We start from the raw sequence: 91876 nt of genomic DNA on the forward strand, positions 1-91876 counted from the left end.
GGTTGCACAAATGCGAGAATTTTATGCAATAGTTGCTCTTGCTTTTCTGTCAATAATTCGCTGTACAGTATAAGCTCTTTTCCTAAATAGCCACTTTGCTCACCGTGATCAACAAATATAGAGATATCCTTCTGCCAAACTGTCATCAAATGAACAGCCTGTGTCAGCGTATCACCAAAAACAACACGCTCTTTTATACTTCGTGCTAAATATTGTAGAAAAGGTTGAAGTTGTTGTTCCTCTAAAATTTGTAGACTTGCCTGTAATGAAAATCCACTTTGTAATAGACTTCCTAAATAAGCAGCAAATTGTCTCGTCAAAGACATTCGTAAATAAATCTGAATTATCGGAATTTTTAAGATAATATTTAACTGGCGAGAAATCGGACGACGTTTGAGAAAAAAGTAAAAAATCAAAGTACAACAGATTACCACTATACTTGTAACAATTAATGCATCAGGGAGATGCAACAATACTTTTGACAAAGCAATACTTGTCTCCTCTGTCCCAGTAGTTCGACTTGTTACCATTTTCTCTATATTTGGAAAGAAAATGGTGCGAAATACGAAAAACAGTAGCAACAAAAACAAAATGAGAGCTACTGGATATAAAAGTAGCTTTGTTAATTTTTTCTTTGTCGTTTCACTTAAAGCTATTTGCTTTGCCACACCGTTTAACGTCTCAATCATATGCCCATTGTTTTCCGCAACTGTAATGGCTACTAAATGCTGTTTTGGAATTTGCAATATTTCAAAAATCCCTAAAACACCGACACCTTGCCTCAGTTTGTCATCGACTAGCTTTTGTATTTCTGTATGCCCTTCAACATGATGAGGTAATAGAATAGCAATAGCCTGTGAAAATAAATAACCTTCCTTCATTAACACGCTTAAGCGACCAAAAAAATGGGATTGCTCTTTTACTCGCCATTTTGTTGCTTTTTTGTACTCCAATCGAATCCTTTCAATAAACTTAGGTATTCGCATAGTTCTGACTCTCAATTAATTCTTTTTGACCTGCAAGCGTTAAATCATGTGGTAGCTCATAGCTAGTTTTTTGCATAATTGCTTTGATAGCCCTTTGAAGATGAACATCGCTTAATATTTCAAACAATGCACGGCGATCTTCCTGGATTATTGGTGATTGAAAAAGTGTTTGAGCAACAATGCCTACCACTGTTTGGCGAAGTTCTTCTATTGAAACACCTAAATCAATAAATCGATAAAGGCAGTTTACCGAATCCTTGGCATGGATAGTCGTGACCACTAAATGACCGGTTAATGAAGCTTCGATTGCAATTTTTGCAGTCTCTTTATCACGTATCTCCCCAATCATAATAACGTCAGGTGAATGGCGTAAAATAGCTTTTAAGCCTGTAGCATATGTAACGCCAGCTCGTTCATTTACTTGAATCTGCAAAAGATTAGCCTGGTTATTTTCTACAGGGTCCTCCAATGAAATGACATGTCGATTCAGCTCTCTCGAACAGTAATCGATAAGGGAATATAAGGATGTTGACTTACCAGAGCCTGTTGCACCTGTAAAACATAAAAGTCCTTGTTGATGTTTAACTAATTCCATTAACATGTCTGCTGCATATTTGGAATAGGATAAGGAAGTAAGTGGGAATGCATGATTTTGTAGAAGCAGTCGGATAATTAGACTTTCTTTAAAAAATACTGAGGGAAGTGTAGAGACACGAAAGGCATATCGATCTTGTTCCATAGCTTTCTGAAAGGAGCCGCTTTGGGGTTTGCGCCGCTCGCTAATATCTAATGCCGCTAAAAATTTATAAAAAGAAATCATTCGTTCCGCAAGATCATTTGGTAATTTCCCTGCTTGGAGTAACTTATCATATTTTCGAAAATAAATACGATACCCCACATTTTCTGGAACTAATAATAAATCTGATGCACCAAAATGATAGGCCTTTAGTAAAAGTTGCTCACATTTTTGTTCAACAATTGTTTCTAAGTCCTGCATATTCGCACCCCTCTTCTGGTTTATTCGAATATGACCGCTCTATTCGTTATCCCTAGTATAGATACGAATTTGTCACTAGAAAAGCCCTTTTCTTAAAATAAAAATTTGCTATAAAATTTCCTGTCAAACATGTTTTTTGCTATAAAAATGTGGATAACATGCAGATTCTCACTAGAAACGAACATAATCCTATGAAAAAGTAAATATTTATGTCTAAAGGAACTGTATCTTTTTCAATAATGCAATATAATAGAATTAACATGATTTTTTTCCTACACTTGGTAGAATAGATAAGATTCAAAAAAATACATAGAGGTGAAGTAAATGATCCATCCATTAAAAATTACTAGTACATTGGCCGATGAAACTAGATACTCCATTTACGAGTATATCCTGCAAGAGAAGAAAACTGTAACGGTCCAAAATATCGCTGATAAATTTGGTATTCATCCAAATGTTGCACGTCTACACTTAACAAAACTCTCAGAAATCAATATTATTACCGCTGATTTCGCAAAAACTGGGAAAGGTGGTAGACCTGGTCGTGTTTATAAGGCAGCAGATAAAGGTGTATCATTAACGTTCCCGAGACGTGAAGAAGATCGACTATTAAAATGGACAATCCAATTAATTGAAGAATTTGGACCATCTGCATTAGAAAAATGCCAGGACATTAGCTACCAAGACGGCTACCAGCAAATGAAGAATTATGTAAATGCTGAGTTACAATTAAATAATACCCTTTCTTTCGAACAAAAGCTCCAGCTATTAACTGACAATGCAGCATTAATCGGCTATATTCCGCAAGTTCAAGAAACAGAAGATGGTAAAAAAGTGACTTTCTCCATTTTTAATTGTCCATTCCAGGAGCAGCTTACTTCTCATTCCGAAATTGTTTGTTCTTTACATGAATCCTATTTAAAGGGACAAGTAGATGCGTTATATTCAAGCAATGACTTTGTACAAATTGATAGCATGATACATAATTGCGATTTATGTAAATATGAAATAAACGTGACAGAAAACGATAACTAATTTTTAAAAATCCAATTGTTTGTCACAAAGAAGAAGAAGTTCCAGTTTACAGATACCTTTCATATCATTTATAATGAGTAAGAGATTATTGTGTCGTGGGCAAAAGGAGGGGAAATCTTCATGGATAATATGTATAAAGTTATGGCATTCTGGACAGGTATTTTTGCAGTTATGTTCTACCTTGGTGGTATGAACGAAGTATCGCTATTATTCGTAGGTAATACAGGTTTATTCTTATTATTAGGCTTCTTAAACCTTTCAGAACGTATGTACATGTACATTTTCGGAGCATATTTAACTGTGTTCTTTGCTGGCTTCACGTACTATACAACATTCATTCACGTACCTGGTGCTGGTCATTAATACAACGTAAAACGCGTGTCTCATCGAAAGTGAGACATGCTTTTTTTATGTAAATTTATTCACCAGATTCATGATCATCTATCAAGACATAGTAAAATCCCCTTTGCAATTACATGGTTAGATTTTGGTTATTTAATCTATCCAACGAATCGCAAGGGGGATTTTGTATTTTATGAAGTTAATTCAGGCTTTAATTTATTAAACACGAAGCTCTGTAATATCACCCACAAAGATGAAATTGTCCAATAAAATGGGATGGCTGATGGCATGAAAATTGAAGAAATAACAATCATCATAGGCATCATAACTATCATTATTTTCATTTGTGGATTGCGATTATCAGATAGCTTAACTGACATATAAATTTGAATCATCATCGCTAAACCTGCGATAATTGTCATAAAAATATCGGCAGACCCTAGATTAAACCAAAAGAAATTCTCATGCTTGATGGCATTGTTTTTTGTAATGGTATAATACAGTCCGCTTAAAATCGGAAATTGTATAAGCGCTGTTAAACAACCTGTTTTCATACCCGAAAAGTTTTCCATCATTATTTGAGAGATTTGCAACTGATATTCTTTACGCTCTTCTTCTGTTTTAGCCTTGCTTAAATTTGATTGTAGCTCTATTAATTTTTCCTTATTACCTAACGACGTTTGTGTAATTGTTTGTTGGGATTTAAAGGATTTATAATTTGGATACATTAAAATTAAGCGTATTAGCACTGTTAAAATCACTAAGGCCACTACATAGCTCCCCGTAAAATTAAAGAAAATATCTAGCAAATTTGTCAGTGGTTGTGTTATAAATTCAAACATTAATTAATTTCTCCCCTTTTATAAGTATTTTTCTTATAAAAGGGACTTTAATTCTTCGTCATTATCTGATTTACTGTAAATTACTTTTCTCAACCATTTATTAAGAAACATATGAGAAGGATAAATTTTACTTTCGAAATTGACATTGACAGTTAAGTCAATAGATACGTCAAGATTCGTATCAATGACAGCAATTTTATCGAAAATAGTATAAATGTATACTTTAATAAATGGACTATGTTGTACTAAATAACTAAAATCAGTAATAAGCGATAATAGCAATAATAATTCCATTTACATCACACCTATTATTATTTGGTTGATCACCATCACGTGAGGTTGATTCCGTTCCGACTGTGCACTTTGTTGTTGCTGTCGCTTCGCTTTCGCACAGATAAAACATTTTGTTGCTGCCGCTTCGCTTTCACACAAATAAAACATTTGCCGCTGACGCAGAGGAAAGCTTCCTGGTGGCGTCCAGTCTCCACTCCAATCAACTTATATAAATGATATACGTTTTAACAGATACCATCCACTACCTTCCATGATTATCCTATTTTATCATAAAAGAATGTAATATTTCCAATGAATGATATTTAACTATTACCTTTATCAGCTAATTTAAAAACCATTTAAAAAAGGATTTGTTTCCATTTCTGCACCGACCGTTGTATAGTTCCCATGACCGGGGTAGATAATAGTATCCTCAGGTAGTGTCAATAACTTATCGTGAATGGATGTAAGTAATACTTTTGTCGAGCCTCCAAGTAAATCTGTACGACCTACACTTTGTTCAAATAGTGTATCTCCAACAATAGCGAAGCCATCATTTGCAAATATATATGAAATACTACCTGGTGAATGTCCTGGCGTAAAAATCGCTTTAAAATTAAAATCGCTTATTTCTAATAGCTGTTCTTTTTTAATAATATTTTCTTCAGCTGGGGCACCGACAATATAATCTGGTAATGCTGCGTATTTACTAGAGCCATTTTTTGTTGGATCTCCTAACCAGCTTACTTCTTTTTCATGAATCCATACCGGAACATCAAAAGCCTCACGGACAGCATCCACGGCACCGATATGGTCGAAATGTGCATGTGTTAAAAAGATGGCTAGTGGTTTTAGATTGTTACTGCGGATAGTCTTGATGATGCGATCTGCTTCTTCTCCTGGATCAAATATTAAGCATTCCTTATTTTTATTCGATACGATATAACAATTCGTTTGGACAGGTCCAAGTGAATAACTTCGTACGTTCATCATTGTTATCACCTCAATTTCAATTATACAACCTTTGCCACAATTTGACGATAAATGTTCATAGTTTAAACTATTTTAGTTCTCGACAAAAACAGGTAGAACGTTTACAATTAAGGAGGAATATTGTTTACGACATTCATTTTCTGATGTCGAAAGGAGTGTCTATTTTTAATGAACTTATTAATGGTTATTTTTGGTCTAGTTGCGATTTTAGCTGTAGTTGGTACATTCCAAGCAATTAAGGAAAAGAACCTTTTAAGTGTTGTTTTCAACGTATTAAGTGCTGCAGTATTCGGTTGGTTTGTTATTATGACTGTTATTAATAGCGGATACCCAACAAAATTACACTAAAATTTAGACAGAAAAAAGAGCAGCCTCCATTGAGGCTGCTCTTTTTCTATGTTTTTTTATATTACTTCGTTAGAAGTGGCCTTTGCAGGAAGTTTCTCTCATTGATTCGTCTATTTTATAGACAGCTTTTCGAACGTTTTTTGATTTCTCTTGTAAAAATTATTTCGGTGATTTTTGATGTAACATAGACGCCATGCATGGACTTAAATTAAAAGTTTTTTGATTTGAAATCATCGGGGACGCCACCTGCACATTAAATTCTTTTATTTAAAGGAAAACGAATACATTGCGTTGTTTAGAGAAACATCGCTCGACTCCTGCGAGAAAGCGAGACAGACGAGTCCCCGCACGAAGTGAAGCGTAAAGAGGAGGCGCGGCACTCGCCCGCGGAAAGCGAGCGCAATGCTTCGGAAAACAACAGTGGAGTACAGTGCCAAATGAAAAAAGCAAGGTATTCAACGATTTAATCGTTGAATACCTCGCGAAATGAGAAGATATAGAGACTTTTTCAGTGCCCTGCTATCGTGAGATCTCTTTTTTGTTACTTGACTGCCCCATGCTTCAAGTTACCTGTCTTTTGGTCATAGAAGCGGAGTAAATCGCCATTAATAATGGCATCAGAACTTTCTAGTTCTTTCGTAGCTCGATCAGCGTATGGCTGACATGGCTCACCTTCAATTTCTTCCCCAGTGGCTTTGTCATAACAAGCTTCACCAGCATAGACATATTTATCTGTTACAAAACGACCGTCACGGAAAACAACGAAATCTTCATGCTCTGGTGAAAATAGGTCTGCACCAAGTTGCATATCTTTTGAAGTTTCAACGCCAAGAAGGTGTAAAATTGTTGGACGTAAATCCATTTGTCCAGCAACCTCTGTCATTTCTTTACCATCACCTGCTCCAGGGATATGGATGAATAAAGGTACTTCTTGTAACAATGCATTATCAAATGGTGTAATTTTTTCTTTTTCTAAATATTGAGCCATCGCTTTGTTGTGGTTTTCTGAAATACCGTAATGGTCACCATACATTACAATAATAGAGTTATCATATACACCCTGATCTTTTAAGCTTTGGAAGAAGTCTTTAAGTGCTTCATCCATATAACGAACTGTTTGGAAATATCGATTTAATGTCCCTGAATTTGAAGTATATTCAGGAATCATTACATCTTCTGGATCCAATGTGAATGGATAGTGGTTCGTTAAAGTAATTAATCGAGAATAGAACGGCTGAGGCATATCTTTCATTAATGCTGCAGATTGCTCTACGAATGGGATATCTTTCATACCCCAGTTAACAGCTTGCCCTTCACCAATTTTATATGAGTCTATGTCATAGAATTTATTAATGTGTAATGATTGATACATCATGTCACGATTCCAGAATGATTTATTATTTGGGTGCATGACATTCGTAAAGTAGCCATTATCTCCAAGGCGCTCAGCCATTGAGTTATACGTATTTCCACCGTGTGTGAAGAATACCGCTCCACGACCTAAGCCGAACAATGAGTTTTCTAAAATAAACTCTGAGTCTGAAGTTTTCCCTAATCCAGTTTGGTGATAGAAGTTACTGAAATAAAACGTATCTTTATCTTTTGTTAAAGAGTTTAAGAATGGTGTAACTTCATGACCATCCATTTGATTATTAATAACAAAGTTTTGTAAAGACTCCATCGAAACAACAATCAAATTACGACCCTTGTATTTACCAAACATTTGTGGGTTAACTGCTGCTTGATTTGAACGAATATAGTTGTTCACTTCTACTAATTCACTGCCATCCGCTAATGCACGTTGAGCAGAAGATTTAGATTGAATATAAATATCATACAAATGGTAGTTATAAGTACCAATGTTTTTCACAAGTAATTCACGGTCAAAGCTACGTGTTAACAATTGAGGACGCTCTGTTTCTGATAATCCTAAGTTTAAGAATGACACAGCAATCGCCAATACGAAGTATGCGCGACGGAATTCTACGTTGATTTTTACAGTTTCTTTGATTTTAGGTAAATATTTATTAGCTAATATTAGAATAAGTACATCGACGAAATATAATAAATCCCAAGGGCTTACAATCGCTGCTACTGATGTTCCTAAATCACCAAAGTTACTTGTTTGGAATAATACTGGTATCGTAATAAAGTCGTTGTAGAAACGATAGAACGCCACATTCCCATATAAGACTATAGATAAAATAACACTAATCGTAATTATATAACGACTTTTAACTTTTGGCGATTTAAAGAATAACGATATACCATAAGCAAATAGCAAGAAGCTTAATGGATTAATAAACAAAATAAATTGTTGCATCGCATTTTCAAGTTTCATTTCAAAGCTTGTGTGATAAACAATGACCGTTTTAATCCAAGTTGCTACAATTGCTAGTATCATAAATGAATGTTTAGGCCACTTTATTGATTTCATTCCTAACATCCTCCCTACTTTCTTACAAAAAAATAATAATTTTTAACATTTGTTACTGAAACAAAATATATCTTAATCTTTTTTTAACAGATAATCAATAGATATATTTTTGAAAAACCGTTCTCCTTGTTCGTTTATGCGCTGGACAATAATATATACGTTTTTCTTTGTAAAAAGTTTCGTAAATTATAAAAACAGTGGAAAACCACTGTTTTATGAATATTACATACTTGTTACATTATTTTTACAATACCCCAAATGAATTATATTTAAAACATTACTGATGATTTTCTTTCATACGAAGTTTTGTTGTTTCTTGACGAATTAGTAATAATGCCATTTGGTAATCTTTAATATCTAGTACATTCGCTTTATACAACTCACGAATTTCATCCTCCATTAACATTAAATCACCAATAGGATCTCGTGTGTAAATAAAAGTGCCGTATGTTTTTAATAATTCATAAATATCTAACATTTTGTCCATTTTAATTCGCTCCTCGTTGTGTTACACAATCAATACGCTTTGTCGGTGTCACAATGATATCTACAGGGCAATCGTGCGCTTCTGTAGGTATGTGTTCATATAGCTGCTCTTCAAATAACAGAGAAATGAGCATACCCTTCTTATAGTTTAATATATAGCGATCGTAATAACCACCGCCATAGCCTATTCGATAGCCGAACTTATCAAAAACAACTCCCGGAACAAGTATGACATCCATTTCATTTGCGTCAACAAACTCACACTTCTCTGGAATTGGCTCACGCAAATGCATATAAACAGTTTCAAGCTGGGCAAATGATTCAATGGCATAAAATGACATCTCTCTTGTTTTTGGATTACATTTAGGTACAGCAACTTTTTTATCAAGTTTCCATAGTTCTTCTATTAATTGAATAGTGTCGATTTCTGGCTTATTGGAAATGGTAATGCCAATTGTACTTGCTTCTATTATATATGATTCCTGTAGCACTTTTTTAACTACAGTAGTTGATAGATCGCGGTAAGCTACTTCGCTTATTTTTGCAAGTGCTTCCTTTACCTCATTCCGTAAAGTTACTTTATCCATGCTAAGCTACCTCCTATTAAAATGTAGAAAGCCAAAACCACAAGTGGTTTTGGCTTAATGAGCGATTACTTAGTTTCACGGTGAAGAGTGTATTTCTTCTCGCGAGAGCAATATTTTTTAAGTTCAAGACGCTCTGGATTGTTACGCTTGTTCTTTTTAGAAATGTAGTTACGTTCGCCGCAATCTGTGCAAGCTAAAGTAATGTTTACGCGCATTATTAACCCTCCCACTCTATATCAAGAATTAAAATTTTTGAGCATGATTTATACGACTAACCCATTATAACACAAACTGAAAAAAAATCTACCTTCATTTCATATTAAGTTTGCATATGGTAAAATATCTTATAATTACATACTTAATGAGGTGAAACTATTGGATTTATCCATCATACTTATGATTGTAGGAATACTCCTAATAATTGTTTCGTTCTTTTTCAAAAATAGCGCGAAAAAAGTCGAACAAGATGTTGAGGAGCTATCCATCTCTATTTTTCAAGAAACTAATAATTTAAAACGTCGTTTAAAAATTGTTGAGGAAGAGCTGTTATTAGAGCCAGAGTTTCAGGTTAAATCACCGTCAGCGCAAAATAACACGGTAGCAAATCCGAAAGTACAGCAGGTCATGCAAGCTGTTCAACAGGCTGCTCAGGCATCGAAAACAGGACAAGCTACTCCCAAAACGAAACCTATCCATCAAATTATTGTAAGTCAGGTGCTTGAACTAAATAAGCAGGGTCTTTCTGTATCTGATATTAGTATTCGTTCAAATTTAACTGAAGAGCAAGTCCGCCAAGTGATTGCAAACGGAGGTCGGTAATTCATGAATAAGTCCGCTATCCGTGCATTTGGCATTGCACTTTTTCTTGTCGGAGCATTGTTAGCTTTAGCTGCTCGTTTTGATCTCAATATCGGTCTTCCAACTAAAGCTTCCACAAATACAGAACATGTAGAGGAGCTGCAAAAAAAGCTTGAACAGGCAAATAAAGAAATTGCATTATTAAAAGAACAAGCAAAGCAAGCTCCAAAGGAAAATACTCCGAAGACAGATACACCGAAAACAACGACTAAAGACAATCATAAATCGGCAGATGCACCGGCAAAAGATACAACTATGTCACTCCAAATTTACAGTGGTATTACCCCCTATATCGTGGCACAAAAGCTTGAAGATGGTGGCATTATCGAAAATAGTGTTGAAATGGAACTTTTACTAGCTAACCCTAAATACGCGCGAAGCTTACAAATCGGCTCCTATGAAGTCAATTCTTCGATGTCTTTAGAGGAGATTGCCAAATTGATTACAGGAAAAAAACAATAGATTAAAGATGGCTGTCACCAAAAATCACAACTACTGATTTTCGATGACAGCCTCTTTAGTTTCGTTTATGATATTTGTTCGATGAAAGCCCGCATCATTATACTGCCTTCTTTTGTCCCAATGGATTCCGGATGGAATTGTAGCCCAAAGAGTGGGTACTCCTTATGTTGAATGGCCATAATTTCACCATCATCACTGGATTTTGCCAAAATATTAAAATCCTCATGTAACGTGTTTTGCTCAATGACGAGAGAATGATAACGCATTACTTCGATTTTACCGTCTAACTGAGCAAAAAAGCCTGTTTTTTCATATTGAATCGTCGATAATTTTCCATGCATTATATTTTTAGCTTGAACAATGTTTCCTCCAAATGCTTGCCCTATCGATTGATGTCCAAGACAAATGCCCAAAATCGGAAATTTCGTATAAAGTTCTTTGACTACATCCACTGTTATCCCTGCATCCATTGGCGTACCTGGGCCCGGCGATAAAATAATGGCTTCAGGTTGCATGTTTTGAATGTCTTCAATTGTCATTTCATCATTACGAACTACTTTTACATCTTTCCCAAGTATTCGTATTTGCTGGAATAAATTATATGTGAATGAATCATAGTTATCGATCAGTAAAATCATTTTTTCACCTCCAATAGCGCGCGAGCTTTATTTAGCGTTTCCTCGTATTCAGACAAGGGCACAGAGTCATAAACAATACCGGCTCCTGCTTGCACATGAGCACGATGCCCCTTAATGATCATCGTCCGAATAGCTAGAGCCAAGTCCATATCGCCTGTTGCAGAAATATAGCCTACTGCGCCCGCATAGACACCACGCTTCACTGGCTCGAGCTCATTGATTAGTTGCATCGCGCGAATTTTCGGTGCACCTGATACTGTACCTGCAGGAAGGCAAGCTCTAAGAACATCCATAACATGTACATCATCACGTAATTCACCGATAACCTCAGATACGATATGCATCACATGTTTATAGCGCTCAATATTCATATATTTTATAAGCTTCACTGAACCCACTTTGGCAATACGCCCCAGATCATTTCGACCTAAATCCACCAGCATTCGATGTTCAGCGATTTCTTTTTCATCATTTAATAGTGCTTCCGAAATTATGTTATCCTGCTCCTCGTTTTTTCCTCTAGGCTTCGTTCCAGCGATTGGATTTGTCGTTACTTTTCGATCCTTCACTTTGACGAGACTTTCTGGAGATGTTCCTAAAATGGTATACGTTCCAAATTCCATATAGAACATATATGGTGATGGATTAGAAGTACGTAATTGACGATATAAAGCGAAAGGATTACCTGTATATGGTGAAGTGAAGCGTTGCGATAAAACTATTTGGAAAATGTCACCTTTACGAATATGCTGTTTTGCACGTTCAACCAGTGCTACAAAATTTTCTTTGGCAATCATCGGCTTGAAATCTAGTTGACCAAATGTCGTGTCGTCAAATGTTGCTCCAGCATATAGCTGCTCCTTCATCTTACAAATAGCCATTTCCATTGCTTCAAGAGAACGCCCTTCATCAAATAAATCGATCACTGCTAATGTGATCTCTTGCTTTAAATGATCGAAAACGATAAATGTATCATAGAAATAGATATGGACATCCGGCATTTCTAAATCGTCTGGCAAGTATTCACCTATTTTTTCTGTATAAAATGCTGTTTCATAACCAAAGAACCCAATTGCTCCTCCAAAAAAGGCGAAAGGATACTGTTCCTTATGCAATGGCATAACTTGCTGTAATTTTACTAACACATTGTCGTTGGATTTTTCTGTTTCTCCGCCTTTTGTAAAAGAATAACCATTCCTATCTCCTGTCAGTTCTGCGATTGGGTTGATCGCTATAAACGAGTAACGTCCACTTTCTTCATGCTTGGCAGACGACTCAAAAAGCATTTTATGCTCCCCTACAAGTGATTGATAAACGGAAATTGGCGTCATCATATCACCCTGTAATGTCTTCATGGCAAACTTTCTAAGCTCAACTGTCATACTCTTTCTCTCCTTTTCTATGCTCTGCTCTTCTACACCAAAATCTACCCATTATGCTTGGCCGGATTTGACTCTACAAACTTCATTGGTCCGGATTATTCATTCCCGCCAAAACATATAAAAAAGGCCTTTCCATCACAAAAGGACGGAAAAGCCGTGGTGCCACCTTCATTGGTCTTCATCAATTATGCACCAGCATAATTACATTCAGCCGAGTTTGGATATCCGCTGAAAGAGTTAAAAGACCCACTCTATACCCTGTAACGTAGGCAGACGCTAATCCATACTTTATTCAGGATTAGAGCTCCGAAGTCCATTCACTATGTATTTGTACTAGTTTCCACCAACCACTAGTTCTCTATTAACAAATAATAATAGCTACTACTCTTCATCAAAGCTGATATCATGTATTCATTGTAAAATAAAAAAACTAACAATTCAATTTATTTTTTGTTACGAAGCCATTCATCTTCAGCTGGATTTGCTAGTATAATATTTAGTTCTTGAAAGATTTGGCGTATAGCAAATAAAATATCTTGTCGCACATTTAGCATCTCCGCCGTATCATTTGTTGTCACAAAGAAACGCACAAGGACGCGATAAGAGGTTGGATAAAACTCATCTATAAATACATGAATCATTTCTTTTTCTGTTTGAGCATGCAAATAAATTTCCTTTTGAATGGTACTTAAAGCACTTCGTAGTTTTTCCTCTTCATTTTCAGCAGCTACAAATAAAAATTGCTCACATTTTCGTTTTTCTCTTTTCGATAAATTATAGATTGGTCGATTTACCAAATAGGAGTTAGGGACATAGACAAGCCCTTTATCACCGGTTTGAATTAAAGTACTTCGAAGATTAATATCTTCGATGGTTCCTTCAATTTTTTGGTCCTCCGTTGCTATCCAATCGCCAATTTGAAATGGGTTATCTAATGCGACTGACATCCCACCAAAAACATGTGCGAGTGTATCTCGAATACCAAAAGCAATCGCGACACCAGTTAAGCCAATCCCAGTTAGAAAGCCATTCAAATTAAAATCCCAGAAAGAAGCAATCGTAAACATCGCCAATATCATAATGAGCACTTTCCCTATACGAAGAAAGAAAGGTAACAGGACATTTGGTTCCTCATCGTTATTCAATGGTAGTGGCTGCTTTGTATAATAATTTAAAACATCGTATACGCCTTTGAAAGCAAAAAAGACCATAATCGACAATACAAAGTTTTTAGTTGCTACATGTGTAAATAAAAAGATTTCTAATAATATTGATAAGCTAAGTACAAAAACTGCAGACATAAATGCATAGCGAATCGCTTTATTAAATTGTGCGAGTACTGTTGCCTGAAAGTTACGCTGACGATTTTTCAGAAATGTAACAGTACGATTAATCATTTTCTTTATAACAAACTGCTGAAAAAACCAACCAATTACACAAAGTGCAACGGCAATAATAATTTCCATCCACGTTGGGGTTGAAATATCGGGTAATAACCATTTCAATGAATTCAAATTTTATTCTCCTCTAATTACTATGTATATTTACAGAAAAGGAGCCGATCAACATTGACGATCAGCTCCGTTTTTATTGAATTGCATCATCCGCAAAAAAAGCCTTATTAGCAAACCAAAATTGCTGCTCATTAAAATTATGCTCATGCATTGCGATTACCGAAAATTCAGCATGATACGTACGTTTCATTTCCTCCAGTACAGCCTTCGCTTGTTTTCCAACGAGATGTTGCCCATCGATTGGAGTACCTTCTGTAAAAATAATAATATCCGCTTCTGTACAATGTTGATTTTCTTGGAGTAAGCCTTTTACAAATTGAAGCACAGGCAGAACCGCAGCTTCTCCCTTTGCCTTATATTCAATAAAATCCTTAAAATCGGATAAATTTAAATGCCCGTCTTCAAATCGAAAATGTACATGAACTTGACAGTCATATGGAACGATATATAAATCTCGACGTTCACGATGCGCGCTCATAAATAACGGTAAAATTATGCTTTTACAAAGCGCAGAATATGCCGCCATACCAGTTGTTTGCTCAAGACAGATAATAATTGGTCCTGTTTCTTTTTTATATTCATTAAACGGAACATATAGGATATTTCCTTTTTTTATTGTTTGACGATTAAGCTTTCGTCGCCTTGCTATCTGCCACTTTCGCTCATAATACAAGCGCTGCTCTTTTCCATTGGCCAATCGTTCGGCTTGCTCAACAGCTGGTATATTTTCATAAATTTCATGCATGATATCTGCCAATTCAAGTGCAAATGCTGCCATCTTTCGTAAGGTTTCACTCTTGTAAAAATAGTCAATAAAAAAATGTTGTTCCTTATCACTTAATTCCTCAAGATGTAAGTTTTCATATAGAAAACATAAAAAATCACGTTGTTCTGACGTGAATTCCAGATCAAATTTTTCTAAGAGTGATTCTACAGCGTCTTTCACGAAGCAGCACCTCCTCAGCGCAATTTTTCGGATAATGTCTATAGTATAACCAAAATAATTTTTTGACAATACATTAACGCTTACAGTATTTTGACGCTATTTTTATTAAAAATGTTGCTATTACTTAATCATATCTTGAGCAAGGTTTTCTCGAATTAAATGTTCGCACTTCTCTTATAATCCTTCCTTTGTATCACTATAAATAGAATGACTGATATGACAGAAGATACTTACTATGAAGAGTGTTTAATTGGAGTGGAGGCTGGGCGACTCCTTAGGGATCAGCGTACAGATGAGACCCTGGAGCGAGCAACGCGAGTGAAGCGGCTCATCGGACGCCCCTAGGAAAGCGCCCAGTCGGAACGGAAATTAAACACTCATTTTATTTAAGTGCCATATTTTATTTAATAGGATAAATTTGTTTTTAACAATATGAAAAAAAGAGCCTATCATCGGCTCTTCTCTAACTAATTATTTAATTCATAATGTTTACCTTTAACTAAGTAAAATAAGTGTTCAGCAATATTTGTTGCATGGTCAGCTGAGCGCTCTAAGTATCGGCAAACAAATGTTAAGTGTGTGATTTGAGATATATGTGATGGATTTTCAGCTCCTGCACGTAACAATAGCGTTATTGTCGCTCCATATAAATCGTCAACGTAATCATCTAGTTCCGCAATTTCCTTGGCACTAACAGTATCTTCATCTGTAAAGGCTTTGATTATACTCTCTAGCATTTCTACAGTCTTGGTACACATCGTTTGCAAATTTGTTGTAGGGAAAACAAGCGGATCTTTTCCAATACGGATCGTTTCTTTTGCAATATTCACCGCATAGTCCCCTACTCTTTCCATATCAGCTGATGCTTTAACAAGTACCATGAGGCGACGCAAATCAGTAGCTACGGGCTGCTGCTTAGCAATCATTAATATAACACGGTCATTGATTTCTTCTTCAAGACGATTGATGATTAAATCGTCCTCAAGAATTTTTAGGGATGTCTCTAAATCCTGATTTAATAATGCTTCAAATGCTATTTTAAGGGCATTGATACTACTATTAGCTATCTCAATAAATTGTTCTTGGACTTCATTTAATTCCTGTTCAAAACGTTCACGCACTACCATCTTATCTCCTCCTTAGCCAAAACGACCTGAAATATAATCTTCAGTACGTTGATCTGCTGGTGTTTGGAAGATAACGTCTGTTTTATCGTACTCAACGACCTCTCCGCTTAGGAAAAATGCTGTACGATCAGAAATTCGTGCCGCCTGTTGCATATTATGTGTCACGATAATAATGGAATAATCTTTTTTCAACTCTTGTACAAGTTCCTCCACTTTTAATGTAGAAATCGGATCAAGTGCGGATGTTGGCTCATCCATTAAAATAACATCTGGTTCAATCGCTAAACAACGAGCAATACAGATCCGTTGTTGCTGTCCACCTGATAAACCATATGCATTTTGATTTAAGCGATCTTTTACTTCATCCCAGATTGCTGCACCGCGTAATGATTTTTCAACAATTTCATCAAGAATTTTTTTATTTTTTATGCCATGGATACGTGGGCCATAGGCTATATTATCGTAAATTGACTTTGGGAATGGGTTTGGCTTCTGGAATACCATACCTACACGAGTGCGTAATTCCTCAACAGTATAGCTTTTATCTAAAATATTGCGCTCACGATATACTATTTCACCTGATGTTCGAACACTCGGTACAAGCTCTACCATTCTATTTAGCGTTTTTAAATAAGTAGATTTCCCACAGCCTGAAGGGCCAATTATAGCTGTTACTTCATTTTCATAGATGCTTAAATTGATGTCTTTTAAACCATGATGATCCCCGTACCATAAATTTAAATTACGTGTATCGTATACTACTTTTTTAGCAACATCAGTCGATGGCTTTGTAGCCATATGAATCGATTTGACAATTGAATTTTCCTCTTTTATACCCAGTACCATAAGGTCACCTCATTAATAACGTTTTTGGAATTTATTTCGAATAAAGATAGCAATAGAGTTCATTAGTAAAAGCACTGTCATAAGAACTAAAATACCGGCTGCCGCTACATATTGAAATGCCTCTTGCGGACGTTTTGCCCAATCGTAAATTTGCATTGGTAAAGCTGTGAATTGGCTTAATAAACCATTAGGTAAAAACTGTAAAATAACAGGAATTCCAATAACAACAAGTGGTGCCGTTTCACCAATCGCACGAGACATCGCTAATATACTTCCTGTTAAAATGCCAGGTATGGCTGCCGGTAGCACAACATGCAATATCGTTTGCCATTTTGTCGCACCCATACCATAAGAAGCTTCACGTTGTTCATTCGGTACAGCACGAATAGCCTCCTGCGCCGCAACAATGATCACTGGCAAAATTAATAAACTCATTGTTAAACCGGCTGCTAAAACACTTTTCCCTAGTCCTAACATTCGAACAAAAATAGTTAACCCAAGTAAACCAAAAACAATGGAAGGTACACCTGCTAAGTTAGAAATATTCATACGAATAAAGTCATTTAGTCTATTTTTCTTTGCATATTCCTCTAAATAGATCGCAGTCCCTACACCTATAATAATCGACACTGGCGCAACAACTGCCATCAGCCAAAGTGAACCTATTAAAGCTGCCTTAATACCCGCTTTATCGGCAAAACGTGAAGCAAAATTTGTTAAAAAGTCGATATTTAAATAGTCGACACCTTGTGTAACTATACGATAAAGCAAAATAGCTAGTGTCACTAATGCAAAGGTCGTAGCTAAGAAGAATAATGACTTCCAAACTTTATTGAATGTAATACGTTTTGTCATTCGTTTCATGACGACCGTGTCATCCATATAGCGCATGCTAGTAAACCTCCCTGAAGCGTTTAGAAATATATTGAGCAAGTAAATTCATCACTAAAGTAAAGATAAATAATGTGAATCCGACTGAATAAATCGAATAGTAAATTGTCGTACCATAGCCAGCATCACCTGTTGCAACTTGTACAATATACGCAGTCATCGTTTGTATCGAGTCTGTCACATCTAAATTGAATTTAGGTGTAGATCCGCCTGCAAGTGATACAATCATCGTTTCACCAATTGCCCGGGAAATGGCGAGAACAACTGAAGAAATAATGCCTGATAATGCAGCTGGTAATACTACTTTTATCGCTACTTCAAACTTTGTTGCTCCAAGAGCTAGGGCTCCTTCTCGCATACTATTCGGGACAGATGACATCGCATCCTCAGAAAGTGACGTAATCATGGGTAGAATCATAATACCTACAACAATACCCGGACTAAGTGCATTAAAAAGTTTTAACCCTGGAATAATCTGCTGTAGCATCGGTGTTACAAATGTTAAGGCAAAGAAGCCATAAACGATTGTTGGTACACCTGCTAACACCTCTAAAATAGGCTTAACCGTACGTCTTATTTTTTCGCTTGCATATTCACTTAAATAGATTGCAGAAGCGATGCCAAATGGTACTGCTACAACAACTGCAATAAGTGTGACTTTCAATGTTCCAGCAATTAAAGGTAATATCCCAAATAACGGTTCCTTTCCTGAAAACGGTAGCCACTGTGTACCAAATAGGAAATCCGTAATCGAAACACGTTTAAAGAATTCAAACGTTTCAAAAATAAGGGTGAAAACAATGCCAAATGTCGTCAATATTGAGATAAGTGCCGCTGAAAATAATAGAGTTGGCATTGCTTTTTCCACTATTTTCTTTATTTTTTTATTGCGCGAATTTGCAATTAATTGCTGCACAGATGATGTCTTGTTTTCTTTTTGAGAAACCATTGGGTGCTCCTTTCAAATAACAGAGGGAAAGAGCATACATCTCTTTCCCTCTATGCATGTCTGCTTATTTTAAGCCTTCTAAAGTTTTTAAAGCTTCACTATATTTATCTTCTGGTAGACTGACATAACCTACTGCTTCTGCCATATCTCCTGCGTGCTCAAGTGTATATTTGATAAAGTCATATGCTGCTTCACTTTCTTTCATAGCACTATTTTTCACGTATACGAATAGTGGTCGTGAAAGCGGTGCATATTCACCAGATTCAATTGATTTATTTGTTGGCTCAATGCCGTTTACTTTCACAATACTTAACTTATCTTTATTTTCTAAGTAGTACGCGTAGCCAAAGAAGCCGATTGCGTTTTTGTCACCCGCTACACCTTGAACTAGCATGTTATCATCCTCTGATAATGTTGCTGATTTTGCTAGATCAGCACCATCTAAAATCACTTCATCAAAGTAATCGTATGTCCCCGAATCAGTACCCGGTGAGTAATACACGATCTTTTCATCTGGCCAAGATGGATCTATATCAGACCATTTTTTAGGTTTCCCATCTTCCACCCAGATTTTCTTTAATTGCTCAACAGTTAAATCTTTCGCCCAATCATTTTCAGGATTCACGACAACTGAAATACCATCATATGCTAAAGGAAGTTCTGTAAAAGCAATTCCCGCTTTCTCTAGTTTCGCTTTTTCTTCATCTTTTATATGACGAGATGCATTAGAAAAGTCTGTCTCACCTGCGATGAATTTTTCAAAGCCACCACCAGTACCAGAAACACCTACCGATACTTTGACATTTGGTTGAGTCCCTGCATACTCTTCAACAACTGCTTCAATAATTGGTGCAACAGTTGATGAACCATCTCCAGAAACAGCTCCTTGCAGTTTTTTGTCAGCAGCATCTTGTCCTGAGCTCGCAGGTGCGTTTGTTTCCCCATTGTTACCCTTTTGTGCAGAGTCACTATTACATGCACCAAGCATTAATGCTGAACCCATTACCGCTGTCATCGTTAAGTACTTCCACTTTTTCATCTCATTTGCCTCCGTCATTAACATTTTTATAGTTGTTTGTCTTACAATCTTTACTATAATGACTAAATGTTGAAGTCGTATAAACAGTTCGTAAAAGACACGTAAAGGAATGTAATGCTTTGTAAATGATTGTAAAGATGAATTTACAATTGCAAATCATTTCAGCCGGGCATAATTTTTCCGAATTTTCATAACACTCCTTTTTGAAAATCTGTTTTTCAATTAGTAGAAAGCACTGTATATGGATGAGATAATACTTGCTTCCTTTTAGAAAGATGCTATAATAAGCAATTGTGTCAGGAAATAATCTATGAGGAGTTTGACTTTGTGATTAAACATGCAAAAGTACAAAATGCCAATTACTTTAAAACGTATTTAACACTTGTTATGGAACATCGAGAATTCACTCTACAGGAAGCCGTTGATTTTATGGTAGAGTCTTATTTCTGCAATAATATAGAGCTTTATGGAATAAAACCAAAACAACAATTTGAAATAGCTATTCAGCAATTATCTATATAGTAAGTTTTTATATACAAATAATTAAAACACGGTATGAAAATAATGATCTTTCATACCGTGTTTTTTTGTGGATAATCAATTATGCTCAGCTTTGTGCTTAGGCCTGACGGATGCAGGTCGTTAGCCGTTATCGCATGCGATGATTTTTAAGCTAACATCCTATGTGAAATTCCGTGACAAAAGTTCAAGAAAACTCTGAAACTGTAAAAAAACCGCTAGGCAATGAAATGCACTAGCGGTTTCTCTTATTTTTCCTCGTCTTCACCAATTTTGTCTTTTGTAATAGCAGGTAGAATTGGTTGTTTGACATTACTATCTGTCATTTTTTCAGCTTGATATTTTGCTTTTAACTCAAAATATTTATCTACAGATTCTCTAGCAATAACATTATTATGTGACAAATGTTCACGCCCTGTTGTTGCCCATGGAATGACAACAGCATAGGCAATTTCAGGATTTTCATAAGGAGCAAAACCGACATGTGTTAAAGTAAGTGCTTGCGTACCATAATGCTCTTTTAACGGTCCGAAATACACTACCTCAGCTGTTCCTGTTTTCCCTGCCGCTGTATATGGTGCATTTGCAAACTGAGCTCGAGCTGTACCCTTTGCACCTGTATAGACACGACGAAGCCCTTTTTTCACATAATCAATTTCAGCTGGTGAATTATCAATATGATTTAAAATTGTTGGTCCTATTTCTGTTACTAATTGGCCTAGTGATTCCCCATCTTTTGAAGGCTCATGTATTTCCTTCACAACATGTGGCTGAATGCGATAGCCACCATTTGCGATTGTCGAGATATACTGTGCCAATTGTAACGGTGTATACGTATCATATTGTCCAATCGCTAAGTCGAGAGCTTTACCTCCATAGGTTGGACCTGTTGGACCTTGTACCCCACTAAATTCGTTTGGCAAATCAATCCCTGTGTTTACACCTAACCCGAATTGTGCATAAGAATTACGCATTTTTGGGAATGTATTATCATTTAAACGAAGAGGCATTCCATAGCTATATGGTGTTCCATTAATAAGCAAAGCTGTTTTAAACATAAAAACGTTTGAAGATTGCTCCAAGGCATTTAAACCATCCATTGAAATATAGCCACCTTGGTTAAAAATTGATTTTTTAATTGGCGTATTTAATAAATGGATTGGTTCATCTCCTAATACAGTTTTTGGTGTAATGGCTCCTAGCTTGTAACCTGTTAGTAATGTTGCCGCCTTAACTGCAGACCCTACCTCATAAGCTGTTGTAAAGGAACCATACGAATAATCGATGACTTCATTTTTCCCTGTTTCAGGATTTTTCTCGATCTTCTTACCAACCATTGATAAAATATCGCCTGTATTTGGGTCCATCATGACTAAAAAGGCACGATCAAGTAAATACGAACCCCCACGTGATTTTAATTTTAACAATTCACGCTCGACAATTTTTTCAGTTTCTAATTGTAGCTCACTATCAATTGTAAGTTTCAAATCATTACCTGGCTTACCTTCAAAGGTAGTAACGGTATCGACTATCTGTCCTTTTTTATTCGTAATGTTTTTAACTACTGATTTTTGTCCTTGTAGTAAATCTTCATATTGTGCTTCAATATAACTTTCACCAACACGGTCATTTCGTGAATAATCACGAGCTAAATAATAATTCAGCTTTTCTTTCGGAATCCCTTTTGCAGGTACAGTTGTGCGTCCTAAAATTGCGAGTGATGATAATTTCAAACGCTTCCAGTCAGTTGTTGTGTTAACACCTGGTAGTTGCGTTAAACGCTCAGAGACACGTGCAAATTCATCGGCAGATACATTTTCACTCTTTATAATTTGTGGTGATAAATTGTAGCCTGCTATCATCTCTCGGAAGATAGCTAATACTTCCATATCTTTTTCTGTCAATTGCAATAATTCTTCATTTGTGATTCGTTCACGAACAAGTTTATCTATCTGTGCATTGACTTGACTTTCCGTTACGTTTTCTTGAGCTCTAATTTTCTTTTTTTCTTTATCAGTTACCTTTGCATAAGCAGCGTCATGATTTTTTATGATCCAAAAATCCTGTTTATCACGTAAAGTGACACGGTTTGTTGGCTGCTCAATCAATTGTGCCAGCTTTTCAGCTATCTCTATCATTTCCTCTGTTTTTGTCGACGGCATTTTCGTATACGTAATAGCGTTTTCTGGTTGGTTATCCACTAAAATACGCCCGTATCGATCATACATACGTCCCCTTGGTACACTTGTATTAACAGGTACCTCCTCTTTACGCTCTAACTCGCTTACATACTCTTCCCCTTTTACGATTTGCATATAGCCAAGCCTAAAGATTAGCATCGAAAATACAAGAAATATAGCAAAGAAAAGGACATTCATACGAAATGTTAAATTAGAGTGATGTTTTGCTTTAACACTCGAAGCGCGATTTTTTCCCGGTGCTTTGCGCATATGTATTCCCCTCCTCATCTAATTACAATTTAAATACACGATACCTAGTATACCATTCGAAGGTACGACAGGAAAGCATGCACTTATGAATTTATGCTTGAAAACATCATTTATTTGACGGCACTTTAAGTGGAAAAGTTTCTGTTTTTTATCGATTGCTTTAAAATAGTTTTAAATAATTACAAAGGGGGAGGCACAGTGCAACGCCTCTCTTTCATCTCAACTGACACATGAACTGGTGTATTTCACCACTTTAACTTGCAATGAATACAACTAAGATTCTAAAAAGACAGCAAAAAAGGCTATGCCTCGGTGACTCATCACCTTGACATAGCCTTTATTAGACAAAAATTATTTTGCAGCTTGGAATTTAGCTTCCACTACATCCCAGTTTACTACGTTCCAGAATGCACCGATGTAATCTGGACGACGGTTTTGGTAGTTTAAGTAGTAAGCATGCTCCCAAACGTCTAAACCTAGAACTGGCGTTTTACCTTCCATCACTGGAGAGTCTTGATTTGGAGTAGATGTAACAGCAACTGAGTCACCATCAACGATTAACCAAGCCCAACCTGAACCGAAGCGAGTTGTAGCAGCTTTTGCAAATTCTTCTTTGAATGCATCGAAAGAACCGAATTTAGCATCGATTGCTTTTGCAACTTCGCCAACTGGAGTTTTAGAACCGCCTGGAGCGATTACTTCCCAGAATAATGTGTGGTTAGCATGTCCGCCACCGTTGTTACGTACAGCAGTTTGTTTATCAGCTGGAAGAGCATCAATGTTTGCGATTAGAGCGTTAATGTCTTTTTCAGCAAATTCAGTGCCTTCTACTGCTGCGTTTAAGTTTGTTACATAAGTATTGTGGTGTTTAGAATGGTGAATTTCCATTGTTTTTGCATCGATATGTGGTTCTAATGCGTCATAAGCGTAAGTTAATTGTGGTAATTCATAAGCCATTGTTAAGTTCCTCCCTAAAGTAAAGAAATAATTAGTACATTCTTAGATTATCAAAATTGGTCAAACCATTCAACGAAAAATACTTCAAATTGAAGATTTCAGCCTTTTGACTGAAAAACCGATACGTTTACTATCCTACCCCGTATCTTTAATGGTTAAACTATCGAGAAGAAATTTATATCGCTATAAAGAATATAACGATCATAACAATTTGAATCACTGCTTTTGCAATTGTGGATGCTAAGAAACCAACAAGAGAACCAACACCGCTTTTCACTGCCTCTCCAAATGTACGACGCTCTACGATCAACTCTGCAATTACCGCTCCTAAAAATGGCCCTACTAATATACCTACCACCGGAATGACGAACGGGCCAATTAATAAACCAATGGAACTTCCCCACATACCTGCGTTTGAACCACCAAATTTTTTAATACCGAAGGCATTGGCTAAAGAATCGGCAACAAATAATATAACCACAAATATTATTTCACTCGCCCAGAACCACCAGCTTAGTTCCGCAAATGAAAAAAATAATCCATAGACTAAAAAACCGCCGATTAAAAAAAGCACACCTGGAATTATCGGGTATACCAATCCAACAAATGAAATGATAAAGCAGGCAATCACTAAGATCCAGCCAACAACTTCCATAAAAATTCTCTCCTTTTGTCGTGCATCAGGTTACTTAATGAGAAGAAATTGACGTAAGCTGAATCATTTCCGCTACAATTTGCTATAAATGCGCTTACATCGCTCAAGAATCCCTTGCTTTCCTAATTAACCAGCATAAAATTAAGCATTGCCTTTTATACGAATCCACAAAGCTAAAAGTTTCGTTCATTTATTGTCGAATCCCCAAAATGGAGTCCGCTATATTTACAGCATGATCTCCTATACGCTCTAAATTGCTAACGATATCTGTATAGACGATTCCGGCCGCTCCATTACATTCACTTGTATTTAAACGCGCAATATGCTTTTGTCTTAGTTTATCTTCCATATCATCTATTAAGCTTTCGAGCTCAGTTACTTCCTGTGCCAAACTCAAACTGGCAGTATCTAGCGCCGCGATACTCTTTCGTACAGCTTCAATAGCTAAGCTAAACATCCCTATTAAATCTTGTCGAGCTGACTTACTTAAACTTACCTCATGATGATCTTTATATTGTAAAAGCTCTAAAATATTTTCAAAATGATCGCCAATTCGTTCGATATCTCGCACATTTGTTAGAAGGGTATGGTGTCTTACTGAGTCTGCTCGAGAAAGTGGTTGCTTAGACACCATCACTAAATAATTCGTAATTTCCTTGTCCAAATGATCGAGGGCTACTTCTAATTGTAAAACAGTAGGAACATGAGCAGCCTCACCCGTTTTCATATATAAAAATGTTTCCTCTAAACCATGAAGTGCATGTTCCCCCATACGTAACACTTCCTCCTTCGCTTGCCCTAAAGCAATCGCTGGAGAGGAATCAATGAATGATGGATCTAAATGCTTTGTTGTCACATCAATATTTCCATCATGCCCAGGCACTAACTTCGTGACAAGTACAGCCAATCCTCCGATAAATGGTAGTTGGATCATCATATTAATCAAGTTAAATGAGCCATGTGCTAACGCTATTTGCATTTTCGCTTCTAAGTGGAATAGCCCGCTAATCCACTGAACGTAATGCATAAATGGGGTAAAAAACAGCATGAAAATGATTGTACCTATAATATTAAATAGCACATGTGCTGCCGCCGCACGTTTGGCATATATAGAAGCACCAAGTGAAGCTAATACTGCTGTTATGGTCGTGCCTATATTTTCACCAAATAAAATAGGTAAAGCATTCTCTAAGCCAATCAAATGCTCAGCGTATAAGCCTTGCAGCACACCAACAGTTGCTGTTGAGCTTTGGACAAGCAATGTAAAAACCGTTCCAAGGAAAATCCCTAAAATAGGCAGATTACTTAGATGTAGCGTTAACGTTGCAAAGTCCGCTAATTGATGAAGTGACTGCATGCTTGCACTCATTAACTCTAATCCTAAAAATAGTCCGCCGAAGCCAAATAATATTTGCCCGATATACTGATACGTCGCCTTCTTAAAGAAAAATAACAACCCTGCTCCAATCGCCAATAACGGATAAAAATAGATGCCGATATCAATACCAATAATAAATGAAGTTATTGTCGTTCCAATATTTGCCCCCATAATGACACCGATTGCTTGACGCAATGTTAAAAAACCTGCGCTCACTAGTCCAACCGTTATTACCGTCGTTGCAGAGCTCGACTGGATACAAATCGTCACAATTATGCCTACTAACACGCCCATTAAAGGATTTGTTGTAAAACGATTCAACCATTCACGCAGCCGATCATCTGCTGATTTTTGGAGACCATCCCCCATAAATTTAATGGAAAATAAAAAGACTCCTAAACCGCCTAAAAATTGAAACAGTATGCTTTGCCAATCTATTGTCAATTGTATTCGCTCCAATTCCTACATCTCTACTTCTAATCTTTAAATGATAGTTTAGAAAAAGTAAAGAAAACCTTTAACTTCTTTACACAATATTAACATTTCATTGAATCATCACCAAAAAGTGTGGTTGATGTCCTAGGTGCGCCCAGTCTCCACTCCAATCAACTTATTTACATAGTATATGTTTTAACAAAAGTCATCCACCACTTTTGGTGAACATTTGATTATCGTATTCTCAGCAATTATTACTTATTTCATATCTTGTCAAAGTTGAACATGTTAGAATAGCGATTGGAGGAGATATGTTTATGAAACACTCACAACTATTGATCGATAGCTTAATTCATCCCAAAAAACTTGCTGCCTATCGTTTATTACCTATCGGAAAAGTCATTCAATATACCTTTCTTCTAATTACTATTGTGACTGTTTTCTCTTTTGGTCGCTTCACAGCCGGGATGTCGGTTGATACATTTGATATGAATAGTTTAAATGGTATAACTGAATACATAGAAGGCGTTAAATGGGTATTGTATCCCGTGACATTCATTATGCTTTTTGTTTTTACAACGATGCTTATTTTTGCACAAATAGCTCTCTATGCCTTAGCAGGTCTACTGATTTTAAAAATCATGAAACGTCGCGGAGAATACCGACACATTTGGCGTACTTCAACATTTGCCATGACTTGGGCAATTCTAATAAGTATGCTATCAGATTATCTACCGATAAACAGTACAATTATTTCTGTTTTTTCTTTACTGTTAACTATGACTCTACTAATCATAGCCATCACAAAATATCCAAAACAACCAATTACAAAATAATAGGCATGAATCCCCTCTCTTCTAAATATAGTGTTAGAAAAGGAGGGGATTATTTGCGTGCTTTAGTGTTAACAGCTATTATCATTATTTTTGCTTTTGTCGCGAAAGTAGATTTGACAGAAGGTTCACTACATCTTGCTGCCTTTTATCCAAAAAATAAAGAAAATGCCCTTTGTGAAAAGCAGCGAGAACCAAATTATATTACTGTACAGACAATTCAAGGCGATACCATTCACAGTTTATTTGCACTCCATCCTGCCAAAGTACCCATGACCTTTCCAGAACGTTTACAATTATTTTATGAATTAAACCCTCATTTACAATTACAGGCACTCGTTCCTGGTGAAAATATTAAGCTTCCACTGTCATTTGAATTTGAAAACAAATGCGGAAATTGAAAAGTTAACGTTTCTTCCTTGTCCTTATTTTCTTACACTGCTAAAATAAATGTCAGTGACGGTCGAAAGTAAGGCCCGAAAAGGAGAGAAAGTTAATGAGTGAAATTTGTCACCGTACAAATACACGTCCAGTGCGTGTCGGTAATTTAACAATTGGTGGTAGTAATGAATTATTCATTCAAAGTATGTGTACAACAAAAACACATGATGTAGAAGCAACAGTAGCAGAAATTCTTCGTCTTGAGGAAGCAGGCTGTCAAATTGTACGCGTCGCGGTACCAGATGAGCGTGCAGCTGATGCGATTGCAGACATAAAAAAACGTATCAATATTCCATTAGTAGCTGATATTCACTTTGATTATAAATTAGCATTAAAAGCAATTGAAAATGGTATCGATAAAGTTCGTATTAACCCAGGTAATATTGGACGTAAGGAAAAAGTAGAAGCTGTTGTTAATGCGGCTAAGGCAAAAGGTATTCCAATCCGTATCGGGGTAAACGCTGGTTCATTAGAGCGTCATATTTTAGAAAAATACGGTTACCCTACTGCAGACGGTATGGTAGAATCTGCTCTTCACCATATTAAAATTTTGGAAGACTTGGACTTCCACGATATTATCGTATCGATGAAGGCATCTGACGTAAATCTAGCGATTGAAGCCTATGAAAAAGCGTCTAAGGCCTTTAATTATCCTCTACATTTAGGAATTACTGAATCAGGAACATTATTTGCTGGTACAGTAAAATCAGCAGCTGGCCTAGGTGCTATCCTTTCAAAAGGTATTGGTAATACATTACGTATTTCACTATCTGCAGACCCTGTTGAAGAGGTAAAAGTAGCACGTGAGCTATTAAAATCATTCGGTCTTGCTTCTAATATGGCAACGCTTATTTCTTGCCCAACATGCGGTCGTATCGAAATTGATTTAATCTCAATTGCCAATGAAGTAGAAGAATATATTTCTAAACTAAATGTACCGTTAAAGGTAGCTGTACTAGGTTGTGCGGTAAACGGTCCTGGTGAAGCACGTGAAGCCGATATAGGTATTGCTGGTGCTCGTGGTGAAGGTTTACTATTTATGAAGGGCAAAACAGTTCGTAAAGTCCCTGAAGAAACAATGGTAGAAGAGCTGAAAAAAGAGATCGATAAATTAGCAGCTGAAATGGCAGAAAAACGCGCGGCCGAAGAAGCTGAAAAAGCAAACGCCTAAGGAGGTGTTAGCATGAAAAAGCCACGCTTTGGAATTGATATCGATGGAACGGTGACATGTCCTAGTACACTCATTCCACATATCAATAAACAATACAATGTAAATATCACACTTGACGATGTGTGCGAATATGATTTTTTATCAGCATTTCCCCACCCCGTTGATCGTGTAGCATTCAATACATGGTTTAAAGAAAATGAGCCATTTATGTACGAAGTATCTGAAGCAGCTAAAGATGCGAAAGATATTTTAAATACTTGGAGAGAAAACTACGAACTTTATTACATCTCTGCCCGTGGTGAGAATGTATCAGATGTTACGGTAAATTGGTTTAAATCACAATCTATTCCGTATGATCATATCGAACTCATCGGTAGTCACGATAAAGTTTCAGTAGCAAAAAAACATAGTGTTGAGGCATTTTTCGAAGATAAGCATGATAATGCAGTCATGCTTGCGGAGGAATTAAACATACCAGTTGTGTTATTTGACACGCCTTATAATCGTCTTGCGGTTCCAGACAATGTCGTGCGCGTTTATAACTGGCAGGAAGCCAACCAATTTATCACAAACTATTTTAAATAAACAAAGGAGTCGTGTTCAGCATTGAACACGACTCTACTTTTTATACATCAAGTATCCCTCGTAACCATCGCTCCACGAAATTTTCAAAGGTAATGCCATATTTTTCATAAACAGCATGATATACGAAATAAACGCCTAATCGCTCAAGTAATTCATCATTAATCTTCATCACAAACCACTCCTTCTCTCAAATTCACTAAATTTTCAGTTACTTAAAAATCCAAATTCTTGTACATTCTTGAGGAGGTCACATCGTTGCAAAACCGTCACAATCTGCCACCCTCATGCCCTTTTTTCATAGTTTTCTTTTCGTTAATATAGTAGTAACAACTTGCAATACTGGAGGGACTACTTGTGAGATGGATGATAAAGATAGCTTGTATAACAAGTCTTTGCGTGCTGCTAGCTGGCTGTGGTAATCGACTATCTGAAATTAAAGACGCAGTTTCAGGCATTAATTCAGCAGCAGAAACTGCAGCCAGTGCAGTTGGTCGTGATGTACATGCTATACGGGCAATTGCCATTGACTATAAAGATACATCCTTTACAGTTAATGACCTATTTAAAACTATTTTACGTGACGTACGCTGGGATTATGACGCTGAAAAAAGTGAGCTCCATGTGAGTGGTACATGGCAAGCACCACTATTTTCTGAACAACAGTGGGATGATACGATGAAAAAACAACTAGCAGAAACAGGCGTAGTAAAGATAAAATGCACCATTAAGGACGATAAAATTGATAGTGCTCTCACAAATGTAACACTTATTTTTAATGATGAAACGATTCTTAAAATGAATGGGGAAGATGCACTACATCACCTCTATGATACATATTTACAAAAATAAAGTCCGTAGCTTTTACACAAGGCTATTTTCTCAAAAAAAAGACAGATTTAATCTACAAACGGGTAGAGGAAATTCTGTCTTTTTGTTTTGATTTTTGATATTTCACGAATCGAAACCTTTACCCACCATCCACGCAATAAAATTGTTATTCCGATTTTGTGCTATCAACTACAGCAATTTCTGATTTGAAATTCCTTGACAGTATCATTGTCTTGTTGCAGCTCTTTCTAGGCTGTATTCTATGAGGCTAGGTGAGGATATGTATTTTTTCTAAATAATACTTCACGATCGCTAAATATTCTCTGGAGTAATACTTAATACGAAATTCAGAGGGTGTTGCAGCTGGTAAGCCGGTAACGTTAAGTCCTAAATCTTCACCAATAGATTCGGCGCGATATAGATGAAATCGATTTGTCACAACTACAACTGTGGCATCTTTGTCTATGTAATCCATTGAATACTGAAAGTTTTCAAGCGTACGAGTCGAATTCGATTCGGTGATAATTCGCTTTTCTTCAATACCTAATTGCATTAATGATTCTTTAATGACAGAGGCTTCAGAGACAATTTCGTCCTGTCCCTGGCCGCCCGAAGCGATGGCAATTGTATTTGGATTTTCTTTTAAATAGGCTGCTGCAGTCTTGATGCGCTCGTACAGTAGACTAGACGGTTGATCCCCCGATAAACGTGTACCTAAAATAATGAGGTAATCTGCATTTTCTATCGCAGTATCTTTACCTTGAGACACAATCAGTAAGTGTAGGCAAAGGAAAAAAACAAATACTGCCGAGAGCAATATAGTGATAAGTTTGAATACCTTCTTCATAATAACCGTTAATTCCCCTCCCATTTACGTTGTAACGATTGACATTACATAAATTATCAGTAGTAAATTTCAAAATATGCGATAGATCCTATAGCGTAGTTTATATTATTCATTTCATCCACCACGAATAAATTGAAACAACACACTATCCACTTCTTTAATCTTAATAACCTAACCTACTTTATAGCAAGTCAAATAAATTTATTGCCATAATAATTTTTAAGAACTTCTTATTTTTATGTTCATCAAAAAATAAGCCTCTGAAAAATCTTACAATTTAGAAATATCAGGTTCTTCCGTTTGAAACTAACCGAACTCTCCAGTTATAATTAAAGTATCACGTGATGGTTCGGAGGTGTTTGTATTGGGACAGAGAGATTAAAAATTGGCGAACTTGCAGAAAAAACGGGAATTACAAAAAGAACAATCGATTATTATACAAACATTGGCTTATTAGAAGCAGAACGTTCTGCATCCAATTATCGCTACTATGCCCCTGCAATGATTGAACGGCTTCATTTTATTGAGCAACGCAAACAGCAAGGTCTTTCACTCATAAATATACAACATGAGCTAAACATCACTCCGCATGAAGAAATCGATGTACAAACGCTACGTGTAAAAATGCAAGACTTAGAGCAGGATGTAACTTTTCTACTTGAACAAATAAACAAACAAGACAATCAAGATATTGAAAAGATTAAAAAACATGTTTCTCCCGAAAGTATTGCTCTCATGCAATCTTTACTTTTACTTATTCATAATTAGGAGGTGACGTTCTGTTCATACAGAACGACTATTTGGAGACCATACTCAACTTATCGATTTTCACCATTTTATTAGCTTTAACTGGCTTTTTCGTGGCAACGGAATTTGCCATAGTAAAAGTACGTTCCTCAAGGCTTGACCAATTAATTGCGGAAGGCAATAAAAGAGCCATTTCTGCAAGGTATGTTGTTAATCATTTAGACGAATACTTATCTGCCTGTCAGCTTGGTATTACTGTCACAGCGCTTGGTATCGGGATGGTCGGTGAAAAAACCTTTGAATTTATGCTTCACCCTCTTTTTAACTTGGTTGGCATTCCAGATAAATATATGACAGTCTTTACGATTGGTAGTGCTTTTGCCATCGCAACATTTTTACATGTTGTTGTCGGAGAGTTGGCTCCAAAGACTGCTGCGATTCAAAAAGCTGAAACGATTACACTCCATTTTGCTAAACCGATTATGTGGTTCTATAAAGTAATGTACCCATTTATCTGGTTCTTGAACGGTTCAGCTCGAGTATTAGTTGGCATGTTTGGGATGAAGCCTGCTTCAGAGCATGAGTTATCACATACAGAAGAAGAATTACGATTACTACTATCTGAAAGCTTTGAAAGTGGAGAAATCAATAAAACAGAGCTAAAGTTTGTGAATAATGTCTTTGAATTTGATGAACGTATTGCTCGTGAGATTATGGTACCTCGAACAGAGATTGTTGGAATTGAAAAAGATGAATCTTTTACAAATATGATTCATTTTATCGCCGCTGAGAAATATACTCGTTATCCTGTTTATGATGGTGATCGTGATAATATTTTGGGCTTTATCAACGTCAAAGAATTGTTTACTCATAGTTTGCTTGAGCAACTGACAGACGATTCATTAATCCTTGAAGATTTCATTAATCCTGTTATACGAGTAATTGAAACGATTCCTATTCAAGAATTACTAGTGCGTATGCAAAAAGAGCGAATTCATATGGCCATTTTAATGGATGAATACGGCGGGACATCGGGACTTGTAACCGTTGAGGATATTTTAGAAGAAATTGTTGGTGAGATTCGCGATGAATTCGACGATGATGAAATTGCAGAAATTCGAAAAGTAAGTGATAATCACTATATTTTAAATGCAAAAATGCTCATTGAAGATGTTGAAAAGCTATTAAATGTAACCCTGGAAGCAGAAGAAGTCGGAACATTGGGCGGTTGGTTTTTAACAGTAAATAACGGCATTAAAGCTACTAAAAATATTGAGCTGGCCCCTTATATATTTAGTATTTATGAACAACAAGGGCATCGGATTGATTACATCGAGGTTCGTCCTCTTCGCAATATGTTACCTACTGTACTAGAAGCATAATCAGGTTTTCTTAATAGTTTATAACAATTTTGCTTCACCAGTATCATTCAAATAGGGCTATTCCAGTTTTTCCAAATACTTTTGTCCCATTCCATTATTAGGCATATCCATATATAATTAATATATGGATATGATTCTATTTTCAGGGGGCAATACATATGAAATTGTTTAAACTCTATCATTCGGACGGTATTCACATCATTACCGATGTTAAAAAACACAAAACCAACATCGAATTAAAAACAATTACTGGTGAAATATTATATATTATCGTAGTTACAGATGAAAACTACACAGTGTACGATGATCGCTTTGCTGGTGCTTCAAAGCAATTAAATTCTGTAGAGGCATTTGATATTGATGGAAACTTCCGTAGCCTAGATTTTGATAATATGCGTTCACTCTTCAAAGAGGCTTTTACAAAGCTATTACAAGAAATTGCAGAATGTGTCAATGATAATGATGAACTAGTAGATATTGATACATTACGTCATAAAGTAAGCGCTCAAATTAAAGGGATCCATTTCCGTGTTATTTCTGACACGAAAAAATACGAAATTTAACTATTTTGCAGACTGTCCAATGAAAAGAATTGCTGGGCAGTCTGTTTTTTTACGTTTTAATTTCCCACGAAACAAAAAACACCTCTGACCACTTTCATGTATAATAGTATTTAACTATCTGAAAGAAAGGGTGTTTTGGATGAATCGTGAGCAATTAGTCACACTTATTTCAGAAAAACTGAAATTAATCCGTACCGAAAAAGATTTAACACAGGATCAGATGAGTGATTTACTAGGACTTTCTAAAAAAACACTTGTTCAAATTGAAAAAGGTCGTATTTCTACTGGCTGGACCACAACCGTTGCGGTGTGCGCTTTATGCAGAGAAAGCACAATTTTACAGCATGAACTTGGCGGGGATCCACTTGAGGTCGTCGACTTAATCGCTAATAACGGCACATTACAGCCAAAGGAAAAGACGATGGGTGGATACATATGGTGGAAAAATCTTAGCGAGTACAAAGGTTATCGTCTACAACAAAACGTCATTAGTCAGCATTTTCGAATTTTAGATACAAACAACTATCGACTACTATCAACATTCGATGAGTCAATAGCCAAGCAAGTTTGGGAAGACTATAAAAAAGACTAAAACTCGCTACTACCATAGAAACATTACGGCCAAATACTTTTAGGTTTTACGCAAGTAGCATTAAAGAAACTTTGTTTAGGCTGCACGATACTGCCAGTGATGGCGCTCTATTTAAATCTTTTATTTCCTATATTTGATATTCTCTAAAAGACTGCTACTATTCATAAAACAGAGTTACTCTACAAAATGTGTAGAATCAACTCTGTTTTACATATTATAAATCGCATTCAACAAAGGCACTCCGTTACTTTAAGGTACAATATTTCGTTCTTACATACTAATTTTGTTTCGTTAATCAACTGTAAACTCCGCTGTCAAATGATACTTGTCATAGCCCCCAGCGTTTCTAAAATCCAGCATTTCTTTCACTATTCGGTATTCACCGTGATCTATACTTCCATAGAGCCCCTCCCACTTCACTTGCCATTCCTTAGCAACCGAAGAATCCAAGCTATAGCCAATATCATTAAAAGCGGGGTTCCCATCAAAGGCAAATGGAACTTGGTACCATTTCCCCTTGATTTTCTTTTCCAACAAATAATATTCACCATAGATAATTTGCTTGTTGTAGTTATTCTCAAATGTCACCGTCAATCCAGTAGAAGTGACCGTTCCTTCCTTTACAATCATCGTTACTCCCTCAAGGTTGTTGACAGTTCCGTATATTGTTTGTTCCCAGTCAGTTGTCGGTTCTCTTGTTTGATCGTCTAGTTCTTCGGAACAACCGACTAATACAAAACTAATGACCGCCAATACGATAAAAATTCTTTTCAAATTTTCTCCCCCTTTACTATTTAGACATTGATTTTTGATTAAAGTTTCAAAAACCTAACTTCACCAAACTGCTTCGTTAGCTGAATAGCAAGCTGTAGCAAATTCCACATCTATTCCCAACACTTTAGACGAACGAATACAGAAATGGAATCATTTCGTCATATGATAAAGAATAACTAGAAACCTTTATATGTTGTGATAACATTACAATCAAATATATGGTTAAAAGTTACATTAGTCGATATTTGTAAAACTATTCTCTATACTTATTAGTAGTTCTCTAATACTGGAAAGGATGCTCTTTTATGGATCGAATACTAGCAATTAGTGATATACATGGAGAAATAGAACTTTTTGAAGAATTATTATTAAAAGCTAATTATGATACTTCGCTAGATCAGCTATTTTTACTTGGCGATTATATTGATCGAGGGCCTGCATCTTGTGGCGTTTTAAACTTAGTGGGAGAATTACAAGGAAAAGGTGCACGTGTCTTACTAGGAAATCATGAAGCTATTATGCTAAAAGCATGTCGCTCTGGCCTTCCTAAACCATGGAATCATTGGGTAGCACTTTGCGGTGGCGAAGCAACACTCGCGAGCTATGGTTATCAGTTAGACGATTTTACAGAAGCTATTGAAAATGATACTCTACCTAGCTTTATTCAGACCTTACCAAAGCTAGAAGAACATTTACAGCTTATTGAAACTTTTGCTACTTATATCGAATTAGAGGATGCCATTTTTGTACATGGCGGTGTTGTTCCTGGAGTAGCTTTGGCAGACACCGATCCTTTGCAATTTTTATGGATTCGCGAAGAATTTCATGTAGGTTATCAAGGCGAGAAAACTGTAATCTTTGGCCATACACCTACCTATAGACTTCACCAGAATCCAACAAATTACAGTGTCTATTTTGGTGAAAATAATATCATTGGTATAGATGGTGGAGCTGTTTTTGGAGGTCAGTTACACGCAATAGAATGGCCAAGTCGTCAAATTATCTCGGTGGAAAAGGAAAAGCCAACAAGTGTAGAATAACCTGTTGGCTTTTCGCGATTTCTAATACAATTTAAAAATAACACCTACTAAAGAGTACACGATAACCGTTGTAAATAAAATGGTCATATGGATAAGTGAGAAAACAAACATTTTTGTCGCCCACTTTATTTGATCTTTATTACTATGGTAACCGTAAATACTCATCACAAGCCATGCAATGCTTAGCAATAAAGCAACAAGCATAATGCCAACACTTAAAGTGCCAAATAAAAAGCTTGATAATATTAATAAGATTAAATAAAAGTTCGTTTGATAATAAGTACGACGCATCCCTTTTACAACTGGAAGCATTGGAACGTTAGCCGCTTCGTAATCAGCGTGCTTACGAATAGCAATGGCATAGAAGTGTGGCATCTGCCAAATGACCATCACTAAAAACAGGCCGAGTATTGCAGGGTGTGTAATATCAGAAGAAACTGCCGCCCAGCCAATGTACGCTGGAATCGCCCCTCCTATACTCCCAACTTCCGTGTTATAAATCGTATGTCGTTTTGTCCACATTGTATAAGGTACTACATATAAAAATACTCCTAAGAGACCAAATCCAGCAGCTAGTGGTGAAGCAAGAGCCAACACAGATGCCCCGATAATAAGCATGGCAAAAGCTAAAATTAGTGCTGATTTAGCTGACATTTCACCAGTTACAGTTGGTCGACTTTGCGTACGAGGCATCACAGAATCAATGTCGCGGTCGTACACATTATTAAATGCTCCAGCAGCACCAATAACAAGTGCTGAACCAATCGTTGCGAAAATAATTTCAGGTATATTCTCTACGAAAGTCATTTTATTTTTGTACATACCTAGCGTTAAACCAGCCCACATAGGAATTAAATTGGATTTAATGATTCCTGTTTTCACTGTCTGCGCTAAAATAGAAGAGCGTGAAGACTTTTCCAATGACTTCTCGGAAGTTTGTGGTTTATGCTCCGTTTTTAGATTTTGTTCCATTCATCTTAATTCCTTTTCTCTCTTAATTTCTACACGCTTTACCATTAGAAAGCGACAAATTTTGCATTAGACGTACCAAATTATTATTCTACCTCTTTTAGATAGAGTCTGTCTCAATGTTCACATAAAGTACATGATTTTCTTTATTCTTTATATTCAACCTAATGAAAAATAGAGATACACGTTCATTCACAACATCTTCTATGATACCACCGACTGCCGCGAATTTGAACCTTATTGGCTTGATTCTTTGCATATTACTATTCAAGTAAAACAATCTACTCTATACTAAGGTGTATGTTTTAACTATATGAAGGAGTGTCTACCACGTGAAATACGGATTTATCGGCCTTGGTAATATGACTACGGCCATTATTAAAGGAATGTGTAAAAGCGGAGATTTTGATCCTACTTTTATTTATGGCTATAATCGTACCAAAGCAAAAACAACAAAATTAGCAACCTCTTACGGCATTCAGGCAGCAAGCTCTATTGAAGATATTATGTCGAATTGTGACATCATTATCCTCGGTGTCAAACCCCAAATGTTACCAGATGTTTTACCTGAAGTGAAAAAGCATTTACAAGACAAGCATGTCATTGTTTCCATAGCTGCAGGTAAAAATGTTTCATATTTCCAAGGTTATTTATCTGAAGTTACACCTATTATTCGTGTAATGCCAAACATTAATGCGCTTATCGGTGCTTCCACTAGCTGCTTTACAGCAAGTGAGACAGTATTAGATGCACATCTTCAGCATGTCATCTCACTGTTTGAAACAGTCGGTACAATAATCGAGGTACCCGAACACTTATTTTCCATATTTACAACGATTGGTGGTGCTTCACCTGCATTCACCTATATGTATATCGACGCATTAGCACGTGCAGCTGTACGTGAAGGAATGCCAAAAAGCATGGCGCTTGATATTGCGGCAAATGCAGTACTCGGCAGTGCAAAAATGATTATCAAATCTCAGGAACACCCTTGGGCACTTGTTGATCAGGTATGCTCACCGGGAGGGACAACTATTCAAGGTGTGTCCTCATTACAAAGTAACCATTTTGAAACAACGATTCACGATGCCGTAGCTGCCGTGACTAACAAAGATCGAAGCTTATCAAAATAGGTCTTGAATGAATAGTAAAGAATAAAATGAAACCGAGACATCCTGCATGTCTCGGTTTTTTATGTTGGTTAAAAACTATTATGTTAATGAAATTAAGGTTTTAATATAGTATGGCTCTTCGGCAAAATGAGGGGTTGATTTCCGTTCCGACTGGGCGCTTTCCTGGGAGCGTCCAATCTCCACTCCAATCAACCACTTCACATAGCATATATCTTCTGGCATGGTACTTTAAATTATGGTTTTTAAGCGCCACAACTCCACAAAGATTTCCTTGACCATTTTGTTTTCATTGAATAGTATCTTGTAATTCCTGTGCTAAAAATGCAGTTAGATCACGTAGATTTTCTGGTGTAACACCATGCCCATCTGGATACTGTTTAAATGTCACAGTAGCACCAAATTGCTCAAATATTTCTTTACTTTCAGCGCCCCATTGTGATGGGATAACATAATCATAATCACCATGAGAAATAAATGCATGTAAATGATTGACGGAGCGAATTGCATATTCCTCTGTCACGAATTTTGGCGTGTAGCCACTTAATGCCACTATTCCTGTAATTAAATTGCCCATTACAAAAGCAAGTGACTGTGCCAAAACTGCGCCTTGACTGAATCCAAGCATGTACACTTTATGTGGATCAATTTGATATTCATCAATTGCCTCTAGTACAAATCGTTGTAGAGCAATTAACACTTTATCGAAAATTTCACGGTCTGGTTTACCGATATCTTGGATTGTGAAAAAAGCATAGCCAGGTTTTTGCGAAATAGGTCCACGTAAACTAATGATATGACATTGCTCTTTAAAGTCCTGCACTAATTGTGGTAAATCATCTTCATTACTACCCATTCCATGCAGTAAAAAAATCGCTGGATATTTTTTATTTGGAGCCATATTTGTTGGTTGTGTATGTTTAAAAGTAAATGGTGTATTCATTTAAAAATTCCTTTCAGGTTAACTTAGTGTCACCTTATTATACTGCAAATAATATCTAGACAAAAACAGGATTGCTTCGTGTTAAGACATTAGAACACGATTTTTTATGTACGAAAGCTCCACGCAAGCACTTAATGGATAGAAAGGATACGTATAGAACGTATACTTTTAGCCTTCGTTCCTCTATCGGCTCGCTCCTAGGGACTGCAATCAACTTATATAACTGCAAACTAGATTAATGTTGTTTATCCCGCAGACATAAAGCCTCCTACTGATTAAAGTATTACTTTATTAATAATCCCGTCAGTATGATAAGCTATATAGCCGTTAATTATGCGGATCGTTTCCTGTGGATCTGCATTAAATAGCACTTTTGATTGCTCCGGTGTAGAGACAAGTACCGTTAATAAATCTACGCGCATGGAATGTCCAGCAGAGCTATAAGCATAATCGTAAACAATATCTTCCTCTGTCATATTGTCTGCCACATACTGCTTATGAAACAATTCTTTAGCAGCATCCATTTGTTCCGCAACTTGCTGACGAATTCGCATTTGATGCATTAAAAGCTCTTCCTCAAGTACAGAAGTCTTTAACCACTCTTTCTTTTCGAGCATCTTCAAAAATTCTTTTTCCCAAACTTGCTCATTCTCAGTAAAATACAGCATGTTAATCATTAATTTATCCCAAAAATCAACTTGAGATTGTGCTGAATTACGCTGTATCTCTAATGCCTCTTTAAAGTGCTCCTCAACCTTAGTAATATTCATATTGCGCACTAAATGGTTACATACTTTTTCAATAAATTTATTTGCCGCTTCTTGTGCCATGAAAAAACCCGTCCTTTATTTCTACATATCATTTCCCCACTATCATATCATGATTGTAGAATATAAAGAAACGGGTAACGATTAGGTCTGCGATGTAGGCTGTCCTAGAATTACATCGCTAACAAAAAACATCCTTGTTTCATCATAAAATGAAACAAGGATGTTTCTTGAACTCTTTATACTTTAGAAGCAGTAATTGAATCTAAAATATTTTTTGCATCATTGTGAAGCGTTTGATAGTTCTCAAGTAATATATTTGGAGGTACAGGTTTACTAAATAAGAAGCCCTGTACAGTATCACATTGACTTTCTAATAGATAGGATAGCTGTTCTACCTCTTCTATTCCTTCCGCAACTACCTTTAACTGTAGATGCTTTGCCATAGAAAGAATCATGTCAACTAATGCCTTATCTGTAGTATTCGATTGTATTTTCTGAACGAAAGACCGATCAATTTTCAAACAGTCTATAGGGAAATCCTTCAAATAAGATAAGGATGAATAGCCCGTCCCAAAATCATCAACTGCAATCGTAACCCCAAGGGCCTTCAATTTGTGTAAAATCATCGTCATATGATCAATATGGATCGTCATACTTTCCGTTATCTCTAGCTGCAAATATTTTGGCTCTAATTGTGTCTTCTCAAGAACATGATGAATTATTTCAACTAAATTTTGCTGAAAAAGTTGACCTAGTGATAGATTGACCGCTACTTTAATCGGTGGCAATCCTGCAGCTTCCCAACTCTTTACTTGTTTACACGCTGTTTCTAGAACCCATTGTCCTATTGGAATAATTAATCCAGATTCCTCAGCAATTGGAATGAAAACCCCCGGAGAAATCCAACCCTTTTTAGGATGCTGCCATCTGACTAAAGCCTCTACCGACTTAATTTGACCCGTACGTAAATCAAGTTGCGGTTGATATTCTAAAAAAAGCTCTTGATTATCTAAAGCATCATGTAAATCATTTTCTAATAAAAGTCGTTCAGTCGTTTCATGTGATAATGAAGACTCATAAAATCGTATACGTGTTGGTGTTTTCTGAGCTTCATGCATAGCATAAAGCGCAAATCTAATAAGCTCCTCTTCCCTATGAGAATCTGTTGGAAATAAAGCAATACCTATATTTAATTGACTATTTAAAGAAAAATGTTGAATTTGAAAAGTTTCTTCCATGACTAATTGAAGCTGTTGACTGAGCTGGGTCAATTGTTGGGTATTGCTCACCTCATCTATATAAACAACAAAATAATCTTCTCGCAACATGCATAGCAAATATTTCTCTGGTAAAACACTTTTCAACCTTTGCGCGATTAAACTTATCATTTGGTCTGCATAGGTGCTACCTAAAGACGCTTTAATAGCAGCAATTCTTTCTATACCGATAGCAAGAATTGCCTTTTGTGATTTAGCTATGTATAAATCCCTTTTTAATGATTCCATTAAAAAACGTTCATTTGGTAAATTCGTAATCTCATTATGGTAAGCCATAAAATGCATCTTTTCACGAGAATTTTCTAAATGCGCTTGTGTAGCCACTAACTGCTGAAATGGTTTTTCGATAGAAGAATAATAAATAGCTCTAAATAAAAGATAAAATGCACCTAACTCAAAAATATGTCCTATAAAGTTTTTAATATCATAAACATCTAGATAAATAGTAAAAAGTATATCACTCAATATTAAATAAATCGAACTACCTAATAGCAAAAATATAATTTTTGGTGCTTTCTTAAAATTTTTAAGCAATAGAACCATAATCACCATTTGAAGCGTTATAGCTATATATTGTAAAGTATTTTTTAAATTAGTAGGACCTTCCCCTTCGATCATAAGAGGTGGCAAAACAGGCGTAGGAGCATAGAGAACGACAAAACAACTAATGGTTATTACGAATGGCAAACTATAAATGAACCAGCGATCAATTAATTTGATTTCCTTCTCCTTGATAAAATAAATAAAAAGAGAACCAATCGATAATAGTAATCGACCGAACATATAAAACCAAGTTGCCGCATACGGTGTACTTTCGGTAATGAAGAAAGGCATTCCCTTATAGGTGAGTGCATGTGCTATTTCGATGAAGCTAAATGTTAAAAACAATGCCCCAACATACAGGCCTCTATTTGATAAAATAAATGGTGATATTAACCATGTCTGAATCGAAATTGACATCGTCACCACAATAATGAGTATTTCCATCAATAAATGAATCGTAACATAGTTGTTCTTACCCATTACTCCATAAAATTCATCACTTCCTAATCCAATTATGATTAAGAAAATTATTGATACTAGCATGAATTGAATGCCTTTTCGCACAAACGGAAAATCCTCATTAAATCCCCACATTTTCCAACTACCCTCCTTTGATTCAAACATATTTTCTCAGATATATGGATGATCCTATTCAACAAAAATCGTATTGATTATATAGTTCTTGAAAAATAACAAACTATATCAAACAAACTCTTGAATTCCCTTCCAAATCTTTAATTCGGCTAGGAAATTTGGAATAATTATACTATAAGATTACCATGAAATATCGACTTTTCAATCAAAACTCAAAACCGAATAGAAATAGGGATAAATTACAAAAAAACAAGCTCAACTCATAAAAAATTGTTTATTCCGTTTTACCGAGCATCTTCATCACAATGTTAGGTATGACTTAAGGCAACATGCAAAACCGGAATGGCCGAAAGCAGCAAACGAGAAAGCGGAGCGCAAACGTCAGATTTCAGCACAAAAAAAAGACGCCTCAACTCATTGAGACATCTTATATCTTATGAAAATACATAACTATCCATATTATCGATTGTATTTTGGATAGCATCTTTTAATGAACGCTGATGTTCGCCACAATCAGCTATTGCTTCTTCTAAAATAATCGCAGCATTTGCTATAAACGGCGCCATTTGCAAATCCTTCGCTAATTGAATCAGAACAAGTGCTTTATTCCATTTCCAACGCGCATTTTTTGGATCTAAGTTTATAGCTTGTTCTAAGTAGCCAAGTGCATCGAAGGGCATCCATCCAAAGCGATGCATCGTTTGACCTGTGATGCCCCAATATAACGCCTTGTTAGGATTTTCTTTGACTGCTTGTTTAAAACAATGGACACTCTCGTTGTAATGATGGGCAAACAAAAACAATTCACCCTGTGTAAAAAATGAATGGGCCTTTTCATTTGGAGTACCCTTTGTTGCTATATCCTCTAGCTCTTTAATACGTTTAGCAAACTCTGCCTCATCCTTGATTGCACGAATTTCGACGACGGCATCGGATTCAGGATAGCTCTCATCCGCTCGTTCAGCATGTTGAGTTTCAACGCCCATTGTAGGCTTTGGATAACTAGCAAAATCATACTCTTCTAATAATTTAATATATTTATCAGCTAACGCTTTCTCTTTTTCATCTGTAACTTGCTTAGCTGCCTCATAGCACTTCATTAGCTCACCATTATAAAAATAATCATCCATCGTCATTCAATATTCCTCCAATGTACAACTCTTCAGTATATTTAGTATACACCAAAATTAAAAAAGACTGATCAAAATAATATTTGATTCAGTCTCAGCATACCTTATTTTTTTAATACTTCTTTATTTAAAAATGTACGCAAATCTTTTTCTGGTAAGGCACCTTCAAAACGTTGTACCTCTTTACCACCTTCAAAGCGAATGAAAGTTGGTGTTTTTGTGACATTATACTTTTGCCATAATTCATCGTATTCATACACATTTAATTGAGCAATATCAACGCCAAGCTCCTTAGCAATCGGCATTAACTCAGGTGTAAAAGCTTTACAGTGCACGCATATTGGACTGAAAAAATAAGCATTTACATCTTCCCCAGCTTTTATTTTTTTTTCAAGTTCGTCAGGTAACATAATATTTTGGTAATTTTTATCATCCAATTGATCAATTGTTTCTTGTTTTAGTTCTTTGTCGCCATAAAGTTTCTCTGCGTTTTCTAATTTGCTATTGTTCGAGACTTTTGTTAGCACAATAATTACCGCAAATAACAAAACAATTACTGAGCCAATGATTAGTAGTTTTTTCACTTGAATCATGTTCCTCCTTTTTTACACCAAAAAATCCTAGTTTTAGTGTATTCGCGATTGATTATAAAGTGTTTTTAAATCCTAGTAAACTAATTAGTCTTTAAAAATAAGTTTTTTTATAATTCAAACATAAATTGGCCCGAATTTGGGAACATACATATAGAATGCTCAAACGAATGTGGGGTGATGAAATGAAAAACACTTTCCGAAATGTTTTCCAAATCTATAAAAGTGATATCCATAATATCTTAACAAACTGGGTAGTTGCTGTCATTATTGGTGGACTTATTTTTTTACCCTCCCTTTATGCGTGGCTCAATATTTATGCCTCAATGGATCCCTATGCTCATACTGCAAACATGAAAATTGCTATTGTCAATGAAGACTCAGGAGCGAAAGTTAGAGGGGAAGATATTAATGTTGGTAATGAGGTAGTAGACAATTTAAGTACGAATGAAAACTTTACTTGGGAATTTACCTCTCATGACGAAGCCATTGATCAGTTAAAAAACGGTAACTATTTTGCGGTTATTGTTGTCCCTAGTGATTTTTCTGAAAAACTGACCTCTATAATATCGAATGTGCCTACTAAAGCACATATCGATTACTATGTAAATGAAAAAATAAATCCAATCGCACCCAAGATTACAAGTAAAGGTGCTAGCGGCCTGACACAACAAGTATCTAGTGAGTTTATCTCAACTGTCAACGGAACACTTTTTTCTATTTTTAATACGGTCGGTATTGAGATGGAAAAAGAAATTCCAGACTTTAGAAAGTTTGAAGATTACATTTTTACAATTGAACATCACCTCCCAGAAATCACATCATTTTTAGCACAAACTGCCAAAGGCGGGAAAGAAGCCGAGACATTACTGAATCATACGATTACCCAAGTGCCAGAAGTTGAGAAGTTAACAAATGACGGTCTAACAACTATCCATAAAGGTTTAAATTTGGTTAATGAAGCTGATACATTGTTCAACCAATTATCACCTATCGTAAAAAAAGATTTAGAAGCTGTGCAAAATATTGCTCAACGATTTACAGATATAGTAGCGAAGATTCAAAATACTAATGTGGATTCAGCGAAGATTGCTCAAATAAAGGATACGATTACAAATCAGCTGGATGCATCTCGCGAAAAAGTAAATAGTAGCATCCAAACACTTGAAGCACTTCAAAAATTAACACAAGCTGATGCTTCGACTCGTAAACAGCTTCAAAACAAGGTACAAAACATCCTGACAGCGCTACAGCAAAGTAATTCTGAAGACGTTAAAAATTTACTAACGAATAATAAAATAATTGAACAGCTTGAAGCCATACGTGGGGATTTACAGGCAAATCCTAGTTTTACTGATTATTCTTCAAGTTCTTTAACAGCATTAAATCAGCTAAATGCATTATTAACGGACGCCTCAACTAAAGTACAACAGTTAAATAATATTGATGTTGAAACGATAAAAAAAGATCTTGCTGATATTCAAAATGTTGCACAAAATGCTTCCAACAATCTTCAGCAATTCCTTACGCATTATAACGATAAACTAGAGCCACAAATTCATTCGACCATAGCCTCTGCCAAAAATACGTTAACAAATGCGTCAACCATGTTAACAAATGTTAAAAATTTACTACCGCAAGCAACAAATCGTTTATCAAATGCCAAAGATATGTTAGCAAAAGCAAATAAAACAATTGGTACAGTACAAGCAAATTTCCCAGCTTTAAGTACAAAAATTAAGGCTCTTGCAGACAAGCTAAGAACATTAGAAAGTGAAGCTGATATTTCTGAAATCGTTCAATTATTGAAAAACGACGTCAATGCTGAGCGGGATTTCTTCGAGGAGCCTATTAAGCTTCAGGAGCATAGAATGTTCCCAATTGCTAATTATGGAACAGCTATGACACCGTTTTACACTGTGCTTTCCATCTGGGTTGGTTGTTTATTATTAATTTCTCTTTTATCTGTAGATATTCACGGGAAGAATCAATACAGTATTCGTCAAATTTACTTTGGGCGATTATTAACATTTGCAACTTTTTCATTTATTCAAACACTCATTATTACAATAGGAGATATTGTTCTTTTAGATGGATCAATTAGTGCTCCTTACTTCTTTGTTCCATTTGGGCTATTTATTAGCTTAGTGTTTATCACAATTGTCTATACGCTAGTATCTGTCTTCGGAAATGTAGGGAAAGCGTTAGCCATTGTCATGTTAGTACTGCAAATTGCAGGTTCTGGTGGCACATATCCCGTTGAATTACTACCTAAGTTTTTCCAAATAATAAATCCATTTCTCCCTTTTACTTATGCAATTGAAATGATGAGAGAGGCAGTTGGTGGTATTATTTGGACAAAAGTATGGGTTGATCTAGCCTTTTTATCTTTCTTCTGGTTCATTTTCATTCTATTTGGTTTCTTCTTGAAAAAATTACTGAGTGAGAAAATGGAACTTTTCATGAACAAAACACGTGGACTCGATATTTTTCATTGATTTTCACTTGCGCTTCTTATAAATGTTTAAAGGAACGATGTTATAATGGAAGTATTGTAAACATGTAGGAGGCGCTTTTGTTGAAAAAACTACTATCTATTTTTGCTTTGTTGTTATTATTCGTGTTAAGTGCTTGTGGTGAAGAGAAAAAGGTTGAAGAAAATCCAGATGAAGCGCAAAAAGAAGCTTCACATAGTGAACATGCACAAGCTTCTGGAGATATTCAGGAGGAAACTGCATCTGCTGATGTTTTGCCATCGTTTTTAGATAATAAATCCGAAGATATTCGCTTAGTATATCAAATCGCTGGACAATCTACAGACATTTTGAAGTGGATTCCATGCTATTGTGGATGTGGCGAATCAGCTGGGCATAAAAGCAATTTAAACTGCTTTATCCAGGAAAAGCGAAAGGATGGAACAATTATCTGGGATGATCACGGTACCCGTTGTCTCGTTTGCCTAGAAATTGCTGTACAGTCCGCAAAAATGCATAAAGACGGTATGGACCTTAAAGAAATTCGTCAAACCATTGATGAGACATATAAAGAAGGTTACGCAAAACCAACACCGACTGATATGCCCGCTTGATAAAAAACTCATCGTAACGATGAGTTTCAGACTGTCGACAAAAGGAATCGGAGGAGTTCACACTTGATTCCTTTTGTCATTTTTACTTCTTTCATCATGTTTAAAAGTGGTAATTTTCACCTTGATAAAACGTACTCTTTATGTAGAAGTTTATTGGAATTAATTGTAAAAGAAAAAGACTGTAGGCAAACTCTCAAATTTTTTGAGTTTGCCTACAGTATGAATAACTCATCATAACGATGGGTTTTTTGTTATTTAACGAGTTGTAACACTGTTTTAAAATGTGGATGATCTGCACGCTGTAGTAACTCGTATAAAATCATTTCCACGCTTGTTGGTAAAATTCCAAGTGCCTTCATCTTCTCAAGTCCTAACTCTTTATTGGCCTTTGTACGTGACGACACTGCATCTACAACAACTTCAACCTCAAACCCTTGTTCTTTTAGCTGTCGAGCTGTTTGGTAAACACAAATGTGTGTTTCGATACCTGTCACGATAAATTGAGTACGACCGCTTGCCTTCATTGCCTCTACAAACTCTTGCTCCTGCCAAGCACTAAAAGCCATTTTAGCAATAGCTTCCCCTTGCAGATGCTGAGCAATATCCAATGCAGTCCCACCTAAACGACTTGGATTTTGTTCAAGCCATAAAATAGGTACCTCCAATGCTTTCATAGCCTGTACCAGCTTTGCCACATTTTCAATCATCGCTTCACTGTCATCAACAATTGTCGCCAACTTACCTTGGATATCAACGACAACCAAACATGCTTCTTCTATTGTAAACATTCAAAACACCCCTTATCTCCGTATTCATAGTTCATTATACCGAAAGTTATTAAGTTTATCTTCGCTCAACAAACGAAAATGTTTGCATTCTCAGCCATTTCTCATCTATAAACACGAACATTTTATAATTCACCTAATTAAGCAATGTGTAAATCACGAAATATCAACTCATATATCTACAGCTATGTATCTGTTTGTTCGTATTTAAACCTCCATAGCCATTATGAATTTAACTCAATTTTGTTCATTTTGTTGCGAGCCTGTCATTTTTCTGCTTAAATAGTGAGAATTTTATTTTTTCTCTTGAAAATTGGGTTATAATCCAGTAAAGTGCTTTTATCCGCTTTAACGGTCAACTGTTTAGATTAAAATTGAATGGATCGTAAAAGCCTGATAGATTCAACAACCAATTAATAGGGACTTAACCCCCTATGATTAAGATGTAACCTTATAAAACCAAACAAGGAGTGTACCACTTTGACACAACGTGCATACAATTTTAATGCAGGCCCATCTGCACTACCACTAGAAGTATTAGAAAAAGCCCAACAACAATTAGTAAACTTCCGCGACTCAGGCATGTCAATTATGGAAATGAGCCACCGTAGTGCCATTTTCGACGAAGTACATAATGAAGCAATTGCTTTATTGAAAAAGCTTTATGCTATCCCAGAAAACTATGAAGTTCTGTTCCTACAAGGTGGAGCTAGTCTTCAATTTACGATGATACCGATGAACTTCCTACAAGCAGAGCAAAAAGCAAGCTATGTATTATCAGGTTCATGGTCTGAAAAAGCATTCAAAGAAGCTAAATTATTTGGTACGCCTGTAGAAGCGGCTAGTACAAAAGAAAATCAATACCGTAATATCCCTGCTTTAGCAGACATTCAATTCAATGCAGAGGATGCATATTTGCATATCACTTCAAACAATACGATTTACGGTACACAATGGCATGACTTCCCTGAAACAGGAAATGTACCATTAGTTGCGGATATGTCTAGTGATATCCTTTCTAAACCAGTTGACGTAAGTAAATTCGGTCTTATTTATGCAGGGGCTCAAAAAAATCTTGGTCCATCTGGTGTAACAGTAGTTATTATTCGCAAAGATTTACTAGAGAAAGCGAATAAAAATATTCCTACAATGCTAAAATACTCAACGCACGCTGATAGTAACTCTTTATACAATACACCACCTACTTTTGGGATCTATATGTTAGGTGAAGTATTAAAATGGGTAGAATCAAAAGGTGGCGTTGCTGAAATTGCCAAACATAATGAATTAAAAGCAAAAGTAATTTATGATGCTATTGACAATAGCAATGGATTCTATAAAGGCCATGCAACACCTGAAAGCCGTTCTTTAATGAACATCACTTTCCGTGTTGCTGATGAAGAGCTTGAAAAACAATTCCTTGTAGAAGCAAAAGCAGCAGGATTTGTTGGTCTAAATGGACACCGTTCTGTAGGCGGCTGCCGCGCATCTACTTATAACGCTGTACCGTTAGAGGCTTGTGAAGCATTACGTGACTTTATGGTAGCATTCCAACAAAAACATCAATAATAAAAAAAGACGAATGATGATTTCCTCACATCATTCGTCTTTTTTATAGTTGAGGAAAGAAGACAACGAAGCAGCAACATCTTCTTTTTAAGAAAATATTTAAATGCCTAGCGGACATATACCAATCTGTCTCCTTTCAACAAGCATAGATTGTTAGAGTAAGGCCATTAATAACTTTTCCACAATAAAATTAAAAATACTTATATAACAGCATAATTACTATAAAAGGGGTAGTTGCAAGTGAAACCTCACTTGCCCTACCCCTTTCTTCAAATAATGTCATTTCAGATTTTACAAAGATTCACGCTTGCACGCTGGACATTTACCGTAAATCTCAAATTTATGATTTTCAATTTCATAGTCGGGTAGCTTTTCTCCAAGCATTTCCATAGGACAGAGATGTAGCTCCTTAACATTGCCACAATCCATACAAATAAAATGATGGTGATGATGCTCAGACTCACAATGCATACGGAAATTTCGTTCCCCAGATAACTCAGTTTCCTCCAATATTCCTAGCTTCACAAACGTTGCAAGGTTACGATAAATCGTATCGAAACTCATACCAGGAAAATCTTTTTTCAAAACAACTAATAAATCTCGAGCAGTTAAATATTTATCTGTTGCTGCAAACATATCTAATATTAACTCCCGCTTATCTGTTTTTTTAAAGCCGTTTTCTTTTAAAATTTCCCACGCTCTAGAAACATTCAATGCGCTACCTCCTCCCGTTTTGCAGCCATTTTAAATACTATTTTCTTCACTAGTATAACAAGTAATAAAATCAAGATAGAAGTAACGACAATTGTCCCACCAGGTGCTAAATCTAAATAAAAAGCACTGACTAAACCGATTAACACAGCCGCTTCGCCAAAGACAATCGCGTAAATGATTGTTTGCTTAAAGCCCTTTGCAAGTCGCATTGCAGCAGCTACTGGTAACGTCATAAGTGATGATACTAGTAAAATACCTACGATGCGCATACTTGCAGCAATAACAAGCGCTGTAATAATCATAAATAAGAGATGAATCCAACGCGCAGGTAGACCGCTAGCTTTTGCATATTCCTCGTCAAAAGATAAAACAAAAAGCTCCTTAAAAAATACAAACAAAAAGATAATAACGACGGCAGCTATTCCTACAACTACCCATAAATCCTGACGTGATACAGCTGACACTGAACCAAATAAATAGCTCATTAAATCCGTGCTAAAGCCACTTGCAAGCGAGATAAATATAGCACTAATACCAATCCCACCTGACATAATAATAGGAATAGCAAGCTCTTCATAGTGCTTATATAAACGTCTCAGACGCTCAATTAATATCGAACCGCTGACAGAGGCCAGTATGCCTAAGTAAATTGGATTTAACATTGCTAAGGCTGTAACAGATTGACTGATATATAAGCTTCCCGCTATACCTGCCAGTGTTACATGTGACAAGGCATCTGCAATAAGGGAAAGCCTGCGAACGACAATAAAAACACCTAGTAGCGGCGCCAATATGCCAATTAATAGCCCAGAGAAAAAGGCATTTTGTAAAAATTCATAGTTAAAAATTGCTTCAATCATTATGCCTTCTCCTTCTAGTGAATCTTTCTCACAGAATGGCCATACCAAGCATCAAGCGCATCATGAGAAATTGTATCAAATTCATTTTTGTAACCGTGGAAGTGTATCGTTTGATTTAAACATGCCACATGACTGATACGGTTCGACACAGTATCTACATCGTGTGTAACAAGAATCATTGTAATTCCCTGTTCCCGATTCAATTTCGCCAGCATATCATAAAATGACTGCACATTCTCATGATCAATGCCGACAGTTGGCTCATCTAATATTAGTAGCCTCGGTTCACTAACTAATGCTCTTGCAATAAAGACACGCTGTTGTTGCCCACCAGATAACTCACCGATATTACGATTCATAAACGCTTCCATGCCAACAGCTTTCAATGCTTCTAACACTTTTTCTTTTGCATCTCGTCCAGGTCTTTTAAATAGCCCTAATTTTTTGGATAATCCACTTTTCACGACTTCTTGGACTGTTGCTGGAAACCCTGAATTGAAGGCATTCGATTTTTGTGACACATACCCAATCCATTCACGATGCTTAAAAGTCGTACTAGATTCACCAAATAGTTTAATTTCTCCAGACATTGGTTTTAGTAATCCTAAAATAATTTTTAATAATGTAGATTTCCCCGAACCGTTCGGACCAAGAAGTGCTAAAAAATCTCCCTCTTCAACGCGGAAAGAGATATTTTTTAATACTTGAGTATAGTCGTATTGAAATGACACGTTTTCAATGTCAATTAATGACTTTTTCATGTTTATTCTCTTCTTTCTAATTCAAAATCATTACGATTTAACAAGTTGTAAGTATAAAGGAAAGTACAGATTTTGTAAAGAAAATAAAATCATCCCCAAAACGTGTGATTGATTTCCGTTCCGGCTGGGCGCTTTGTTGCTGCCGCTACGCTTTCGCACAGAGCAAAGCTTCCTGGGGGCGTCCGATGAGCCGCTTTTGTTGCTGCCGCTACGTTAACACTACGCTTTCGCACAGAAAACATCCGCTGCGCTGCAGGGTCTCGGGCCAACACGAGGTTGGTCACGAAGGCGTTATCACAGGATGTGATGTTCTTAGCCTTCGTTCCCATATCGCTAATCCCCAAGGAGTCGCCCAGCCTCCACTCCAATCAATGGCATACGTTTTAACAAATGTAATCTACAACTTTTGGTGATGGCCAGAAAATAAGATTGTAATGCGTATTGTTAGGAAAAAAATTTTATTGTGAAGGATTTCATAGCTGTCACGACGTTCACAAGAATGATTTTGTTTTAAAAACTAAACCACTTCAAAAGGAGGATTAGCTTTGAGCATTCAATTTTTACAGCAATTAACACAAAGTAGTGATAAGGAAATTGTTGCAATTGCTCGTTCTGAGGGATTTGAAATTTCTACTTCTGAAGTAAAAAAACTCCGGCCTTATTTGGAGCAATTCTCATTTTCATGGCTCTTTTTAGGTATACCAAAAGATATACTTGTAGAGGTTGAAGCCGTTTTAGGTAGAAAACGTTCTAGACAACTCATTGCATTGTTTACAAAATAATGCGCCTCGTCGTACTTATAGCAAACGCTACATCTACATTTGCTGACTAAATATAAAAGAAGCCCGAAAATCAGTTGCATATGCACTGATTTTCGGGCTGTTTTTATTCTATCCTCTTAGCGCATCGATTAACGCTGGTTGAAACTCTCCATTACGAAGCATTTCAATTTCATGTTTATAAGGAGCCGATTTTGATTTGGCATCACTATTTAAAGCGACAAATGGTGTTTCGAGGATTTTAGGAATTTCCATTAACTGTGGATGATGGACAACATATTTTAATGCATCAAAGCCAATATGACCGAAGCCAATATTTTCGTGACGGTCTTTTCCTGCACCACGAACATTTTTTGAATCATTGATATGAAGGACTTTGATACGATCAACACCTATTAATTTATCAAACTCATTTAAGACGCCGTCAAAGTCTTCTACAATATTATAACCAGCGTCATGAGTATGACATGTATCAAAGCATACTGAAAGACGCTCATTATGTGTTACACCATCTATAATTTTAGCAAGCTCTTCAAAGGAACGACCGCATTCAGTTCCTTTCCCTGCCATTGTCTCTAATGCGATTTGTACAGGATAATCCTGTGACAACACTTCGTTTAAACCTTCAATAATCTTGGCAATACCTGCGTCTGCTCCCGCACCTACATGGGCACCTGGATGCAAAACAATTTGTGTTGCTTCCAATGCTGCTGTTCGTTCGATTTCACTTTGTAAAAAATCAACACCTAGACGGAAAGTTTCAGGTTTTTCTGTGTTCGCAATATTAATAATGTATGGAGCATGGACAACAATATTTGTCATCCCATGCTCTTTCATGTGTAATAAACCATTCATAATATTAAGGTCAGCAATTGCCTTACGACGAGTGTTTTGAGGTGCTCCTGTATAAATCATAAAGGTATTAGCCCCATACGAAAGGGCCTCTTTACTTGATCCAAGCAGCATTTCTTTTCCGCTCATTGAAACATGTGATCCAAGTAGCATTTAAATGCCTCCTTATTTTTTACCGCGAGCTTTTAAGCGACGTTCACGTTTTTTAATTTTTTCCATTTCCCATTTCATATTACGCTTGTAGCCTGGTTTTACTTTTTTCGGCTTACGTACTAATGCTTTTGCTTTCGCATCGATTTCATTTTCATGCTTCACACGATTTTTACGTGCATGACGTTCTTTTAGTTCCGACCATTCTCCATCTTTTACGTCTTTTTGAACAAAAGGAATGCCCATCTTCTCAACGCGTACTACTGCATCCTCATCTGATGGCTCAAACAATGTAATAGCCGTTCCTTTATTCCCTGCACGCGCTGTACGTCCCACACGGTGAATAAAGAATTCTAAGTCCTCTGGAATTTCGTAGTTAATGACATGTGAAATTCCTTGAATATCAATACCACGTGCTGCAAGATCTGTTGCAACAATATATTGATAATCTAAATCTCGAATTTGCTTCATCATCTTCTTACGATCACGTGGACTTAAGTCACCATGTATTTGACCACAGCGAACCCCATTTTCATTTAAGTAACCTGCAACATGCTCAGCTGTTTTACGTGTGTTCGTAAAAATTACCGCTAAAAATGGATTGATTCCTTCAATGACTTCCAACAAACGTTTGTTACGTGATTTAGATCGCACTGGTACAAGCACAAAGTCAATTCCTTCTGCGACCGGGCGTTTATCGTTCATATGGATATGAACAGGTGCTTCCATATATTTTTTTAAGAAAGGCTGAAGCTTTTCTGGAATTGTTGCTGAGAATACAAACATTTCAAGGTTTTCTGGCATTTGGGAAGCAAAACCATCAATTTCCTCTATAAAGCCCATATCGAAGGCTAAATCTGCCTCGTCAACTACTAAAATTGGCGCCGTATGCACAAATAACGCTTGCTCTGAAACGAGATCACGAATACGTCCTGGCGTTCCGACAACAATTTGTGGTTGTGTTTTTAACTTATCAATGGAGCGTTGTTTGTCCGTACCTCCAATAAATAGTTTTGCTTGAATAGTTGTTCCTTCTATTAATTGATTTAACGCATCAAAAATTTGTTGTGCAAGCTCACGTGTAGGTGATGTAATAACAGCTTGTACTTCTTGCTTATCAGCATTAATTCGTTGCACAATCGGAATTAAAAAACTATGTGTTTTTCCCGTCCCTGTATGCGCTTGCCCGATGGCACTCTTTCCTTTTAAAAGTAGCGGAATGATTTCTTTTTGAATCGGCGTTGGTTCTGTAAAGCCAAGTCTTGCAATTGCGTCCTGCAAAAATGGCTGAAAATTATAATCAGTATATTTTGACATAATTCGTTCCTCCTAACATCTTTCACATTGTATCATGATTCGAACTCCAGGTATATTAACGTCCTATTATCTCAAGCATGAACATCATTTTATATTTTTATTATGGCTGTAGCGAAGCCCTTATCAAAGTTACTCGAAATGCTGTGAATATGCAATAAAAAAAGCGCTCCATCCAAGATAAACGTTACTCCTACTTACATAAAGCAGTAAATCGTAAGACCTCGACATTTCCATTTTGCGAAAGGATTTTCTCTAAGGTGAGCTACTATTATAATAAGTCTAAATACTTTTAGTATGTTCAACATAGCTTTAATACTATTTTGGTCCAGTTTGGAACGCATACTAATAATGAAGAACCGTTGATTTTTCACTGAGAGTGGCGACTCCTACTGAAAGCACCTTTAGGCAGTTGAAAGAAGCTAAGAATTAGTATTTTTTATGTCATTTACCGTTAACTAATGTCTTGAAGAATTACCATATGTTACGATTAAACTGTAAGATACTAGAGGAGGTTGACTTATCATGAAAGCAGCAAGATGGTATAAAGCAAAAGACATCCGAGTAGAAAACATTGAGGAACCAGTAATCTCACCTGGAAAAGTAAAAATTAAAGTACAGTGGACAGGAATTTGTGGTAGTGATCTACATGAATACGCAGCTGGTCCAATCTTCATTCCAGTGGAACAACCTCACTATGTAAGTAAAGATATTGCGCCTATTGTTATGGGCCATGAGTTCTCTGGTGAAGTCGTAGAAATTGGCGAAGGCGTTACAAAGGTACAAGTTGGAGATCCTGTCGTTGTAGAACCTATTCTTGCATGTGGTGAATGTGCCGCTTGTAAAAAAGGAAAGTACAATATTTGTAAGCATCTAGGTTTCCACGGTCTTTCTGGCGGTGGCGGAGGTTTCTCTGAATATACAATGGTAGATGAAAAAATGGTACATAAAATGCCAGAAGGTCTTTCCTATGAACAAGGTGCACTTGTTGAGCCTGCAGCAGTAGCATTACATGCAGTTCGCCAAAGTAAATTAAAGGCTGGTGATACAGCAGCTGTCTTTGGTACTGGGCCAATCGGTCTTCTTGTTATTGAGGCATTGCGTGCAGCTGGAGCAGCCGAAATTTATGCGGTAGAGCTTTCGGCAGAACGTGCTGCTAAAGCATTAGAGCTAGGCGCTACAGCAGTTATTAATCCTAAAGATGAGGATGCAGTAGCTCGTCTACATGAATTAACAAATGGTGGCGTAGATGTTGCATTTGAAGTAACTGGTGTTCCGGTAGTATTACAACAAGCTATTGATTCAACAACATTTGAAGGTGAAACAATTATCGTTTCTATTTGGGAAACTGAAGCTTCTATTCTGCCTAACAATATCGTACTGACAGAGCGTTCTGTAAAAGGTATTATTGCTTATCGCGATATTTTCCCGGCGGTAATGGAATTAATGAAACAAGGCTACTTCCCTGCTGAAAAACTTGTGACGAAACGAATCGCTCTTGATGAAGTCGTTACTGAAGGATTCGAGGCATTAATGAAAGAGCGAAACCATATTAAAATCCTTGTAAATTCTCAAGCATAATGTATATAGAAGCGGGTAGAGAAAGACTAAGAAGCTTTTCTCTACCTGTTTTTTTAAATTATGATTCCCCAACATTCTCATCTTCAACTTACATACAATACAAACCTTTTAATCAATGTAAATCCAAACGCATGTCCGCGTTGGGTAGAGAATGCTTCGTTGTCATGAATAAGGTTTGATCTTTGCTATTCCAACATTACTTTAAACGGTAAACTTCTTATTGATAGACTGGATAAAAAATGATACTATTTATTTGATAATGATTATCACTCACAAGAAAGTAGGTAGATCTCATGAACCTTCATGCGGTTCAATTGGGTGAACAAGTTAAAGTGAAAGATCTACAGCAAATTGACACTCTTTTATGTAAGCGATTAAATGCTTTTGGTATAAAGGAAGGCTGTCAAGTTTGTATGGTCCAAAAAGGATGGTTTTCTGGCGCTTGTATATTGGAATGTCAAGGACAGAAAATCGGACTTAGAAAAAAAGATTTAATGGATATAAAGGTCGAACAAGTATGAGTAGATTAGCTTTAATAGGAAACCCCAATATCGGTAAAACATCATTGTTCAATACGTTGACAAATTCATATGAATACGTTGGCAATTGGAGTGGTGTTACCGTTGAAAAAAAAGTAGGACAAGTAAAAAAACTACAAAAGGAAATTATTGATTTACCTGGTGTATATACACTTAATCCCATTTCAAGAGACGAAAGTGTTGTGACTTCATTTTTACTTGAAGATCAGGTAGATGGAATTTTAAATATTATCGATGCTTCTAATTTCGAACGAAATATGCAATTAACGATAGATATACTTGAATTAAAAAAACCTGTTTACGTTTGTTTAAATATGATAGACGTTGCAAAAAAGAAAGGCATTTCAATTGATGTCGAGAAATTACAGCATTTATTGGGCGTACCTGTTATTCCAATAAGTGCTCGTACTGGGAAAGGTGTCGACGGTATTTATGCCGCGATTCAATCCTCCAATCGTAATCAACAACATTTTATATTAACCTATGATGACCTAATCGAAGAAGGTATCGCAAAAATTGAAACATTGTTACAGCATATTCCTGAGGATCAAAGAAGATGGTGTACCATTCAATTTTTAATGGGCAATGAGGCTGTTGACGCTTATTTCAAGGAAAAAGAATACTTTGAACAGCTTGTTGCAATGAGGGATACTTTAGAGAAACAAATTGGTGAACCTTTAAATAATGCAATTGCTAAAAAACGTGATTTATATATTTCTAACATTTACAGCGAAGTAATTAGACAAGAGAAAAGTGAAACACAATGGTCAGAGAAAGTTGATAAAGTTCTAACACATCCGATTTTAGGTATTCCGATTTTCTTAGCGCTTATGTTTTTAATGTTTCAAGCAACGTTTGCATGGATCGGTACACCGCTTTCTGATTATTTGGACGGCATTGTAGGAGGACCTCTTACAGATGCCGTTACTAAAGGCTTAGAAGCTATTGGTGCTGCCCCTTTTATTATTAATTTAATTTGTGATGGGATTATTGCAGGGGTTGGTGGCGTCTTAGTTTTCATTCCACAAATCTTTGTACTATTTTTCTTTATTTCACTATTAGAGGATTCAGGTTATATGGCGAGAATTGCCGTTGTTATGGATCGCATTATGGAATTTTTCGGCTTAAACGGTAAGGCTTTTATTCCGATGATTGTAAGCTTTGGCTGTAATGTTCCTGGTGTAATGGCTGCAAGAACTATTGAACAACCAAAAGAACGACTATTAACGATACTTGTAGCTCCGTTTATGAGCTGTTCAGCAAGGTTACCTGTATATGCTTTATTTGGTGCAGCATTCTTTACTGCACATCAATCTTTAGTGGTATTCTCTCTATATATCATGGGAATAGTGATAGCGCTTATTGTGACAAAATTACTATCAATGACAATTTTGAAAAATGAAACTTCAGTTTTTATTGTTGAATTACCTGCCTATCATGTACCACAGCTTAAAACACTTTGGCGTTCTACTTGGGAAAAAGGTAAAGGATTTTTCCGCAAAGCTGGTACTATTATCTTTGCTGGTTCCGTTATTATTTGGCTCCTTTCTTATTTCGGACCACAAGGCGCTAATGTTAATATGGATGAAAGTTTCTTAGCAATTATTGGGGGCGCTTTTGGCTTGTTGTTTATCCCACTTGGCTTTGGAACATGGCAAGCTGGGGCATCTCTTATTTCTGGATTCCTAGCAAAAGAAGTAATTGTTTCGACTATGGCGATTATCTATGGCGTAAGTGAAGGTGTCTTATCTTCTACGATGACAACTCATTTTACTGCTTTAAGCGCCTATACATTCTTGGCCTTTGTTTTACTTTATATGCCTTGTTTAGCAACAGTAGGCGCAATAAAAAGGGAAACACAGTCTGTGAAATGGACTTTATTTGCAACACTCTATCCCTTTGTTGTCGCTTATATTATTGCCCTTATGATTTATGGCATCGGGAACTTATTCATGTGAGGTGTAGAGAATGACTTTATTGATTAATATCTTAATCGGTTGCATTATATTTGGCTATGCTGGTATTACTTTATATAAGAGCATTAAGAAACAGAAAAAGGGCAAGTGCGCATCATGCTCATTACAGAAGAGTTGTTCCTCTAACGTCTGTGCCCCGCCTTCTAAACTGAAAGATATTTCCCATAAATAAATTTATAGAAAAATAGAGCGAGGTAATCCCAAATTGTAAATTCAATTGGAGATTACCTCGCTTTTTTGTTTACTCTATAGCCAACGATTTTAAATATTTCATCAAAAAAATGAGCCTTAAACTTTAAATTTATTGATTTCTTCCTTCACAGACACCGCTTCTTCACTTAATGCCCTTGCAACAGCATTAATTTCTTGAAGGGTCGCAGCTTGCTCTTCTATTGTTGAGGCTATTGTTTCAGATTGCTGTGCAGCATAATTAGAAGAAGAGGACATTTCATTGACCGATGCTGCCATTTCTTCAGTACTTGCGGAAATTTGTTGTGTTGAAGCAGACACATCCTCAATCTGAGATGTCATATCAACAATCGCTGTTAAAATACCATCGAATGCATTTTGAGCATTCTGAATAAATGTGACACCCTCATCAACATTCAATACTGTGACATTTACAGCCTTTTCTACTTCCTTCGTTTCTTGCTGTATTAGTGCTATTACATCCACTATTTGATTGGCAGAAGCTTTGGATTCCTCTGCTAATTTGCGTACTTCATCTGCCACAACCGCGAAACCTTTACCATGCTCTCCAGCACGAGCCGCCTCAATCGCAGCATTTAGGGCTAGAAGATTTGTTTGCTCAGTAATCTCCGTAATAACTTTTGTAATATTAACGATTTCAGCTGATTGCGTGCTTAACTTCTTAATACGCTCATTTGTTGTATTTGAAGATTGTTGGATAATCGACATTTGGTTTTCTGCGATATGCAACGTTTTTTCACCATCATTTGCAATAGATTGTGTGTCTACTGCTTTAGAATGAAGCATTTGCGTAGCCTCCGCAATCCGCTGAACACCTTGTGCAGTTTCATCCATTGCTATCGAGCTTTCACGTCCAGTAACAGCTGCTTGGTTATCACTAATTGCCATTTTCTCTACAAGATTTGCAATATCATGGGAGGATTTTGAAATTTCATCTGTACTTGCTGCTAATTCTTCAGCTGCTGATGTTGTATGCTCAACATTTGCCGTCATGCTATGTATTAATGAATGTAAATTAGACTTCATCAAATTAAAAGACTCTGCCAAATCTTTAATTTCATCCTTCGTTCTAACTTCAATATCCTTTTGACATAAATCTCCTTTAGCAATTACCTTTGCTGCAGAAGTTAACTTATTGACAGGAACAACGATGGAACGTACGAATACAACCCCAACTACTATACAAATTAGTAACATGATACAGAACATCCATAAGAACCATTGCTTATTATGATCAATAAGCTTTTCAACATTTGCTAAAGAATTTTGTGTTTCTGTCATGTTTTCTTGTTGAAACAAATCTACTTTGTCATTAATTTCCACTGATGTCGTATCAAATTCAAGCATCATTTTATTCCCTAGCTCAGGCCCGCCTTGAATATAGCCACGAGCCATTTTCTGACCAGTACTATAATACTCATCAAATGCTACTTTAATGGTATCTAATCTTTTCTGGTCTTCCGGATGCATTTTTTTCACTTGCTCCAAATCCCGATAAAAAATTTCGCTATATTTTTCTGCTTGCTCAAATCCATCATCTAAATGATTGAGTGCTCTTGTGGCACTAATATCAGTCAAATACTGTTGAACCTGTACTACTGCTAATTTCATCTCATCTGCAAGTAACGTCGTTTGTAGTGTTTTTTCTTTTATCAATTGTACTTGCTCTAGTTGAGATTTGGCATTTTGTTGTTGAAAAATCCCCATTATTAAAACTAATAATACGATAAGACCAAATGATACTATGCTTCTAACTTTAATTGTCACAGAATACCTCCTAATTTTAACCTCTGCAATTTAAGTCTAGTAAAGGATCATCACCATAGCTCTTAACTATCTTCAAAAATCATCCTTTTCGAAAAAAATGACTTATCAACTCAACATTATACGCTTACAATCGAGCGAAAGAGTGAAAAAATGTGTAGTTTTCAAGAATTTTTTACCACTAATTCACTACATATGAAACAACTAAACCTTACAGGATATTGCGAGATGCATTGACAATGCCCTTGTTATTTAATTGTGGGTGCAGAACGCTAACTTCCCCTTCTGCATATCATATTTATAATCAGGTATGTCATCAATGATCAATTATGCCTCGGCATAATTGCGTCCGGAATCGGCTTTGTGCTAGCACAAAGCACTCCGTCCCGATTCCGTGACATCCGCCGGAGGCTTTAACTTCTTTCAGCGGGTGTTTGGACACACGCTGAATAGTAGCTTAAAATCCACATTCATCTACCACCTATAAAGGTGGGAGACTTCTACTGAAAGAAGTTAAATCACTATCGAAAGGAGATTGTTATGGTATTTAGACCACAGTTCCCGATGTATCCTGGTGGCATGAGAATGCCCATGCAAATGCCCATGCAAATGCCCATGCCAACACCTCCACAAATGTCGCCGCAGTCCTTTTTCCAGCCTGGAGGCTTCCCAAATCCACGAATGCCAGGTGGCTTTCCAATGTCCAGTGGAATAGGATCATTTGGAGGACAAATGCCAATGCCATCCATGCAGGAACCTTCAAAAATCGGTTCTTTTTTACAGCAGGCGAATAACTTATTTAACTCAGCGAAAACATATACGCCTTACATTCAGCAAGCAATGCCTATGGTAAAAAATATTCCGTCACTTTTAAAATTGTATAAAGGCTTTCAAGGTCTTCCTGCTGCAGGAGCTGCCGCAGGGGCTGGAGCAGTAGCAGCTGAAGCAGCGGCTAGTGAAGGAGCAGGTTCTACTAAAAGACGAAAAACGTCTCGACAAAATGGATCATTTACTCCTGCTGACCCACTTCCATCTAAGCCCCGTATTTTCCAGCCGCCTATGTAGATGAAGGTTTCTTTGTATTCGCTGTCCCTGTCCGTTATAATGTAGATAGGTAAGCTTGAAAGGAGTCACAACCATGCAAGTATTAAAAATTAATCCACGTGGCTATTGCTATGGTGTTGTTGATGCGATGGTCATCGCTCGAAACGCCGCACTCGATAAAACATTACCAAGACCTATCTACATTTTAGGTATGATTGTGCATAATAAACATGTCACGGATGCCTTTGAAGCAGATGGCATCATCACATTAGATGGCGAAAATCGTTTAGAAATTATTGAACAAGTTGAAACTGGCACTGTTATTTTCACAGCGCATGGTGTTTCACCTGAAATTCGTGAAATTGCGAAGCGAAAAGGCTTAGTATCCATTGATGCTACATGTCCTGACGTAACAGTTACCCACGATCTAATTCGTGAAAAATCAGCAAATGGCTATGATATTATCTATATCGGTAAAAAAGGCCACCCTGAACCAGAGGGAGCAATTGGCGTTGCACCAGATCATGTTCATTTAGTGCAATCATCCACTGATATTGATGCATTAAATTTAACGAATGATAAATTATTAGTAACGAATCAAACGACGATGAGCCAATGGGATGTCTCTCACTTAATGGATAGTTTAAAAGAGAAATTCCCACATATTGAGGTGCATAAGGAGATTTGCTTGGCAACCCAGGTACGCCAAGAGGCAGTAGCTCAGCAAGCTGGGGAAGCAGATTTACTTATTGTTGTTGGTGACCCAAAATCTAATAACTCGAACCGTTTAACGCAGGTGTCTGTTGAAATTGCAGGAACACCTTCTTATCGAATTGCAGACGTTTCTGAGCTAAATATTGAATGGTTAAGAGGCATTCATTCCGTCGCTGTAACAGCCGGTGCCTCAACGCCTACACCAATCGTAAAAGAGGTTATTTCATTCCTTGAGCAGTTCGATGAAAATGATGAATCAACACATATCATTAATCGTACAGTTACTTTAGATAAAATTTTACCTAAAATTAAAACGCCTAAGCCTGTTGACAAAATTATGCCTTACTAACAAAAAAATCCTGATTGTAAAAATAGACAATCAGGATTTTTCTTTATTTACAAAATAATAATTGACCGGGCGACCAATGCCACCATAATGCACATCCATCGTAATTTCCTCTTGTTTCTCTAAATAATCTAAATATCGTCTTGCTGTGACACGCGCAATCCCTACACCACTGGCTACTTCTTCTGCCGACGCTCCTTCCACAGACTGCAAATAGTGTACAACTTTCTCCAGTGTTGCACGATTAAAACCTTTCGGTAAACTTTTCTCTGACCGTAAAACATTCGATTGCTGAACCTCGTTTTGTCCACCATGATAATGGAATAACTGATCAAGCTCTCCTTGTGTTAACTCACGCTCCGTTTGCATTTGCTTTTTGAAGCGCAAATAATTTTCAAGCGTACCTTGTACTCGTTCAAATGAAAAAGGTTTCATAATATAATCAAAGACGCCAAGATGCAGGACCTGTTTTACAGTTTCCATATCATTAGCAGCGGTTACTGTAATTACGTCTACTGGTAACTTGAGCTCACGAATTTTCCGCAAGCTTGTCACTCCATCCTGCTCTGGCATGAAAATATCCATAAATACTAATCCTGGTTGAAGTTTTTGAATTTGAGCAATCCCTTCAACTCCATTTGAGGCTTGTCCAATTACTTTAAATCCAGCTATCTTTTCAATAAATTGGCGATTAACCTCCCGCACCATTGGATCATCCTCTATTAATAAAACCTTAGTTTGTGTCACTGTCAGTCCTCCATATTCACTGAAGGAAGCTATCTAAGAGAGCTTCGCTGTTCCCTTAGAATTGCTCGCTTCTACTTCCACTATTTAAGTATGATAAAAAGTTATTAAAAAACTCGTTCCTTTATTCGGTTCACTTATGACTTCTATTTCCCCTTTTCCTTTCTGTACAATTTCTTTTATTAAGAAAAGTCCAATGCCTCGACCTTTTTTCTCTTTTGTTGAATAGCCATTATCAAAAATATGCGCCTTGACTTCATTCGTCATCCCTCTGCCATTATCCGTTACTAAGATTGCCAGTACATCCTCATCCTCATCAACTGAAACATGGATTATTTTTTCTTCAATTTGTACATCCCTTAATGCATCAATAGCATTTTCAATTAAGTTACCAAATAAAATAACGAAATCATGTTGATCTAAATTGTTAGGAAATGTTGTCAAACGGCTTTCTCTGTCAATCTCCAGTTGAATTCCCTGTTCTTTTGCGTAGGAAATTTTACTAAGTAAGAGCCCTGAAATATTTTCATTTTTAATGCGTTCATTTAAAAAGTTTGTAATTTCATCGTGTTCTTCTTTTACTTGCGTTAAATAAGAAAGTGCTTGTTCATGGTGTCCCAGCTGCAAAAGACCAGCTATTGTATGTAATTTATTTTTATGCTCATGTGTTTGTACACGTAATGCTTGTACAAACGCCTTAACACCCGTTAATTCCTCTGCAAGCTTCTTCACTTCAGTACGATCCTTAAACATGGCCACAGCGCCGACCGTTTTTCCATTAACTTGTATAGGAATACGATTACTCATAATACTGTGATCATTAATATAGAGCTCACGATTAAAAATGGGTTGATCTAGCTCCAAAATTTCTGGCAATCGTGTATCCGGTAAGACGTTAAAAATTTTCTTCCCTATTAATGTTGACGGTTCTTTGTGAACACCTAAAATTTCACTCGCTTTTTCATTAAATATCGTGATTGTCAAATCATTATCAATGGCAATAATCCCTTCATGCATCGCGTTAAAGGTTTCTGTCCGTTCCACATACATTTTAGCAATTTCGTGTGGCTCAAGCCCAAACATTTGCTTTTTCATATGAAGCCCTAATGTACGAGCCCCCCATGCACTAAAGAAAAGAGACAACAAAATAGTCATCATTAATTCAGTTTGAATAGATTGTAGTAACTCTACAACTGTTAAAACACTGTAGCCTACAACTACGACTCCTATTTGTCTACCTTCTTTACTCATGATTGGGACAAATGCTCGTACCATATCTCCATGTTCACCATGTGCAATGGATGTATAATAATGCTCAGAAAATGCTGCGTTTAAATCTCCTGACTCCGAGACATTTCCGATTTCCCCCGAATTTGGATGTGAATATTTACGTCTTTGCATATCAAGTACAACAATATACTGTGCGCCATTTATATCACGTATTTCTTCCACTACAGGATTAATATGTTTCGTCGCCTCATTAAAATTATTGTTTGTAATGTTAGTTTTCAGCTCAGGAAGCTGTGATACTGTTTTTGCCACAAGTAATGCTTGATTTCCAAGCTTATCCTTTTGTTCATTCATAACAAAGCCTAGCAAAAATGTACCACCTATACTAAAGGAGAGCATGAGAATAAAAAAAGTCAGAGACATAATTTTACTCTTCATCGATAATTTTTGAAATTTCAAGATGTACGCCTCCCTCTTACTATATTTTAGCTTACTCCATATGTTAGAATAACAAAAACATCAGAAAATACGAATAAATTAGGTGTAATAGATGAAAAAATTTATAATTGGAACAATAATAAGCGTATTATTATTAACAATAGCAATAGGTATTCAACAAGATTTACTATTTGCCAAGCCACTTCCCTATGACGATGAGCAAAAAGGCTTGGATACCCAAATTACGATTCATTTAAGTCATGTTGTAGCTGAGAATACACCAAAAGGACAAGCGGCTAGTAAATTCGCCGAGCTTGTCGAGGAAAAAACAAATGGGAAGGTAAAGGTACACGTCTACCCCAACTCCTCTTTGTTTAATGATGAAAATGAATTTCAAGCCTTACAAAATGGCAATGTAGAAATGATTATCCCTACTTTTTCAAAGATGACATCCAATTTACCAAATTGGCAGGTTCTTGATTTACCTTACCTTTTTAATTCGGATGACGAAGTGCATGAGGTACTTACAGGTTCGATTGGGGAACAATTGTTAAATGAGCTTAAACCTTTTCATATAAAAGGTCTAGGCTTTTGGCATAATGGCTTTAAACATATAACCACTATCGATCACCCTATTCACACATTTGAAGACTTAACAGGCTTACGTGTCCGTACAATGCCAAGTAAAACCCTTGAAAAGCAATTCGAGGCTGTTGGGGCTACTTCAATCCCAATTTCCTTTAGCGAGGTTTTTACTGATTTAGAATCGAATGCCATAGATGCGCAGGAAAATACAGCGTCCAATATTTATTCTAAAGGTTTTTATAAAGTACAGAAGCATATGACCTTAACTAAGCATGGCATTTTAGGATACGCTGTTTTAATGAACGAAAATTTCTGGCAATCTTTGCCTACAAAAATTCAAAAGCAAATTATGGAAGCTATGAAAGAAACGACAGACTGGCAATTTAAACAAGCGATTGACATGAACAAGGAAGATTTGCAGAAACTTGAGCAGCAAGATAACTTTGAGGTGTATACGATGAGTGATAAGGAACGCCAACGTTTGAAAGAAAAACTAGCATCTGTCTATGATTTTTATAGAAACAATGTACAAAATAACGATGTCTTATCGGAAATTGAAAAAATTGTTTCCCCTTAAAGTAGTTCTTCTCTGCCCAGTAGCGGGTGGCCATACTTTTGTTCATTAATGATAAAATCCTCACTACAGTGGGGATTTTTTTCTTTTGTATTATAATAGATTCCCAAAATATAAAACTACTATAAAACAGCTTCAAACCATTGCTATTACTAACTTTATCGCCCTTCAACCCAAAAATGAACAAAATGAACAATAGAAACTTTACGGTCATAAAAACCATTGTCGGAAAATTTCAGCTATGATAAACCACATGAAAGCGTTCACATAATATTCATAAACAGTGTAAGGGGAGAACTTTATGCGTATAAATTTTAAAAACTTAACTGTGCAAGTACTGATTGCTATTGTGCTAGGTATCATTGTCGGTGCTACGTTCCCAGAGTTCGGAGCGAAGTTAAAAATATTAGCAGATATTTTTATTAAATTAATTAAGATGTTAATAGCCCCTATCATTTTCTTAACAGTTGTTATTGGAATTGGTAGTATGGGTGATGTAAAAAAAGTTGGTAAAATTGGCGGGAAGGCATTAATTTATTTTGAGATTGTCTCTACTTTCGCTCTAGCAATTGGCTTAATCGTTGTCAATATTGTACAACCTGGTAAAAACTTTAATACAGCAGCCGCGGACGGTGCAGATGTTTCCCAATATACAGAGGCAGCAGCCGCTACTGAGCATGGCTTTGGCGCATTTATTATGCAAATTATTCCTGATAATGTTGTTGGAGCCCTTGCAAATGGAGAGTTATTACCTGTACTATTCTCAGCAGTTTTATTCGGCTTAGCTGCTGCAGCTATTGGTGAACAATCAAAACCTGTTATTAAATTTTTCGAACAAGTAGCAGATATTTTCTTTAAAATTGTTAATATGGTCATGAAGGTTTCCCCGATTGGTGCATTTGGTGCCATGAGTTACACAATCGGAAATTTCGGTCTTAAATCACTTGGAAACTTAGGATTTTTAATGCTATCCGTGTATATTACAATGTTTATTTTTATCGTAGTGATCATTGGTCTGATTACACGTTACTTCGGGTTCAGTATTTTTAAATTTATTAAATATATTAAAGATGAAATTTTTATCGTTATTGGGACTTCATCATCAGAATCTGCACTTCCTTCGATGATGCGCAAATTAGAAAACTACGGTTGCTCTAAACAAGTCGTTGGTCTTGTTGTTCCAACGGGGTATTCTTTTAACTTAGATGGTACGTCTATTTACTTATCTATGGCGGCAATTTTTATCGCACAAGCTTATGGTGTTGATTTAGATATTTGGCATCAAATTACGTTGCTTGCTATTTTAATGCTAACATCTAAAGGTGCAGCAGGTGTAACAGGCTCTGGCTTTATTACGCTAGCAGCAACATTAGCAGCATTCCCTATGATTCCGGTAGAAGGGATTGCTCTGTTAATCGGGGTCGATCGCTTTATGTCAGAGGCTCGCGCCGTTACAAATTTAATCGGTAATGGTGTTGCAGCAGTTGTCGTATCAAAAATGGAAAAAGAATTCGATCCAGAGCAGGAAAAACGTGCTCTTGCAGGAGAAGTCACAACCCAACAATAAAAATGAAGGCTGTCCGAACATGAACAATTTCATATGATCGGTCAGCCTTTTTCATTGATTAACTTCATCTTCTTCTTTTACCTCGAATGTACCACTATTTGTTGCTTACCTAAATATTTACTCTTGTTGCTCCACAATTTTTTAAAAATTTTTGTTGCAAGCTGAAACTTCTAGTACAACCTCCTCGTATAGTAAGTAGATTGGAGGCTTTTTTATGACTACATTTACCCTTACCTACCCAAAAGCTTTCGAAAGCTTTTCAAATATCCCTATTGTAAATGAACAAAATGAGACGGTTTGTATGCTACAAAAAGTAGAGCGTTCATCCGTTGGAAAAGTAATGAATGCTGTCATGCTAGTAGCTGCACAGCAGTCTTTACCACATCGTTATGAAACACGCACTACTTTAGGCGCACCACTTTTTCAAGTGCAATCTACATTATTGACAAAGGGTGTTAGCCATCAGCTTATAATGCCGGATGGATCCATTTTACCAATCCAACGGAAGACGGTTCAATTACTTGAATCCTCGTACTCTTTTACAATGGATGGACTCGCTTTTCGCTTTGAAAAGGATTTCACTTCAACCGCCTATTTATATTGTAATGATGAAAAAATAGCTAGCGCGAGTAATATCGAAACTGAACTTGTGCGTACTGGTGTATCGTTTAAACTTTTTAACTCTGACGACACGCTCTTTGTTGCTTTGCTAGCCACTTTGTATCAAGCATTATTCTCTATAAATAATTAGGTGAAGTGAACAGCTTTAGCAGCGGAAATAGCAGTTATGGTGGCGATGTGAACGGCTTTTGCGGCGGAAATAGCTGTTTTAGCGGCGAAGTGGACGGCTTTTGCGGCGGAAATAGCTGTTTTAGCGGCGAAGTGGACAGCTCTGGCAGCGGAAAACAGAGTAAGCTTCTTATTGACATAAATACATACCGGTTTAAATAGAAAAACTCCTATTATTAGGAGTTTTTTGATATAGAGATAATAAATTAGCTTTATTACATATACAACTATTTGACGCTAATTTCTAGCTATGACATGTATTCCACTATTGCTAGAATCATTCAATATATTCCGGGACACGAAATAAATTCGCTTTGTTTTACCATTTTACGCCGTCCTTCTAAAAAAGGAGTACACTAAAGAGGTAGAAATACTATACTTTGGAGGCATTTATCATGGATACAAAAGCAGCTGAAATTAAAAATTTGATGACATTAAATCTACTGGTACAAATCCTAGAAGAACGCGGTATTATGACAGATAGAGAGTTAAAAGAACGTCTCACTAATAACGTTAAGCTTTCCTCTATGGATGCAGATTTGAAAGAAAAAGTCATTGAAGAGATAAAACATTAATGGAATGGACGACATTCCAGAAAAAAATGGCCGCTTCTAAAGTGATGAAAGTACTTTAAGCGGCCCTTCTTATTATATTCGTATCTTTAGTTCCTTTACATGCACAGCAGTTCCTGTAATTGAAATATTCAGTTTCCCTTTTTCGCTTTTCACATGTACGTGGACACGTCCATCCTTGCCAAGTTCCTGACCTTGTTCGACGATTAGCGTTTTCGGTAATTGTGCTTGTCGTTGAATATACTCTGCAAAATACGCGCCCATAACACCAGAGGCAGTACCTGTAGCAATATCTTCAATTGTTCCAGAGTATGGAGATGAGAAATGCCTTGCATGCATATCAGCATTCTTATCAAATGCCTCTAAGCAAAAAGGATGCAAGGATGCTTTTGGCATTTCTTCTAGGATAGTTGGAAAATCTGCAGTTTGCGGCATCATTTTATCAAAGTCTGTTAAATTTTTAATAGGAATAAGCAGTGTCCAAATTCCTGTACTTCCATAAACTATCGGTAATTCAGGATGTATCGCTTCTTCTGTTAGTCCAATAGATTGGGCAAGCTTCGATCTTGAACCGTTGAAGGCTTTAAATTGAGGTGTTGCATGTTGCATGGTGATGTAAATTTGTCCTTCTTTTTGTTCTTTTATTTCAACAGGGAGAACGCCTGCTTTTGTCTCAATAGTAAGTTTTGACTTATCTTCTAGTAAACCTTTTGTTTTTAGTGCATATAGCGTTGCCATCGTAGCATGTCCGCATAAATTTACTTCATGCCCTGGCGTGAAATAGCGAATACGCAAATCTGCTTTTTCCGATTTTAGTGCAAAGGCTGTTTCATTAAAACCTACTTGCTTAGCAATAGCCTGCATTTCTATTTCACTATACTGATCTCCCTCTACCACAACACCTGCTGGATTTCCCTTATTAGGTATCGTACTAAACGCATCATAATGATGGACAGTAATAATTTTCATAAGCATTTCCTCTCCCTTCAACTAATGTTTACTACCAAGCCTTTCAAACGGCCACAATACAAAGCCTGCTGTCCCTAAAATTTTATCTTTCGACACGAATCCGATATCCGAACTCCGACTATCTTTGCTTTGCCGGCGATTATCCCCAAGTACGAAATAGTGACCCTTTGGTACAGTCATTTCTCCTAATTGCTCCTCTAAGGTGAAATCATATGTAAAATCACCTTTATCAAGTAATGCTTCTTTATATTCTGTTAAATAGGGCTCATCAAAAGCCTTCCCGTTTATGTATAAAACGTCATCTTTGTAGGCTATATGATCTCCTGGTATGCCAATGATTCTTTTAATATAATGCTCTGCTGCTTTCGTTTCAAAGACAATTACATCGAAACGATTATAATCGGAAATTCGCGGTCCCACTTTATTAACAATAACTTTATCTCCAGTTTCAAAAGTCGGCTCCATTGAAGCACCTTTTACAACTACAGGGGATAAAATAAAATAACGTACACCCATTGTAAAAATGACTGCTAGTCCAATTGCTTTAAACCATGCCCAAAATTCATTCTTAGTTCGTTTTTGTGTCACACTTTACTCCCCAATCCTTCTTATTTAATCGCCAATTTACTTACACTAATGGATACGAATCTCCCGTTAAAAAGTTCCCATTATGTATTTAAATAATTCTAAAAATTCCACCTATTGAAGATTAGTGCAGAGACTCTAAGTGACTTTTTCTATCTGACCCGGAGAAAGCGCAACGAGATCATTAAGAAAACTGATTGTACAACGAAGTTTTTGGGAATATTTGTAGAATGATAGTATATAATGAAAGAATCATAAGTAAACTTAGGTTAATAAAAGGACAGGATTACGAGAAAAAGGGGAATAATAAATTTGAAAAAAATTTTATTCATAGTAAGTTTGTTATTATTAGCTGCGTGTTCAAATGATGAAGTTAAATATGATGGAGCACCTTTAAAAATTGCGATAGTTGGTGATATTCCTGAACTAAAAAACGAAAAAATTCATTTCGAACCAATTTCATTAGATGAATTTAGTGAAGATACAATGCACATTTCAACAAATTTTGATGCTGTTATGATAACACCAGTGATGTTTGAAGAAGCATCAGATGATAGGTTTGTTAAAGTTTATAAAAATTCGAAAATGCCTATTATTTTTTTTGATTCAGCAAAACGTCATTTACCATTTACAAATGACGGTCTTACCTATGAAACAGCTCATCGGGAAGCATTAAATAACGGTTCTCATACGACAATTTATTTATCTGATAACGCTGCAAACAGAGAAGATGCTTGGTATTTCTTTTTAAAAGGTGAAAAAGAGATAGATATCCTTTACAAAGATATTTTTCAAAAAATAGAAACATTAAAAAGATAGATTATGTATTTACCACTCGAAAACCAGCGTATTCGAAATTATCGAATACGCTTTTAATTTGGGAAAAACAACATTCAAAACGGGTCATATTAAAAAAGCAGTATGCTCTTTTTTCTGTGCACACTGCTTAAGATTTATCGAATTGTTTTTAATGCTGTTGCCCAAGGGATAAGTTGATCTAACATTTGATTTACTGAATCTGCTTGCACATCCTTCGGTTTAAAGACCGTACCGTTTTCGAAGTCAGTAAATAAGGATAAAGCGGGATGTACTCTAACATCTGCTACTAATAATTCACCAAGAATACCACGTAAATGTTCAGCTGCTCTTGCACCTCCAACAGAACCATAAGAAACAATACCTGCCGCTTTATTATTCCATTCGTTACGTAAATAATCTAATGCATTTTTTAGTGCACCCGTAATGGAATGGTTATATTCTGCAACGATAAAAACAAAACCATCACAGGCAGCAACTTTTTGTGACCACGTAGCCACTCCTGAAGTATCTCCACCTGGCTCGCCTAGAAGTGGTAATTTAAAGTCAGCTATATCTATAATCTCATATTCCGCATCGCCGCGTTTTTCTGCTACTTCCTTTACCCATTCACCAACTTGTGGACTTAAACGCCCTTCACGCGTACTACCTAAAATAACCCCTATTTTCAACATGTTTTGCCTCCTTATTTTATCCCTCAAAATGTGCTTAAATCTTACTTTCACCAAATGAAAATCGGCTCTCTAAGTCATGTTGTACAAGAAACAGATCCTTTAATCAAAGTTTAGACGATTAATTAGAATCTTTATTATTTACTTCGAATTAGTTTATCTTAAATTCAAAGCAAATATGACAAAAATAATTATTTTATTTTTATAGGTCTTTCTAATGCTGCCAGTTCATCCTCAATCGATGCGTATTGTCTTTCTACAACGTATTTTGCATCTGAAATAGCTGCATTGTAAATATGTGGAGCTATATTTTCCTTTATAAAGTCTAATACTCTTTCTGCTTCAAATTCTGTAATATCCTCATCACGATTATTATAGAAAAAACGTTGAATATCAGCGATGATTGTTTCCTGTTGTTCCTTTGATAAACGAATAAACATTCCACAAAATCTCCTCTCATTGCAATTTATACTCAACTATCATAACACTCTGAAATTAATCCGTGCATACACAAAAAGACTGAATTATATTAACTACTATAATTCAGCCTTCATGATGTTAAAAACTAATATGTCAATGAATTAAGGATGGCTTTAAGTATGGCTCTATTGCAAAACGAGGGGTTGTTTTCCGTTCCGGCTTGGCGCTTTCCTGGGGGCGTCCGATGAGCCGCTTCACTCGCGTTGCTCGCTCCAGGGTCTCATCTGTGACGCTAATCCCCAAGGAGTCACCAAGCCTCCACTCCAATCAACCATTTAGCAGGTACCTATTGGCATGTTACTCTAATTAATAATTTTACAAAGAAACAGCGACGGCATTTTTGTGCGAAAGCGAAATTCAACTCAAAAAGACTGAATTATAATTAATTCTATAATTCAGCCTTGTTTTTATTACTAGTTACAATTAAATGAATAGTTTGTTGATAAAAATCTCTTTTCTTTTGAGACGATGGGTTCTCCGCCATCTTTTTCACATTGTTCTGTCATAGCATCAATTTTTTTGGTATTCATCGTATTTGTCATAAAAGTCATGCCTACCCCAAACACAGCAATTAGCAAACCAATCATCATCCATAACTTGCCGGCTTTATTGCCAGCAGGTCTTTCATTCGCCAAATCGATTCCCCTCTCTTACACGAATAAAAACGGTTCTGTATGAATAGTAGATTGTACAAATTCAACAGAGTATTTTTTATTCTCACACATTCCTGCCATCTTTTTAGCTACTCCTGCGATCATTACTTTCTCCACATGATGACCTGGATCTACAATTTGTAGGCCAATTGCTTGAGCGTCCTGGGCAGTATGGAAGTACATATCTCCCGTTAAAAATACATCTGCCCCAGCTCTCTTCGCAGAATAAATATATTTATTGCCATCGCCACCGACAAGCGCAACTTTTTTCACCTTCGATTGTAAATCACCAACAACTCGGACAGCTGGCACATCTAGCTGCTGCTTAACAAATTGCGTAAAATCATGAAGTGTCATTTCTTGTGGTAAATATCCCACTCGACCTAAGCCCATTACATTCGTTTGCTGGTCTAAGCGAATAATATCATAAGCAGGCTCTTCATATGGATGTGCATTTAACATTGCCTTTAATACACGATTTTTTATAGATTCAGGAAATACAACTTCTACCTTCACTTCTTCTTCAACATGTAATTCACCAATAGAACCCACATGTGGGTTTGCACCTTCTAGTGCACGGAAACGCCCTACTCCCATTGTCGTATAGCTACATGCTTCATAATCTCCAATGCGACCTGCACCTGCCTTTGCTAATGCCTCACGTAAATCATTTGCATCTGCAGTCGGAATAAAAACTGCTAGCTTCAACAAGTTTTCCGCATATGTTTCTTCTAAAATAGAGCGATTTTCCAGCTGTAGAGCATCTGCTAGTAAATCGTTGACACCGCCTTCAGCTACATCTAGATTCGTATGCGCTGCATACACCGCAATATCATTTTTGATAAGCTTTTCATATAAACGCCCGGCAGGATTGTCAGTACGAATATTCGAAAGTCGTCTGAAAATCGGTGGATGATGCGCTATTATTAGTTCGCACCCTTGCGCAATAGCCTCTTCTGCTACTGCCTCATTAACATCTAATGTGACTAATACTTTACTTACAGGTTTATTTAATGTGCCAATCGCAAGACCAATTGGGTCATTTTCCATACAGGCTAGCTTTTTAGGCGACCATGATTCAAACAATTGGATAATTTCCTGACCGTTTACTGTTTTCATCCCACAGAACCCCTTCCACTAAATTGAGTAAAGTTTCTAACTCTGCACGTTTTTCTTCAATTTCAGGTGTTTGATCTGCCCCTTCAATGGACTTTAAAACACGCTGCCAATTTTCTTTTTCACGCGACCATTTTTTAATAAATGCTGGTGATTTTCGTTGCATTAATTTCGGCCCAAATAAAATTTCCGGTTCCGTTAACGTCATTGAGCTTCTTTGCAATACAAGAATTTCATAAATTTTTTCGTCTTCCTCTAAAATCTCTTCGTCCTGGATTGCCCAATCATGTGCTAACGCCCATTCGCGAATCACTTTCGCATGAATATTCGGCTGCAAAATAAGCCTTGTTACCCCTTGTAATTTTTCCGGATGCTTTTCCAAAATGGAAACAATAAGAGGCCCACCCATCCCAGCAATAGTAACTGTATCTACATGATCAGCTTCTTCCACAGCTGCTAAACCATTTGCAAGTCGTACGGTAATTTTTTCCGTTAGGCCTTCCTTTTTCACTTGTCCAACTGCTGACTCGAATGGTCCTTTCACAACTTCCCCTGCTACTGCATAAGAAGCAATACCTTTATGAATTAAGTAGCATGGTAAATATGCATGGTCGCTCCCAATATCAGCTACAACTGCGCCTGTGGGAACAAAGTTAGCTACTGTTTCTAATCGTTTTGATAATTTTTGTGCATTCATTTTTTTACCGCCTGTCTTCAATAGTGTCCATTCTTAGTATGTATGATGTCGGGAAAAAAAACAAATGGAGTTGCCTCAAATTTTGAGCAACCCCATTTTTCATTTAATGAAATGAAGATAAAATAAATTGTAGCTGTACTAATTACGATTAAACGCTTTTTAGTACAGCTACTTTTTTAGACTATTTTAAAGTTGAAATGTACTTAGCGATTTCTTTTGCTTCCGCTTCAGTTTTCATTCCAGGTTGCATTGGCGTTCCTTCGATACCGTTAGTTAAAACGTCAACGATACGAGCTTCATCTAAGCCATGTAAGTTTGGCCCTACAGAACCAGTTAAGTCAGCAGCGTGACAGCCAATACAAGATTGTACTAAAGCTGAGCCGTCATCAGTAGCTTCTGTCTTTTCGCCACCGCCTTCTTTTTCAGCAGCAATCTCTTTTTTGTTATCTGCACCTGTTAAAGACATGAAGAAAATAAGACCAATACCAAATGCTAAAATTAAGATGTAAGGAACGACTGGATTGTTTTTCATATGTTTCCCCTCCTCATTTTAAATCTACTTCTATGATAATATAGAATCAGTCAACATCTAATATTGTACTTCATTACCAATGAAACGAAAAGCCCTATTCGCTAAGTTTTCCTTTGTTTGTAACAAATTCGACATTTCTGTAACTATTGGATAAAATATGTCTTGAAATCCCCAACATTTGGAGTATTTATTGTCTTTTTTACAATTACTGAGGTTCCTTACACGTTGTTATCTTTCCTCTCTTTACGCTTTCATATACCAAGAAAATCAAAATAACTTCTTGATATTTGCTAATAGAAGAAGTCCTATATGTGTGGTTGATTTCCGTTCCGGATAAAGGCGTCCGAAGAGCCGCTTCAATTGCTTCAATCAACTTATTTATGGCAACATTACAACAAAAGTCCTCCACAACTTTCGGTGATGAACTATTATTATTCTATATTTTCCCGTATCAGCAGCATAAACATATTGATACAAAAAGAATCCGTAAGCTATTAGAAAGCAAACAGATTCTCGTCATGATCAGTAATAGTAATGGCAAATAAAGTTCTTATAATAAGTTTATGATATAATAGCTAATCAGTGCTAGGAAGCCTAGGACACCTGAGACAGTGAAATAAAGTAGCTTCATTTTTAAACCTGACCAAAGCCAAACCCCGCAGTTTGCTGCAATCAAGCAAAACAATGCAATATTATTCCCATTAAAATATGTAGTGTAAATTCGAATTGACATACTAAACAATAAAATAGCAGCTAACAAATGGAAAACAGGGGCTAATAAATCATTTTTTCGTGCCATTCGAAACGCCGTCAGTAATAATATCATTGCAGCTGTTCCAACGACAACCGTTAAAATGATCATTAAGGATGCTATAGTAAAATAAATAGACAGCAACGTAATCACAGCTATACATATACCTGCAATGACAAGTAGTAGCCTTCTCTTTTCCGAGGGTAATATAGCCTGTTTATGATGTACCGGCTCTAGCTCCTCTACATCTGCCCCTTCCGCATATAGAGCCGCTAAAAAATCACAGTAATGCTCTGGTAATAGCTTATTCTGCTTCCAAAATAAAATCTCATTCAAGATTATTTTTTTTCGAGGATTTGTCATAGTTTTTGCTCCAAACATTTGCTTTAAATAAATCATCATCAAATAGCACAGCATCCTGGGGCATCGGGCCAACACGAGACGAATACGTTATCACAAGATATGATGTTCTTGCCTTCGTTCCCTTATTACTAATCCCCAATCAGGCTCCCAGTCTCCAATACGTAAATGTTATCCACAACATTGATGATGAGCATTGGTTATTATTACAATTTTATCTCAAAATAGTCAAAAACACATCTGTATAAAGTAGCAAAAATATTATGATCGCCTCATTCTCATACACAATATAAACATTATTTCTTTTGATAGATTTTGCTTACACAGTATTCTCCTGATTCCATAGTAGCATAAAAAGGGCTATCTAATTAGTCATCACTAATTAGATAGCCCTACTTTGTTTTTTTATTCTAAGAAGTCTTTTAATCGTTTGCTACGAGAAGGATGGCGTAGCTTTCTAAGTGCCTTAGCTTCAATTTGGCGAATACGTTCACGTGTTACACCAAATACCTTCCCTACCTCTTCTAATGTACGTGTACGACCATCATCTAAACCGAAACGTAAGCGAAGGACATTTTCTTCACGGTCAGTTAATGTATCTAACACATCCTCTAATTGCTCTTTTAACAATTCATAAGCTGCATGATCAGATGGAGACTGAGCTTCTGAATCCTCAATAAAGTCTCCTAAATGTGAATCATCTTCTTCTCCAATTGGTGTTTCAAGGGATACTGGTTCTTGTGCAATTTTTAAAATTTCACGTACTTTTTCAGGTGTTAAATCCATTTCTTCGCCAATTTCTTCTGGAGATGGCTCGCGACCTAAGTCCTGTAGTAACTGACGTTGTACACGAATTAATTTATTAATTGTTTCTACCATATGCACTGGAATACGAATTGTACGTGCTTGGTCCGCAATTGCACGTGTAATCGCTTGGCGAATCCACCATGTTGCATAAGTGGAGAATTTAAAACCTTTACGGTAGTCAAATTTCTCAACAGCCTTGATAAGCCCCATATTCCCCTCTTGAATTAAATCAAGGAATAGCATTCCTCGGCCAACATATCGCTTTGCAATAGATACAACAAGACGTAAGTTCGCTTCTGCTAGGCGTTTACGTGCTTCTTCATCACCTTGCTCAATACGCTCAGCTAAAGCGATTTCTTGCTCGGCAGAAAGTAAATCAACTCGACCAATTTCTTTTAAATACATGCGTACAGGGTCATTTATTTTAACACCTGGTGGTACACTCAAATCATTTAAATCGAAAGTCTCTTCGTTTGCTTCTTCTTTCATTAAGCTTTCTTCTTCAAACTCTTCTTTTCCAATGATTTGAATGTCCTTAGCTTTTTCAAGATCCTCAGCAAAGTGGAAAATCTCTTCATTTTCCAATTCATAAGGCGCTAGTTTCTCTGAAATTTCTTTCATTGAAATTTCACCTTCTGTTTTTGCTTTTTCTTGTAGTATTTTTTTTGCTTCATCCAATGTAATTTCTACTTCTACCTCTTTTGAACGTTCTGACTTGTCCGCCATAAACCTTCCTCCTTCTAAACAACCGAATCGGGTTAAATCGCCGATAACGATTTTCTTAAGTGAATAATCTGTTGGGCGATTTCAAGTGCACGCGCATACTCATGCATCTTCTCCGCTTCCTTTGACTCATGCATCTTTTGTTGAATTTCTTGCTCAATTCTATATTTTTGCAGCTGACGTATTGAGTCTGTGACCTCTGCCTCTGCTTGGTCGGGATCCCGTTCCGCTAAAGCCGCTTCCATTACAATCTTACGTAATTCAGAGTCATCTAATATCTCAACAAAACGCTGATAATCAGGATGACCATATTCCTCATAAAATCCTACTAAGCGAACAAAAACTGCCATATAGGCATCTCGTACAAATGGATCTTTTTGCTCACTACGTAATACCTTGTCCACTACATCTATATTATGAAGCATATGAGCCAGTAATAAACGTTCGGCACGTTCAGCTGCGTCCATAGGCTTATGTTGCTGTGTGACCGGCACCGAGGGCGTTTGAACAGGCATTTCTACTTTGGTAGAACGCACCTGATTTGCCTCTAGCTTTCGGAATTGAGCATAAATTGCTTCTTCCGAGATGTTTGTTTCATTCGATAGCTGTCTTATATACAAATCTCGTTCAACCGGTGACGATCTACCTACCAGTTGCTCAAGAACTTCTTGAATATATTGAAGCGTATCATTTTCAAACTGAAAGTTCTTATTTCGTCTAGCATGCATCATCATAAAAGCAATATACGCATGTGGTTTTTCCAAAATTTGTTCTTTAAATGCTTGCCCACCTAAATTACGAATGTATTCATCGGGATCCAACTTATCTGGTAACACCGCAATATTGACTTTCATACGTTCCGTTTGGAGTAACTGTGCTGCTCTTTTCGCTGCATCGAAACCAGCATTATCACCGTCATAGCAAATCGTAATCTGCTCTACTAAGCGCTTTAGCTTTGTAATATGCTGGTTTGTAAGCGAAGTGCCCATTGTTGCTACAGCATTTGTTACACCCACAGAAGTTGCTGCTAAAACATCCATAAATCCTTCCATCAATACTACTTGACGATTTTTTCTAATCGAGGTTCGTGCTTTATCTAGGTTATAAAGTACTTCACTCTTTTGAAAAATTGGTGATTCTGGACTATTTAAATATTTTGCCTCTTCACCAGTTGAAGCAAGGATTCGTCCTGAGAATGCTATAATCTTACCGTTCTCATCACGAATGGGAAACATGATACGCCCTCTAAAACGATCAAAATAGCGTTCTTCCCCTTCACGCTTGATGACTAAACCGCTTTCTGAGATTTCTTGTAAGTTATAACCTTTTCTTTCAAGCAATATCGTTAATGCATCAAAGCTTGGAAGAGACCATCCAATGCTATTAGATTCTATAAGTTCCCTTGTAAATCCTCTTTCTAGCAAATAATTTAAAGGTTCTTCACCATCTTCAGTATTTAACAGTAAATGATGAAAAAAATCTGCTGCAAAAGCGTGAGCTTCTTTCATCCTTTCTTCTGTTTTAGATACTTTTTTCGTTACCTCAGGTAAACTTGGTCCAACATCTAACTGTATGCCAACACGTTCACCAAGTTTCACTACTGCATCAGGGAAAGAAATACCTTCTATATCCATGACAAAAGTAACGGCATTACCGCCTGCACCACAACCAAAGCAATGAAAAATTTGTTTGTCTGATGACACAGAAAAAGATGGCGTTTGTTCTCCATGAAAAGGACAGAGCCCAAACCAATTGCGCCCACGCTTTGTAAGCTGCATGTATTCGCTTATGACATCCACAATATCCGATTGTGTTCGAATCTGTTCGATCACTTCTTCAGGAATCTTCCCTGCCAAATCCATCACCATCTTTAAATTACGTTCTAAAACACAATTCGCTATCCGATTTAAAAATCCTTTATTTCTCGACAAAAAAATAGGATTTTTCTCTTTATAAATATTTTTACCACAATTTTATTATTATAAAACAAAAAATAGTTTTTATCTATACTATTTTAAAAACCGACTCAAAAAAACCGCCTCTTATAACCGAGGTGGTTTATATCATTCGTTTTTTATTTACAATTTGAGATATGCTCAATAATGACGTTTGCTGTTTCCTCAACAGCTTTGTTTGTCACATCAATCACCTTACAACCGATTTTAGCGACAATTTTTTCAAAATGCTGGATTTCTTCTAATATTCGATTATGCTGTGCATAGATAGCATCATCATTCAATCCAAGAGACATTAATCTCTCTTTTCGAATTGAGTTCAATTTATCAGGAGAAATAATTAATCCAAAACATTTCTTCGGATCAATTTTTAATAGTTCTTCAGGTGGCTCTACTTCTGGTACTAAAGGTACGTTCGCTACCTTATAGCGTTTATGTGCTAAATATTGTGATAACGGCGTTTTAGAGGTACGGGAAACACCGACTAACACAATATCAGCCAGCAATAGACCACGTGGATCTCTACCATCATCATATTTTACTGCAAATTCAATAGCCTCTATTTTTTTAAAATAATCATCATCTAGCTGGTGAACAATTCCTGGTGCTTCTAATGGGAATTCTTCTACAAATGTTCCCATTGTTTTTAAAGCTGGCCCTAAAATATCGACAGCATAGACCCTTTCTTGCTCACACAGTTCATGTAATAACGATCGCATCTCCTGGCGAACAAGTGTATACACAATAAATGCATTCTGTTTCGCTGCAAGGCATACAATTTTCCGAATGAGCTCCTCTGATTGTATATGAGGAAAACGACGAATGATCGTGTCTTCCAAACTAGGTCGAAACTGGCTAATAACCGCTTTCGCCACTTGATCACCAGTTTCACCGACTGAATCAGATACAACAAAAACTCGTAGTCTTTTCATGCTGCTCTCCTTCAAATAGTTAGACATTCTGTGCAAGTGATAAGAAAGCTCGTGTAATGGTCGTTTTTGTAAGACGACCAACGATTAGCAATCCACCTTCTTGTGGCTCTACTACTGGTAGCGAATCAACTTCTCGTTCAATTAGTTTATTCGCTGCGACAACTAAAGAATCTGATCTCTCACAGTACGAAATATTTGGCATACGTGTCATAATTATATGTACAGGTATTTTGTTTAAATCCTGCGTGCCAATACTTGTACGAAGTAAATCCTTTCGGGAAAGTACCCCTGTCAAAAATTCATTCTTATCTACGACAAAGAGTGTTCCAACATCCTCTGAAAACATGAAGCAAATCGCATCATAAACAGTCATTGTTTCCGGTACAACAACTGGTCCTGAATGAAAATCTTTCACCTTTAAATTGTGAATACTATCCATCAATGTTACAGATGCTTTTTTACCTGAATAGAAATAGCCAACACGTGGTCTAGCATCTAAAAAGCCCGCCATTGTGAGTATTGCTAAATCTGGTCTTAAAGTTGCTCTTGTCAGATTGAGACGTTCTGCAATATGTTCGCCTGTAATAGGGCCGTTTTCTTTCACAATTTGTAAAATGTCTTCCTGACGTTTATTGAGTTCGATTGGACTCACCGCCTCAAATCTAATAGTGTTATACTTATGCTCAATTATTATATACTATTTTAATAATTATTGCGAAGAAAAGAACTACATGCTACAATATTGACACAGACGCTTCCTCTAAATGTATTTTCGAGCGATTTGCGTTATACAGGCGATGACGGGAAAAAAGTATCTGTTCATTTTTAAAGCGAGTAGAAGATGGTGAAAGTCTACATAGTAACAGAGAAAAGGCACTCCTTGAGCTAACTTTTTGAAAAGAGGTTTTAAACACTACGTTTAAAACAATCAGGGTGGAACCGCGGGTTTTAGCACTCGTCCCTGGGCATTTAATGTGCCCGGAGACGGGTGCTATTTTTAATTTAGTCCTATCTAAATTAAAAAATATCTCTAGCGAATTTTATCAATCGTATAAATTCGCTAAACAAAATCAATGTTCACTCTGTGAAAACTATGAAGGAGGCTATTTTTATGGCTAACAAATCAATGGAAACAATCGTATCATTAGCGAAGCATCGCGGCTTTGTCTTCCCTGGTTCTGAAATCTACGGGGGCTTAGCGAACACTTGGGATTACGGTCCACTAGGTGTTGAATTAAAAAATAATGTTAAAAAAGCATGGTGGCAAAAATTTGTCCAAGAATCTGAGCACAACGTTGGCATAGATGCTGCTATTTTAATGAACCCAAAAGCTTGGGTGGCTTCTGGTCACGTTGGCAACTTTAATGACCCGATGATCGATTGTAAGGCATGTAAAGCGCGCCATCGTGCTGACAAAATCATCGAGGATGCTGCGCTTGCAAAAGGCGATGAAATCATTGTCGATGGTATGACATTTGATCAAATGAAAGAAACAATGGTTAAGTATGACGTAGTATGCCCGGATTGTGGTAAAGCTGATTTTACAGATATTCGTCAATTTAATTTAATGTTTAAAACATTCCAAGGTGTAACAGAATCTTCTACAAATGAAATTTATTTACGTCCAGAAACAGCACAAGGTATTTTCGTGAACTTTAAAAACGTACAACGTTCTATGCGTAAACGTACACCATTCGGTATTGCACAAATCGGTAAATCATTCCGTAACGAAATTACTCCAGGTAACTTCACATTCCGTACACGTGAATTTGAACAAATGGAACTTGAATTTTTCTGTAAGCCAGGCGAGGACCTTGAATGGCACGCATACTGGAAAGAGTTTTGTAAAAATTGGTTATTAAATTTAGGCATGAAAGAAGAGTCTATGCGCCTTCGCGATCATGAAGCAGACGAATTGTCTCACTACTCAAATGCTACAACGGATATCGAATTTAAATTCCCATTCGGTTGGGGCGAGTTATGGGGCGTAGCGGATCGCACAGATTTCGATTTAAAACAGCATATGGAGCATTCTGGTGAAGATTTCACTTACATTGACCCAGTATCAAACGAACGTTATGTTCCTTATTGTATCGAACCTTCTTTAGGTGCAGACCGTGTAACATTAGCATTCCTTTGCGATGCTTATGATGAGGAAGAACTTGAAGGCGATGATAAGCGTACAGTTTTACGCTTCCACCCGGCTTTAGCTCCATTTAAAGCTGCAGTCCTACCGCTTTCTAAAAAGCTTTCGGATGAAGCTACTGATGTTTGGGCAGATCTTCGCAAATCATTCCCAGTTGACTTTGACGAGTCACAATCAATCGGTAAACGTTACCGTCGTCAAGATGAAATTGGTACACCATTCTGTATCACATACGATTTTGACTCAAAAGAAGATGGTCAAGTTACAGTACGTCACCGCGATTCAATGACTCAAGTTCGTATGCCAATCACAGATGTTAAAGCATATATTGAAAAACATCTTCAATTCTAAAATTATTAAAAAGGGAGTAGCATTTTAAGCGACTTCCTCCAGACTGTAGACAAACTCAAAAAATTTGAGAGTTTGCCTACAGTCTTTTTCTTTTTACAATAAAATAAAATAAAATAAAGTAAAGCGGTTGATTTCCACTACGGGCGGGGGTCGAGCTGCTTCCCTCGCTTTGCTCAGTCCAGGATCTCGACTTTCCCGCTTTTCCCGCAGGAGTCGCCGCCCTTCGTTCCAATCAACTTCTACATAAAGTACTCCATCTACATAGGTTAATGAAAAGTAAACTTTTAAGATGATACAATGATGACGAAGAATCAAATCAATGAACGTCCAAGTATTGATCCTGTCGTTCTCTTTAAGATGTCTTTGGCATTCGCTCCATGCGCCAAACTATTAAAGAAATTGAAACGAATATGGTGTATTATTTTCGCGAAGTGTACAAGTCTATCACAATGTACAGAGAGTAAGAATCATCAAAAACTCATTCAACGTCATATTTTGGAATCGTTTGTGGAGCAAGCTGAACATTTACGACATTCCATTAGTATCAAAAAAATCTATGCAAAGCGCAAAGAAACAATTGAGCGTGTCATTGCGGATGCGATGGACAACCTTAAGAGGTCTTAAAAAATTGTCCATGCAGGTGATACTACTTTTTTCTGTCCTGAATTTGACATAGCATGCAACTTAAGAGTGCATCTATGCTCGAAAAGTATGTTTTATCAGGAAGTAAATTCTTCTTTCAACATAATAAAAGAAGTAAAAAGGACAAAAGAAATCGAGTGTGAACTTCCCGATTCCTTTTGTCGACAGTCTGAAGGGAGTCGCATTTTAAGCGACTTCCTCTTATTATGTCTTTAACGATGCAAACAAGCGCTCTTGCATCTTCTCCTCAAATGAAAACCTTTTCATATTCATGCCTACTAAGCTATTAAGCAATTCCTCAATATCTGCTAGAGAATAATAAAGCAACGTACCTTCCCCCAGTGGACAAACTCTCTTTTCAACTATTAATTCTTCCTCAATAATGTAAGCTACATTTACGTTACAATGCTCCATTAATTGTGTAATGCGTAGATCATCATCAGGATTAATAAAAATTGGAACAATTTTATCAATATACAAAATACTTTGTACAAGTTTTATGAAAAAATTTTCACGAAGTGAGGTTTCGACCACTAATATAATTGTTTTCTCATGCTGATAATCCTTATACAAAACATCTAATTGCTCTTCTAATAATTTTTTTAGAATATCAATAGAATGCCTATACTTTGTCATATCTGTTTGAATTTCTTTTGTTAATAAACGTAGAATTCGAAAGGCAGGTAAAAATATTTTTAAAATAATTTCCTTAGGATGTAAATGGTCTATTAATTTATTAAAGTAGACTCTTATGCTATTTTCGTCACAACGAATTAATTGCTCAATAAATAAGTTGAAAATTTCCTCAAAGCTATTAGCACGATAATCAATCATCTTCGCAATTTTCACCTTATAGTTTAAAGGTAAAATCATAGATATTTGTTCATCCAATAGTTTAACTTTAGGTATCGTTGGGAATAAATCATATACAAGCTCGACTTGCGCACTTCGATTATCAGATAATTGAACGACCGAGTTGACAGGATAAATCCCTAGGCACTCTACAAATTTATGCATAAATTGCTCGTTATATAAATGTCGATCACGATATAAAACAGCCAATGCATCTGTCGCAGCATAGCCCGAATGATATACACGCTTTGATGTCATAGCTGAATAAACATCAACAATTTGTAATAATTGAACTCCCTCACATATATCATCCTTGCAAAGCTGACTCGGATAACCTTGACCCGCAAATCGTTCATGATGATCACGGGCTAAATAAGCAATATCCTCTTCTCCTTTTTCTATGAGCAACTCATAACCTTTAGTCGTATGTGTTTTAACCATTTCAAACTCATCTTCAGATAATTTTCGTTTTAAATTTAAAATTTCTTGGGGAATAAATACCTTCCCAATGTCGTGGAACAAATAGCCCCTTGCCAGCGTTTCAATATCTGTTAAGCCTAAGTAACGCGCAAAGATCGTGCCTAAAACGAAAACGTCAAATGAATGGACAAACGAATACTCATTCCACTCTTTTAAACGCATGAGTAATTCATAGCGATGTTTTTTTTCTAAAATTTTTTCAAAAATACCTCGTAGATAAGCAGTATCTTGGTTGCTTTTTAAAATTTGACCATAGCGCAATTCATGCAAAACATTCTCTAATGTAGTCTTAAAAAGGCTACTTACTGTTTCTTGATACGCATCTACCTCATCCTTCTCGCCCATTAGTGGTGCAAATACATCCTCGTAATGCCGAACACTTACATCATGAACAATTCGGACTGAATCAGTTGGTACATATACAGATAATTCTTCTACTTTTCTAAGTTTAAGGAAAGCAATAATTCGTTCTGTTAAAACTAGATCCTTTTTAACTAGTAAACGATACTCAGAAAAAATATCTTCAGCTAAAATATCATTTGCTTCAACTTCATCAATACTTAACGTCACTTTTCTTAGCATATTTTCTGCCACATACGCAATATTCAAGCATGATGTGACTCCCTCCTTCTTCCTTAAGACTGCGTTATTCATCAATTATGCCGCAGCATAATTACGTCCGGAATCAGCTTTATGCTTAAGCCTGCATAAAGGCAGAGACGATGTCGGTAACCTGGCGTTTCTCTTTCGTGCTGTAAAACACTTGCACCTTATAGCTGATGTTTTGCTTTCATTGCTGAAAGAATTTAAAACGTTTTTTGCTGATAGAGACGTGTTTTATGCATGTTTATATAAATCAGTCATCCTAATTTCAAACGCAAGTATAAGTAATAAAGTTTACATATCTGCATTAACAATATCATAGATCAAAATGCCTTTTCAACTAGTTTATGGAATTTGAATGAACCATTACTACTATGTTTATATTACAAACTAATCTTAAATTAGTATTTTTTATCTAATAATATCTGTTGAAAATAATTACAATTCGAAACTAACAAGTTATAAAGAACTGATAAACACAACATAAAAATGTATTTTTATAAATTTTTATCTCAAACGTAATATTCCTTCAAATGATCAATATGTAAATAATTTGTCCTAATGCTATTAGACAAAATAACTACTCTATTTTGTGGGGAGTATTGGCAATTAATCATTTTTATGTATTTTATTCGACTTTCGGAAGATGCCATCATCTGAGAATCCCCCTGCTCCCAATCAGCTCATCGGACGCCACTGAAAATGTTCAATCAGAATGGATTTAATCTCTATGCCACGGTGATGAACACGGCTTTTAAACTTGTTAATTTTTCACAGCTTAAAATTTCCTCTATTCTCATCTTCATCATTTTGATATAAATAAAGTATTATAGTAAATCTTAAATGTTAAATAACAATAATTTAACAATTTATAGAAGTTCCAACCTATTACATTCACGCCAATTGTAATCGTAAGGTCCTAACTATAAAATTACTTTATTCACTTTGGAGGAAATCATTTGAAGACCAATCGTTTTTATCAAATTGCAATGGCATCAGCACTAGCAACAAGCGCTATTGTTATCGCACCCCCAGCAAACGCTGCATCGGTATTCCCCGACATTAATTCGTCAACTGAGGAAGGCAAAGCTGTTATTAACTTAGCCCAACGAGGCATTATATCAGGCTACCCGGATGGCACATTTAAACCTGCGAACCCAATTACTCGTACACAAGCTGCGAAAATTTTAGCTGGTATTTTAAAGCTAGATACGGTTCATGTAAAAAATCCTAATTTTAAGGATATCAAACCTGGCGATGCAAATTATGGTGCGATTGCTGCTTTAGCAAATGCAGGCATTATTAGTGGCTCTAATGGCTATTTCCACCCAACTAAAAATATTACACGTGGGCAAATGTCAAAAATGATTGTTAAAGGCTTCAAATTACCAATCACAAACGGCATTTTCATTCCATTCGATGATGTCAATGAAGGCAGTGAATATGAACCATACATAAAAACACTATTTGCCAACAGCATCACAAAAGGTACGACCCCAACTACCTTTGGCACACAAAGTAATGTAAAACGCTCCCAGTTAGCAACTTTCGTTGTTCGTGCTGAAAATGCTCTAGGAAACGCTACCGTTTTTGCTAGTCAATTTAAGCAAGACTATATCTTTGCTTCTTATGGTGGCATCAAGCCAGCAGACGATATCTTTACATGGGTTGAAGATGAAGAAGAATATATGACGGATTCCATTACAATTAAACCGCTAAAAGAAGGCGTAGGAAAATTAGTTATTACCGGCTATAAAGAAGATACTGAAGACTTTATGGATTTCTTTTACTTAGTACATGTGAAGAAAGTAAATGGCAAGCTACAAGCAACACTTGAAAAAGTGAAAGAAGAGGATTATGCGGAAAACTTACCGCTCAACTTAATGGAAAGCGATTTAAAATTTGTTCCTACTGGGGTAAGTATTCAAACAGCAGATGGCCAAGCCTTATCTCCTGAATTATATAGTTTTAAATCAAGCACTAATTCAGCTACTCTTGCTATCCATAAAAACGGTCAATATATCCTAACGTTCACTAATGGTCAGCAACAGCAAACGATGGCTGCTGTAGTTGATACGAATGATTTCGTTCGTGGTATTGATTTGTATCAAATTACAGATGAGTTAACGATCTCAAGTGGAGATCTAAAGTTCGAACCAACAAGTGTTGCCTTGGAAAAAATTTTCCCTGGGCCAGCAACTGTGAAAGCTTCTATCAAAGATAAAAAAGTATATGTAACACCTTTAGCAGAAGGTCCCGCTATTTTACATATTTCAGGTAAAAATGGCGAAACTGCATACATGTATATTGAATATCAAAAAATCGCTAATAAATGGGCTGTTTATTACGATTTTATGGATGATTCAGACGAATATTAAAAAAGAAAAATGCCAGAAGATCAGTGTTAATGGTCTTCTGGCGTTTTTTCTTGTTCAGTACTTGTTCTTAATTGAAATTCAGGCGTTCTCTCAAGTTGTTCAATAAACTTTTTAGTCTTAAAACGAATTCCTGTTTGTTCCTCATAAATTGTGGTAATTATTTTTTTAATAAAATATTTAGTTTCCTTTTTCAATTCTAATTTCCCAATCTGGTCGATCGGTACCGTATAGAACATTCGGATAAGCTTAAGCTGAGTCGGTGTTAAACGAATGATATAAGGATCATGCTGATAACAACGATGACACAAAAAACCTCCCTGTGCAAAAGAAAAGGCAAATTCACCGTCTACTGCACCACAAGCAGTACAAGCATGTAATATAGGCTGTACACCTGTATAGGGTAGCATTTTCCATTCTACGAACAATGTAATGGCCTCCGGATCATAGCCTTCTTCTATTGCTTGTAATGCTTGAAGGAGCACATCAAATGCATGCGGCTCAGGTTTTCCCTCTTCTACTACACGCTCAACCAGTTCCATTATATAACTTGCATACGCCGTTGCCATTATATCTTCTCGAATATGGCGCATTGAATTGAGGTGCTCCCCTTGTTGCAACGTCCCCATACCAGTATGATGTTGTACCATAAACATGCCATATGTAAATGGCTGTGTCACAGATGCCAATCTACTTGAAGGCTTTTTTGCCCCTCGAGCCATCGTTGCAACCTTTCCTGCTTCTCTAGTTAGTAATGTTACAATTTTATTGGATTCTCCGTAGGCACGCACCTTTAAGACAATCGCTTCCCATTTATAAAGCATCGATCCTCCTCCTTTCTTCGAGCCTCGTGATCATTGTGTCCGGAAACAGATTAGTGATTAGGCCTGCAGTGTCGAAACCGCAATGCTAACGTAGCGGCAGCAACGTTCAGCGAGTGTCCAAACACATGTAGCTGACGCTTTGCTTTCGCTACAGAAAATACTTGTAGCTGACGCTTTGCTTTCGCTACAGAAAATAACTTGTAGCTGACGCTTTGCTTTCGCTACAAAATACATGCTGAAAGACGTGAAAATAGAGCTCTCCAATAAATTATTGGACAGCTCCATTACAGCGACAAATAGGACCTTAACAATACATCCTATTAATATTCATCATCACGGAAACCGAAGTCACGTAAATGTGTTGATTTATTTCGCCAATCCTTTTGTACCTTTACCCAAAGCTCTAAATACACTTTTGAACCAAGTAGCATTTCAATATCTTTTCTTGCTCGAATACCTACTTCTTTTAATAGCGCTCCCCGTTTACCAATGACGATTCCTTTTTGCGAATCCCTTTCCACGATAATCGTTGCTGCTACACGGATTTTATCTTCATTTTCTTCATCGCGGCGAATTTTATCAATAACAACAGCTATGGAATGAGGTATTTCTTCACGCGTTAAATGTAGCACTTTTTCACGAATTAACTCTGAAATAATAAAACGCTCAGGATGATCTGTTACTTGATCTGCTGGATAATATTGTGGACCCTCTGGTAAATACTTCGATAATGTTGCTAATAAATTTTCTACATTATTCCCTTGCAATGCGGAAATTGGTACTATTTCTGCAAAGTCATAACGCTCTTTATAGCCTTCAATAATCCCTATTAATTCATCCGGATGAATTTGGTCGATTTTGTTAATTACTAGGAAGACAGGCGTTGGATTACCAGCTAGCATATCAAGGATGAATTCGTCACCCTTCCCAAGTTTCTGCTCTGCATTAACCATGAACATAATAACATCTACTTCACGCAATGTATTTTTAGAAACTTTTAGCATAAAATCCCCTAGCTTATGCTTCGGCTTGTGGATTCCTGGTGTATCTATAAAAATCATTTGGCTATCATTTGTTGTTAGTACACCTTGTACTTTATTTCGTGTTGTTTGTGGTTTATCACTCATAATCGCAATTTTTTGACCAATGACACGGTTTAAAAATGTTGATTTCCCTACATTTGGTCGACCGATTATGGAGATAAAACCTGACTTATAGCCATTGTTATTTTCCAGCATTCTCTAAATCCTCCGTTGTAAATGCAAACGGTAGTAATTCGCCTACAGACGTTACCGTGACATCACCTTTTAAATTCGTTAAATATACAGGCATAGACGGTTCACAAAACTCCATCATTACTTGACGGCAAGCTCCGCATGGCGCACACGGTCCATCCGTATCAGCCACAATAGCGATCGCCTCAAAATCATATATACCTTCTGACACAGCTTTGAAAAATGCTGTACGCTCAGCACAATTGGTCATACTATAGCCAGCATTTTCAATATTGCAGCCATGAATAACCTCTCCATTTTTCGTTAAAATCGCCGCGCCTACTTTAAATTTTGAATAGGGTACATAAGCCTTTTCACGCGCTTTTTTTGATTCTTCTAGTAATGCATGCATATCAATTGTCATCAACGTTCTCCTCTACATATCAATTTCGCCTCGGCGGAATTGCGTCCGGAGGCTTTATCTTCATTACTGAAGATAATTAGCTCATCACCTTAAGCGGGGTTGATTTCCGTTCCAGCTCGGCGCTTTGTTGTTGTTGTTGTTGTTGCTGTCGCTTCGCTTTCGCACAGATAAAACATTTGTTGCTGTCGCTTCGCTTTCGCACAGATAAAACATTTGTTGCTGTCGCTTCGCTTTCGCACAGATAAAACATTT

At 36.6% G+C, this 91876-nt stretch carries 92 protein-coding genes, 1 pseudogene and 1 other annotated feature (1 of these 94 cut by a window edge); of the genes and pseudogenes, 36 read left to right on the plus strand and 57 right to left on the minus strand.

Annotated elements, in window-relative coordinates; translation table 11 throughout:
- Together comGB and comGA are read right to left on the minus strand one after the other, a co-directional pair.
- A protein-coding gene (gene comGB, locus MWJ95_RS10590) for a competence type IV pilus assembly protein ComGB (protein ID WP_249105488.1) crosses the window boundary here: on the minus strand, nucleotides 1–953 show its 5' portion. It extends 88 nt beyond the left edge of the window; the window shows 953 of its 1041 coding nt (coding positions 1–953); it begins with the start codon at nucleotides 951–953; its stop codon lies beyond the left edge, outside the window.
- Nucleotides 954–972: 19 nt separating this feature from the next.
- On the minus strand, nucleotides 973–1983 hold the full coding sequence (gene comGA / locus MWJ95_RS10595) for a competence type IV pilus ATPase ComGA (RefSeq protein ID WP_249073589.1): 1011 nt from the start codon (nucleotides 1981–1983) through the stop codon (nucleotides 973–975).
- 324 nt (nucleotides 1984–2307) lie between these two features.
- Between comGA and MWJ95_RS10600 the strand changes: the two genes are divergently transcribed.
- Together MWJ95_RS10600 and MWJ95_RS10605 are read left to right on the plus strand one after the other, a co-directional pair.
- Nucleotides 2308–3018, plus strand: coding sequence for a helix-turn-helix transcriptional regulator (locus MWJ95_RS10600; protein ID WP_249073588.1), 711 nt, complete (start codon nucleotides 2308–2310; stop codon nucleotides 3016–3018).
- A 120-nt stretch (nucleotides 3019–3138) separates the two neighbouring features.
- Nucleotides 3139–3381, plus strand: a complete 243-nt coding sequence (locus MWJ95_RS10605; protein WP_010859821.1) for a DUF2626 family protein — start codon at nucleotides 3139–3141, stop codon at nucleotides 3379–3381.
- A 170-nt stretch (nucleotides 3382–3551) separates the two neighbouring features.
- Here MWJ95_RS10605 and MWJ95_RS10610 read toward each other — a convergent pair whose 3' ends face one another.
- Together MWJ95_RS10610 and MWJ95_RS10615 are read right to left on the minus strand one after the other, a co-directional pair.
- Nucleotides 3552–4202 (minus strand): YidC/Oxa1 family membrane protein insertase, encoded by a 651-nt coding sequence (locus MWJ95_RS10610; protein ID WP_249073587.1) that lies wholly within the window; start codon nucleotides 4200–4202, stop codon nucleotides 3552–3554.
- Between the two features lie 621 nt (nucleotides 4203–4823).
- Nucleotides 4824–5468 (minus strand): MBL fold metallo-hydrolase, encoded by a 645-nt coding sequence (locus MWJ95_RS10615; protein ID WP_249073586.1) that lies wholly within the window; start codon nucleotides 5466–5468, stop codon nucleotides 4824–4826.
- Nucleotides 5469–5636: 168 nt separating this feature from the next.
- On the opposite strand from MWJ95_RS10615, the gene MWJ95_RS10620 reads away from it, so the two are divergent.
- Entirely contained in the window at nucleotides 5637–5816 is a 180-nt protein-coding gene (locus MWJ95_RS10620; RefSeq protein WP_249073585.1) for a DUF2759 domain-containing protein, read from the plus strand.
- Nucleotides 5817–6357: 541 nt separating this feature from the next.
- Here MWJ95_RS10620 and MWJ95_RS10625 read toward each other — a convergent pair.
- The 4 genes from MWJ95_RS10625 to rpmG form a co-directional block, all read right to left on the minus strand.
- Entirely contained in the window at nucleotides 6358–8253 is a 1896-nt protein-coding gene (locus MWJ95_RS10625; protein ID WP_249073584.1) for an LTA synthase family protein, read from the minus strand.
- A gap of 277 nt (nucleotides 8254–8530) precedes the next feature.
- Nucleotides 8531–8740: a YqgQ family protein gene (locus tag MWJ95_RS10630; RefSeq protein WP_249073583.1), complete on the minus strand. Its 210-nt coding sequence runs from the start codon at nucleotides 8738–8740 to the stop codon at nucleotides 8531–8533.
- 1 nt (nucleotide 8741) lies between these two features.
- Nucleotides 8742–9326, minus strand: coding sequence for a 5-formyltetrahydrofolate cyclo-ligase (locus MWJ95_RS10635; protein ID WP_249073582.1), 585 nt, complete (start codon nucleotides 9324–9326; stop codon nucleotides 8742–8744).
- Between the two features lie 65 nt (nucleotides 9327–9391).
- A complete protein-coding gene (gene rpmG / locus MWJ95_RS10640; protein WP_008408521.1) occupies nucleotides 9392–9541 on the minus strand; it encodes a 50S ribosomal protein L33 in 150 nt (49 codons plus the stop codon).
- A 151-nt stretch (nucleotides 9542–9692) separates the two neighbouring features.
- Here rpmG and MWJ95_RS10645 point away from each other — a divergent pair, with 151 nt between their 5' ends.
- Complete coding sequence (locus tag MWJ95_RS10645; protein WP_349294139.1) at nucleotides 9693–10145, plus strand: hypothetical protein; 453 nt, start codon at nucleotides 9693–9695, stop codon at nucleotides 10143–10145.
- Nucleotides 10146–10148: 3 nt separating this feature from the next.
- Entirely contained in the window at nucleotides 10149–10646 is a 498-nt protein-coding gene (locus MWJ95_RS10650; RefSeq protein WP_249105491.1) for a hypothetical protein, read from the plus strand.
- A gap of 65 nt (nucleotides 10647–10711) precedes the next feature.
- Here the strand turns inward: MWJ95_RS10650 and MWJ95_RS10655 are convergent, their stop codons facing one another.
- The 9 genes from MWJ95_RS10655 to MWJ95_RS10695 all read right to left on the minus strand — a co-directional run bounded on the left by MWJ95_RS10655 (nucleotide 10712) and on the right by MWJ95_RS10695 (nucleotide 19978).
- Nucleotides 10712–11284, minus strand: a complete 573-nt coding sequence (locus MWJ95_RS10655; RefSeq protein WP_249073579.1) for an anthranilate synthase component II — start codon at nucleotides 11282–11284, stop codon at nucleotides 10712–10714.
- Nucleotides 11281–12666 carry an anthranilate synthase component I gene (gene trpE, locus MWJ95_RS10660; RefSeq protein ID WP_249105493.1) on the minus strand — a complete coding sequence of 462 codons (1386 nt, stop codon included), beginning with the start codon at nucleotides 12664–12666 and terminating at the stop codon, nucleotides 11281–11283. The genes MWJ95_RS10655 and trpE overlap by 4 nt, the downstream gene beginning before the upstream one ends.
- 138 nt (nucleotides 12667–12804) lie before the next feature.
- Nucleotides 12805–13070, minus strand: a binding site (T-box leader).
- Nucleotides 13071–13109: 39 nt separating this feature from the next.
- On the minus strand, nucleotides 13110–14180 hold the full coding sequence (locus MWJ95_RS10665) for a mechanosensitive ion channel family protein (RefSeq protein ID WP_249105495.1): 1071 nt from the start codon (nucleotides 14178–14180) through the stop codon (nucleotides 13110–13112).
- A 73-nt stretch (nucleotides 14181–14253) separates the two neighbouring features.
- A complete protein-coding gene (locus MWJ95_RS10670; protein ID WP_249073576.1) occupies nucleotides 14254–15126 on the minus strand; it encodes a vWA domain-containing protein in 873 nt (290 codons plus the stop codon).
- Nucleotides 15127–15593: 467 nt separating this feature from the next.
- The gene (gene phoU, locus MWJ95_RS10675; protein ID WP_249073575.1) at nucleotides 15594–16253 is read right to left on the minus strand and encodes a phosphate signaling complex protein PhoU; all 660 of its coding nucleotides are present in this window, start codon (nucleotides 16251–16253) and stop codon (nucleotides 15594–15596) included.
- Between the two features lie 12 nt (nucleotides 16254–16265).
- Complete coding sequence (gene pstB / locus MWJ95_RS10680) at nucleotides 16266–17051, minus strand: phosphate ABC transporter ATP-binding protein PstB (RefSeq protein WP_249074082.1); 786 nt, start codon at nucleotides 17049–17051, stop codon at nucleotides 16266–16268.
- Between the two features lie 60 nt (nucleotides 17052–17111).
- On the minus strand, nucleotides 17112–17990 hold the full coding sequence (pstA, locus tag MWJ95_RS10685) for a phosphate ABC transporter permease PstA (RefSeq protein ID WP_249073574.1): 879 nt from the start codon (nucleotides 17988–17990) through the stop codon (nucleotides 17112–17114).
- A gap of 1 nt (nucleotide 17991) precedes the next feature.
- Nucleotides 17992–18939, minus strand: a complete 948-nt coding sequence (gene pstC, locus MWJ95_RS10690) for a phosphate ABC transporter permease subunit PstC (RefSeq protein WP_249073573.1) — start codon at nucleotides 18937–18939, stop codon at nucleotides 17992–17994.
- Nucleotides 18940–19003: 64 nt separating this feature from the next.
- On the minus strand, nucleotides 19004–19978 hold the full coding sequence (locus tag MWJ95_RS10695; RefSeq protein ID WP_249073572.1) for a PstS family phosphate ABC transporter substrate-binding protein: 975 nt from the start codon (nucleotides 19976–19978) through the stop codon (nucleotides 19004–19006).
- Between the two features lie 327 nt (nucleotides 19979–20305).
- Here MWJ95_RS10695 and MWJ95_RS10700 point away from each other — a divergent pair, with 327 nt between their 5' ends.
- Nucleotides 20306–20500: a hypothetical protein gene (locus MWJ95_RS10700; RefSeq protein WP_249073571.1), complete on the plus strand. Its 195-nt coding sequence runs from the start codon at nucleotides 20306–20308 to the stop codon at nucleotides 20498–20500.
- Nucleotides 20501–20745: 245 nt separating this feature from the next.
- On the opposite strand, the gene MWJ95_RS10705 is transcribed toward MWJ95_RS10700, so the two are convergent.
- The 4 genes from MWJ95_RS10705 to MWJ95_RS10720 all read right to left on the minus strand — a co-directional run bounded on the left by MWJ95_RS10705 (nucleotide 20746) and on the right by MWJ95_RS10720 (nucleotide 26381).
- Nucleotides 20746–22947 (minus strand): peptidoglycan D,D-transpeptidase FtsI family protein, encoded by a 2202-nt coding sequence (locus MWJ95_RS10705; RefSeq protein ID WP_249105497.1) that lies wholly within the window; start codon nucleotides 22945–22947, stop codon nucleotides 20746–20748.
- Nucleotides 22948–23298: 351 nt separating this feature from the next.
- Nucleotides 23299–23904, minus strand: coding sequence for a superoxide dismutase (locus tag MWJ95_RS10710; RefSeq protein ID WP_249073569.1), 606 nt, complete (start codon nucleotides 23902–23904; stop codon nucleotides 23299–23301).
- Between the two features lie 175 nt (nucleotides 23905–24079).
- Nucleotides 24080–24559 (minus strand): DUF456 domain-containing protein, encoded by a 480-nt coding sequence (locus tag MWJ95_RS10715; protein ID WP_249105499.1) that lies wholly within the window; start codon nucleotides 24557–24559, stop codon nucleotides 24080–24082.
- 190 nt (nucleotides 24560–24749) lie between these two features.
- Nucleotides 24750–26381 (minus strand): Na/Pi cotransporter family protein, encoded by a 1632-nt coding sequence (locus MWJ95_RS10720; protein WP_249073567.1) that lies wholly within the window; start codon nucleotides 26379–26381, stop codon nucleotides 24750–24752.
- A 308-nt stretch (nucleotides 26382–26689) separates the two neighbouring features.
- Here MWJ95_RS10720 and MWJ95_RS10725 point away from each other — a divergent pair, with 308 nt between their 5' ends.
- The 4 genes from MWJ95_RS10725 (at nucleotide 26690) to MWJ95_RS10740 (ending at nucleotide 29402) form a co-directional block, all read left to right on the plus strand.
- The gene (locus MWJ95_RS10725) at nucleotides 26690–27208 is read left to right on the plus strand and encodes a DUF1189 family protein (protein ID WP_249105501.1); all 519 of its coding nucleotides are present in this window, start codon (nucleotides 26690–26692) and stop codon (nucleotides 27206–27208) included.
- Nucleotides 27209–27261: 53 nt separating this feature from the next.
- The gene (locus tag MWJ95_RS10730; RefSeq protein WP_249073565.1) at nucleotides 27262–27606 is read left to right on the plus strand and encodes a hypothetical protein; all 345 of its coding nucleotides are present in this window, start codon (nucleotides 27262–27264) and stop codon (nucleotides 27604–27606) included.
- A 95-nt stretch (nucleotides 27607–27701) separates the two neighbouring features.
- Nucleotides 27702–28817, plus strand: a complete 1116-nt coding sequence (gene ispG / locus MWJ95_RS10735; RefSeq protein WP_249073564.1) for a flavodoxin-dependent (E)-4-hydroxy-3-methylbut-2-enyl-diphosphate synthase — start codon at nucleotides 27702–27704, stop codon at nucleotides 28815–28817.
- A gap of 12 nt (nucleotides 28818–28829) precedes the next feature.
- Entirely contained in the window at nucleotides 28830–29402 is a 573-nt protein-coding gene (locus MWJ95_RS10740; protein WP_249105502.1) for a 5' nucleotidase, NT5C type, read from the plus strand.
- 40 nt (nucleotides 29403–29442) lie between these two features.
- Here MWJ95_RS10740 and MWJ95_RS24475 read toward each other — a convergent pair whose 3' ends face one another.
- Nucleotides 29443–29571 (minus strand): hypothetical protein, encoded by a 129-nt coding sequence (locus tag MWJ95_RS24475; RefSeq protein WP_283164663.1) that lies wholly within the window; start codon nucleotides 29569–29571, stop codon nucleotides 29443–29445.
- A 194-nt stretch (nucleotides 29572–29765) separates the two neighbouring features.
- Between MWJ95_RS24475 and MWJ95_RS10745 the strand changes: the two genes are divergently transcribed.
- Nucleotides 29766–30251, plus strand: a complete 486-nt coding sequence (locus tag MWJ95_RS10745; protein ID WP_249105567.1) for a hypothetical protein — start codon at nucleotides 29766–29768, stop codon at nucleotides 30249–30251.
- Between the two features lie 247 nt (nucleotides 30252–30498).
- Here the strand turns inward: MWJ95_RS10745 and MWJ95_RS10750 are convergent, their stop codons facing one another.
- Complete coding sequence (locus tag MWJ95_RS10750) at nucleotides 30499–31077, minus strand: YdcF family protein (RefSeq protein ID WP_249073562.1); 579 nt, start codon at nucleotides 31075–31077, stop codon at nucleotides 30499–30501.
- A 384-nt stretch (nucleotides 31078–31461) separates the two neighbouring features.
- Here MWJ95_RS10750 and MWJ95_RS10755 point away from each other — a divergent pair, with 384 nt between their 5' ends.
- From MWJ95_RS10755 to MWJ95_RS10770, 4 genes are all read left to right on the plus strand, one after another.
- On the plus strand, nucleotides 31462–31845 hold the full coding sequence (locus MWJ95_RS10755; RefSeq protein ID WP_349294142.1) for a MerR family transcriptional regulator: 384 nt from the start codon (nucleotides 31462–31464) through the stop codon (nucleotides 31843–31845).
- Between the two features lie 32 nt (nucleotides 31846–31877).
- A complete protein-coding gene (locus MWJ95_RS10760; RefSeq protein WP_249073561.1) occupies nucleotides 31878–33206 on the plus strand; it encodes a hemolysin family protein in 1329 nt (442 codons plus the stop codon).
- 158 nt (nucleotides 33207–33364) lie between these two features.
- Complete coding sequence (locus MWJ95_RS10765; RefSeq protein ID WP_249073560.1) at nucleotides 33365–33769, plus strand: hypothetical protein; 405 nt, start codon at nucleotides 33365–33367, stop codon at nucleotides 33767–33769.
- Between the two features lie 139 nt (nucleotides 33770–33908).
- Nucleotides 33909–34361, plus strand: a complete 453-nt coding sequence (locus tag MWJ95_RS10770) for a helix-turn-helix transcriptional regulator (RefSeq protein WP_249073559.1) — start codon at nucleotides 33909–33911, stop codon at nucleotides 34359–34361.
- A gap of 291 nt (nucleotides 34362–34652) precedes the next feature.
- Here the strand turns inward: MWJ95_RS10770 and MWJ95_RS10775 are convergent, their stop codons facing one another.
- Nucleotides 34653–35135 (minus strand): immunoglobulin-like domain-containing protein, encoded by a 483-nt coding sequence (locus tag MWJ95_RS10775; protein WP_249073558.1) that lies wholly within the window; start codon nucleotides 35133–35135, stop codon nucleotides 34653–34655.
- 305 nt (nucleotides 35136–35440) lie between these two features.
- Here MWJ95_RS10775 and MWJ95_RS10780 point away from each other — a divergent pair, with 305 nt between their 5' ends.
- Nucleotides 35441–36175: a metallophosphoesterase gene (locus MWJ95_RS10780; RefSeq protein ID WP_249105504.1), complete on the plus strand. Its 735-nt coding sequence runs from the start codon at nucleotides 35441–35443 to the stop codon at nucleotides 36173–36175.
- Nucleotides 36176–36196: 21 nt separating this feature from the next.
- Here the strand turns inward: MWJ95_RS10780 and cyoE are convergent, their stop codons facing one another.
- On the minus strand, nucleotides 36197–37147 hold the full coding sequence (gene cyoE, locus MWJ95_RS10785; RefSeq protein ID WP_249073556.1) for a heme o synthase: 951 nt from the start codon (nucleotides 37145–37147) through the stop codon (nucleotides 36197–36199).
- Nucleotides 37148–37476: 329 nt separating this feature from the next.
- Between cyoE and proC the strand changes: the two genes are divergently transcribed.
- Nucleotides 37477–38277, plus strand: coding sequence for a pyrroline-5-carboxylate reductase (proC, locus tag MWJ95_RS10790; RefSeq protein ID WP_249073555.1), 801 nt, complete (start codon nucleotides 37477–37479; stop codon nucleotides 38275–38277).
- Between the two features lie 286 nt (nucleotides 38278–38563).
- Here the strand turns inward: proC and MWJ95_RS10795 are convergent, their stop codons facing one another.
- The 5 genes from MWJ95_RS10795 to MWJ95_RS10815 all read right to left on the minus strand — a co-directional run bounded on the left by MWJ95_RS10795 (nucleotide 38564) and on the right by MWJ95_RS10815 (nucleotide 44115).
- Complete coding sequence (locus tag MWJ95_RS10795; protein ID WP_249105506.1) at nucleotides 38564–39217, minus strand: alpha/beta hydrolase; 654 nt, start codon at nucleotides 39215–39217, stop codon at nucleotides 38564–38566.
- Nucleotides 39218–39492: 275 nt separating this feature from the next.
- Entirely contained in the window at nucleotides 39493–40047 is a 555-nt protein-coding gene (locus tag MWJ95_RS10800) for a hypothetical protein (RefSeq protein ID WP_249105507.1), read from the minus strand.
- Nucleotides 40048–40223: 176 nt separating this feature from the next.
- A complete protein-coding gene (locus MWJ95_RS10805; RefSeq protein ID WP_249105509.1) occupies nucleotides 40224–42401 on the minus strand; it encodes a bifunctional diguanylate cyclase/phosphodiesterase in 2178 nt (725 codons plus the stop codon).
- A 434-nt stretch (nucleotides 42402–42835) separates the two neighbouring features.
- Nucleotides 42836–43537 carry an O-linked GlcNAc transferase gene (locus tag MWJ95_RS10810; protein WP_249105511.1) on the minus strand — a complete coding sequence of 234 codons (702 nt, stop codon included), beginning with the start codon at nucleotides 43535–43537 and terminating at the stop codon, nucleotides 42836–42838.
- Nucleotides 43538–43635: 98 nt separating this feature from the next.
- Complete coding sequence (locus tag MWJ95_RS10815; RefSeq protein ID WP_249105513.1) at nucleotides 43636–44115, minus strand: thioredoxin family protein; 480 nt, start codon at nucleotides 44113–44115, stop codon at nucleotides 43636–43638.
- Between the two features lie 191 nt (nucleotides 44116–44306).
- Between MWJ95_RS10815 and MWJ95_RS10820 the strand changes: the two genes are divergently transcribed.
- Together MWJ95_RS10820 and MWJ95_RS10825 are read left to right on the plus strand one after the other, a co-directional pair.
- A complete protein-coding gene (locus MWJ95_RS10820; RefSeq protein WP_249073549.1) occupies nucleotides 44307–46619 on the plus strand; it encodes a YhgE/Pip domain-containing protein in 2313 nt (770 codons plus the stop codon).
- Nucleotides 46620–46699: 80 nt separating this feature from the next.
- Nucleotides 46700–47209 (plus strand): PCYCGC domain-containing protein, encoded by a 510-nt coding sequence (locus tag MWJ95_RS10825; protein WP_249073548.1) that lies wholly within the window; start codon nucleotides 46700–46702, stop codon nucleotides 47207–47209.
- Between the two features lie 251 nt (nucleotides 47210–47460).
- Here the strand turns inward: MWJ95_RS10825 and MWJ95_RS10830 are convergent, their stop codons facing one another.
- The gene (locus tag MWJ95_RS10830) at nucleotides 47461–47997 is read right to left on the minus strand and encodes a hydrolase (RefSeq protein WP_249073547.1); all 537 of its coding nucleotides are present in this window, start codon (nucleotides 47995–47997) and stop codon (nucleotides 47461–47463) included.
- 477 nt (nucleotides 47998–48474) lie between these two features.
- Here MWJ95_RS10830 and serC point away from each other — a divergent pair, with 477 nt between their 5' ends.
- Nucleotides 48475–49563 (plus strand): 3-phosphoserine/phosphohydroxythreonine transaminase, encoded by a 1089-nt coding sequence (gene serC, locus MWJ95_RS10835; RefSeq protein WP_249105515.1) that lies wholly within the window; start codon nucleotides 48475–48477, stop codon nucleotides 49561–49563.
- 291 nt (nucleotides 49564–49854) lie between these two features.
- On the opposite strand, the gene MWJ95_RS10840 is transcribed toward serC, so the two are convergent.
- From MWJ95_RS10840 to MWJ95_RS10855, 4 genes are all read right to left on the minus strand, one after another.
- Nucleotides 49855–50277, minus strand: a complete 423-nt coding sequence (locus MWJ95_RS10840; RefSeq protein ID WP_249073545.1) for a Fur family transcriptional regulator — start codon at nucleotides 50275–50277, stop codon at nucleotides 49855–49857.
- Entirely contained in the window at nucleotides 50274–51137 is an 864-nt protein-coding gene (locus MWJ95_RS10845) for a metal ABC transporter permease (RefSeq protein ID WP_249073544.1), read from the minus strand. The genes MWJ95_RS10840 and MWJ95_RS10845 overlap by 4 nt, the downstream gene beginning before the upstream one ends.
- A gap of 14 nt (nucleotides 51138–51151) precedes the next feature.
- The gene (locus MWJ95_RS10850; RefSeq protein ID WP_249073543.1) at nucleotides 51152–51898 is read right to left on the minus strand and encodes a metal ABC transporter ATP-binding protein; all 747 of its coding nucleotides are present in this window, start codon (nucleotides 51896–51898) and stop codon (nucleotides 51152–51154) included.
- An 89-nt stretch (nucleotides 51899–51987) separates the two neighbouring features.
- Nucleotides 51988–52227 (minus strand): hypothetical protein, encoded by a 240-nt coding sequence (locus MWJ95_RS10855; RefSeq protein ID WP_249105518.1) that lies wholly within the window; start codon nucleotides 52225–52227, stop codon nucleotides 51988–51990.
- Between the two features lie 216 nt (nucleotides 52228–52443).
- Between MWJ95_RS10855 and MWJ95_RS10860 the strand changes: the two genes are divergently transcribed.
- Nucleotides 52444–52680, plus strand: a complete 237-nt coding sequence (locus MWJ95_RS10860; protein WP_249073541.1) for an endonuclease IV — start codon at nucleotides 52444–52446, stop codon at nucleotides 52678–52680.
- Nucleotides 52681–52788: 108 nt separating this feature from the next.
- Here MWJ95_RS10860 and MWJ95_RS10865 read toward each other — a convergent pair whose 3' ends face one another.
- Nucleotides 52789–53682, minus strand: coding sequence for a deoxyribonuclease IV (locus tag MWJ95_RS10865; protein ID WP_249073540.1), 894 nt, complete (start codon nucleotides 53680–53682; stop codon nucleotides 52789–52791).
- A 12-nt stretch (nucleotides 53683–53694) separates the two neighbouring features.
- Entirely contained in the window at nucleotides 53695–54996 is a 1302-nt protein-coding gene (locus tag MWJ95_RS10870) for a DEAD/DEAH box helicase (RefSeq protein WP_249073539.1), read from the minus strand.
- 522 nt (nucleotides 54997–55518) lie between these two features.
- Here MWJ95_RS10870 and MWJ95_RS10875 point away from each other — a divergent pair.
- The 4 genes from MWJ95_RS10875 (at nucleotide 55519) to MWJ95_RS10890 (ending at nucleotide 59261) form a co-directional block, all read left to right on the plus strand.
- Nucleotides 55519–56574 (plus strand): 2,3-butanediol dehydrogenase, encoded by a 1056-nt coding sequence (locus tag MWJ95_RS10875; RefSeq protein WP_249073538.1) that lies wholly within the window; start codon nucleotides 55519–55521, stop codon nucleotides 56572–56574.
- Between the two features lie 293 nt (nucleotides 56575–56867).
- On the plus strand, nucleotides 56868–57095 hold the full coding sequence (locus MWJ95_RS10880) for a FeoA family protein (RefSeq protein ID WP_249073537.1): 228 nt from the start codon (nucleotides 56868–56870) through the stop codon (nucleotides 57093–57095).
- Nucleotides 57092–59071, plus strand: a complete 1980-nt coding sequence (feoB, locus tag MWJ95_RS10885) for a ferrous iron transport protein B (RefSeq protein ID WP_249105520.1) — start codon at nucleotides 57092–57094, stop codon at nucleotides 59069–59071. Before MWJ95_RS10880 ends, feoB begins: the two co-directional genes overlap by 4 nt.
- A gap of 10 nt (nucleotides 59072–59081) precedes the next feature.
- Nucleotides 59082–59261: a FeoB-associated Cys-rich membrane protein gene (locus MWJ95_RS10890; RefSeq protein WP_249073535.1), complete on the plus strand. Its 180-nt coding sequence runs from the start codon at nucleotides 59082–59084 to the stop codon at nucleotides 59259–59261.
- A gap of 116 nt (nucleotides 59262–59377) precedes the next feature.
- Here the strand turns inward: MWJ95_RS10890 and MWJ95_RS10895 are convergent, their stop codons facing one another.
- Nucleotides 59378–61066 (minus strand): methyl-accepting chemotaxis protein, encoded by a 1689-nt coding sequence (locus MWJ95_RS10895; protein WP_249105522.1) that lies wholly within the window; start codon nucleotides 61064–61066, stop codon nucleotides 59378–59380.
- A 537-nt stretch (nucleotides 61067–61603) separates the two neighbouring features.
- On the opposite strand from MWJ95_RS10895, the gene MWJ95_RS10900 reads away from it, so the two are divergent.
- Nucleotides 61604–62128 carry a YqfQ family protein gene (locus MWJ95_RS10900; RefSeq protein ID WP_249073533.1) on the plus strand — a complete coding sequence of 175 codons (525 nt, stop codon included), beginning with the start codon at nucleotides 61604–61606 and terminating at the stop codon, nucleotides 62126–62128.
- A 73-nt stretch (nucleotides 62129–62201) separates the two neighbouring features.
- Nucleotides 62202–63170 carry a 4-hydroxy-3-methylbut-2-enyl diphosphate reductase gene (locus MWJ95_RS10905; protein WP_249073532.1) on the plus strand — a complete coding sequence of 323 codons (969 nt, stop codon included), beginning with the start codon at nucleotides 62202–62204 and terminating at the stop codon, nucleotides 63168–63170.
- 30 nt (nucleotides 63171–63200) lie between these two features.
- Here the strand turns inward: MWJ95_RS10905 and MWJ95_RS10910 are convergent, their stop codons facing one another.
- Together MWJ95_RS10910 and MWJ95_RS10915 are read right to left on the minus strand one after the other, a co-directional pair.
- Entirely contained in the window at nucleotides 63201–63914 is a 714-nt protein-coding gene (locus MWJ95_RS10910; RefSeq protein WP_308221897.1) for a response regulator, read from the minus strand.
- A gap of 84 nt (nucleotides 63915–63998) precedes the next feature.
- A complete protein-coding gene (locus MWJ95_RS10915) occupies nucleotides 63999–65579 on the minus strand; it encodes an ATP-binding protein (protein ID WP_481817350.1) in 1581 nt (526 codons plus the stop codon).
- Nucleotides 65580–65691: 112 nt separating this feature from the next.
- Here MWJ95_RS10915 and MWJ95_RS10920 point away from each other — a divergent pair, with 112 nt between their 5' ends.
- The 4 genes from MWJ95_RS10920 (at nucleotide 65692) to MWJ95_RS10935 (ending at nucleotide 69669) form a co-directional block, all read left to right on the plus strand.
- A complete protein-coding gene (locus MWJ95_RS10920; RefSeq protein ID WP_249073531.1) occupies nucleotides 65692–66741 on the plus strand; it encodes a TRAP transporter substrate-binding protein in 1050 nt (349 codons plus the stop codon).
- 298 nt (nucleotides 66742–67039) lie between these two features.
- Nucleotides 67040–68305 carry a dicarboxylate/amino acid:cation symporter gene (locus MWJ95_RS10925; protein ID WP_249105523.1) on the plus strand — a complete coding sequence of 422 codons (1266 nt, stop codon included), beginning with the start codon at nucleotides 67040–67042 and terminating at the stop codon, nucleotides 68303–68305.
- Between the two features lie 214 nt (nucleotides 68306–68519).
- Nucleotides 68520–69056 (plus strand): tubby C-terminal domain-like protein, encoded by a 537-nt coding sequence (locus MWJ95_RS10930; protein WP_249105525.1) that lies wholly within the window; start codon nucleotides 68520–68522, stop codon nucleotides 69054–69056.
- A gap of 433 nt (nucleotides 69057–69489) precedes the next feature.
- Nucleotides 69490–69669 carry a hypothetical protein gene (locus MWJ95_RS10935; RefSeq protein WP_249073528.1) on the plus strand — a complete coding sequence of 60 codons (180 nt, stop codon included), beginning with the start codon at nucleotides 69490–69492 and terminating at the stop codon, nucleotides 69667–69669.
- A 72-nt stretch (nucleotides 69670–69741) separates the two neighbouring features.
- On the opposite strand, the gene MWJ95_RS10940 is transcribed toward MWJ95_RS10935, so the two are convergent.
- Both MWJ95_RS10940 and lepB read right to left on the minus strand, forming a co-directional pair.
- Nucleotides 69742–70635 carry a PhzF family phenazine biosynthesis isomerase gene (locus tag MWJ95_RS10940; RefSeq protein WP_249105527.1) on the minus strand — a complete coding sequence of 298 codons (894 nt, stop codon included), beginning with the start codon at nucleotides 70633–70635 and terminating at the stop codon, nucleotides 69742–69744.
- 21 nt (nucleotides 70636–70656) lie between these two features.
- Complete coding sequence (gene lepB / locus MWJ95_RS10945) at nucleotides 70657–71223, minus strand: signal peptidase I (protein ID WP_249105529.1); 567 nt, start codon at nucleotides 71221–71223, stop codon at nucleotides 70657–70659.
- 309 nt (nucleotides 71224–71532) lie between these two features.
- Between lepB and MWJ95_RS10950 the strand changes: the two genes are divergently transcribed.
- Complete coding sequence (locus tag MWJ95_RS10950; RefSeq protein WP_249105530.1) at nucleotides 71533–72039, plus strand: amino acid oxidase; 507 nt, start codon at nucleotides 71533–71535, stop codon at nucleotides 72037–72039.
- A 134-nt stretch (nucleotides 72040–72173) separates the two neighbouring features.
- Here the strand turns inward: MWJ95_RS10950 and MWJ95_RS10955 are convergent, their stop codons facing one another.
- The 6 genes from MWJ95_RS10955 to MWJ95_RS10980 form a co-directional block, all read right to left on the minus strand.
- Nucleotides 72174–72710: an NADPH-dependent FMN reductase gene (locus MWJ95_RS10955; RefSeq protein WP_249073524.1), complete on the minus strand. Its 537-nt coding sequence runs from the start codon at nucleotides 72708–72710 to the stop codon at nucleotides 72174–72176.
- Nucleotides 72711–72898: 188 nt separating this feature from the next.
- Nucleotides 72899–73147, minus strand: coding sequence for a DUF2164 domain-containing protein (locus MWJ95_RS10960; RefSeq protein ID WP_249073523.1), 249 nt, complete (start codon nucleotides 73145–73147; stop codon nucleotides 72899–72901).
- A gap of 453 nt (nucleotides 73148–73600) precedes the next feature.
- Nucleotides 73601–73822, minus strand: coding sequence for a hypothetical protein (locus tag MWJ95_RS10965; RefSeq protein WP_249105533.1), 222 nt, complete (start codon nucleotides 73820–73822; stop codon nucleotides 73601–73603).
- Between the two features lie 15 nt (nucleotides 73823–73837).
- Nucleotides 73838–74959 carry a Nif3-like dinuclear metal center hexameric protein gene (locus tag MWJ95_RS10970; RefSeq protein ID WP_249105535.1) on the minus strand — a complete coding sequence of 374 codons (1122 nt, stop codon included), beginning with the start codon at nucleotides 74957–74959 and terminating at the stop codon, nucleotides 73838–73840.
- Nucleotides 74919–75653, minus strand: a complete 735-nt coding sequence (locus MWJ95_RS10975) for a tRNA (adenine(22)-N(1))-methyltransferase (RefSeq protein ID WP_249105536.1) — start codon at nucleotides 75651–75653, stop codon at nucleotides 74919–74921. The genes MWJ95_RS10970 and MWJ95_RS10975 overlap by 41 nt, the downstream gene beginning before the upstream one ends.
- 181 nt (nucleotides 75654–75834) lie before the next feature.
- Entirely contained in the window at nucleotides 75835–76185 is a 351-nt protein-coding gene (locus tag MWJ95_RS10980; protein ID WP_249105538.1) for a c-type cytochrome, read from the minus strand.
- A 311-nt stretch (nucleotides 76186–76496) separates the two neighbouring features.
- Here MWJ95_RS10980 and MWJ95_RS10985 point away from each other — a divergent pair, with 311 nt between their 5' ends.
- Nucleotides 76497–76730, plus strand: a complete 234-nt coding sequence (locus MWJ95_RS10985; RefSeq protein ID WP_249105540.1) for a hypothetical protein — start codon at nucleotides 76497–76499, stop codon at nucleotides 76728–76730.
- A gap of 5 nt (nucleotides 76731–76735) precedes the next feature.
- On the opposite strand, the gene MWJ95_RS10990 is transcribed toward MWJ95_RS10985, so the two are convergent.
- The 5 genes from MWJ95_RS10990 to ccpN form a co-directional block, all read right to left on the minus strand.
- Nucleotides 76736–77338: a hypothetical protein gene (locus MWJ95_RS10990; protein ID WP_249105542.1), complete on the minus strand. Its 603-nt coding sequence runs from the start codon at nucleotides 77336–77338 to the stop codon at nucleotides 76736–76738.
- 363 nt (nucleotides 77339–77701) lie between these two features.
- The gene (gene rpoD, locus MWJ95_RS10995) at nucleotides 77702–78829 is read right to left on the minus strand and encodes an RNA polymerase sigma factor RpoD (RefSeq protein ID WP_049663796.1); all 1128 of its coding nucleotides are present in this window, start codon (nucleotides 78827–78829) and stop codon (nucleotides 77702–77704) included.
- 32 nt (nucleotides 78830–78861) lie between these two features.
- Nucleotides 78862–80694: a DNA primase gene (gene dnaG, locus MWJ95_RS11000; protein WP_249073517.1), complete on the minus strand. Its 1833-nt coding sequence runs from the start codon at nucleotides 80692–80694 to the stop codon at nucleotides 78862–78864.
- Between the two features lie 206 nt (nucleotides 80695–80900).
- Nucleotides 80901–81713 carry a pyruvate, water dikinase regulatory protein gene (locus MWJ95_RS11005; protein WP_249073516.1) on the minus strand — a complete coding sequence of 271 codons (813 nt, stop codon included), beginning with the start codon at nucleotides 81711–81713 and terminating at the stop codon, nucleotides 80901–80903.
- 19 nt (nucleotides 81714–81732) lie between these two features.
- Nucleotides 81733–82365 (minus strand): transcriptional regulator CcpN, encoded by a 633-nt coding sequence (ccpN, locus tag MWJ95_RS11010; RefSeq protein ID WP_249073515.1) that lies wholly within the window; start codon nucleotides 82363–82365, stop codon nucleotides 81733–81735.
- Between the two features lie 459 nt (nucleotides 82366–82824).
- Here ccpN and MWJ95_RS11015 point away from each other — a divergent pair, with 459 nt between their 5' ends.
- Together MWJ95_RS11015 and MWJ95_RS11020 are read left to right on the plus strand one after the other, a co-directional pair.
- Entirely contained in the window at nucleotides 82825–84210 is a 1386-nt protein-coding gene (locus MWJ95_RS11015) for a glycine--tRNA ligase (RefSeq protein WP_249073514.1), read from the plus strand.
- Nucleotides 84211–84627: 417 nt separating this feature from the next.
- Nucleotides 84628–84886: pseudogene (locus tag MWJ95_RS11020) on the plus strand (transposase); the annotation flags it as partial.
- Between the two features lie 170 nt (nucleotides 84887–85056).
- On the opposite strand, the gene MWJ95_RS11025 reads toward MWJ95_RS11020, so the two are convergent.
- Complete coding sequence (locus tag MWJ95_RS11025; RefSeq protein WP_249105544.1) at nucleotides 85057–86793, minus strand: HD-GYP domain-containing protein; 1737 nt, start codon at nucleotides 86791–86793, stop codon at nucleotides 85057–85059.
- A gap of 953 nt (nucleotides 86794–87746) precedes the next feature.
- Between MWJ95_RS11025 and MWJ95_RS11030 the strand changes: the two genes are divergently transcribed.
- The gene (locus tag MWJ95_RS11030) at nucleotides 87747–89165 is read left to right on the plus strand and encodes an S-layer homology domain-containing protein (protein ID WP_249073512.1); all 1419 of its coding nucleotides are present in this window, start codon (nucleotides 87747–87749) and stop codon (nucleotides 89163–89165) included.
- Between the two features lie 26 nt (nucleotides 89166–89191).
- Here the strand turns inward: MWJ95_RS11030 and recO are convergent, their stop codons facing one another.
- The 3 genes from recO to MWJ95_RS11045 all read right to left on the minus strand — a co-directional run bounded on the left by recO (nucleotide 89192) and on the right by MWJ95_RS11045 (nucleotide 91624).
- Nucleotides 89192–89986, minus strand: coding sequence for a DNA repair protein RecO (gene recO / locus MWJ95_RS11035; protein WP_249105546.1), 795 nt, complete (start codon nucleotides 89984–89986; stop codon nucleotides 89192–89194).
- A gap of 320 nt (nucleotides 89987–90306) precedes the next feature.
- A complete protein-coding gene (gene era / locus MWJ95_RS11040; protein WP_249105548.1) occupies nucleotides 90307–91224 on the minus strand; it encodes a GTPase Era in 918 nt (305 codons plus the stop codon).
- Entirely contained in the window at nucleotides 91211–91624 is a 414-nt protein-coding gene (locus MWJ95_RS11045; RefSeq protein WP_249073509.1) for a cytidine deaminase, read from the minus strand. Before MWJ95_RS11045 ends, era begins: the two co-directional genes overlap by 14 nt.
- Nucleotides 91625–91876: the final 252 nt, after the last annotated feature.

Origin of the sequence: Lysinibacillus sp. Bpr_S20, from assembly GCF_023337835.1 — a bacterium.
Lineage (GTDB): Bacteria > Bacillota > Bacilli > Bacillales_A > Planococcaceae > Lysinibacillus.

What these genes read in the sequence shown, in the direction of transcription:
- comGA (WP_249073589.1), bottom strand. Translation starts at nt 1,983, where the DNA reads ATGCAGGACTTAGAAACAATTGTTGAACAAAAATGTGAGCAACTTTTA.
- MWJ95_RS10600 (WP_249073588.1), top strand. Translation starts at nt 2,308, where the DNA reads ATGATCCATCCATTAAAAATTACTAGTACATTGGCCGATGAAACTAGA.
- MWJ95_RS10605 (WP_010859821.1), top strand. Translation starts at nt 3,139, where the DNA reads ATGGATAATATGTATAAAGTTATGGCATTCTGGACAGGTATTTTTGCA.
- MWJ95_RS10610 (WP_249073587.1), bottom strand. Translation starts at nt 4,202, where the DNA reads ATGTTTGAATTTATAACACAACCACTGACAAATTTGCTAGATATTTTC.
- MWJ95_RS10615 (WP_249073586.1), bottom strand. Translation starts at nt 5,468, where the DNA reads ATGATGAACGTACGAAGTTATTCACTTGGACCTGTCCAAACGAATTGT.
- MWJ95_RS10620 (WP_249073585.1), top strand. Translation starts at nt 5,637, where the DNA reads ATGAACTTATTAATGGTTATTTTTGGTCTAGTTGCGATTTTAGCTGTA.
- MWJ95_RS10625 (WP_249073584.1), bottom strand. Translation starts at nt 8,253, where the DNA reads ATGAAATCAATAAAGTGGCCTAAACATTCATTTATGATACTAGCAATT.
- MWJ95_RS10630 (WP_249073583.1), bottom strand. Translation starts at nt 8,740, where the DNA reads ATGGACAAAATGTTAGATATTTATGAATTATTAAAAACATACGGCACT.
- MWJ95_RS10635 (WP_249073582.1), bottom strand. Translation starts at nt 9,326, where the DNA reads ATGGATAAAGTAACTTTACGGAATGAGGTAAAGGAAGCACTTGCAAAA.
- rpmG (WP_008408521.1), bottom strand. Translation starts at nt 9,541, where the DNA reads ATGCGCGTAAACATTACTTTAGCTTGCACAGATTGCGGCGAACGTAAC.
- MWJ95_RS10650 (WP_249105491.1), top strand. Translation starts at nt 10,149, where the DNA reads ATGAATAAGTCCGCTATCCGTGCATTTGGCATTGCACTTTTTCTTGTC.
- MWJ95_RS10655 (WP_249073579.1), bottom strand. Translation starts at nt 11,284, where the DNA reads ATGATTTTACTGATCGATAACTATGATTCATTCACATATAATTTATTC.
- trpE (WP_249105493.1), bottom strand. Translation starts at nt 12,666, where the DNA reads ATGACAGTTGAGCTTAGAAAGTTTGCCATGAAGACATTACAGGGTGAT.
- phoU (WP_249073575.1), bottom strand. Translation starts at nt 16,253, where the DNA reads ATGGTAGTGCGTGAACGTTTTGAACAGGAATTAAATGAAGTCCAAGAA.
- pstB (WP_249074082.1), bottom strand. Translation starts at nt 17,051, where the DNA reads ATGGCTACAAAGCCATCGACTGATGTTGCTAAAAAAGTAGTATACGAT.
- pstA (WP_249073574.1), bottom strand. Translation starts at nt 17,990, where the DNA reads ATGCGCTATATGGATGACACGGTCGTCATGAAACGAATGACAAAACGT.
- pstC (WP_249073573.1), bottom strand. Translation starts at nt 18,939, where the DNA reads ATGGTTTCTCAAAAAGAAAACAAGACATCATCTGTGCAGCAATTAATT.
- MWJ95_RS10695 (WP_249073572.1), bottom strand. Translation starts at nt 19,978, where the DNA reads ATGAAAAAGTGGAAGTACTTAACGATGACAGCGGTAATGGGTTCAGCA.
- MWJ95_RS10705 (WP_249105497.1), bottom strand. Translation starts at nt 22,947, where the DNA reads ATGCGCAAAGCACCGGGAAAAAATCGCGCTTCGAGTGTTAAAGCAAAA.
- MWJ95_RS10710 (WP_249073569.1), bottom strand. Translation starts at nt 23,904, where the DNA reads ATGGCTTATGAATTACCACAATTAACTTACGCTTATGACGCATTAGAA.
- MWJ95_RS10715 (WP_249105499.1), bottom strand. Translation starts at nt 24,559, where the DNA reads ATGGAAGTTGTTGGCTGGATCTTAGTGATTGCCTGCTTTATCATTTCA.
- MWJ95_RS10725 (WP_249105501.1), top strand. Translation starts at nt 26,690, where the DNA reads ATGAAACACTCACAACTATTGATCGATAGCTTAATTCATCCCAAAAAA.
- ispG (WP_249073564.1), top strand. Translation starts at nt 27,702, where the DNA reads ATGAGTGAAATTTGTCACCGTACAAATACACGTCCAGTGCGTGTCGGT.
- MWJ95_RS10740 (WP_249105502.1), top strand. Translation starts at nt 28,830, where the DNA reads ATGAAAAAGCCACGCTTTGGAATTGATATCGATGGAACGGTGACATGT.
- MWJ95_RS24475 (WP_283164663.1), bottom strand. Translation starts at nt 29,571, where the DNA reads ATGAAGATTAATGATGAATTACTTGAGCGATTAGGCGTTTATTTCGTA.
- MWJ95_RS10745 (WP_249105567.1), top strand. Translation starts at nt 29,766, where the DNA reads ATGATAAAGATAGCTTGTATAACAAGTCTTTGCGTGCTGCTAGCTGGC.
- MWJ95_RS10750 (WP_249073562.1), bottom strand. Translation starts at nt 31,077, where the DNA reads ATGAAGAAGGTATTCAAACTTATCACTATATTGCTCTCGGCAGTATTT.
- MWJ95_RS10765 (WP_249073560.1), top strand. Translation starts at nt 33,365, where the DNA reads ATGAAATTGTTTAAACTCTATCATTCGGACGGTATTCACATCATTACC.
- MWJ95_RS10770 (WP_249073559.1), top strand. Translation starts at nt 33,909, where the DNA reads ATGAATCGTGAGCAATTAGTCACACTTATTTCAGAAAAACTGAAATTA.
- MWJ95_RS10780 (WP_249105504.1), top strand. Translation starts at nt 35,441, where the DNA reads ATGGATCGAATACTAGCAATTAGTGATATACATGGAGAAATAGAACTT.
- cyoE (WP_249073556.1), bottom strand. Translation starts at nt 37,147, where the DNA reads ATGGAACAAAATCTAAAAACGGAGCATAAACCACAAACTTCCGAGAAG.
- MWJ95_RS10795 (WP_249105506.1), bottom strand. Translation starts at nt 39,217, where the DNA reads ATGAATACACCATTTACTTTTAAACATACACAACCAACAAATATGGCT.
- MWJ95_RS10800 (WP_249105507.1), bottom strand. Translation starts at nt 40,047, where the DNA reads ATGGCACAAGAAGCGGCAAATAAATTTATTGAAAAAGTATGTAACCAT.
- MWJ95_RS10805 (WP_249105509.1), bottom strand. Translation starts at nt 42,401, where the DNA reads ATGTGGGGATTTAATGAGGATTTTCCGTTTGTGCGAAAAGGCATTCAA.
- MWJ95_RS10810 (WP_249105511.1), bottom strand. Translation starts at nt 43,537, where the DNA reads ATGACGATGGATGATTATTTTTATAATGGTGAGCTAATGAAGTGCTAT.
- MWJ95_RS10820 (WP_249073549.1), top strand. Translation starts at nt 44,307, where the DNA reads ATGAAAAACACTTTCCGAAATGTTTTCCAAATCTATAAAAGTGATATC.
- MWJ95_RS10830 (WP_249073547.1), bottom strand. Translation starts at nt 47,997, where the DNA reads ATGTTTACAATAGAAGAAGCATGTTTGGTTGTCGTTGATATCCAAGGT.
- MWJ95_RS10845 (WP_249073544.1), bottom strand. Translation starts at nt 51,137, where the DNA reads ATGATTGAAGCAATTTTTAACTATGAATTTTTACAAAATGCCTTTTTC.
- MWJ95_RS10850 (WP_249073543.1), bottom strand. Translation starts at nt 51,898, where the DNA reads ATGAAAAAGTCATTAATTGACATTGAAAACGTGTCATTTCAATACGAC.
- MWJ95_RS10855 (WP_249105518.1), bottom strand. Translation starts at nt 52,227, where the DNA reads ATGGGAACGAAGGCTAAGAACATCACATCCTGTGATAACGCCTTCGTG.
- MWJ95_RS10865 (WP_249073540.1), bottom strand. Translation starts at nt 53,682, where the DNA reads ATGCTACTTGGATCACATGTTTCAATGAGCGGAAAAGAAATGCTGCTT.
- MWJ95_RS10870 (WP_249073539.1), bottom strand. Translation starts at nt 54,996, where the DNA reads ATGTCAAAATATACTGATTATAATTTTCAGCCATTTTTGCAGGACGCA.
- MWJ95_RS10875 (WP_249073538.1), top strand. Translation starts at nt 55,519, where the DNA reads ATGAAAGCAGCAAGATGGTATAAAGCAAAAGACATCCGAGTAGAAAAC.
- MWJ95_RS10880 (WP_249073537.1), top strand. Translation starts at nt 56,868, where the DNA reads ATGAACCTTCATGCGGTTCAATTGGGTGAACAAGTTAAAGTGAAAGAT.
- feoB (WP_249105520.1), top strand. Translation starts at nt 57,092, where the DNA reads ATGAGTAGATTAGCTTTAATAGGAAACCCCAATATCGGTAAAACATCA.
- MWJ95_RS10890 (WP_249073535.1), top strand. Translation starts at nt 59,082, where the DNA reads ATGACTTTATTGATTAATATCTTAATCGGTTGCATTATATTTGGCTAT.
- MWJ95_RS10900 (WP_249073533.1), top strand. Translation starts at nt 61,604, where the DNA reads ATGGTATTTAGACCACAGTTCCCGATGTATCCTGGTGGCATGAGAATG.
- MWJ95_RS10905 (WP_249073532.1), top strand. Translation starts at nt 62,202, where the DNA reads ATGCAAGTATTAAAAATTAATCCACGTGGCTATTGCTATGGTGTTGTT.
- MWJ95_RS10915 (WP_481817350.1), bottom strand. Translation starts at nt 65,579, where the DNA reads ATGAAGAGTAAAATTATGTCTCTGACTTTTTTTATTCTCATGCTCTCC.
- MWJ95_RS10920 (WP_249073531.1), top strand. Translation starts at nt 65,692, where the DNA reads ATGAAAAAATTTATAATTGGAACAATAATAAGCGTATTATTATTAACA.
- MWJ95_RS10925 (WP_249105523.1), top strand. Translation starts at nt 67,040, where the DNA reads ATGCGTATAAATTTTAAAAACTTAACTGTGCAAGTACTGATTGCTATT.
- MWJ95_RS10930 (WP_249105525.1), top strand. Translation starts at nt 68,520, where the DNA reads ATGACTACATTTACCCTTACCTACCCAAAAGCTTTCGAAAGCTTTTCA.
- MWJ95_RS10935 (WP_249073528.1), top strand. Translation starts at nt 69,490, where the DNA reads ATGGATACAAAAGCAGCTGAAATTAAAAATTTGATGACATTAAATCTA.
- MWJ95_RS10940 (WP_249105527.1), bottom strand. Translation starts at nt 70,635, where the DNA reads ATGAAAATTATTACTGTCCATCATTATGATGCGTTTAGTACGATACCT.
- MWJ95_RS10955 (WP_249073524.1), bottom strand. Translation starts at nt 72,710, where the DNA reads ATGTTGAAAATAGGGGTTATTTTAGGTAGTACGCGTGAAGGGCGTTTA.
- MWJ95_RS10960 (WP_249073523.1), bottom strand. Translation starts at nt 73,147, where the DNA reads ATGTTTATTCGTTTATCAAAGGAACAACAGGAAACAATCATCGCTGAT.
- MWJ95_RS10970 (WP_249105535.1), bottom strand. Translation starts at nt 74,959, where the DNA reads ATGAAAACAGTAAACGGTCAGGAAATTATCCAATTGTTTGAATCATGG.
- MWJ95_RS10975 (WP_249105536.1), bottom strand. Translation starts at nt 75,653, where the DNA reads ATGAATGCACAAAAATTATCAAAACGATTAGAAACAGTAGCTAACTTT.
- MWJ95_RS10980 (WP_249105538.1), bottom strand. Translation starts at nt 76,185, where the DNA reads ATGAAAAACAATCCAGTCGTTCCTTACATCTTAATTTTAGCATTTGGT.
- MWJ95_RS10990 (WP_249105542.1), bottom strand. Translation starts at nt 77,338, where the DNA reads ATGATGATTTATTTAAAGCAAATGTTTGGAGCAAAAACTATGACAAAT.
- rpoD (WP_049663796.1), bottom strand. Translation starts at nt 78,829, where the DNA reads ATGGCGGACAAGTCAGAACGTTCAAAAGAGGTAGAAGTAGAAATTACA.
- dnaG (WP_249073517.1), bottom strand. Translation starts at nt 80,694, where the DNA reads ATGGTGATGGATTTGGCAGGGAAGATTCCTGAAGAAGTGATCGAACAG.
- MWJ95_RS11005 (WP_249073516.1), bottom strand. Translation starts at nt 81,713, where the DNA reads ATGAAAAGACTACGAGTTTTTGTTGTATCTGATTCAGTCGGTGAAACT.
- MWJ95_RS11015 (WP_249073514.1), top strand. Translation starts at nt 82,825, where the DNA reads ATGGCTAACAAATCAATGGAAACAATCGTATCATTAGCGAAGCATCGC.
- recO (WP_249105546.1), bottom strand. Translation starts at nt 89,986, where the DNA reads ATGCTTTATAAATGGGAAGCGATTGTCTTAAAGGTGCGTGCCTACGGA.
- era (WP_249105548.1), bottom strand. Translation starts at nt 91,224, where the DNA reads ATGCTGGAAAATAACAATGGCTATAAGTCAGGTTTTATCTCCATAATC.
- MWJ95_RS11045 (WP_249073509.1), bottom strand. Translation starts at nt 91,624, where the DNA reads ATGACAATTGATATGCATGCATTACTAGAAGAATCAAAAAAAGCGCGT.